82 protein-coding genes, 1 pseudogene and 1 riboswitch are annotated in these 83188 nt (G+C 39.0%); of the genes and pseudogenes, 56 read left to right on the top strand and 27 right to left on the bottom strand.

All coding sequences use genetic code 11. From position 1 onward, the window contains the following. The first annotated feature begins 463 nt into the window (after window positions 1-463). From coaW to B3D98_RS09660, 4 genes are all read left to right on the top strand, one after another. Window positions 464-1300 carry a type II pantothenate kinase gene (coaW, locus tag B3D98_RS09645; protein WP_036076313.1) on the top strand — a complete coding sequence of 279 codons (837 nt, stop codon included), beginning with the start codon at window positions 464-466 and terminating at the stop codon, window positions 1298-1300. A 125-nt stretch (window positions 1301-1425) separates the two neighbouring features. Then, window positions 1426-1650 carry a hypothetical protein gene (locus B3D98_RS09650; RefSeq protein WP_004269369.1) on the top strand — a complete coding sequence of 75 codons (225 nt, stop codon included), beginning with the start codon at window positions 1426-1428 and terminating at the stop codon, window positions 1648-1650. A gap of 14 nt (window positions 1651-1664) precedes the next feature. Beyond that, the gene (locus tag B3D98_RS09655; protein ID WP_004269370.1) at window positions 1665-1796 is read left to right on the top strand and encodes a hypothetical protein; all 132 of its coding nucleotides are present in this window, start codon (window positions 1665-1667) and stop codon (window positions 1794-1796) included. Window positions 1797-1851: 55 nt separating this feature from the next. Beyond that, on the top strand, window positions 1852-2181 hold the full coding sequence (locus B3D98_RS09660) for a DUF3889 domain-containing protein (RefSeq protein ID WP_054550802.1): 330 nt from the start codon (window positions 1852-1854) through the stop codon (window positions 2179-2181). A 35-nt stretch (window positions 2182-2216) separates the two neighbouring features. Here B3D98_RS09660 and B3D98_RS09665 read toward each other — a convergent pair whose 3' ends face one another. Further along, complete coding sequence (locus tag B3D98_RS09665) at window positions 2217-2771, bottom strand: DJ-1/PfpI family protein (protein ID WP_054550803.1); 555 nt, start codon at window positions 2769-2771, stop codon at window positions 2217-2219. 167 nt (window positions 2772-2938) lie between these two features. On the opposite strand from B3D98_RS09665, the gene B3D98_RS09670 reads away from it, so the two are divergent. From B3D98_RS09670 to B3D98_RS09690, 5 genes and pseudogenes are all read left to right on the top strand, one after another. Further along, complete coding sequence (locus B3D98_RS09670; RefSeq protein WP_004269373.1) at window positions 2939-3337, top strand: MarR family winged helix-turn-helix transcriptional regulator; 399 nt, start codon at window positions 2939-2941, stop codon at window positions 3335-3337. A 5-nt stretch (window positions 3338-3342) separates the two neighbouring features. Next, a complete protein-coding gene (locus B3D98_RS09675) occupies window positions 3343-4533 on the top strand; it encodes an MFS transporter (protein WP_376747231.1) in 1191 nt (396 codons plus the stop codon). Between the two features lie 495 nt (window positions 4534-5028). Then, window positions 5029-5645: pseudogene (locus tag B3D98_RS09680) on the top strand (NUDIX hydrolase). Window positions 5646-5898: 253 nt separating this feature from the next. Next, a complete protein-coding gene (locus B3D98_RS09685) occupies window positions 5899-6594 on the top strand; it encodes a response regulator transcription factor (protein WP_048390068.1) in 696 nt (231 codons plus the stop codon). After that, window positions 6572-8632 (top strand): HAMP domain-containing sensor histidine kinase, encoded by a 2061-nt coding sequence (locus B3D98_RS09690; RefSeq protein ID WP_288582697.1) that lies wholly within the window; start codon window positions 6572-6574, stop codon window positions 8630-8632. Before B3D98_RS09685 ends, B3D98_RS09690 begins: the two co-directional genes overlap by 23 nt. 95 nt (window positions 8633-8727) lie before the next feature. Here the strand turns inward: B3D98_RS09690 and B3D98_RS09695 are convergent, their stop codons facing one another. From B3D98_RS09695 to B3D98_RS09710, 4 genes are all read right to left on the bottom strand, one after another. Next, on the bottom strand, window positions 8728-9474 hold the full coding sequence (locus B3D98_RS09695; RefSeq protein ID WP_288582699.1) for an amino acid ABC transporter ATP-binding protein: 747 nt from the start codon (window positions 9472-9474) through the stop codon (window positions 8728-8730). Between the two features lie 11 nt (window positions 9475-9485). Further along, window positions 9486-10142 (bottom strand): amino acid ABC transporter permease, encoded by a 657-nt coding sequence (locus tag B3D98_RS09700; RefSeq protein WP_004269380.1) that lies wholly within the window; start codon window positions 10140-10142, stop codon window positions 9486-9488. A gap of 67 nt (window positions 10143-10209) precedes the next feature. Next, window positions 10210-11007, bottom strand: coding sequence for an amino acid ABC transporter substrate-binding protein (locus B3D98_RS09705; RefSeq protein WP_054550807.1), 798 nt, complete (start codon window positions 11005-11007; stop codon window positions 10210-10212). Window positions 11008-11239: 232 nt separating this feature from the next. Then, window positions 11240-11632, bottom strand: coding sequence for a ribonuclease HI family protein (locus B3D98_RS09710; RefSeq protein WP_288582700.1), 393 nt, complete (start codon window positions 11630-11632; stop codon window positions 11240-11242). Window positions 11633-11818: 186 nt separating this feature from the next. On the opposite strand from B3D98_RS09710, the gene B3D98_RS09715 reads away from it, so the two are divergent. After that, window positions 11819-12010, top strand: a complete 192-nt coding sequence (locus B3D98_RS09715; RefSeq protein WP_048390078.1) for a zinc-finger domain-containing protein — start codon at window positions 11819-11821, stop codon at window positions 12008-12010. 65 nt (window positions 12011-12075) lie between these two features. On the opposite strand, the gene B3D98_RS09720 is transcribed toward B3D98_RS09715, so the two are convergent. Together B3D98_RS09720 and pepF are read right to left on the bottom strand one after the other, a co-directional pair. Further along, entirely contained in the window at window positions 12076-13059 is a 984-nt protein-coding gene (locus tag B3D98_RS09720) for an SEC-C domain-containing protein (RefSeq protein ID WP_288582701.1), read from the bottom strand. 227 nt (window positions 13060-13286) lie between these two features. After that, entirely contained in the window at window positions 13287-15101 is a 1815-nt protein-coding gene (pepF, locus tag B3D98_RS09725; RefSeq protein WP_288582703.1) for an oligoendopeptidase F, read from the bottom strand. A 217-nt stretch (window positions 15102-15318) separates the two neighbouring features. On the opposite strand from pepF, the gene B3D98_RS09730 reads away from it, so the two are divergent. Together B3D98_RS09730 and B3D98_RS09735 are read left to right on the top strand one after the other, a co-directional pair. Then, on the top strand, window positions 15319-15759 hold the full coding sequence (locus B3D98_RS09730; RefSeq protein WP_054550810.1) for a Dps family protein: 441 nt from the start codon (window positions 15319-15321) through the stop codon (window positions 15757-15759). Between the two features lie 190 nt (window positions 15760-15949). Then, window positions 15950-16387 carry a general stress protein gene (locus B3D98_RS09735; protein WP_288582706.1) on the top strand — a complete coding sequence of 146 codons (438 nt, stop codon included), beginning with the start codon at window positions 15950-15952 and terminating at the stop codon, window positions 16385-16387. Window positions 16388-16502: 115 nt separating this feature from the next. On the opposite strand, the gene B3D98_RS09740 is transcribed toward B3D98_RS09735, so the two are convergent. Together B3D98_RS09740 and B3D98_RS09745 are read right to left on the bottom strand one after the other, a co-directional pair. Continuing rightward, window positions 16503-16859 (bottom strand): hypothetical protein, encoded by a 357-nt coding sequence (locus tag B3D98_RS09740; RefSeq protein ID WP_288582709.1) that lies wholly within the window; start codon window positions 16857-16859, stop codon window positions 16503-16505. A 134-nt stretch (window positions 16860-16993) separates the two neighbouring features. Further along, window positions 16994-17893, bottom strand: coding sequence for a DMT family transporter (locus tag B3D98_RS09745; protein ID WP_004269389.1), 900 nt, complete (start codon window positions 17891-17893; stop codon window positions 16994-16996). A 133-nt stretch (window positions 17894-18026) separates the two neighbouring features. On the opposite strand from B3D98_RS09745, the gene B3D98_RS09750 reads away from it, so the two are divergent. The 5 genes from B3D98_RS09750 (at window position 18027) to B3D98_RS09770 (ending at window position 21929) form a co-directional block, all read left to right on the top strand. Further along, window positions 18027-18908: a LysR family transcriptional regulator gene (locus tag B3D98_RS09750; RefSeq protein WP_048390089.1), complete on the top strand. Its 882-nt coding sequence runs from the start codon at window positions 18027-18029 to the stop codon at window positions 18906-18908. Between the two features lie 71 nt (window positions 18909-18979). Further along, entirely contained in the window at window positions 18980-19654 is a 675-nt protein-coding gene (locus B3D98_RS09755; RefSeq protein ID WP_288582712.1) for a phosphopantothenoylcysteine decarboxylase, read from the top strand. Window positions 19655-19756: 102 nt separating this feature from the next. Then, window positions 19757-20359 carry a TetR/AcrR family transcriptional regulator gene (locus tag B3D98_RS09760; protein ID WP_066037708.1) on the top strand — a complete coding sequence of 201 codons (603 nt, stop codon included), beginning with the start codon at window positions 19757-19759 and terminating at the stop codon, window positions 20357-20359. After that, window positions 20343-21437, top strand: coding sequence for a DUF418 domain-containing protein (locus B3D98_RS09765; protein WP_288582714.1), 1095 nt, complete (start codon window positions 20343-20345; stop codon window positions 21435-21437). The genes B3D98_RS09760 and B3D98_RS09765 overlap by 17 nt, the downstream gene beginning before the upstream one ends. A gap of 170 nt (window positions 21438-21607) precedes the next feature. Beyond that, a riboswitch (SAM riboswitch) is annotated at window positions 21608-21703 on the top strand. 70 nt (window positions 21704-21773) lie between these two features. After that, a complete protein-coding gene (locus tag B3D98_RS09770; protein ID WP_004269393.1) occupies window positions 21774-21929 on the top strand; it encodes a YezD family protein in 156 nt (51 codons plus the stop codon). Between the two features lie 90 nt (window positions 21930-22019). On the opposite strand, the gene B3D98_RS09775 is transcribed toward B3D98_RS09770, so the two are convergent. Continuing rightward, the gene (locus tag B3D98_RS09775; protein WP_048390098.1) at window positions 22020-22505 is read right to left on the bottom strand and encodes a flavin reductase family protein; all 486 of its coding nucleotides are present in this window, start codon (window positions 22503-22505) and stop codon (window positions 22020-22022) included. A gap of 149 nt (window positions 22506-22654) precedes the next feature. On the opposite strand from B3D98_RS09775, the gene B3D98_RS09780 reads away from it, so the two are divergent. Further along, entirely contained in the window at window positions 22655-23440 is a 786-nt protein-coding gene (locus B3D98_RS09780) for a VOC family protein (protein ID WP_048390099.1), read from the top strand. A gap of 371 nt (window positions 23441-23811) precedes the next feature. On the opposite strand, the gene B3D98_RS09785 is transcribed toward B3D98_RS09780, so the two are convergent. Together B3D98_RS09785 and B3D98_RS09790 are read right to left on the bottom strand one after the other, a co-directional pair. Beyond that, window positions 23812-24090, bottom strand: a complete 279-nt coding sequence (locus B3D98_RS09785) for an amphi-Trp domain-containing protein (RefSeq protein WP_288582719.1) — start codon at window positions 24088-24090, stop codon at window positions 23812-23814. Window positions 24091-24235: 145 nt separating this feature from the next. After that, complete coding sequence (locus B3D98_RS09790; RefSeq protein WP_004269397.1) at window positions 24236-24436, bottom strand: cold-shock protein; 201 nt, start codon at window positions 24434-24436, stop codon at window positions 24236-24238. Window positions 24437-24649: 213 nt separating this feature from the next. Here B3D98_RS09790 and B3D98_RS09795 point away from each other — a divergent pair, with 213 nt between their 5' ends. From B3D98_RS09795 to B3D98_RS09825, 7 genes are all read left to right on the top strand, one after another. Then, window positions 24650-26329 (top strand): formate--tetrahydrofolate ligase, encoded by a 1680-nt coding sequence (locus B3D98_RS09795; RefSeq protein WP_048390103.1) that lies wholly within the window; start codon window positions 24650-24652, stop codon window positions 26327-26329. A gap of 450 nt (window positions 26330-26779) precedes the next feature. Continuing rightward, window positions 26780-28816 (top strand): hydantoinase/oxoprolinase family protein, encoded by a 2037-nt coding sequence (locus B3D98_RS09800; protein ID WP_054550816.1) that lies wholly within the window; start codon window positions 26780-26782, stop codon window positions 28814-28816. Window positions 28817-28819: 3 nt separating this feature from the next. After that, window positions 28820-30499 carry a hydantoinase B/oxoprolinase family protein gene (locus tag B3D98_RS09805; protein WP_112117765.1) on the top strand — a complete coding sequence of 560 codons (1680 nt, stop codon included), beginning with the start codon at window positions 28820-28822 and terminating at the stop codon, window positions 30497-30499. Window positions 30500-30511: 12 nt separating this feature from the next. Continuing rightward, window positions 30512-31264 carry an IclR family transcriptional regulator gene (locus B3D98_RS09810; protein ID WP_054550817.1) on the top strand — a complete coding sequence of 251 codons (753 nt, stop codon included), beginning with the start codon at window positions 30512-30514 and terminating at the stop codon, window positions 31262-31264. A 22-nt stretch (window positions 31265-31286) separates the two neighbouring features. Beyond that, window positions 31287-32861, top strand: a complete 1575-nt coding sequence (locus B3D98_RS09815) for an OPT/YSL family transporter (protein ID WP_048390111.1) — start codon at window positions 31287-31289, stop codon at window positions 32859-32861. 16 nt (window positions 32862-32877) lie between these two features. Next, window positions 32878-33921 carry a DUF917 family protein gene (locus B3D98_RS09820; RefSeq protein ID WP_288582727.1) on the top strand — a complete coding sequence of 348 codons (1044 nt, stop codon included), beginning with the start codon at window positions 32878-32880 and terminating at the stop codon, window positions 33919-33921. A gap of 701 nt (window positions 33922-34622) precedes the next feature. Beyond that, a complete protein-coding gene (locus B3D98_RS09825) occupies window positions 34623-35237 on the top strand; it encodes an HD domain-containing protein (RefSeq protein ID WP_288582728.1) in 615 nt (204 codons plus the stop codon). 188 nt (window positions 35238-35425) lie between these two features. Here the strand turns inward: B3D98_RS09825 and B3D98_RS09830 are convergent, their stop codons facing one another. Continuing rightward, window positions 35426-36832 carry a pyridoxal phosphate-dependent decarboxylase family protein gene (locus B3D98_RS09830; RefSeq protein ID WP_288582729.1) on the bottom strand — a complete coding sequence of 469 codons (1407 nt, stop codon included), beginning with the start codon at window positions 36830-36832 and terminating at the stop codon, window positions 35426-35428. Between the two features lie 101 nt (window positions 36833-36933). On the opposite strand from B3D98_RS09830, the gene B3D98_RS09835 reads away from it, so the two are divergent. From B3D98_RS09835 to B3D98_RS09895, 13 genes are all read left to right on the top strand, one after another. Continuing rightward, window positions 36934-38394 (top strand): PLP-dependent aminotransferase family protein, encoded by a 1461-nt coding sequence (locus B3D98_RS09835; protein WP_288582730.1) that lies wholly within the window; start codon window positions 36934-36936, stop codon window positions 38392-38394. A gap of 124 nt (window positions 38395-38518) precedes the next feature. After that, complete coding sequence (locus tag B3D98_RS09840; RefSeq protein ID WP_103117794.1) at window positions 38519-40405, top strand: ABC-F family ATP-binding cassette domain-containing protein; 1887 nt, start codon at window positions 38519-38521, stop codon at window positions 40403-40405. A 12-nt stretch (window positions 40406-40417) separates the two neighbouring features. Next, window positions 40418-41545 carry a conserved virulence factor C family protein gene (locus B3D98_RS09845; protein WP_288582731.1) on the top strand — a complete coding sequence of 376 codons (1128 nt, stop codon included), beginning with the start codon at window positions 40418-40420 and terminating at the stop codon, window positions 41543-41545. A 503-nt stretch (window positions 41546-42048) separates the two neighbouring features. Beyond that, window positions 42049-43281 (top strand): M20 family metallopeptidase, encoded by a 1233-nt coding sequence (locus tag B3D98_RS09850; protein WP_009374236.1) that lies wholly within the window; start codon window positions 42049-42051, stop codon window positions 43279-43281. After that, a complete protein-coding gene (locus B3D98_RS09855; RefSeq protein ID WP_115673915.1) occupies window positions 43278-44366 on the top strand; it encodes a tartrate dehydrogenase in 1089 nt (362 codons plus the stop codon). Before B3D98_RS09850 ends, B3D98_RS09855 begins: the two co-directional genes overlap by 4 nt. Before the next feature lies 1 nt (window position 44367). Beyond that, on the top strand, window positions 44368-45114 hold the full coding sequence (locus tag B3D98_RS09860; RefSeq protein WP_054550825.1) for an SDR family NAD(P)-dependent oxidoreductase: 747 nt from the start codon (window positions 44368-44370) through the stop codon (window positions 45112-45114). 10 nt (window positions 45115-45124) lie between these two features. After that, entirely contained in the window at window positions 45125-46579 is a 1455-nt protein-coding gene (locus B3D98_RS09865) for an aldehyde dehydrogenase family protein (RefSeq protein ID WP_288582732.1), read from the top strand. A 15-nt stretch (window positions 46580-46594) separates the two neighbouring features. Next, window positions 46595-47629, top strand: a complete 1035-nt coding sequence (locus B3D98_RS09870; protein WP_048390127.1) for an ABC transporter ATP-binding protein — start codon at window positions 46595-46597, stop codon at window positions 47627-47629. Continuing rightward, window positions 47598-48611 (top strand): ABC transporter ATP-binding protein, encoded by a 1014-nt coding sequence (locus tag B3D98_RS09875; RefSeq protein ID WP_066037719.1) that lies wholly within the window; start codon window positions 47598-47600, stop codon window positions 48609-48611. The genes B3D98_RS09870 and B3D98_RS09875 overlap by 32 nt, the downstream gene beginning before the upstream one ends. Window positions 48612-48614: 3 nt before the next feature. Beyond that, window positions 48615-49586, top strand: coding sequence for a P1 family peptidase (locus tag B3D98_RS09880; RefSeq protein ID WP_054550828.1), 972 nt, complete (start codon window positions 48615-48617; stop codon window positions 49584-49586). 17 nt (window positions 49587-49603) lie between these two features. After that, the gene (locus B3D98_RS09885; protein WP_103117799.1) at window positions 49604-51160 is read left to right on the top strand and encodes an ABC transporter substrate-binding protein; all 1557 of its coding nucleotides are present in this window, start codon (window positions 49604-49606) and stop codon (window positions 51158-51160) included. A gap of 16 nt (window positions 51161-51176) precedes the next feature. Next, window positions 51177-52118: an ABC transporter permease gene (locus B3D98_RS09890; protein ID WP_259948689.1), complete on the top strand. Its 942-nt coding sequence runs from the start codon at window positions 51177-51179 to the stop codon at window positions 52116-52118. 12 nt (window positions 52119-52130) lie between these two features. Then, a complete protein-coding gene (locus B3D98_RS09895) occupies window positions 52131-52958 on the top strand; it encodes an ABC transporter permease (protein WP_004229583.1) in 828 nt (275 codons plus the stop codon). On the opposite strand, the gene B3D98_RS09900 is transcribed toward B3D98_RS09895, so the two are convergent. After that, a complete protein-coding gene (locus tag B3D98_RS09900) occupies window positions 52947-54584 on the bottom strand; it encodes a PucR family transcriptional regulator (protein ID WP_288582734.1) in 1638 nt (545 codons plus the stop codon). The genes B3D98_RS09895 and B3D98_RS09900 overlap by 12 nt on opposite strands. A gap of 140 nt (window positions 54585-54724) precedes the next feature. On the opposite strand from B3D98_RS09900, the gene B3D98_RS09905 reads away from it, so the two are divergent. Further along, window positions 54725-56080 carry an aspartate aminotransferase family protein gene (locus tag B3D98_RS09905; RefSeq protein WP_112117777.1) on the top strand — a complete coding sequence of 452 codons (1356 nt, stop codon included), beginning with the start codon at window positions 54725-54727 and terminating at the stop codon, window positions 56078-56080. Window positions 56081-56123: 43 nt separating this feature from the next. On the opposite strand, the gene B3D98_RS09910 is transcribed toward B3D98_RS09905, so the two are convergent. Next, the gene (locus B3D98_RS09910; protein ID WP_237900219.1) at window positions 56124-56576 is read right to left on the bottom strand and encodes a MarR family winged helix-turn-helix transcriptional regulator; all 453 of its coding nucleotides are present in this window, start codon (window positions 56574-56576) and stop codon (window positions 56124-56126) included. A 125-nt stretch (window positions 56577-56701) separates the two neighbouring features. On the opposite strand from B3D98_RS09910, the gene B3D98_RS09915 reads away from it, so the two are divergent. Both B3D98_RS09915 and B3D98_RS09920 read left to right on the top strand, forming a co-directional pair. Continuing rightward, the gene (locus B3D98_RS09915) at window positions 56702-57133 is read left to right on the top strand and encodes a GNAT family N-acetyltransferase (RefSeq protein ID WP_066037722.1); all 432 of its coding nucleotides are present in this window, start codon (window positions 56702-56704) and stop codon (window positions 57131-57133) included. 95 nt (window positions 57134-57228) lie between these two features. Next, a complete protein-coding gene (locus B3D98_RS09920; protein ID WP_288582737.1) occupies window positions 57229-57912 on the top strand; it encodes a hypothetical protein in 684 nt (227 codons plus the stop codon). Between the two features lie 121 nt (window positions 57913-58033). Here B3D98_RS09920 and B3D98_RS09925 read toward each other — a convergent pair whose 3' ends face one another. From B3D98_RS09925 to B3D98_RS09950, 6 genes are all read right to left on the bottom strand, one after another. Beyond that, window positions 58034-58423 carry an RDD family protein gene (locus B3D98_RS09925; protein ID WP_048390139.1) on the bottom strand — a complete coding sequence of 130 codons (390 nt, stop codon included), beginning with the start codon at window positions 58421-58423 and terminating at the stop codon, window positions 58034-58036. A gap of 63 nt (window positions 58424-58486) precedes the next feature. Beyond that, complete coding sequence (locus tag B3D98_RS09930; RefSeq protein WP_288582739.1) at window positions 58487-59449, bottom strand: carbohydrate kinase family protein; 963 nt, start codon at window positions 59447-59449, stop codon at window positions 58487-58489. After that, window positions 59449-60333: a DMT family transporter gene (locus tag B3D98_RS09935; RefSeq protein ID WP_004229564.1), complete on the bottom strand. Its 885-nt coding sequence runs from the start codon at window positions 60331-60333 to the stop codon at window positions 59449-59451. Before B3D98_RS09935 ends, B3D98_RS09930 begins: the two co-directional genes overlap by 1 nt. Before the next feature lie 39 nt (window positions 60334-60372). Next, window positions 60373-61623 (bottom strand): glutamate-5-semialdehyde dehydrogenase, encoded by a 1251-nt coding sequence (locus B3D98_RS09940; RefSeq protein WP_288582741.1) that lies wholly within the window; start codon window positions 61621-61623, stop codon window positions 60373-60375. Between the two features lie 13 nt (window positions 61624-61636). Further along, complete coding sequence (gene proB, locus B3D98_RS09945) at window positions 61637-62731, bottom strand: glutamate 5-kinase (RefSeq protein WP_281216660.1); 1095 nt, start codon at window positions 62729-62731, stop codon at window positions 61637-61639. Window positions 62732-63121: 390 nt separating this feature from the next. Beyond that, the gene (locus B3D98_RS09950) at window positions 63122-63505 is read right to left on the bottom strand and encodes a hypothetical protein (RefSeq protein WP_004229554.1); all 384 of its coding nucleotides are present in this window, start codon (window positions 63503-63505) and stop codon (window positions 63122-63124) included. Between the two features lie 215 nt (window positions 63506-63720). Here B3D98_RS09950 and B3D98_RS09955 point away from each other — a divergent pair, with 215 nt between their 5' ends. After that, window positions 63721-64344, top strand: coding sequence for a LysE family translocator (locus tag B3D98_RS09955; protein ID WP_048390149.1), 624 nt, complete (start codon window positions 63721-63723; stop codon window positions 64342-64344). A 12-nt stretch (window positions 64345-64356) separates the two neighbouring features. Further along, a complete protein-coding gene (locus B3D98_RS09960; RefSeq protein WP_115673923.1) occupies window positions 64357-65145 on the top strand; it encodes a DUF1835 domain-containing protein in 789 nt (262 codons plus the stop codon). A gap of 142 nt (window positions 65146-65287) precedes the next feature. On the opposite strand, the gene B3D98_RS09965 is transcribed toward B3D98_RS09960, so the two are convergent. Together B3D98_RS09965 and B3D98_RS09970 are read right to left on the bottom strand one after the other, a co-directional pair. Next, window positions 65288-65854, bottom strand: coding sequence for a DUF5412 family protein (locus tag B3D98_RS09965; RefSeq protein WP_054550836.1), 567 nt, complete (start codon window positions 65852-65854; stop codon window positions 65288-65290). Window positions 65855-65944: 90 nt separating this feature from the next. Further along, on the bottom strand, window positions 65945-66826 hold the full coding sequence (locus B3D98_RS09970) for a LysR family transcriptional regulator (protein WP_048390154.1): 882 nt from the start codon (window positions 66824-66826) through the stop codon (window positions 65945-65947). A gap of 285 nt (window positions 66827-67111) precedes the next feature. Between B3D98_RS09970 and B3D98_RS09975 the strand changes: the two genes are divergently transcribed. Together B3D98_RS09975 and brnQ are read left to right on the top strand one after the other, a co-directional pair. Beyond that, on the top strand, window positions 67112-67864 hold the full coding sequence (locus B3D98_RS09975; protein ID WP_048390156.1) for an alpha/beta hydrolase: 753 nt from the start codon (window positions 67112-67114) through the stop codon (window positions 67862-67864). 166 nt (window positions 67865-68030) lie between these two features. Beyond that, complete coding sequence (brnQ, locus tag B3D98_RS09980) at window positions 68031-69371, top strand: branched-chain amino acid transport system II carrier protein (protein WP_288582750.1); 1341 nt, start codon at window positions 68031-68033, stop codon at window positions 69369-69371. Between the two features lie 48 nt (window positions 69372-69419). Here the strand turns inward: brnQ and B3D98_RS09985 are convergent, their stop codons facing one another. Next, window positions 69420-70178, bottom strand: a complete 759-nt coding sequence (locus B3D98_RS09985) for an SDR family oxidoreductase (protein WP_281216657.1) — start codon at window positions 70176-70178, stop codon at window positions 69420-69422. Between the two features lie 155 nt (window positions 70179-70333). On the opposite strand from B3D98_RS09985, the gene B3D98_RS09990 reads away from it, so the two are divergent. Next, window positions 70334-70915 (top strand): TetR/AcrR family transcriptional regulator, encoded by a 582-nt coding sequence (locus B3D98_RS09990; protein WP_288582752.1) that lies wholly within the window; start codon window positions 70334-70336, stop codon window positions 70913-70915. 299 nt (window positions 70916-71214) lie between these two features. Here B3D98_RS09990 and B3D98_RS09995 read toward each other — a convergent pair whose 3' ends face one another. Together B3D98_RS09995 and B3D98_RS10000 are read right to left on the bottom strand one after the other, a co-directional pair. Beyond that, window positions 71215-72387: a YhgE/Pip domain-containing protein gene (locus B3D98_RS09995; protein ID WP_288582753.1), complete on the bottom strand. Its 1173-nt coding sequence runs from the start codon at window positions 72385-72387 to the stop codon at window positions 71215-71217. Between the two features lie 58 nt (window positions 72388-72445). After that, complete coding sequence (locus B3D98_RS10000) at window positions 72446-73033, bottom strand: TetR/AcrR family transcriptional regulator (protein ID WP_244205671.1); 588 nt, start codon at window positions 73031-73033, stop codon at window positions 72446-72448. Window positions 73034-73186: 153 nt separating this feature from the next. On the opposite strand from B3D98_RS10000, the gene B3D98_RS10005 reads away from it, so the two are divergent. From B3D98_RS10005 to rarD, 9 genes are all read left to right on the top strand, one after another. Then, entirely contained in the window at window positions 73187-73501 is a 315-nt protein-coding gene (locus tag B3D98_RS10005; protein ID WP_009374222.1) for a PadR family transcriptional regulator, read from the top strand. Window position 73502: 1 nt separating this feature from the next. Continuing rightward, window positions 73503-74039, top strand: a complete 537-nt coding sequence (locus tag B3D98_RS10010) for a DUF2812 domain-containing protein (RefSeq protein ID WP_288582755.1) — start codon at window positions 73503-73505, stop codon at window positions 74037-74039. 77 nt (window positions 74040-74116) lie between these two features. Then, window positions 74117-74647, top strand: coding sequence for a DUF2812 domain-containing protein (locus tag B3D98_RS10015; protein ID WP_054550840.1), 531 nt, complete (start codon window positions 74117-74119; stop codon window positions 74645-74647). A gap of 13 nt (window positions 74648-74660) precedes the next feature. Further along, window positions 74661-75566: an ABC transporter ATP-binding protein gene (locus B3D98_RS10020; RefSeq protein ID WP_054550841.1), complete on the top strand. Its 906-nt coding sequence runs from the start codon at window positions 74661-74663 to the stop codon at window positions 75564-75566. After that, window positions 75550-76794, top strand: coding sequence for an ABC transporter permease (locus B3D98_RS10025; protein ID WP_081011063.1), 1245 nt, complete (start codon window positions 75550-75552; stop codon window positions 76792-76794). The genes B3D98_RS10020 and B3D98_RS10025 overlap by 17 nt, the downstream gene beginning before the upstream one ends. Before the next feature lie 139 nt (window positions 76795-76933). Then, entirely contained in the window at window positions 76934-77191 is a 258-nt protein-coding gene (locus B3D98_RS10030; RefSeq protein ID WP_066037732.1) for a hypothetical protein, read from the top strand. 66 nt (window positions 77192-77257) lie between these two features. Then, the gene (locus tag B3D98_RS10035) at window positions 77258-78427 is read left to right on the top strand and encodes a toxic anion resistance protein (protein ID WP_048390185.1); all 1170 of its coding nucleotides are present in this window, start codon (window positions 77258-77260) and stop codon (window positions 78425-78427) included. Window positions 78428-78650: 223 nt separating this feature from the next. After that, window positions 78651-79187: a hypothetical protein gene (locus B3D98_RS10040; RefSeq protein WP_048390186.1), complete on the top strand. Its 537-nt coding sequence runs from the start codon at window positions 78651-78653 to the stop codon at window positions 79185-79187. 134 nt (window positions 79188-79321) lie between these two features. After that, a complete protein-coding gene (rarD, locus tag B3D98_RS10045; protein ID WP_048390187.1) occupies window positions 79322-80230 on the top strand; it encodes an EamA family transporter RarD in 909 nt (302 codons plus the stop codon). Between the two features lie 117 nt (window positions 80231-80347). Here the strand turns inward: rarD and B3D98_RS10050 are convergent, their stop codons facing one another. Next, a complete protein-coding gene (locus B3D98_RS10050; protein ID WP_279494582.1) occupies window positions 80348-80638 on the bottom strand; it encodes a hypothetical protein in 291 nt (96 codons plus the stop codon). Between the two features lie 581 nt (window positions 80639-81219). On the opposite strand from B3D98_RS10050, the gene B3D98_RS10055 reads away from it, so the two are divergent. Further along, window positions 81220-83124 (top strand): endonuclease MutS2, encoded by a 1905-nt coding sequence (locus B3D98_RS10055; protein ID WP_288582765.1) that lies wholly within the window; start codon window positions 81220-81222, stop codon window positions 83122-83124. Window positions 83125-83188 lie beyond the last annotated feature (64 nt).

Genomic DNA, 83188 nt, shown 5'->3' on the forward strand with positions numbered 1-83188 from the left:
CAAGCACTAATGAGTGCTCTCCTGGAATCTGTTTATATAAATCTTCATATTCCGCTTTAGAATATTCGTTAAATTTCAAAAACAGCATTATGCTTTAACAAAGCTTTATTTTTTTAGTAGAATGATAATAAAGCTTTAGAAATGCATTAAAATTCAGCTATCATATAGAAAAAATTTGATATTTTCCATGATTTTTTCATGAAAGTTTACGAAGTTATTGCACAATCATTTCAACAGCGTTAAAGTTTAGAAAGGGCGAAAATGTCATTACACAATTTGGGGGATTGTACTGAGCGTTTAGCTTTTGTACGAACAAATTAATTGGTCAGGATTTTGGCACACAAAACTCCTTGCAAAATCCTTCGTACCAAAGAGGGCATGTACTTTAATAGTTGCCTTAATCTTCGCGTAAACTGCAATCATTATATGACAAAGTTGCGTAATAAAAACAAAGGAGAATTGTATGCCAAAGGCTATAGGTATTGATGCAGGTGGCACATTGACAAAGGTTGCTTATTTAGATCAACACAATGAACTTGTTTTAACAACCTTTCCGTCTAATGATCTGCAATCTGTAAAAAAATGGATTATCGATCATCCAGATATTGAGGATATTGGTGTTACGGGGGGACGTACAGAGCAATTACTTGATGTCATTAAAACGATGAAATCGATTCATTATATAGTGGAATTTGAAGCAACATTAAAGGGTGTCCGATTTTTACTAAATAAAGAAGGCTACTTTTTTGAGCGTAGCATGATTACCAATATCGGGACAGGCACTTCCATTCATTACATGGAGGGCAATACCCATATTCGCGTTGGCGGGACAGGCGTTGGTGGTGGGACGTTAATTGGATTGTCAGCGCTTACAACAGGGATTACAGATTACAATGAAATACGAGAAATGGCTGACAAGGGCCATCGTGAGAGCATTGATTTATTAGTTAAGGACATTTATCAGGGCATGGATACACCTATTGATGGTCATTTAACTGCAAGTAATTTTGGGAAAGTAGGCATTACCCAGTCCATGAAACATCCTGCAGAGGATATTATAGCGACTGTTCAGGGTCTAGTAGGTGAAGTTATTACCACGCTTAGCATTCAATATGCGGAAGAAAAAAAGGCTCAGCATATTGTCTATATTGGATCAACTCTCAGCAATAATGCTCATCTTGCCCGTGTGATTGCAAATTATACACGCACAAAGAAGCATACACCTGTCTTTATTAACGATCATGGTTTTTCAGGTGCTGTTGGAGCATTGCTGAACATTACAGAATATACAATTGTCTAGGACGGATAAGAATGAACATGACTAATGCACATTAGTCATGTTCATTTTTTTTACAATTAGCGAAGAAACTGATCTACATAGTAACGCCTCTATTTGAACAAATTATGTGCAGGAGGTGATGTTACGTGGGCAAACGTAATAATCGGAATAACAGTAAAACCATGAATATGCGAACGCATAATCCTTTTGGTACCTACAAAAGCAAAGATCTTGATCGAAGTAATAGCAATAATAACAATCCGAATGACAACTTAAACGAAGAATTCGCAGCAGAATTTGATGCGAAAGCTAAAAATAAAAACAATAAAACGAATCATGATAAAAACCAGCAGTCCAATAAAACGAAATAACGGAGGTACAAATCATGGCAAAAAAGAGAAAAACAAGCTTTAAAAAGAAAAAGAAGGAAGATACACATAAAAAGAATGATCGTGAGGAGTACTCAGCAGAGTTTAACCAAGTCATTCATAATAACCCTCAACAGCCAAAGCAATAAAGACAAGCTGCTCCAAATCTTTTTGGAGCGCTTATTTTTTAAAGGAGTGATTCAAGTGAGGAAGTTATATTTACTTGGGATTGTGCTTGTTTGTCTTACTGTGTTCATACAAACAGCAATGGTTGCAAATGCACAACAAGAAGCACCTCCAGCCTATGCCAAATGGGGACAAATGGCCATCAAAGAGGTAAAGGCAAAATATCCTTCAGCCAAAATTATCGATTATTTGCATGAGGGTAAAGAAGTACATGGGGCGTCAACAATCGAAAAGTTTAAGCTCTGGCTCAAGCAACCCGATAAGGAATTTGGTGTCTATGTAAGAATTAGTTATCAAAGTGCAACACAAAAGGTAGAAAAAATTGAATTACAAGAAAGTACGTCATGAAAAAAAGGATGCCCAGAAAAGGCATCCTCATTCATTTAACTTTCAAGCTTTTGAATAAACGCACGCATCAAGCCTGGTAAATCAGGCCAGGCATGTCCACTTACTAAATTGCCATCTGTATGAAGATTGGCATCAATATAAGTAGCGCCAGCCACTTGCACCTCTGGCTTGCAAGCAATATAGGCTGTCAGCTCACGTCCTTTTAGCACTTCAGGAATCGTTGCGAAAATTTGTGCCGCATGACAAACGGCTGCAATCGGTTTATTCGCTTCGAAAAAGTGGGATACGAGTGTTGGCACATGCTCATTTAAACGAATGTATTCTGGCGCACGACCACCAGGAATAATCAATCCATCAAAATGGGTTGGATCAACATCAGCAAAAGAAGCATGTGCCTCTAAACCATAGGCAGGTCGCTCGATGTATGTATCCACGCCATCTACAAAATCGTGTAGTACAGTTTGTAATTTCTTAGCTGATGGTGCTGCAATTGTGACATCATAGCCTGCCTCAAGACAACGATAATAAGGATAAAAAATCTCTAAAGCCTCTACGGCATCTCCTGCAAGTATTAAAACTTTTTTCCCCATGATTCCATCTCCTTTACATTGAAAGTTTATTAACTTTTATTCGACACATGCAAAAAATTTCCTGCTGCTGGTCAAGCCATCTTGGCAAATTACTTCCTTTACAAAGAAAAAAATGAAGCGTATAGTATTTGTTTAGCTAGGTAAATAATTTTAGGAGGTAGATAGTGATGAATCCAATTTTCCATGCTTTATTCCAAAAAAATCGCTATTTAACTAATTGCTTAAATGAAGTGCTGAAGCAGCATCATTTATATAGTTCTCAGTGGACCATTTTATATTGCTTACATAAAAATGGACCGATGACACTGACGCAAATTTGGAAATATTTAAATGTGGAAGCGCCAAGTATCACCAGGGCGATTACAAGGCTTGAGGCATTGGGCTGGGTACAACGATTAGATGGTGAGGATAAACGAGAAAAGATAGTGACTTTATCCACACAAGCAGAGGAGCGCCTACCAGCCATTACAGCGACTATTCGAGCGTTTGAGGAGGAAATGGTAGGTTCTTTAACTGCCGAAGAACAAGAGCAATTTTTGAAGCTATTGGAAAAAATGAAAGGTTGATGGACATGCAGCAAGAAGAGAATACACAAATATGGACGAAGCGTTTCATTAGTCTATTTTTAACGAATATCTCAGTTTTTTTTGTATTTTATGGACTTGTAACGACTTTGCCGCTTTATGCAATAGGGGAGCTACATCAGACAGATAAGGAGGCAGGGCTTCTATTGTCTGGCTTTTTATTGTCAGCTATTATTGTACGCCCGTTTTCAGGAAAACTGTTGGATGTATTTGGGAAGAAAAAACTGTTAGTCCTCTCAATCGTGGGCTATTTTATATGTACCGTCTTATATTTATTTATTCATCCATTCGGCCTTTTACTTGGTCTACGTTTTATACAAGGGATTTTCTTTAGTATTATTACAACAGCTGCAGGATCTTTAGCAGCTGATATCGTTCCAGCTAAACGAAAAGGAGCAGGCCTTGGCTATTTCACGATGTCTACAAATCTAGCTGTCGTTATTGGTCCATTTATCGGACTATTATTAATACAATATAGTACCTTTAACGTATTGTTCATCGTTATGAGTATCTGTATTCTAGCAGGAGGAATTCTAGCGTTAACGGTCAATACTGATGATTTACCGAAACCTGCACATGAAGGAAAACTAACCTTTAAATTTGATGATTTGTTTGAGCGAAAAGCGTTACCTGTTGCTGCGATTGCTAGTTTAGTAGCCTTTTCGTATGCCAGTGTTTTATCCTTTTTATCGGTCTATGCACAGCAAAAGGATTTAATGGCTGTGGCCAGTCTTTTTTATGCGGTGTTTGCTGCATCCATGTTAATTACGCGTCCGTACACAGGTAAACTTTATGATACGAAGGGACCACAATTTGTTATTATTCCCGGCATTATCTCCTTCGCCATCGGGCTCGTTATGCTCGCTTTTGTAGAGGGGCCCGTATTATTTTTGAGTGCTGCAATTTTTGTAGGTTTCGGCTATGGTGCTGTGACGACAAGCTTGCAAGCATTAGCCGTTCAATCCACAGCCATCCAGCGAAGTGGTTATGCTACAGCAACCTATTTTACGATGTTTGACCTTGGAATCGCACTAGGTTCTTATATTTTAGGAATGGTAGCCGTGCAGGCAGGCTATGCTTCAGTTTACTTGTCAGGTGCAGGCTTACTAGGGGTTGTCTTTATTATTTATCTATTACGACTTGCAAAGATGAAACCGAAAAAAATAGTGAATATATAGTAAAACAGTTGGGCCTGTCCCAACTGTTTTTATGATTATAGGCAATCATGTAGCGTGGCCGTTTTAGACCAAAATATGGTATAATAAGAGAGTAACTAGATAGAGGTTTCATGGGCGGTTGGCACAATATTAACCTATCTCATTCAACTTATGGAAGAGAAAGGAGTTGATGCCTTTGACTATTTTTGAAGCAATAATGGTTGCGATAAGTCTTTCAACACTTATTGTTTCTGTACTTGCATTGTCATTTACTTTTACACAAAAAAAGTAAACCGCCCCTGCCTCGCCAGCATGTGAGATGGTTTACTTTCATCACTTTGCAAATCGCCTTTGAAGCGATTCATCTTGTTACTAGGACCATTGGTGTTCCAGCACCAATGGTCTTATTTACTTATATACATCTTCACTAAGAATTATAACATGGATAAACGGTTTTTTTCAAATAATGTAAATTTAATTGTCATTGACTACAATGATTTTTGGGAAACAAAATATATGGAACCTAAATGGCTTGAGTGGGCAAAACAGCCACAATCAATTGCACAGGCAGGACTAACTTATTCGAAGGATATTTATGACTTGGAAAGGATTTGAATCATTAAGAGAAATAAGCGTTGACATTATAGCACACCATACAGATATCGATAAGACAGTTATACGTGATTTATTTGCTAATGAGACGGGTTATGCGACCCCCAAAATAGATATTCGGGCGGTGGTTTTTAGGGATAATAAAATATTAATGGTTAAAGAAAAAATGGATGGTGATGGTTATTACCAGGTGGCTGGGGCCACATCGGCTTTACACCTAGTGAAGTAGTTATCAAAGAAACGAAAGAAGAATCGGGATTTAATGTAAAAGCAATCAAACTCATAAGTGTATTTGATAAGAAGTACCACCCTCATCCACCATCTCTCTACCATGTCTATAAAATGTTTATCCAATGTGAAATCATTGGAGGACGTGCAGAAGAAGGCATGGAAACTAACGCTGTTGCGTTCTTAGCTGAAAATGAACGCCCTCTCTATCAATGGCTAGAAATACCGAATCACAAGTAAAATTAGCTTTTCGTCATTTAAATAATCTATATTTACCTACCTATTTTGATTGAAATCTCAAGCTGAATAATATGAATTGTATATTTGACGATTAAAGGAGAGCCGCTCAAACCAGCTCTCCATTTTTTATGTATTCTTCGATTTTTTCGAATTTGTATTTGACATAAAGTGTGCATAAAGGAAAACACTAAGAAAATCTTAAGAATTGATGTCTGAGTTTGTTAAGATTTAATTAGTATTATATCCTTATACGAATCCTATAGGGGTGATTGACATGAACCTAAAGCGGTGGAGGAGTGAATGTAGTTGAACATTTTGATTTGTGATGATGATAAAGAAATTGTTAGGGCGATTAGCATTTATTTAGAAAATGAGGGCTATCAAGTATTCAAAGCTTACAATGGGATAGAGGCAATCGATCTTATTCGAGATCACATTATTCATCTTATTATTATGGATATTATGATGCCCAAAATGGATGGGATTACGGCGACGATGAAGATTCGGCAAGATAATATGATTCCGTTAATTATGCTTTCTGCTAAATCAGAGGATTATGATAAAATACTGGGATTAAATATCGGAGCAGATGATTATATGGCCAAGCCGTTTAATCCATTAGAACTTGTGGCTAGAGTGAAATCGCAGCTCAGAAGGTATACGACCTTTGGAAGTCTTGAGAGGAGTAGTGCTGTATTTCAAACGGGTGGTCTTGTGATTGATGATGAACAGAAAATCATTACTGTTGATAAACAAGAGGTTCATTTGACACCAGTGCAATATAAAATCTTAAAGCTTCTCACAGCCAATGCTGGAAGAGTATTCACGATTGAAGAAATTTATGAAAAGGTATGGAATGTCAGGGCTATTAATCCTGAAAATACGGTTTCGGTTCATATTCGAAAGATTCGAGAAAAAATTGAAATTAATCCAAAAGAGCCGAAGTATTTAAAAGTTGTATGGGGAGTTGGGTATAAGGTTGAGAAAGTTGAGAAGTATTAGTCATGCACTTATTACGAAAGTAGTTGTGTTTCTAATTGCTGTCGCTTGTTTAACTGGTATAGCGAGAGTAATGATTAACATGGAATTTAATGAGATTCATCTTAGTAGTATAAATCAAGATAACTATTTTGAAAGTCGAGCATTCGCAGATGAAAGTTACAGCATTATTGCTCCTTTAGCGCAATTAATCGGAAAATACAAAAGTGAAGAATATATTTTAAGTGGGAAGACACTAACAGAAGAGGATAATAGAAGAATCGAAGAGGAATTATATTATGATTTTCGCAATTCTTACAGATATAATCCTAATTTGAGTGAAGAGGAAAATAAGCACATCTATCAGGAAAAATATGCAAAAGACATTGCTAGAACAAAAGAAGAAAGTATGACAGAACAGGTAAGAAATTTTTATCAATTACGCAGTTCGCTCGAAGCCTATGAAGGAATTGTGTTTTATGCGAGTGACGGTGAACATAAGTTCTCCAATAGTGATCTCACAAAGAAAGAGCAATTTGAATCCTTTGATGCCTATATGTTATTTGAAGATTATCAACAAAAACTTTACCCAAATGAAGTGAAAGAAAGTCAATACTTGGATTACTTTACACACGAAGTTAACATGTTGAACCCACAAACAGATGTTATTTATGTGGGGTTTAAAAATTCTTACCTCCAGCAAAAAATATCGGAATGGGAAAAAGATAAAGCGGCTGCCCAAGGTTTTCTGAATGAATGGATAGTATTTCTAGCAGGGTTTATTTTATGTTTTGTGTATTTAATCATAGTTATTGGAAGAACGCCATTTGATGAAGAAGAAATTCATTTCCATGTCATAGATAAACTTTATAATGATCTTAATATTGTGCTTATCGGTTGCTTAACAGCGATGTGGATCGCCATGATTGTTGAAGTCTTCCGTGATATGTACATGTTCTTCACCGTGCCTATTTTTATCATTGGCTTACTATTGATTTTATCACTCGTAAAGCATATTAAAAATAGAACGTTATTTCAGCATACACTCCTCTATCAACTTTTCAAAAAGCTATTTATTTTGCTAAAACATGTTTTTGACAGTGGCAGTACAGGCGTCAAAATTGTGCTGCTAATTATTGGCTATCCATTAGTAGTAGCGGCTACGTTTTTCATGTTTCCTATTACGATGGGGATTGCTGCCTGGTTGGCAATGAGAAAGGTGAAGTCGTTTAACCGCATTAAAGAGGGCGTAGAGCAAATTAAAAATGGAGATCTTCATCATCGAATTGAAGTTGACGGAAAAGGGGAGTTTAATCAACTTGCAGAAAATATTAACCGTATTACAGATGGGTTAAAAAAGGCAGTGGATAGTGAAATCAAGAGTGAGCGTTTAAAAACAGAACTTATTACGAATGTTTCGCATGATATTAGAACGCCTTTAACGTCAATTATTACGTATGTTGATTTATTGAAATTAGAAAACGATCCTAAAATGATTGAAGAATATGTAGATGTGTTAGATCAAAAATCGAAAAGACTCAAGCTTTTAACGGATGATTTATTTGAAGCGGCTAAAGCATCAAGTGGTAGTATACCTGTTCAGTTAGAACGGATTGATATCGTCTCATTACTAACGCAAGGAATTGGAGAGATGGATGAAAAAATTGAAGCCTCGTCATTAGATTTTAAGTTAGCCCATCCAACAGAAAAAGTGTATGTGAAGGCTGATGGTAAACTCCTATGGCGTTCCATCGAAAACTTATTCTCGAATATTTTTAAATACGCACTGCCTACATCAAGGGTATATATTGGTGTTGAAGACGTAGGGAATGAAATACTTGTGACATTTAAAAATATTTCAGCATATGAATTAAATATTTCAGTTGATGAGTTAATGGAACGCTTTAAACGAGGTGACGAATCAAGATCAAGTCAAGGTAGCGGATTAGGGTTGTCGATTGCTGAAAGCCTTATTCACATCCAGAATGGCAAATTCTTAGTTCAAGTAGATGGTGATTTATTTAAGGTCATGATTTATCTACCGAAATTTCCAAATGAATAATGTAATAAAGGAATAGGATACATGCGAGTCCTATTCCTTTTGTGTACGTAAAGAAGATAAAAAAAGAGAGCGGCATAAGCCAACTCTCCCTTAACTTAGTTAAAATTCTTTTGTAAAAATGCCTTTGTACGGTCGTTTTGAGGGTTTGTAAAGAAGTTGTCTGGATGATCAGATTCGATAATTTGACCACCATCCATAAAGACGACCTTATTTGCTACCTCTCGTGCAAAGCCCATTTCGTGTGTTACCACAATCATCGTCATCTGATCCTCTGCTAGGCTTTTCATAACCTTTAATACTTCGCCTGTCAGCTCAGGATCTAAGGCAGAGGTAGGCTCATCAAATAATAAAATTTGAGGATTCATCATAAGGGCACGTGCAATTGCTACCCGCTGTTTTTGGCCGCCAGAAAGATTAGCTGGATAAGCCTTGGCCTTGTCGGCAAGACCAATTTTTTGTAGTAAATCTTGACAGCGTTTTGTAATGGCTTCTGTCGATTCTGTTTTAAATAAGCTCGGTGCCATTTCAAGGTTTTGCTGAACGGTTAAATGGGGGAACAGGTTAAAGTGTTGAAAGACCATCCCCATTTTAGCTGTGATTGCTTTGATGTCTTGTGGCTTTGTATATCGACCATCTTGCACTAAATAATCGCCATCTACTACAATACTGCCACCATCGATTTCTTCTAAATGTATTAAGCTTCGAAGCATTGTACTTTTCCCAGATCCAGAGGGACCGATAACTGCAATGACATCATTCTTCTCTACTGAAAATGTAATTTGTTTCAGAACCTCCACCTGATCGAAAGATTTCTTCAAATTTGTTACTTCCATTAATGCCATATGTGTCACCTCTATTCGAATTTAAAGCGTTTTTCTAGCCATTTAAAGAACACGGTCAATACAAGGGTCATGACTAAGTAAATTGCTCCAGCAATAAAGAACGGTGTAATTGTGAAGTCACGATTGACAGCTGTTTGCGCAAAATGTAGTAATTCTGGAACAGCAACTGCATAAAGTAGGGCTGTATCCTTAATTAGTGTAACGGATTCATTTGATAATGCGGGTAAGGCGACACGAAACATTTGTGGCAAAATAACACGTGTCGTCGTTTGCCATTTGGATAAACCGAGTACCTGGGCTGCCTCATATTGTCCTTTATCGATGGCAAGAAGACCACCACGGAATATTTCTGCAAAGTAGGCAGCATAATTTAAAATAAAGCCAAGACAAGCGGCCACAAAACGATCGAGTACTAAATATTCACCGATTACTGGCAGCATAGGTAAACCAAAGCAAATTAATAATAATTGTAGTAATAGTGGTGTACCACGCATGATATAAATATACGTATGTGCAAGCCAAGCAAGTGGTTTTATCCGACTTTTTACGGCGAGTGTTAGTAAAAAGCCAAATGGAATCGATACCAGAATGGCAATGAAGAACAGTAAAACTGTCATTTTTGCCCCTTCTAGCATCGGTAATATCATAGTTTGCCAGTAATCCGCCATAACGATGTCCCTCCAAAAAGAGTAAGAGTTCCGCTAAGGAAACTCTTACAGTTGATGTATCCTGTCATTATTTTAATACTTTATCTTCACCGAACCATTTTGTTGAAATGTCAGCCGCAGTACCGTCTTCATTCATTTTGTCTAACGCGGCTTGTAGTTTTTCTAATAAGGCTTCATTTCCTGGTTTCACACCAATACCGTATTGCTCAGGTGCGAGTGATTCCTCTAATAATTTGAATGTGTCAGGCTCTTGTGTCATGTAATATTCTGCAACTACAGCATCAATTACCACAGCATCAACACGGCCTGTTTTTAAGTCTGATAATGCTAAAACATTATCCGCAAATTCTGTAATTTTTTTCACTTCTTTGTGAATTGGATTACCGTTTAATGCATCGGCTGCAGAAGAAAGGGATTGAATACCTACTTCTTGTCCAGCTAAATCACTTAGCTTCGTAATCTTTGAATCTGCCTTTGTTATCACAACTTGAGAGTTTTCAAGATAAGGCTTTGTAAATAAAACCTTTTCCTTACGTTCATCTGTAATGGTATAACCGTTCCAAATTAAATCAATACGTCCACTTAATAATTCAGCCTCTTTTGTTTTCCAATCGATTGGTTGGAATTCTGCTTCAACGCCCATATGCTCTGCTGCAGCGCGAGCTAAATCAATATCGAATCCAACGATGTCGTTTTTATCATCGCGGAAGCCCATTGGTGCAAATTTATCGTCAATTCCGATAATAATTTTTTCTTGATCTGCTGCTGTTTCGTCTTTTTCTGCTGTCTTTTCTTTTGAAGTACCGCATGCTGCTAAAACGATGACAGCTGTCAGCATCATAAATAAAGTCAATACACGTTTCATTTTAGTTTCCCCCTATAATCTAACGCTTTCGTTTGCTAAACTACTAATGTGTTAAAGGATAACATCGTACTCTAACAATGTCAATATCGTTTTGGATTAATCAGAAAATGAGTGGCGTTTTCTAGCATTTTTTTGAATATCATAAAATTATGAAATTGGGGGATAGTAAGTAACTGAAGAATAGGGAAAAGAAAAAGGGACTGCTCCAATAGAACAGTCCTGTGAAATGAGGCTAGCCATTTTTGCTTTGGATTGCTTTTCGTGCCAAGGCATCGGCCGCTTTGTTTTGTGAGTCGGGCACCCATTTGATAAAGAATAAATCAAAGCTAGTGGCAAGCGCTAAAGCTTTTTCTAAATAAGGTTTAAATTCCTCATTTTTCACATATTCTTTTTCCATAGAAGCAACAACGATTTTGGAATCTGAACGCACCGAGACAAGAGGGGAGCCTAGCTTTTGTGCTTCTTCAAGACCACGAACCAATGCCGAAAATTCAGCAATATGGTTGTTTGTTTCCCCAATATACTCGCTGATTTGGATATGGTGACCTTCACCTTTAATAAATACTCCTATCCCACTTGGCCCGGGATTTCCTGCACTGGCAGCATCTATATAAACCTCTAACATATCATCCCTACTTTGCGTTTTGACTTCTCTATAATTGTACAACAAGGCTATGGGCAAAGCATCCTTGTGGGGCAATTCGTGTTTGAAAAAAATACGTAGGAAGTAAACAAAATAGTTGCTTGTTGAAATTGAACGCTTCATAATAGTAGGAAGTGAATTTTGGACGTGAAAGGAGCGAGAGTTCACATGGATAAAGTGACGGTTATGAAGGATATTGATGAACTGCATGATACGTTTTGTTCGGATTGCTTAGTGATTAAGCAATTACGTAAAGAACGTGGTAAACCAGGGGCTCATCGTTTCTGCATTGAAGCCTGTTCAGTTGGAGAAAAGCTACAGTTCCTAGGGGAAGAACTTTTAAAAGTTTATAGCAAATAAACACATGAGAAAAGCTACATGTATTAGCAAAACGCTAGTACATGTAGCTTCTTTAATTGTCAAGATTATTTCGTTTCAGCATAGCTGCTTAGATCTTGGTAATACTTTGTAAGAGAGGAAGCCGAAATATCGAATGTCGCAGCGATTTCTTTTACCGTCATAGAAAGGGACTCAAACAGCTCCTTTTCCTGACCATAACGAATCGCACCAGCTGCAATGGCCGCTTCTTTACGCGCAGTCGGTTGACCTTCAATTAAATAGTCTTCTAAAAGCTCAAGCATCGGTGCTGTTTCACGCTCATTTTGCTCTAGGAAGTCTTTTACTTGTGTCAGGACATTGCTCTCAAAGTTTGAGAATTCCTCACCCTTATAGCCATTTGATACTAATAACTCCCAAAATGCTAGGTGCTCTTCTTTTAAGAAGGAGCCAACCTTCTTCTCTGAAGCCTCAAAGCGCTTCTTGAATTCTTCAAAGACCTTCGCATGATCCTCTGGGAAGAAAATCAGTGTAGACACAGCTAAATAATGAGCCGATTTCTTCGTGCCATCTGGTAAAATGAAGGCAAATACATGCATACCTTCAGGAATCGGTTTGTTATTTTCACGTCGAATATAAAGCTCATCATTTGTAAGTATATGATTAGCCTTGAAATATTTTTCCTCAACAACAGACACCGTACCAATAAATAAAGTAGGCTGAGACCAATCTTCAAGTACTTTGACTGTAGAAGGTCTTACCGCTTTTTTCTTCGTTTTCTTCAAATAATTTTTCCAAATAGATGGCTCTTGATGGAAGAAAAAGTCGTCTAAAGCGATGGCTTCAATAAGCTCTCGCTGTAAAACGCTCTCTAATTTAGGCTGCCATGTGCCCACATGCTCAATATAGGCACGAACATCTTTACGTTCTGGATATTCTAAGTAAAATGTTTGTAGCACACGCTCTAATTCTTCGATTTGTACTACTTCCACTGTTACTTGTTGTTTGCCTTCACAACATTTTTTATATTTTTTGCCGCTACCGCATGGGCATGGATCATTACGTTTTACCATAATTAGAACACTTCCTTTAATCATTGTTAATCGTATATTGCTAAATAATTTGCGTACTCTTAATAATAACGGTACTTTTGTATGAAGAAAAATGATTGTCTATTTTGAAATATCTAAAAAATATAGAGGGACGCCCTGATTCTAGTATATGTACGTGTTTTTATACTTAGAACTAAAAAAAGAAAACGATCTATACCTTGAATAGGCAGGACCGTTTTCTAGTTAAATTATTGCTGAACCGCTTCGATTTCCACTGTTAGACGTTCAAGCTCATCAATTAAATGGCCAATGTAGGCAATTGTATCACGAAGTGGTTGGTCAGTCGTAATATCAACACCAGCCATTTGCGCTAACTCCACTGGTGATTTTGTACCGCCAGCCCGAAGAACTGCTAGCCAATCTTCAACAGCTGGAGCGCCCTCTTTTAAAATACGTTGAGACACTTGTGTGGAGATGGTTAACCCTGCACTATATGTGTATGGATAAAGGCCCATATAATAGTGCGGCTGACGCATCCATGTGAGTTCAGCACCTTCAGAAATAGCGACTGTATCGCCCCAGAAATCTTCCAACACGGAACGTTTTAATTGATTGAGGATGGTTGCATTAACTGCTTCTCCAGCATCAATTAATTCATATACTTTGCGTTGATAGGAAGCTTCTAGTAAATGTGTAACAAAGTTATGATAATATGTTTTCGCTACAATATTGGAAATTACCCAACGTTTAAAGCGTAGATCTTCATTATGTGTTAGTAAATAATTTGCTAACAGCATTTCATTCATTGTCGATGGCGCTTCAATAAAGTATAGAGATGGACGACTATTAAGATAAGATTGATGTTCATACGTATTTGCAAAATGCCCAGCATGACCAAGCTCATGAATAAGTGTAAAGACTTCATTCATTTGTTCATTCCATGACATTAAAATATAAGGATGGCTACCATACGGACTTGAACAAAATGCCCCTGTAGATTTTCCTTTGTTTGGCGCATAGTCAATCCAGCGTTCATTAAAAGCTCTCTCCATTAATTGATTATAGTCTTCACCCATAACGGCTAATGCCTTTTCAACATATTCTTTTGCCTCAGCCATTGATAATCTTGGATCATACTCAGGATCCAGCGCAATTTTTAAATCTGCAAATGTCATTTGGTCGATTCCGTTGGCTTTTTGAATTAACGTTGCATAGCGACGCATATGCGGGGCAAGCTCTTTTGTAATTAAATCAATTTGACGATTATAGAGCGAACGATCGACATCTTGATCAAATAATAAATAATCAATGACAGAATTAAAGCCTCTTAGGTCAGCCATTGTTTTTTCTTGTTGAATATGTGTGTTATATACTTGTGCCGTTGTATGCTGGTAATCGCGTAGCTTGCTTGAAAAGGCTTGAAAGGCAGCACGGCGTACATCTGTATTTGCTTCAAACTCCCAGTCATTTTCGTACAGCACAAAGCTAAGAGGATGCTTTTCGCCATTGGCTTCAAATTCGCCAAAATCCATGTCCACTAATTTTGTCGTATTGTACGTTTTATATGGCGCGTCAAATGTGGCACTGAAGGCTGCCAGCGCTTTTTCCACTTCAGGATGGAGCTGGTGTGGTTTTTGTTTTAATAATTCCTCTAGATATCGTTTGTAAAGAGGGCTTAATGTCGCTGCTTCTTGTAAAACAGCTTCATCCAATGCCAGTAACTCGCTGCGCACGAAGGATAGTGCACTGCTGACTTTTCCGATAGCTGTACCAAACTTTGCTGCACGCATTTGTGCTACATCATTTGTGCGATCTGTCTCAAGATTTAAGCTTGCATATGTGCCAATTGGAACAAACTTTTTTTGTAGCTCTTCAAAGGCTGTTAACACGTCGATTACTTTTTGTGCATTTGTAATCGTACCTTTGTATTGTTGCTCGAAGCTAAGTGCATCTTCCACTAATTGTGCTAAGGTAGGTTCAAAATCAGCCTCATTGCTCAATAAATCTGTTAAATCCCAAGTTTCCTCTACTGCAACATCTTTTCGTAATGGTAAAACTTTCATTTATGGACACCCCTTTACATATAAGTGATTTCATTATAACGAAACTATTTCGGAAAGTGAAATAATTTCGTAGAATAGTTGAAATATTCTTACTCTAAATCGTTTCTCATGAAGGATGTTTGAAATATTGTCGGTCGGGAACAATGAGTGTATAGCCAACATCTTTTATTACTCATACTAATGGCTAGAACAAGACATATTGGAGGAGAAATTAATTATGACACAAAACTTAAACAAACAATTAAATAAGCTAGTGGCGACATGGTCTGTGCTTTATACAAAGCTACACAATTATCATTGGTATGTCACAGGTCCAGCCTTCTTTACACTGCATGCAAAATTTGAAGAGCTATATAATGAAACAACATTGAATTTAGATGAAATAGCAGAGCGTATTTTATCAAAGGATGGCAAGCCAGTGGCAACATTAAAAGAGCATCTAGAGCTATCCTATGTAGATGAAGCAACAGGTGAAGAAACGACAGAGGACATGGTTGCAACGACAATCTCAGATTTCCAAAAGCTGATGAAAGCTTTAAATTCTACAATGGAGCTAGCCGCAGAAGAAGGAGACGACCGTACAGAGGATCTACTCAATGCCATGTATCAGTCTCTTGAAAAGCATACATGGATGTTAAAGGCCTTTCTTGACAAGTAAAAATTGACAATTTGCATGCTGAAGAAGAAATTCTCTCCAGCATGCTTTTTTTCTGCCCTGAACTTATTATGTCAAATCAGCAACGTAGTTTAAGGCAATTTAACAATTATTACAGTTTAGTAAAATGGGTTTGTTTGTGTGTAGTGCGGGTAATTACCTAGTAAGCCATACAACATAGGAGGAATTGAACATGATGAATGAACAAAATCCAAAAATTGAGGTGGCCCATACAAGGGATGAAATGCTTCACATTTTAGAGAATATGCGAATGGAAGGTTATCACCAAGACGATATTCATATTATTGCGAGAGATCCCCAACAGTTTGAGGATGTAAAATGGGATGCCGATGTGCAAACGCATGAGGCTGGAAATTGGGTAGATCAATTTAAATCTTGGTTTACAGGCGAGTCAGCCGTTACAGAGGGTTTAAAACGATTTAATCTGTCAGAGGGACAAATCGCTTACTATGCGCATCTTGTAGAACAGGGAAGTATTGTCTTATATGCAGAACATGAGGATGATGTCGATACACTCCAAACATATCCAGAGACTGCTGAAGAGCAAGAGGAGCGTTTAAGAAATCAACAGCGTATGGCAGAAGCAGAGCAATATAGAAGATTTTTATAATGAATCAAACTAACGAGATATGACTATTCCTCGCTAGTTTGAATATAGACAAAGTCGATTGTTTCGACTTTGTCTATTATTTTATCTAGCATTTCTTGAAAAGAAGGGCTATTTTTTAAATGCCATCTTTATATTTAGAAATGTTATTTTTCGCATTTAGTATAGAGAGAATAGGATCACTTGTTTTCTTTTTAAAAGGTTGCGAAAGCAGGTCTTGTAAATTAGTAGATTCTCTCATATCAAGGCTTTGTTTGGTTTCCATGAGGAGAACCCTTTGTCCTGTTGGTTTGACAAGGTATTGACGTACATAGCCATTTTCGTATCTGACCTCAATTTTCGATTTGTTCTTTTTTTCGTCTTCCTCTTCACGGCCACCGACATGTCTCATTAAATCCAGTAGGTTTTGTGTTTGAATTGGTTGATTATCCTTGGTTGGTGAATAATATGACGTATGTAAGGTTTGAATTTGCATGTATGAATCTCCTTTATTTTCGTACCTGTAAAAATTATACTATTTTACATGTAATCGTGCTATAAATTCAATACATAGTAAAAGGAAGCTTGAGAAATAACTCTCAGCTTCCTCTTTTATTCATATGCACTATATTATTGTATGACTTTTTCCTGTGCATCCTTTTTCATAAAACGTAATACATGGAAATGCTCTAATTGTGCTACTAAATTCCCTATAAGAATGAAGCTGCCACCAATCATTAATTTCATTGTTATGCCTTCTCCGATAAACATCATGGCAAACATAGCGGCAAAAATTGGTTCTAAGGAGAATATAAGACCTGTATGTGTAGCAGAAGTATACTGTTGTGCAACAGTTTGACCAACAAAGCAAAACGCACTACAGATGATGCCAAGCCCTAAAATAGCAATCCAGGATATTGCTGAATTTGGCATTGTTGGTGTTTCGAATAGAAAGGTTAACACAAGTGCATAAATTCCAGCAAAGCCAAGCTGATAAATTCCGTATGAAATGGACTCTACATTTCGTGTGAATGAGCTATTTAAAAGTAAATAAATTGAATAACATAACGCAGCAATTGCTACTAATAAATCACCTTTATGGAATGTGAATGAGCCGTGTGCTGTTAAGACGGTAATACCAATCATGGTACAAATGATCGCAAAGCTAACTGCTCGAGAAGGTAATTTTTTTTCAATAAAGCTGCTGAAAATCGGCACTAACACGACCGTTAGGCTCAAGATGAAGCCAGCATTTGAAACAGAAGTAGATTGTAAACCAAATAAACTTAACGCGAACACAATGAATAATAAAAATCCTTGAATAGCCGCATATTTTAATGTTTTACCATTTACTTTGATCATCCGTTTGTAAAAAATAAGTCCTGCTACAAAAAATGCGATGATACAACGTAATGCCACCACATTATAAACTGCCAACGTTTCTAGCCCCATGACCATAAAGGTATAAGAGAGCCCCCAAAACATTGTGACAATAACCATCAATACATTTGCTTTTCCTTGGATACTCATTATGTTCACCTACCATCTGTGTACTAAAACAGTTTTATACTAAAAATTACTATATATCTTGTGTTGTGATTAGTAAAACGAATGTTTATAATGAATAGGATTAAAAAAATTCATGTATATAGAGGGATTGCGGATGAGCTTAGTGAAATATGAGATTTTAACAAAGGTGGCAGAGGTGGCAAGCTTTACAAAAGCAGCTGATGCGCTAGGGTTAACACAATCTGCTGTGAGTCATGCCGTGTCGAGTTTAGAAAAAGAGTTTGGCTTTGCGCTCATTCATCGAAGTCGTGTGGGTGTGACATTAACGAGTGAGGGACAAACAATGCTAAGGGCAATGCGTCAGGTTTTGGATGCTCAGGAATTATTGCAACAGGAAGCAGCTCACATTCATGGCGTGACACGAGGTAAGGTTCGAATTGGTGTGATATCGAGTATTTCTTCAAATTGGATGCCAGAGATTGTTCGAATTATGGATAATCAATTTCCAGGGATACAGGTGGAATTACGAGAGGGAGATTACTATGAAATTGAACAATGGCTTTTAAGTGGTGAAGTAGAAGCAGGATTTTTGAATGGTCAAAAGTCAGAGCAATATCAGTTCACTGAGCTCCAACAAGACCCATTATTATGTATTGTTTCGGATAAAAGTCCATTGTTTGATAAGACAGAAATTGATATCGTAGATTTAGAGGATATGCCATTTATTATGACTTCCTATAAAGGGACAAATGATGTCAAGGTGCTATTAGAGCAATATCATGTTAAGCCGAATATCCGCTTTGAGCTTTCCGAGGAAGTGGGAATTCTTTCCATGATTTCTCATCATTTAGGGATCAGTATTTTACCTCAGTTGGTTATTCAAAATTTACCGCCAACATTGAGAGCGATTCCGTTAAAGCAAGGTGGCTACCGAACGATTGGTATTGCCATGAAACACCATGCTTCGCCCGTCACAAAGAAATTTGCAGAGATATTAAGTGCTTGGCTAAAAGAACAAAACAGCTCCCTAAAATAGTGGCTATTGAAGCCTATCCTTACATTACGTTAAAATAGTATTTGTATATATTTCAGAAAATAGGTGAGTGTATGGGGACATTACAGGGCAAAACCGTACTCATTACAAGTGGGGGAACACTTGAAAAATGGGATCGTGTACGAGGTCATACGAATTTATCAAAAGGCACAATGGGGTGTTATTTAGCAGAGGCGGCGCGGGCTGCTGGCGCTAACGTAGTATACATGCATGGTTACTTTGCACAGCTCCCAGAAAACCAAAATGATATGACATTGATACAATTTGAAGGCATAGAGGATTTAGGACAAAAGGTGCGTCATGCAGTTCAACAACAACATGTCGATATCGTTATTATGGCGGCTGCGGGCTCTGATTGGGTCATTGACAAAGTATATGATCAATCAGGTAATTTAATGGAGGAAACGGGGAAAATGCCTTCTGACGAACCACCTATTATTCATTTTAAAAAAGCACCAAAAGTATTAGGTCAAATTAAGGGATGGCAACCGAATGTAACGTTAGTAGGCTTTAAGCTCGAAGCAACGAATGATGAGGAATTCTTGTTAGCTCGTGCCAGACTGCGTATGGAAACAGCCAATGCACAATTTATGGTAGCAAATAGCTCTCAGTCTTTATATGGGGGGGATGAACCTCATTGGATTGTACCTGCTGATGGACAGCCTCTTAAAGTAATGGGCAAGCAAAAAACAGCAGAAGCTTTAATGATGTATTTACAAAATCAATAAATGTGAACTGTGTAGAGAAATATTTCTACACAGTTTTTTCTTGTCTAAAAGGTTAGCATCCTATAATATTTACTTAACGGTCGGTAAAAAAGGAGGGTAATAATGGGAAATAAAGAACAAACTTTTCACAAAATTATAGAAATTGCTTATGGGATGTTTGCGGAAAATGGATTTGAAAAAACAAGCTTAGCAATGATTGCTACAGAGGTCGGTATTTCAAAACCAGCCATTTACTATTATTTTCAATCAAAGGATCAATTAATCGCTTTCATATTTGATGAATTGTATAAAGAAATTCAACATGATGTTGCTGTGGATTATAAAGAGCTTTCTTCTGCTAATTTTAAGGAGGAATTACTTAAGCTAGGCTATAAATCTATTGAGGCACAGGACAAGGACCCTTATTTTAATAAAATATTTAATCAATATGTACTATTAGCGGCCCGCGATGAAAACTATAAAAGACAATTAGTAGAGCTAGAAACCAGCTTTTTAACGAGCTTTGTTGCTATCCTACGATATGGCGTACAGCTAGGCGTGCTAGAGGATACTCCACATATAGAAGCGAAGGCACAGATGCTAGCCCTCGTCTATGATAATATCGGTAATTTCATGTTAACAGGCAACCAATTGAACTATAGGGCTATTTGGAAGGAGGCTGTACATAGCGTTATCCAAGGGGGCAAAGATGACAAAAAGAAATGATGATCGGCGCATTGAAGGTCTTGATTTTGCAAGAGCTCTCGCCATGCTTGGCATGTTCATTGTCAATTTTGGCGTCATAACAGGTTCTACAACGAATGGTTCAACATGGTTAATTGCCTTCCAACATCTTTTCGAGGGACGTGCTTCGGCCGTATTTGTCATGCTAGCAGGAATAGGGACAGCCTTAATGACTCGTCAGGCTAGAGAGAGTAAGGACCCAATCCTTCTTCGTCAAAATCGACTTACTTTGTGGAAGAGGGCGCTTTTGTTATTTACGATAGGGTTAATATTATATGCAATCGGCTGGACAGGAGATATCTTACATTATTATGGCGTGTATATGTTTGTTGCTGCTTGGTTGATTGCCCAATCCAAGAAAATGATGATCTTCATAATCGGTGCCATCCTTATCCTTTCACAATGGCTTCAAATTCAATTTAGTTACCTTGCTGGTTGGCATCCAACATATGTGCTACTAGAGTATCTTGATTTTTGGACACCAGCAGGATTTATAAGAAATTTGATGTTTAATGGCTATCATCCACTATTCCCCTGGATTTGCTTCTTTCTGATAGGTATGGTAATGGGCACATTAGATTTAACAAATCATACATTAAGAAAAAACTTACTGGTGATAGGTTTATTGTTAGTCATCATGACTGAGACTTGTTCAACGTTATTCATTAAGATGACAACCATTCATTTATTAGATGTAGAGAGTGCATTGTATTTATTTGATACAGGACCGATTCCACCGAATATGATGTATGTCCTATCTAATTCGGCTTCGGCTATTGTCATCATTGTTGGCTCCATCTATCTTGTAGAGACATGTAAAAATAAAGTTATTCAATCTTTCATATTAACAGGACAAATGTCTTTAACGCATTATGTTGGCCATGTTGTTATAGGCATTGGAATACTAATTATTTGCCAAAAGCTGGAGAACCAAACACTTGCTTTTTCCATGCTGTATGCCTGCTGTTATTTTTTAGGATGTGTCGTTGTTTCTGTATGGTGGAGGACTAAACATCATCGAGGCCCACTTGAATTTATGATGAGGAAATGGAGCTTGTAATAAATTAATGGATTGCCATCTATTTCTCACTGACTAGGCATAAAATACTTTAGGTATAGGGAGTCTTTTAATCTAAACGACATATTGCATAGTATTCAACTAGGTTTTCTAATATTTTGTATTGACATTCCTATAGCAGAATTATAGAATTATTTTCAAGAAACGCAGTACTCTTATCAAGAGAGGTGGAGGGACTTGGCCCAATGAAGCCTCGGCAACCGAACAACAGGTGCCAAATCCAACAGATGGTGTCTGAGAGATAGGAGGGGCTATCAATCAGTTTGATGCGTTGGCCTCTTTATGAACAATAAGGATAAAAAAGAAGGGGTGTATCGTATGGCTCAGTCAGTAAAAGTAGATGATAAGAAACTAGAGGCAATTGCGAAGGCGATTCAAAATCTTGAATTTGGTGAAGTGCATATTACGATTCAAGATGGTGTGATTGTGCAAATTAATAGGCTTGAAAAGCAGAGATTTCCGCAGAAAAAATAACAATGATTTCAGTAGAACTTATGTCAAACGGCCACCTATAAGCATGAAGGATTTCCTGTGCTTACAAGTGGCCCTTTTTTTGTGTAAAGGCTAGCTATAAAAGCTTTTTGGTATGGGACCGATATGACGGCGATGATAAAGCAAAGGCTCTTTTTGAGCATTTGTAATGTCTACGACCTGCCCAATAAAAATGGTATGGTCGCCAGCATCGATTTGCTGAAATGTTTTACATTGTAAATTAGCTGCTGTATCATGTAAAATCGGTAGTCCTAAAGAGGAAGTTGACCATTTTGCTTGTGCAAAGCGATCAGGGATTTTACTGGCAAATAGTGTACATAAATGCTCTTGATCACTCGCTAAAATATTGACCGCAAAATTTGGCGCAGTCGTGAAATAAGGATGGAGCTGAGATTTTTTATCGAGTGACCACAAAATAAGGAGCGGGTCGATTGAAACAGATGCAAAGGAATTGACGGTTAAGCCAATCGGTTTTGTGTCATGACATGTCGTGACAACTGTTACGCCTGTAGGATAATTACCTAATGCCAATTTAAAAGCAGCTACTAAATCTGTCATTCAAATCACCTCTTTATGAAATTAGTGAACGGAGTTTGTAGGTAAACGAAACTTTTTTTCATATCCTACTAGTAACTCCTTTTCTTGAGTAAATTTTAAACTAATCAAACATACAGGTAAAGGTAATGGGGAAAGAAAGGGGAATGGCCATGACTTTATATTTTGATCATTTGGTTCATCAAGTGGAATCACCAGAAAATATAAAGGTTTTCTTCAATAAACGAAATGTCCATACAGTGAATGGTGGGCAGCACACGATGTGGGGGACTTATAATACGTTAAGCTACTTTGGCTTAAGCTATATTGAACAAATTGCTATCTATGATCGTGATTTATTTGAGCAAGCGGCACAATACCCATATTCCCTACATTATACGTTTAAACGTGATCAAGAGCGCCAGGGATTTTCTCGAATTGCTCTGCGCACAAAAAATATTGAGGAAGAGGGTCGACGCTTGCGAGCATTGGGCTATGAAGTATATGGACCAGATGCATGTAGCAGAACAAGACCAGATGGCACTGTGGTAGAATGGAAGCTACTGCATTTTGGTAAGCCAGATCTGCCAATTGATTTTCCATTTTTGATTGAATGGGCGGAGGAAGATGAAGAACGTTTGGTTCAATTAAAGGCAAGTGGTGCCATTGATGTCAAACAGGCTATAACGATGGAATCCGTCCAATTCTACGTCAAGGACATGCAGGCAACAGTTAAGCTGTGGCAAGAGGTGTTACAGCTACCAGTGCCTACGCAATATGAGCAGTATTTGTCACTACAGCTACCGAATATGCGCTTAGATTTCTATGAGGAAGAGAGCGCGATGACAATGACACTTGGTCATGTCAAAGAGGGACCATTTGGTGTGACATTAAAGGATCCTAAACGAACAAAGGAAACTTTAGTTTGCCCTGGTGCTTTTTATTGGATAAATCGATAAGGAGAAAAGGCTGGGCCATAACTAACTGGGACCTTCATTAAGCCGAATAATCTTTAAATTAACAAACATGATAACTAGAAAAACCGAACTATTCCGAAACACTTCGTAAGCGTTTTAGTGGATAGCTCGGTATTTTTATGGGCTGAAACACTTTTGCTTCCGCCTTTTTACATAAGTATTGAAAAACAAAACCATCAATAGAATTTATGATGCTGGCTACTTGCTTTCCTGTGGATTTAGCGTTATAGAGGAGACACTGGAGCGAAATCACCCCCTCACCTTGCTAAAAAGTTTTAGCAGTGACATGATCTTTAATTCAACAATATGGAAAAATCCACTTCATCAGAGAAGTGGATTTTCGTTGCCAATTATTATTCAATTGTCATTTTTTTCGGTGTTTCTGTACCTGTATACCAATCAAATTCAATTTCAAATGAATGCTTGTCGCCCTTTTTTGTATAGGAGTATTCGATTTTGAGCTGTTCACTTGGGCTGACAACTGTTGGCTCTGTGTCTTGAACAAAAGTGAATTCACCATTTTCTTTAAGCTTTTTTGCAATCGTTTCCAGTGTTGCTGCAAATTCTGCTACACTTTGTCGTTCTTTATGCTTCAAAATAACTTCATTCATGGGTTTATTTTGTTTTTGCATCGAAATCCCTCCTTACGTCTTGTTACTTCTATTATAACATGGAGGGGGCATTCAGCTTATAAAACAATACAAAAAGCGGATGAAGGAAACGATGCATTTCCTAATCCGCTGCTAATCTGGAACTACACGGATAGTCCCATTACGCTTATAGTTTTACAACATTTGATGCTTGGGGTCCACGATTGCCTTCCACAACATCAAATGAAACCTTTTGACCTTCTTCAAGTGTACGGAAGCCTTCCTCCTGGATGCCCGTAAAATGAACAAATACATCTTCGCCATCATCACATTCAATAAAGCCATAACCTTTTTCATTATTGAACCACTTTACGATCCCCTGTTGCATAAGCATTCGCCTCCAATGCGCTTGAATGTAAAATAAAGTTAAATAAATGGTGCACTCATTGAGAAAATGTGAAAAAATTGCATTTTCTCTTAGAACATACAGGAATTGAACAAATAAGTCAATTGATTGACGAAATGCTTGCATATCTGGCTTTCTTTTTTTTCACAATTAAGACTATAATGGAAATGAACAACATAGAAAGTAGGATGCCAAATGACAACGAAAAATCAACCATTATCAGATTTAGAAATCGCTAGTCAAGCAGTGATCAAACCTATTACGGAAATTGCCAATGCTGCGGGTATTCCAGAGGATGCTCTTGAGCAGTATGGACGCTACAAAGCAAAGATCGACCCATTAAAAATTACTGCTCAGGGCGAGGATGCAAAGGTAGTATTAGTATCAGCTATAAGTCCAACCCCAGCTGGTGAAGGAAAGTCGACTGTGACTGTTGGACTAGCAGATGCCCTTCATCAATTAGATAAGAAGGTGATGGTCGCATTACGTGAACCATCATTAGGTCCAGTTATGGGCGTAAAAGGTGGCGCAACTGGCGGAGGTTACGCACAAGTTATACCAATGGAGGATATTAATTTACATTTTACTGGCGACCTTCATGCGATTACAACAGCTAACAATGCTTTATCCGCATTTATTGATAATCATATCCACCAAGGAAATACACTTAACATTGATCCACGACGCATTATTTGGAAGCGTGTCATGGACTTAAATGATCGTGCCCTTCGTAAGGTAGTGGTGGGATTAGGTGGTCCTGTTCAAGGCATGCCGCGTGAGGATGGCTTTGATATTACGGTTGCCTCTGAAATTATGGCGGTATTCTGTTTAGCAACAAGCATTGAGGATTTACGTGAGCGAATCGCTAGTATCGTGATTGGCTATACTTTCGAGCGTGAGCCTGTCTTTGTGCGTGATTTACAGGTAGAGGGTGCCTTAACACTATTATTAAAAGATGCCTTCAAGCCAAACCTAGTTCAAACATTAGAGGGAACACCTGCTATTATCCATGGTGGTCCATTTGCGAATATTGCCCACGGCTGTAATTCTATTATGGCGACACAAACCGCTCGTAAGCTAGCTGATATTGTGGTGACAGAAGCGGGCTTCGGCTCTGATTTAGGTGCTGAAAAATTCATGAACATTAAAGCTCGTAAGGGAGGCTTTAAACCAAGCGCAGTTGTCATTGTAGCGACAATTCGTGCCTTAAAAATGCATGGTGGTGTACCGAAAACAGCGCTTGTAGGTGAAAATGTGGAAGCACTCCTACAAGGAATTGAAAACTTAGCTAAACATGTAGATACAGTTCGTACATTTGGCGTTGAACCAATTATTGCCTTAAATCGTTTTATCACGGACACAGAGGCTGAACTAGAAGCCGTTCTGAACTGGTGTCAAGAAAATCATGTTCGCATTGCCCGTACGAATGTCTGGGAAGAGGGCGGTAAAGGTGGTCTAGCCTTAGCTGAGCAAGTACTAGCTGTGCTAGAGGAAGAAAACAACTTCTCTCCTTTATATGATGTAACAGAGTCAATTGAAGAAAAGGTACGTACGATTGTGCAAAAGGTATATGGCGGGAAAGATGTACAATTTACAGACCAAGCCAAAAAACAAATTGCCCAAATCGAAAAATTTGGTTGGGACTCCCTTCCAATTTGTATGGCGAAAACCCAGTATTCTTTATCAGACCAACCAAGTTTACTTGGTCGTCCAGAAGGCTTTACCATCACAATTCGCGAAGTTATTCCAAAGCTTGGTGCAGGCTTCTTAGTTTGTCTAACTGGCGATATTATGACAATGCCAGGACTTCCAAAAGCACCAGCTGCGCTACGCATGAATGTCGATAACGAAGGACATGCGGTAGGATTGTTTTAACAGAATATTAAAAGCTGCCTACTTAAATGGGCAGCTTTTTTATTGATAATGGGTAAACATGGTTTGTAGGAGGTGACCCAATTCATCGTCTATCTACAATGCAAATATGGTATAAAAGTAAAATTTCGGATGATTCCTTCATCCACCTCTTGAGTAAAAATTCATAAAAATTAATTTTTTTAAAACGATTTTAAGATTCTAGTGAAAACTAGGATCTTTTTTATGTTGCACAAAAATCACGAGAACCTTCCTTATATAAATGTGTTTGGTATTTTTTATCAATAGTTCTCTGATATTGGAAAGATAGAGCGGGTTTTTACAACGAAGGACAATTGTCAAATGAATTTTTATTTAAAAAATACATTGAATTTTCTTTTTCTTTTAAATATAATTTATTTAATTCTAATTCGGAACACTGTACCGATAATAGGAACACGGAGGGATGAAGTCTTGAAAATCGCAACAGATATTGGCGGTACTTTTACTGACCTAGTTTTCACAGATGAAAAAGGAAATCTTCATTTTGATAAGGGACATACGACACCTGGTCACTTTGAGGATGGCATATTAAATGTATTAGGACGACATGTAACGGAAGATTCTTTCATTGAATCATTTATTCATGGATCGACGGTTATCATCAATACATTAACGGAAAGAAAAGGGGGCGTAGTTGGGTTAATTACAACAAAGGGTTTCCGTGATGTTATAGAAATTGCTCGTGGAAATCGACCAGACTTATATAACTTTAAATATAAAAAGCCAGAACCATTTGTAGAGCGTTATTTACGTCAAGAAATTGATGAGCGAATTGATTTTAAAGGAAATATTATGAAAGCGCTTAATACCGAGGAAGTTGACGAGATCGTTTATAAATTTAAGGAATTAGGTGTTGAGGCGATTGCCATTTCCTTAATACACGGCTATAAAAATCCAATTCATGAACAACAGTTAAAAGAAGCCATTTTAAAAATTTGGCCTGAAGTATATATCACACTTTCAAGTGAAACGATTAAAGAATACCGTGAGTATGAAAGAACAAACACAACAGTCCTTAATTCTTATGTAAAGCCAATTGCACATGCCTACTTAAAAAGCCTAAAAGAGAAATTAAGCACAATTGGCATTACAGACCATTTAAAAATTATGCAATCGAATGGCGGAACTACAAGCTTTGATAAAGCAATGGAGCTACCAATCAACCTCGTTGAATCTGGACCTGTAGCAGGGATGTTTGGGGCAGCTAAATTAGGCCAACTTTTAAATGAATCGAATATCATAGCTTTTGATGTTGGTGGGACGACAGCAAAATGTTCGCTTATTACAGATGGCAAAGTCAATGTCACAACAGATTACTATATTGAAAGAAATGAAAAATTTGCGGGCTATCCAATTAAAACACCTGTAGTGGATATTGTGGAAATCGGAAATGGTGGTGGCTCTATCGCACGTGTAGATCAGTTTGGCTCATTAAAGGTTGGACCAGATTCTGCTGGGGCAAAGCCAGGGCCTGTAGCATATGGCTTAGGGAATACACAGCCAACAATTACAGATGCCAATGTTTATTTAGGAAGATTATCCTTAGCAAACTTTGATAACCCAGTATCCATTGACAAAGTGGAGGAGGCTCTTGTTGAAGCAATTGCGAAACCATTTAATGTGTCAGCAGAAGAAGCAGCACAGGGTATTTTAGATATTGCAAACTCCAATATGTTAAATGCACTGAAGCTGATCTCTATTCGTAAAGGCTATGATCCTGAAGACTTTACAATGGTGGCATTTGGTGGTGGTGGTCCACTACATGCGATTAATTTAGCAGAAGAGCTTGGTATGAAAAAAGTCATTATTCCTTATGGCTCATCCGTCTTCTCAGCATTAGGAATGATGATGACCGAATATCGACAAGATTACATTCAAACAAGTTTAATGAACTTTGACAAAGACCATCTTGCGGCTATTCAAGAAAATATTGATCAAGTCATTGCTAATGCCTATGCAGATGCACCATTATCAAAGGATCATTATTATTTTGAAATTAATTATGATTTACGCTACAAAGGTCAAGAGCATGCCGTTAAATTAAATGCATCAGCTATTACGCTTGATGAAGAGGGGCTACTTGCATTAGCAGAAGCCTTCCATATCAAACATAAACAAGAGTTTTCTTTTGATTTACCAGCTACACCAATTGAGTTAGTCAACTTACATCTTACAATCTACGGGAAAGATGAGGCGGTTCAATTTAAAGAGCTAGACTTCTCTCATATCGACAATTCTACATGTATCAAGGCACAACGCAATTTATATGTGAAGGGAACAGGTTGGGTAGAGGTCAATGTCTATGACCAACAAAAATTAGTACCTGGCTATGTCATTACAGGTCCTGCAATTGTGGAAAATCCAACATCTACGGTCGTAATCAATAATAATCAATCAATTGAAATTGATAAATACGGCAATTTGATAGTAGAGATGGAGGGGAAATAAAACATGAAAAAAGATGTTTTTGCAGTAGAAATTATTCAAGATTCATTGCTAGCTATAGGCGATGAGATGTTTATAGCTTTAGCACGCTCTTCTATGAGTCCAGTAATCTATGAAGTATTAGACTATGCTTGTGGTTTAACAGATGCCAAGGGTAATTTAATTAGTCAAGGAAACGGTGTAACGAGCTTTATTGGGATGTTAAGTCCAATGGTACAGCGTGTAATAGAGAAGTTTGATAATGGGAAAAAACTACATGAAGGTGATGTCATTATTATCAATGACCCTTATGTTGGAGGTGGCTCGCATTTATCGGATGTGGGCTTAGTTCTCCCAATTTTCTACAACGGTGAAATTATTGCGTACTCTGCCAATAAAGCACACTGGACAGAGGTAGGGGGCATGGACCCTGGTTCGTTTACAAGTAATTCTAATGAAATCTATCAGGAAGGTTTACAGCTACCAGGTGTCAAACTTTATCATCAAGGTGAGTTGAACGATGCAGTCTATGAAATCATTTCTACGAATGTTCGTTTACCAGAGCTTTCAATCGGCGATATGTTTGCACAAGTAGCCGCCTTAAAAACAGGTGAAAAACGAATCGCAGAGCTTTGTCAGAAGTTTGGTGCGGAATCGGTGAAATTGTCTATTCAAAAATTATTGGACAAGGGTGAGAAAATTGTAGAGTATGAGCTTCAACACCTACCTAAAGGTGAATTTTATGCGGAGGACTTTATTGAAGGGGACCCATTAAAGGGTGGACCTTATCCAATAAAAGTGAAAGTCACAATTAGTGATGAGGCGTTTATTTGTGACTTCAGAGGCTCACATCCTGCAGTCAATGTGCCAATGAACTGTTCTCAGTTTGGTTTAATGGCAAGTGTGCGCGTTATGTTCCTAGCATTACTTGGCGATATTGACGTAATTAACGAAGGTGTCTTTAAACGCTTAACGATTATCACAGATGACAATTCGATTGTTTCAGCTAAACGCCCACATCCTGTGTCTATGAATTTTGAGGCACGTATTGGGGCAGCTGATCTAATTTGGAAAGCTCTTGCGCCGCATTTACCAGAACGCTTATCGGCAGGGCATTTACAATCTGTTTGTACGTTTATTCTCACTGGGAAAAATCCTGAAAATGATGAGTCATTCCTAATTGTTGAGCCATCTGTTGGTGGCTGGGGAGCGGCGAATGATGAGGATGGGCAAAGCGGGCAATACTGTATGGGAGATGGTGAAACATATAATCTTCCAGTTGAAATTGCAGAAACAAAATACGGTATTCAAATTGATGAATATAGCTTAAATTGTGACGGTGCTGGTGCTGGTCAATTTAGAGGTGGCTTAGGTGTTCGTCGCGTTTATACAGTCAATCATGATGGTCAAAAGGTTTCTGTGAACTTAGGTAGACATCAATTCGCGCCATTCGGCTTAAATGGTGGTGGAGAAGGCTCTCACAACTATTTAATCATTCATAAAAAGGATGGAACGAAAATTGGACCAGTGGGCGTACTTGCCAATTATGAATTGCAAAAAGGCGACCGTATCGAGCTTGTGACTGCTACTGGCGGTGGTTATGGTCCTCCACACGAACGAAGCTCAGAGGCCATTGAACGTGATCTATTAAATGAATATATTTCTGTAGATGTAGCGAAAGAGCGATACGGTTATCAAAACGCTTAAAGGGAGAAATAGATGACTGTCAAGACATTAAAAAACTCATTGGATATACTAGAATGCTTTGCAACGACAGAAAATGCATTAGGTGTTCGTGAAATTTCACGCATGATGAAACTGCCGACAAGTGTCGTGCAAAGAACCATTAATACATTTACAGAAGCGGGTTATTTAATACAGGATGAACACACGAAAAAATATAAATTAGGTTATAAAATGTACCTTTTTTATGATGTGTTATCGAATTCAAAAGACCCTCACTCGACCATTTATGAATTGATGCAAAATCTTGCCAGTGAAATCAATGAATCAGTATTTCTTACTTATATGGACAATGAATACGGTGTCACAACGAAAATAGCCGAAAGCAATAAAAATGTAAAGTATGCGGTGTCTTTAGGAACAAAGACACCCCTTTACATCGGTGCTTCCTGTAAGGTCATGTTTGCTTATTTAGACGAGGACAGGCAACTGGAATTAATGGCCTTCTTTCATGAGGAACAATCGAAGGAAGAGCAGGTTTCTTTCCTAGCGTCATTAAAGGAAGAGCTGCAACAAATTCGCCAAAACAACTGGTGTGTTACCATCGGGGAGTATAATGAACATGCATTTGGCATTAGTGTACCGTTATTTAACTATAAAAAGGAAATCACTGCATCTCTTACAATTTCTGGGTTAGTATATGATTTAGATGATCAAAGGGAGAAAAATATGCTTGAACAGTTAGTGAAAGTAGCTCAGCAAATACAATCACACATTTCAAAATTATAACAACAATAGGGGAGCTGACACTATGAATAATAAAGTATTACATCCAAGGGCTTTAGAGCCTGTAACTCTACTAATGATCGTCTTAACATCTGTTGTGGGGGCAATTATTGGGATACAGCTGATTACGACTTTAGGGATTTCTGCCAATACATCAATCGTTGGGGCAATATTTGCGATGATTCTTGGAAGAATACCGATTGGCAAGCTAATTGCCTTTAAATCTGTACACAGACAAAATATTATTCAAACAGCCATTTCGGCAGCAACGTTCAGTGCAGCAAGTAGTTTAATGTTGCCGATTGGTATTCCATATGTATTAGGCTATGAAAATTTAGTATTACCGTTGTTTATCGGTGTTATTTTAGCGATGTTTGTTGATGCTTTATTATTATATAAATTTTTCGATACAAAGATTTTCCCAGCAGCAGGTACTTGGCCACCGGGAATTGCAACAGCTGAAGCCATTAAGGCGGGCGATAAAGGCGGTAAGAATGCAAAGGTATTAATTGGTGGCGTGTTAATTGGTATCGTGGGATCTGTTTTGAAAATTCCAATGTCAGCTTTTGGGGTAGCGTTCATCGGTAATATTTGGGCACTGACGATGTTTGGGATTGGGCTTTTATTAAGAGGCTATTCTGTTCAATTATTTAATGTTGACTTAAATGCTTACTATATTCCACATGGCGTTATGATTGGTGCTGGGATTGTAGCACTTTTCCAAGTAGCTTTTGCCTTATTGAATAAAAAGTCGGCTAAAAAGTCAGAAGAGTTAAGCTATTCAAAAGATGCAAAAGAAATTCGACAAGCATTTGGTGTTGGGTTTATAGCTTATTTAGCCATCGCTCTATTAATCGCTATTTTAGGCGGTATTATTTCACACATGTCTTTCGGTATGTTAATAGGATTCATCATCTTTGCAACGATTGCTGCATTTGTCCATGAGCTAATTGTAGGTATCGCAGCGATGCATGCGGGTTGGTTCCCTGCATTTGCAGTGGCATTTATTACACTGATTGTTGGTATTTTAATTGGTTTCCCAGCTCCAGCACTTGCATTACTAGCAGGGTATAGTGCTGCTACAGGGGTAGCATTTGCGGATATGGGCTATGACTTAAAAACTGGTTTCATTTTACGTGGTAATGGTAGTGATGTTGCATTAGAAAAAGAAGGTCGCAAGCAACAATTGATTGCTGGTATGCTAGCTTTTGCAATTTCCGCAGTTGTAGTATTGCTATCCTATAAATCTTATTTTGCACAGGATTTAGTAGCACCTGTTAACCATGTGTATGCAGCAACAATTCAATCAGGCGTTACAGGCGATGTAGCGAAACAATTAATGATTTGGGCGATTCCAGGTGCATTAATTCAGCTAATTGGTGGTTCAAAACGTCAAATGGGTATCTTATTTGCAACAGGTTTATTACTTGTCAATCCAATTGCTGGCTGGGCTGTCCTAGTGGGTATCATACTTCGTGTTATTTTCACATATGTGACGAAAGGTAAGAGAGAATCTGAAATGACGGTCTTTGCAGCAGGTGTCATCGCTGGAGATGCGCTATATAGCTTCTTCTCTTCCATTCTAAAAATAGGGAAATAGAAAGGAGTCATGCTGAATGGCGAAAGGATTATCGTATGAGGATGGGATTGCTGCCGTTTATGGAGGAGCAATCCTTGGCGGAGGCGGCGGTGGTCTCCTAGAGGAAGGACTCAAGCTAGTGGAGGAAATCTTTGCAGCAGGCGAACCTCAAATGGTGGATATTACCGAATTAGACCAAGAAGATTTAGTTGCCTGTGTGGCAATGGTAGGTGCGCCATCAGCACCCGATCAATATATTTCAAATGAACAGCTTTGTTGGAGCTATCGTAGTATGAACAACTATATCAATCAACGTCTAAAGGGCATCATTACCAATGAAAATGGCGCCATCACGACGATCAATGGCTGGTTGCAGTCAGTCTTATTACATGTACCTATTGTGGATGCTCCCTGTAATGGACGAGCACATCCAACGGGAATCATGGGTTCTTTAAATCTCCATGAACAACAAGAATATCAATCCGTACAATTTTATGCAGGAGGAAAAGGTGACTTCGCCGTCCAAGGCTTTGTGGAAGGGAATTTACACAGCACCGCAAAGACAGCACGCCAAGCTTCTATTTTAGCAGGCGGGCTAGTCGGGGTCACTCGAAATCCTGTGACGATTGACTATTTACAAAAACATGGCGCACCAAATGCGATTACCATGGCCATAGAGCTTGGCTATTGCTTCTTAAATGGGCAAACCTTTGAAGAAAAGCTAGCCCATGTGTTGCAGTATTTGAATGGTGTGCACATCGTATCAGGCGCTGTCACAAATTATTCGTTAACAAAGGAAAATGGCTTCGATGTAGGGGAATTATCAGTGGGTGATTACCATCTGACGTTCTGGAATGAATATATGACATTATCGAAGGAAGGGCAGGTACAATCCAAATTCCCAGATCTCATCATGACGTTCGATACAGAGAAAATGATGCCAGTTCCAAGTGCAAGTATTGAAGAAGGAATGCATGTTGCAGTGATTCATGTAGACCAATCTAACTTAAAATTAAGTACAACCATGCAAAACGAAGCACTATTGCGGGAAATTGATGAAGTGATCAAAGGCGTTCTATAAAGTAAGAAAATAAAACAGTAAAAGCTGCCATCATCTACTTGAATGTAAGATGGGCAGCTTTTATTTGTCCTTCAGCGGGATGGTAATACATTTTATCACAATCGTTCCTACTTCCTTTTTCACTTCATACATTGATGGCTTAAATGAATTTCTTACTGATTTGCACAACTCATCGAACGTGGTATTCACAAGCTGTAAGCAATTATCGTGTACGATTTTCATTAAAGGGAGGAGCTACGTTCATACATAATCAAGGTATTGACTAGAAGAAGGTAACAACCAGTAATGAAAAAACAATGCACTTCTGCTACAACTGGCGAAATCCTTTTGGTCATGCAACAAACTAACTTGTTGTTCACATTTTCGGCATGTACATTTGGCTATGCGGGTTAAACAAAGAATTTCTAAGGGAAAGTGTTCACTTTTATTTGTTTAGATGAATGGTTTTCAATACGCACGTCATCTTTTAAACAGGTTATTCAATTGTAAGCCCGCTGAAGTTAATGTTAAATCTGTTAAACACACAGCTGTTGTACATTGCTGAAAAATATGAGGTACAGAACAAATAGCTGTTCTGTACGTTTATCATACAATATTCTGAAAAATTAGTCAATTGAAATGGATTTGATTTTTAATTTTTCTAGATTACCTCTTATGTAATAAAATACAGTATAATTTTGTAGGAAAGGAATGAGTAGACTATGAATCATTTAATGAATAAAGTACGTGAAATATATGAGCAATTTGATGCTAGTCATGATTTTCAACATATTGAACGTGTCTATCAAAATGCATTAGCTATCCTACATAGCGAGCCAACAGCAGATGAAGAAGTTGTGAAAATAGCGGTACTTTTACATGATGTCAGTGACAAAAAGTATACCGATAGCAAGGAAAAGGAAGAACAGCTTATTGCGGAATTACCTGTTAGTGAGGGTAAAAAGCAGCATATTCGAGATTGCATTGCTCAAGTGTCATTTAATGGTGGGAATGAGCTAGAAGCAACATCATTGGAAGCAAAAATCGTACGAGATGCAGATCGTTTAGATGCGATTGGTGCTATTGGCATTGCCAGAACATTTGCTTATGGTGGCGCAAAAGGTCGCAAGCTTTATGATAAGGAAGAAGAAGCACGCACAAATATGTCAGAGTCAGAATATCGTCAGAAAAACACCTCGTCTGTTACTCATTTTTATGAGAAATTATTACTGCTAAAAGATTTAATGGTGACGGAAAAGGGCAAGCAAATGGCACTTGAACGTCATCAATTTATGGAAAGCTTTTTAAAGCAACTCCAGCACGAAATCGGTCAATAGCACATAGCACAAAAACCGCCTTTTCAAATAGAAGGGTGGCTTTTGTGCTTCATTCGGGTATGGTCTTCGTACCACCAAAAGGATGTATGGTAAGCTAGTACTTTAGTTTTGTATTGACTATCAAATAGATTGGAGACGCACAAATGAGGAATCCTTCATCATGTGTTACTCCATTACCATTTAATAGCTTAGATGGATTCATTAAAATAGGAGGATATCGCTGTTGTTAATGCTTCCCAAATGATTGTCAGGTCTGCTTGGGAAGTACGCCAATTACTGAAAGCCGCACGAATAGCTGGCATATCTTTGTAGACAGTTGGCGTCATGTATACTTTGCCTTGTTGATTTAAAGTTGTTAAAAATTGTTGGTTCATTTCAGCTGTCAGTGCCTCATGATTGACGGCGAAGCACACGATATTCAGTCGAACAGGTGCTAGCAATGTAAAGTAGGGACTGTCATCTATTTTTTGACCAAGCTGTTGTGCGAGTAATACATTTTCTTCTATTAATTGTTGGTAGCCCAATTTACCATAGGCCTGTAAAGAAAACCAAGCAGGTAGCGCACGAAAACGACGTGAATTTTCAGGTGTAAGATCACAGAAATCTGGATTTTCAAGGGAACTACCAAGATAGGCAGCATTATTTTGAAAAACGGTTGCTTGCAACGATTGATGACGGGTAAATTGCATAGCGGCATCATAAGGGACGTTCAGCCATTTATGTGCGTCAATTGTAATAGAATCTGCATAATTCATGCCCTCAACAAAGTGACGATACTTTGGTGAACAGGCTGCAAAGCCACCAAAGGCCGCATCGATATGAAGCCAGAAAGGGTATCGCTTTTTTAGCTCGCCAATTGCTTGTAAATCATCAAAGTCAACCGTATTGACAGTTCCCGCATTTGCTACAACTATACAAGGTTCATGTAGGTTTTCTTCAAGAAACTGCTGTAATTTTGTGATGTCAATGGCTTCTCGCTGTTCTAGGCATAGCATAGTATGAATGGAATTTATTCCCATGCCAAGCATAGAGGTTGCTTTGATTATACTTGAGTGGGGCGTTCCGCTAACAATCTTTATTGGAGGGATACCATATAGACCATCCAGAGCAGTGTTTTTTCCATAGTATTGTGCAATCCATTCCCTTGCTTGAGCAAGTCCTACAAAATTAGCCATCGTAGCCCCACTGACAAATGTTCCTCGATAATCATCGCTTAATAGCAATAACTCCTTTAGCATGTCAATTGTCGCAAGCTCCATTGAACCTGCAATAGAGCCCTTAGAATGGGATAAATTTTGATCGTAAATACTTACTAACCAATCTCCGACAATCGAAGCAGGGGTAGATCCACCTGTGACAAAACCCAAGTATCTTGAGCCTACACTACTATTTAAGCCTTCAGCAAATTGCTTTGTAAAATATTGAAGTGTTGCCTGAGCACCCTCACCCACTTCTGGAAGTGTCGGAGTAGGAAGGCTAGAGGAATGGTTCGTTACAGCTCTATGCTCCAGATTATTAAAAAAATTGGCTGCATGGTCAACTACATCCATTAAAAGCGTTTTTATTTTTTCCTGATCTTGCTTCATGTTCATCATGTGTCATCATTTCCCTTCATTTTAACTTAGCTATTTCTGCCTCTACACTATATAGTGATATATATAACAGTCAAATGAAGACTATAACAGTTGGAGGTCCAATGGAAATAAAGCTGAATCGTCAGTCCGATCAATCTTTAATTGATCAAATTTCAACTATCCTTGCAGAAAAAATAAGGTCAGAATTTTTACAGGAAGGGAGCCAATTACCTTCTATTCGGAGCTTTTCAAAAGAAAATCAAGTGAGTCCTGTCACAGTCAGTAAGGCATATGCCTTATTAGAAAGAAATGGTTATATTGAAGTGATACATGGCAAGGGGGCGTTTGTTCGAAACAAAGAACAAAGAAGCTCAAATGAGAGCGGTAGTGATTATAATTGGCAACTAACCATTCCTGATTACATTCAACGTTCACAATCTATGTTAAATAAAAGAATGGAATATGCGATGAAATTCTCCAGTGCGACCATCCACCCTGGATTATTACCCTCTGTTTATTTGGTGAATGAAATTGTGGCGATATTACAGGCAGATCCTCAGATTGTGGCTCGTTATGGAACGGTACAGGGGGATGAAGATGCACGAAAGGCAATCCGAGACTATGTCAAAACATATAGTAATATTGCCACAACACCGCAGGAAATTATTGTGACAAACGGTGTACAACAAGGTATAGATTTAGTGGCTAAAACATTTATTGGACCTGGAGATATTGTCATTACCGAAGCCCCTACATATACAGCAGCAATCGATGTCTTTAGAAATCGTGGGGCCCACATTATTCCCATACCAGTAGACGAGGAAGGAATGCAGACAGCTCTTCTAGCGACACTCTGCCTAAGCAAACAGCCAAAGCTTATCTATACAAATCCTACCTTCCATAATCCTACAGGCACAGTTTTAAGTGAAGCAAGAAGGAGAGAATTACTGGATCTTGCCCAACAATATGGCTTTCTTATTGTAGAGGACGATTCATGGAATGAAATTTATTTTGACGATAACCCACCACCACCTCTGAAAGCTTTAGATACAAGTGGTCATGTTATTTATTTAAAAGGCTTTAGTAAGACGTTGGCCCCAAGCTGTAGAATCGGCGCTATCCTTTCAAAAGGTACCGTTCATCAACGACTTTTATCTGCCAAATCCAGTGCCGATTCGGGTAACCCCTTATTAACACAAAAGGCACTGATTCCATTTTTACGTTCAGACCGAATGCATGCCCATTTAGAAAAACTGCGCATTGCACTTGAGATAAGAAGGGATCAGACCATTGCATTGTTGAATAAGCATGCACCAAAGGGCGTTACGTGGATCGAGCCAAAAGGTGGACTTAATATTTGGGTGTCTTTACCTAGTAATGGCAATACGGATGAGCTGTTATGGAAGGCTCAACAAAACCAAATTACCTTTTTACCAAGCTCAGCTTGTTATCCAGGAGAGCCACAATATCACCATCTAAGAATTAGTTACTCTTATCCTGAACCTCACGACTTAACACAAGGAATCATCAAGCTTTGTCAGCTTATGGAATCCTATTTACAGGACATGCCACCAGTTCGTTGATAGTTTGTTGTTCTTTGTTTACCTGCGGTTTGATGTTATGATGAATAGTGGATATCAATAATCGTCTACATAAAAATCGTGTGGGCATGAACAATACCTAACATGAAAGAGATGGAATAGTGGAATGAGTCATTTAATTGTACAAAATTTAACCAAAACAGTGGGCGATAAAACGCTTTTTCAAAATATTGAATTTACCATTTATGAGGGAGAGCGGGCAGGCTTAATCGGTATAAATGGAACGGGAAAATCAACCCTGTTATCCATTTTAGCTGGGGACATGGAAGCGGATTCGATGACAGTAGATCGCCCGAATAAATACCGTGTCGCTTATTTACCACAGGAGCCTACATTTCAGGCAGGTGAAACAGTTTTACAAGCTGTCTTTTCAGGCGATTCGCCCATTTTACAGCTGAATCGTCAATATGAGGAAACGGTTGCTGCACTAGCAAGTAACCCAACATCCGAAAGTTTACAAAAGACGTTATTTAGTCTGCAACAGCGCATGGATGAAGAGCAGGCATGGGATGTCAATGCCCTTGCAAAGACGGCCTTAACAAAGCTTGGGATTGAAACTTTTGAAAAAGAGGTACTAACGCTATCAGGCGGTCAGCAAAAACGTGTAGCATTAGCGAAGGTGTTAATTGAACCAGCGGATCTTTACTTATTGGATGAGCCCACCAACCATTTAGATGTACAGTCTACAGAATGGCTTCAAGAGATGGTCTTACGATTAAAGGGTGCAGTGATTTTCATCACCCACGATCGTTATTTCTTAGATGAATTATCAACACATATTTACGAGTTAGCAAATCAAACCTTGTATCGTCATACAGGGAATTACGGTGATTATTTAGAGGCCCGAGCTATTCGTGAGGAGATGCAAGCTGCTTCTGCACAGAAGGATCGCAATCGTTATCGTTCAGAATTAAAATGGATACGTCGTGGTGCGAAGGCGCGTTCAACTAAGCAAAAGGCTCGTATTCAACGCTTTGAAAAGCTAGAAGAAAACCTAGAACGCAAAACAGAAGATGTTTCCTTGGATATGGGACTTGCGACAACACGTCTTGGACGTAAAGTGCTGGAGGCTGAGAAAATTTCGAAAGCCTTTGGCCAGCAAAAAATCCTTGAAAACTTCTCATTTCTACTACAGCAAGGTGATCGAATTGGCATTATCGGCGCGAACGGTGTAGGAAAATCAACTTTGTTGAACATGCTAGCAGGAGAGCTGACACCCGATCAAGGTGAAATTCTTGTTGGGTCAACGGTCAAGCTGGCACATTTCAAGCAAACATTGCCGAAAATGAATGAAAATGAGCGCATGATTGAATATATACGTGAGGCTTCAAATGATATTACCGATGCAGAGGGTGTCCGTTACTCAGCTGCTCAAATGCTGGAGCGCTTTTTATTCCCGTTGCATGCTCATGGTACTCCAATTGGAAAATTATCGGGCGGTGAGCGCAAGCGTCTTCATTTATTACGTTTATTGATGGAGCAACCAAACGTCTTATTATTGGACGAGCCAACCAATGATTTAGATATTGAAACATTAGGTGTGCTAGAGGATTTCATCGAGCATTTCCCAGGCGTGGTTATCACGATTTCCCATGATCGTTTCTTCCTCGACCGTATTGCGAAAAAGCTATGGATACTAGATGGTCAGGGACAAGTAGAGGAAACACTGGATCTATACAGTGAGTATCTGGAGAAACGTGAGCAGACAGCTACTGTCAAAGTAGAAACGTCAAAAGTAGAAAAGCCAAAATCAGAAAAGCCAAAATCAGACAAAAAAAAGCTATCGTTTAAAGAGCAAAAAGAATGGGAAACGATTGCAGACGAGATAGAGAAAACAGAAACTGCTATTATGGAGACCGAAGAAGGTATCGCCAATGCAGGCTCAGATTTTACCAAGCTACAGGAATTAACAGCTAAGTTGGATGAGCTAAATGCACAGTATGAGCATCTAATTGAAAGATGGTCGTATTTAGATGAAATAGTTAACGGATAAGGAGCGATAGACATGAAGATTATTACCATTGAACCGACGCCAAGTCCCAATTCTATGAAGATTGTTGTTGATACAGAGCTACCATTCGGGAAGAGCTATAATTTTACAAAGGATAATAAAGACGAAGCAACAGGCGAAGCGGCTGCTATTTTAGCGATTGAGGGAGTAAAGGGCGTTTACCATGTAGCCGATTTCTTTGCTGTTGAGCGTAATGCTAAATATGCATGGGAAGGCATTCTAGCAAGTATTCGTCAAGTGTTAGGGGAAGATGTCCAAACACAAGAAGAAACGGTTGTGGCCAATGAATTTTATGGAGAGGTTTATGTCCATGTACAATTTTACAAGCAGGTGCCTTTACAAGTAAAAGTTTTTGATAACCAACGTGAATATCGTATTAGCTGCGGAGACCGTTTTGTCGATGCTTTTAATCAAATTATTGAGTCAGCAGTAGATGAAAACTATATTTTCCAACGTAAGTGGATTGATTATGGGGTTCGCTACGGTGAGCTTGAGGAAATTGCTGAAACAATCAAACAGGAGATTGATGTCACTTATTCTGCAGACCGTTTAGCAGAAATTGTCACAGCTATCAATAATGATGGTGAAAAAGCCGCTGTGAAAACGGACAAACTCAAAGTGACAGTAAAACAGTTCAAGCAACCTGAATGGGAGAAACGCTTCCAACTGCTCGATCAAATGGCTGATCCTGAGCTAGACGATCTACCGCTATTAGATTTAGCCTTACAGGATGAACAAATGTCTATCCGTCGACTAGCGACGGTGTACTTAGGCATGATTGAGGATGTGGCAGTTGTCCCTTATTTAGAAAGAGCCCTACAAGATAAAAGTGCAGCAGTACGTCGAACAGCAGGTGACTGCATGAGTGACCTGGGCTTTGTAGAATTTGAAGAAGCCATGCTGCAAGCCTTACAGGACAAAAACAAATTGGTTCGCTGGCGCGCAGCCATGTATTTATATGAGGTCGGCACAGAACAGTCCTTACCAGCATTGAAGGCTGCCGAAGATGACAAAGAATTCGAAGTGAAGCTACAAGTGAAAATGGCCATTGCCCGTATCGAACAAGGCGAGGAAGCAAAAGGCTCGGTTTGGAAGCAAATGACCGAGTCCCGTCAACAATAATCAGGAAAAACCAGCAAATGCTGGTTTTTTTCTATTTTGTAATGGTTGGCATTCGCCCTAATAAATGGGTAAGGTGCTTCTGAATGGTGATAGGTCCTCTCCAAGAGTGAGCGAACCACTCCAAAGAAGTGTGGACCCACTCTTAAAAAGGGTGAATCGTTTCAAAGAAGCGGATACCCGCTCTAAAAAGAGATGAAGGTCGCTCCACAGAACCAAAAACCCTTTCTCCAAATTAAAGAAATCCCGCTCAAAAAAGTGTTCCCTCTTCCAAACTATAATTATCTAACCACCTGAAAATCAAAAACAATACTCTCTTGCATTCGATGAATTGATCGAAAAATCGTGTAAAACAGAAAAAAATGTTGTTTTCTAGTGATTTATTGCTAAACAAAAAGTTAAAGGCGTTCTTTGAATCATTAACATATTGTCTAGTTTCATAGAGAAAGGACAATGTTAAAATAACATAAATTCAGAATATTCTTTAAAAATAGGGGGTCCTTTGCATGACAGTAACTAGTTTAAAGACAACAAAATCGTATGTGCGAGATCGTGAGACGGTCATCGCCTTAACACAGAAGCTCGTACGCATTGAAAGCGTTTACCGTGAGAACGATCCGAAGGGCAATGAGCAAGAGGTGGCAACTTTTGTAGCGGCGTATTTACGAGATATTGGCATCGAGACGCATATCGAGGAGGTTGTGCCAGGGCGACCAAATGTCATTGGTATTATTGATTCGGGCAAGCCTGGGAAAACATTACTTTTCGAAGGACATACGGATGTGGTGACAGAGGGCAATCGAGAGGCTTGGGCCTATGATCCATTTGGAGCAGAAATTGTAGATGGGCGTATGTATGGCAGGGGAACGAATGATACAAAAGGGAATCTTGCTTGTATGATTACAGCTTGTCAGTCATTGCTACTAGATCAAGAGGCGTTTACGGGCAAAATTATTTTATGTATTCCATGTGATGAAGAAGGGCTTATGCTAGGCATTAAGCATTTTATTAAGAATGGCTGGGCCGATGGTGTGGATGGTGCGATTATCTGTGAGCCACAGGAAAATAATGTGTGTATTGCACAACGCGGGGCTATTCGTTTACAGGTAGATATTTTCGGTAAAATGGCGCATGGTGCGATTTCGTGGAGTGGCATTAATCCTAACTGGCGTATGGCACGTTTCATCGTAGAGCTTGAAAAATTGGAAAAAGAGGAGCAAGCACGATTAGGGCGTGATCCAATGCTGAATTGGCCATCTATTACACCAACGATTTTACGAGCGCCTGTAAAGGGAGATGCACAAATCAATGTCATTCCTGATCACTGTATGACAACACTCGATATTCGCACGGTGCCTGCGCAGGACCATGATGAACTACTGGGCAAGATTGAAGCGATTATTAAACGATTACAAGCAGATGATCCTGATTTCAAAGTAGAACTGACGGTTCTTGATAACCGACCTGCAACAGCAACAGCGAAGGAAGACCCTGTTGTACAGGCAATATATGAGGCTGTGGCAGAGGTAACAGAGAAGGAACCAAAATATAACGGTGTTCCAGGTGCGACAGATGGGACGTTTCTTCATGTGCATGGTATTCCAATTGTAACGGTTGGAGCAGGAGATCGAGAAATTCCTCATCAAATCAATGAGTATGTGGACATTGAAGAATTGGCAGAAACAACGGCCATTTACCGTTTAGCAGCATTAAAATTTTTGGCGGGTGATGCACAATGACAGCTTTCAAAATAGCAGTAATACCAGGAGATGGCATAGGAAAAGAGGTTATGCAGGAAGCGTTAAAAGTTTTAAATTGTTTGCAAGAACAACATAGCTCCTTACAAATTGAAACAACCATCTTTCCTTGGAGCTCCGATTACTACGTGCAGCATGGCTGTATGATGCCTAATGATGCACTGGCAACACTTCAAACATATGATGCGATTTTATTTGGAGCTATTGGCGATGCTCGTGTGCCTGATGATGTTACCGTTTGGGAATTAATTATGCCCATTCGAAAGCATTTCCAGCAATATGTGAATTTCCGTCCTATTAAATCACTACCTGGGATAGCGTCGCCCTTGGCTAACGGCAAAAAAATTGACTTTGTGATCTTCCGTGAAAATGCAGAGGGTGAATATTCGGACAGCGGTGGTCGACTGTACCAACAGCAGCCGCAGGAAATGACGATTCAAAATACAATCATGACGCGCATTGGGATTGAAAAAATTGTCCATGCTGCCTGCGATTATGCGAAGCAACACGGTAAAACCAAAATAACAAGTGCGACAAAATCGAATGCCATTATTCATTCGATGAAATTCTGGGACGAGCATACAAGCAAAACGGTGAAGCAAAGTTCACCAGCACTACAGCTCGAATCCATTTATATCGATGCACTCGTCGCCTATTTCGTAGAACGACCACAGAATTTTGAAGTGGTAGTAGCGTCCAATTTGTTTGGCGATATTTTATCCGATTTAGGCTCTGCTATTGTCGGAGGACTTGGTCTATCACCATCAGCCAACCTGAACCCCGAAAAGGATTTTCCATCGATGTTTGAGCCTGTTCATGGCTCAGCACCAGATATTGCAGGCAAGGGCATTGCCAATCCAATCGCTCAAATTTGGTCGCTTGCCTTACTGCTTGGCCATCAAGGCAGACCAGATTTAGAACAGCTCATTGTTAAAGCCATTACAGCTGTGCTGCAAGAAGGCGTTGTGAAAACAGCAGATATTGGTGGACAAGCGACAACAGCACAAATGGGCGATGCGATTTGTCAGGAAATTATTAATAGAACTTTAACAGCAGGAGGTGTTTAGCATGGCAGTTGAGCAAAAGGTGATTGTGGTTACTGGTGCGGGAGGCGGTATGGGAAAGGCCATTATTCACGAGCAATTAAAGCTGGGCAATCGAGTTATTGGACTTGATCTATCCATAGATGCCTTATCAGATATTGCACAGGATGCCCTTCAATGCTTTGAAGTCAATGTGTTACAGGAGGAACGTGTGCAAGACATCTGCCAGCAGGTTTTTGATAAGTATGGCAGAATAGATGGTCTTGTTAATGCACTGGGAATTGCCCAGTCAGCTACGCCGATTGAAGAGGTCACAATGGATGAATGGAATCGTTTAATGGATGTTAATGTGAAAAGTTTATTTATCACGACAAAGGCAGTTGTACCTTTTATGAAAAAACAGCAAAGGGGTTCTATTATTACAATTGCCTCGATTTCAGCAGTGCGACCAAGACCGGGCTTACAGGCTTATATTGCATCGAAGGGTGCAGCAGAGAGCTTTACGAGAGGACTAGCAATTGAACTAGCATCTAGTCAAATTCGGGTTAATACGATTCATCCAGGACCAGCAGACACACAAATGCTTGGTCAATTTGCCGCACAGGGTGCAGACGTAGAGCAGACGAAGCAAAGTGTCTTTGTGCAATCTGTGCCATTAGGACGATTAGTGAAGCCAGCAGATATAGCAGGAGCTGTTAGTTATTTACTCTCAGATGCAGCAAGTATGGTCACAGGAACGACATTACATGTAGATGGTGGCCGTGGATTATAGGAGGGGTACAATGAAAAAAATTCCTATGTTGATAGATGGTGAGTGGGTTCACGGTGATGCTCAGGCATACCTCGATGTTAAGAATCCCTCAACGGGTGAAGTGATTGCACAAATTAGCAACGCGAGTAAAGAACATGTAGAAGAGGCAGTACGTGCAGCCCGTGTAGCCTTTGAACGTGAGGACTGGCGTCAATGGAAAGCCTATGAACGTGGGCAGTTATTGATCGAATTTGCTCATTATATTCGTAAGCATGCAGAGGAATGGAGTTTGCTAGAATGTCGGGATGTAGGAAAGCCCTTATCACAGGCAAGAGCAGATATTGAAGCAGCGGCACGCTATTTTGAATTTTATGGTGGTGCAGCGGATAAGGTGATGGGAGATACAATTCCGATTGAGGATGGGCTTTTAAATGCAGTAGTGCTAGAGCCAGTGGGCATTACGGTACATATTGTGCCATGGAATTATCCGATTCAAATTACGGCAAGAAGTGTAGCAGCTGCTATAGCAACTGGTAATGCAGTCATTGTGAAAAGTGCGGAGGATACACCGCTAACAACACATGCCATTGCAGAATGGTTCGCCGATAAGTTGCCGAAAGGGATTTTCCAGCATATTACGGGCTTGGGACGAGAAGTTGGTCCTTATTTAACTTCACATCCCGATATTAATCATATTACGTTTACAGGTTCTGTTCCTACAGGAATTGCGGTGATGAAGGCGGCTGCTGAAAATGTTGTGCCTGTGACATTAGAGCTTGGTGGTAAATCTCCTAATATTGTTTTTGCGGATGCTAACATGGAGCAGGCATTAGAGGGAGTCGTACGTGCGATTATTCAAAATGCTGGTCAAACTTGTTCAGCAGGGGCACGTTTACTCATTGAGGAACGAATAAAAGAGTCCTTTATTTCCCGATTAGCCCAAAGGTTCCAAGTGATCCAAGTAGGACCAGGTGAGGCAGATATGGAGATGGGACCGTTACTGAATGAACAACAATATACAAAAATCACTGCATTATTACAGCAAGCAAAGGTAGATGGCTATGTTGTGACGGGTGGGGAACCATTGACATTGGCAGGCTATGAGAACGGCTTTTATGTTCAGCCAACTATACTTGATGGTGTTGATCCAAATGATCCATTAGCTCAGGAGGAAATTTTCGGTCCAGTGTTAACCGTCTTGACATTTTCGACTGTAGAGGAGGCCATCGCATTAGCCAATAGTACGGACTATGGCCTAGTGGCGGGCATTTGGTCACAAAATATCGATACGGCTCACTATGTGGCAAGTCGTGTGCAGGCGGGACAAGTATTTGTCAATAATTATGGAGCTGCTGGAGGCATTCAAATGCCATTTGGAGGCTATAAAAAAAGCGGAATTGGTCGAGAGAAGGGCTTTGTTGCACTGCGAAACTATACGCAAATGAAAAATATCGCTATACGCTATGCACCACCTAATCAACACTGAGATGGAGGGACGCATATGGAACAGCCAAAAGACAAAGATGTGCTTTTAGAGGTCAATCATTTATCAATTAAATTCCATTTAAAAAATGGCAAAGAGGCAAAAGTTGTGGAAGATGTGAATTTTACTATTCATAAAGGAGAAACCGTTGCACTGGTTGGTGAATCGGGAAGTGGCAAAAGTATTACATCCTTAGCCATTATGCGGTTGCTGCCTATACCTCCAGGAGAAATTACGTCAGGTTCTATCACTTTAAACGGTAAAAATCTACTTACCTATAAAAATAAAGAAATGAGCCGTATACGGGGCAATGAAATTAGTATGATTTTTCAAGAGCCCATGACCTCTTTAGATCCCGTTTTTACGATTGGCAATCAAATGATTGAAGGCATACGAAGACACCAAAAGGTATCGAAAAAAGAGGCATGGAATAAAGCGCTACAGCTTTTAAAAGAAGTCGGGATTGCGAATGCAGAAAAGGTCATCGCTGAATATCCTCACCAACTTTCAGGCGGGATGCGACAACGAGTTATGATTGCCATCGCAATGTCGAATAATCCGCAGCTATTGATTGCGGATGAGCCAACTACTGCACTTGATGTCACGGTTCAGGCACAGATTTTAAAGCTGATGCTAAAAATGAAGGAAGAGCATCGATCAGCCATTTTATTCATTACCCATGATATGAGCGTTGTTGCAGAGACAGCTGACCGCGTTATGGTGATGTATGCGGGACAGATTGTCGAGGAAGCTCCAGTAAGAGAGCTCTTTTTAAATCCACAGCATCCTTATACAACAGCGCTTTTAAAGACGATGCCAAGCCTTGAAACAGATGTCAAAAGGCTACCGTCGATTCCTGGTACTGTGCCACCTGCGTATGCATTACCTGACGGCTGTCGCTTTGCGCCACGTTGTCCCCATGCGCTGGCACATTGTCATCAGGAGCAACCTGCTGTTCATCACATTCAGGAGGCACATAAGGTACGCTGTCATTTATTCACGGAGAAAGGAGAGCTGGCTCATGACAGAGAAAGAAGTTTTGCTGGAAATTAATCATTTAAAAGCCTACTTTCCTGTGAAGCGTAAATCGATGAAGGAAGAGAAAAAGGTCATAAAAGCGGTTGATGATATTTCGATTGAGATTTATAGAGGGGAAACACTTGGAATTGTTGGTGAATCAGGCTCAGGAAAATCCACCTTTGGGCGAACAATTTTAAAGCTCGTTGAACCAACAGCAGGCGAAGTGCTATATAAAGGACAACCCATCCAGCATTTAAAGGGGAATAAGCTACAAAGTTACCGAAATCAAATGCAAATGATTTTTCAAGATCCCTTTGCCTCTCTCAATCCTCGGATGCGAATCGGTTCTATAATCGAAGAGCCGATGAAGCTACAATTAACCTTGACGAAGGAGCAACGCAAAGAGCGTGTGAAGGAGCTATTACAAAAGGTAGGGCTACCTGAGGATGCCATGCATAAATTTCCACATGAATTTTCTGGTGGGCAGCGGCAGCGTATTGGGATTGCACGGGCATTAGCGATTCATCCAGAATTCATTATAGCCGATGAGCCCGTTTCAGCATTGGATGTGTCGGTGCAATCGCAAGTGCTCAATCTCATGATGGATTTACAGGATGAATTTCAATTAACCTATTTATTTATCTCACATGATTTAAGCGTTGTGAAGCATATTAGTGACCGTGTGGCAGTGCTGTATTTAGGTAGAGTAGTGGAGATTGGGACAAAGAAGGAGCTATATGCCAATCCGTTGCATCCCTATACACAAGCATTACTATCTGCAATACCAGTTGTTAATTTTGATGAGCCTAAGCAAGAAATACTTTTACAGGGCGAGTTACCAAGTCCGATGAATCCACCTGTTGGCTGTGTCTTTCATACACGTTGCCCGCATGTGATGGAAAGATGCCATCAGGAGAGACCGAAGCTTCACAATGAAAATGATCATCAACGAGTAGCCTGTTTTTTATATGATAAAAAATCAGAAAATTATAATTATTTAAAAAGTGAGGTGTGAAGAATGTTTGGCAATATAACGGATGTGCCAGGTGTTAAGGTAGGACATCGCGAGAACAAGGAGGGCATCACAGGCTGTACGGTGCTAGTAGTGGAAAACGGAGCAGTTTGTGGAGTGGATGTTCGAGGCTCTGCACCAGGTACTCGTGAAACAGATGCGTTAGATCCCATCAATGAAATTGACCGAGTTCATGCTATTTGTTTAGCTGGGGGTAGTGCGTTTGGGTTAGATGCTGCTACAGGCGTCATGCAATTTTTAGAGGAGCAAGGGATTGGGGTAGATGCAGGAGTAGCGAAAATACCGATTGTACCAAGTGCTGTACTCTTTGACTTGTTTATCGGTGATCCACATGCACGACCTACAGCACTAATGGGCTATGAAGCGGCACAAGCGGCACAAGTTGGCTCATTTCCAAATGGCAATGTAGGCGCGGGCTACGGAGCAACTGTAGGCAAATTAGCTGGTCCAGAATTTGCAATGAAGGGTGGGCTTGGTAGTGCTTCCTATGCGGGAAAAGATGGTCTTGTAGCAGGTGCTATCGTGGCTGTCAATGCAGTTGGAGATGTCAAGGACCCTACAACGAGGAAAATTTTAGCTGGAGCAAGAGATACGCATTCTGGTCAATGGGTGGATTGCTGTGCCTATTTAGAGCAACATGCACAATCAGAGGCTTTAGCGGGAACTAATACAACCATTGGTGTTGTGGCAATGAATGCCAAGCTAACGAAGGCGGAGGCTAAAAAGATTGCGCAGCTTACGCAAAATGCCTTAGCACGCACGATTTATCCTGTTCATACGATGCTGGATGGCGATACGATTTTTGTGCTTGGTACAGGGGATCAATCCTATGCACTTGATTATTTAGGCCAGCTAGCGACAAAGGTGATGGAGGAAGCAATTCTAGCTGGCATTAAAGCCGCTGAACGATTGGCGGATGTTGAGAGTTATACAAGCATTCAAAAGACAAGCACTTAGAAAAAGGGGGAACAGCCATGCAATGGAAAAAAAGCGGATTGATACTACTAACAGTGTTAATGGCAATCGTTATGGCAGCGTGTTCAAGTGATGGAGAGAAAACGACGACTACTTCAGGTACTACAGATGGTCAAGCGGCAACAGATGCTCCACAGGAAATTGTTGTACGTGTGAATGATGATCCAGATTTTTTAGATCCACATAAAGCGACAGCGTCCATTTCTTATCAAATGATTCTAAATATCTTTGAGGGGCTAATGGCTCCTGAAACGGATGGCTCCTTAAAGGAGGGACTTGCTGAAAGCTATGAAATTTCTGAGAACGGCTTAACCTATACGTTTAAAATTCGCCAAGGTGTGAAGTTTCATAATGGTGATGATTTAACGATGGAGGATATTCAATATTCCTTTGACCGTTTAATGGGGAAAAATGGTGGGGAAAAAATGTCCAATAGCTTTGATAATGTAGCATCTACAGAGGCGCCTGATGCAAGTACATTTGTGATTAAGCTAAAAGAGCCAAATTCAAATTTCTTGTATTCATTAACAGGCAGACAATCAGCTATTATTCCAAAGAGCAATGATGGGAAGCATAATGAAAATCCAATTGGTACAGGTCCATTTGCCTTTGTGAAATATGCACCAGGTACAAATTTAGAGCTTAAGAAAAATGAACAGTATTGGCAAGAAGGATTACCTTATTTGAATAAAGTAACCTTTGCCTTCCAATCAGATGATCAGGCAGCCATTATGAGCTTAATGGCAAACGAAGTTGATTTAACGAGTGTTCCTTGGCACCGTGTAAGCGAGGTAGAGGGAAGCTATAATTTATCACACCAAAATAATAACTCTTCTCTTATTGTTACATTTAACGAAACAAAGGCACCATTTGACAATGTGAAGGTTCGTCAAGCAATCAATTACGCAATTAGTAAAGCCGATATTATTGACTCTGTGTTTGCAGGCTATGCTGTGCCACTTGGCTCTAATATGAGTCCAGCGATGGGCGATTTCCAAAAGAAGGGCTTAGAAAGCATGTATGAGCGAGATGTGGAAAAAGCGAAGGCGTTATTAGCAGAAGCAGGATATCCGGATGGCTTTAAAACAAAAATTACAGTGTCTTCACACAATGATATTTACTCAAATATTGCACAAATTGTCGTAGCTAATCTACAAGAGATCGGAATTGATGTAGAAATTGAAGTAGTGGAATGGGGAATTTGGCTAGATCGCGTTTACTTTGGTCGTGACTATGCAATGACAACGATTGACTTAACAGGTCGTGCATCTGCTTTTGAAGTGTTGAATGATTACATTTCTACAAACGATAGTGAAAACTTCTTCTTATTTAAAAATGAAGAATACGACAAAATTATGGCTGATGTTTTAAAGGAAACCGACCAAGCCAAGCAAATAGAGTACTATCATCGTGCACAGGAAATATTAGCTGAGCAGGCAACAGCAGTGTATATTGCGGATTATCAAATCGTTTGGGGATCTGACAAACAGGTGACGGGGCTCAAGAGCTATCCATTCTGGTTCCACGATATGTCAGAGGTCAAGTTTTCAAACTAGAAAGGGATGAGTGCTTATGATGTATATCCTACGTCGAATCATCCTGTTAATAACAACCATCCTTCTAGTATCCATTATTACATTTGGTGTTTTTCAAATTTTACCTGGTGATCCAGTTCGCACAATGCTAGGAACAGAGGCGGATCCCACTCAAATTGAAAATTTACGATCTGAGCTTGGCTTGGATCGTCCTCTTTATGAACAATATGTGGATTGGATGAAGGGCTTATTGACAGGGCAATTAGGGAATTCCATTCGATTTTCCATGCCAGTAAAAGAATTACTATTTGATCGACTTCCTGTCACCATGTCATTAGCAGGACTCACCCTTATCATTGTCTTAATCATCTCATTACCTTTAGGGATGTTTGCAGCAAGAAGACAAAATAAATTAAGTGATGTGTCATTATCGACTGTAACCCAGATCGGTATGGCAGTGCCTTCCTTTTGGCTAGGGATGATGCTTATTCTTTACATTGGCCTACAGTTCAGCTTCTTTAAAATAAGTGGCTATATACCTTGGACACAAAGTGTAGCAGGGGCGCTCAGTACCCTAATACTTCCAGCCTTAACGATTGCGATTCCACAAATTGCGGTGAATTTTCGTTATGTTCGTACAGCCATTTTGGAGCAGGTCCAGCTCGATTATGTCCGTACGATACGCAGTAAAGGGATGTCTGAACAAAATGTAATGTATAAGCATGTTTTAAAAAATTCCATGATTCCGATATTGACGGTTTTTGGGTTGATTATGGCGGAGGTAGTGGCAGGAACGATTATTGTGGAGCAGGTGTTTTCATTGCCAGGGATTGGTCAGTTATTGATTACGGCTATCAGTAATCGTGATTTTCCACTCGTACAAGGGATCGTTATGTATATTACAATAGCTGTCGTCATGATTAATTTTATCGTCGATGTTTTATATTCTGTGTTGGACCCTAGAATTCGATTACGTTAAGAGGTGACTACCATGAAACAATTACAGCGCTATACTAAAAAAATCAATTTAGTCATTGGTCTCCTCGTCATTGTTGGCTTTCTGCTCGTCATGATTGTTAGCTTTTTTTATACACCCCATGATGTCAACGCGATGAATATACCTGAAAAATTGCGTGGTCCAGGTGGTGCCTATATGTTTGGAACAGATGAATTTGGGCGAGATATTTTTAGTCGCATTATGAAGGGGACACAAACAGCCTTTGCCGTGGGTCTATTAACGGTTGCGATTGGAACGATATTTGGTATTCTCATAGGCGGAATTGCAGGCTATGTTGGTGGCTGGGTCGATGAAATATTTATGCGTACGATGGACGCTTTAATGGCCTTTCCAGGAATCATCTTAGCATTAATGCTTGTAGCAGTATTCGGCCCAGGAATAACGAATACAGCGATAGCGCTGGGGATTATCGCGATACCTGCTATTGCGAGGATTGCCCGCAGTGGCTTTGTGCAACAACGTGACTCGGAATATGTGCTGGCAGCGAAATTAATTGGTGTTAAGCCTTATAGCATCATGTTTCGTCATATTTTACCAAACATTTCGTCGCAAATTATTGTGGCAGCAACCGTGACTTTTGCGACAGCCATGTTAGCCGAGGCAGCACTGAGCTATTTAGGGCTTGGGGTACAGCCACCAAACCCTAGCTGGGGCAGAATGTTAAAAGATTCACAAGCCTATTTAATCGGTGCCCCTTGGTATACGTATGCCCCTGGAGGAGCCATTACGATTCTTGTTTTAGGCTTATATATGCTCAGTAATGCTTTACGAGATTTTATGGACCCGCGTTCAAAATCGTAATAGATCAGGTGCTGTCTTTTGCAACAGTTCATATGCCTTAACAGCCATCTCAATATTGAGGCGATGGGGAGCTTGTAAAAAATCAGCACCTAGTATACTTTCTAAGCGTTCTATTCGTTTGTAAAGTGTTTGACGAACAATAAACAGCTGTTCTGCTGTATCATTTTTAGCTCCATTACAGGATAGATAAACAGCTAATGTTTGAAATAAATCATGGCTACTTTTTTGATCTAATACTAAAATTTCCTGTAAATAATCTTTTACAAATTGTAGGAGAGCTGATTGATCCTGCTGTAATAACAATCGATAAACACCTAAATCTTTATAATAGATGGAGCTCGTCAATTGATGATGCTGCATTTGGATGGCTGATTTGGCTTCCTTATAGCCCAGATGAACACTTTCGATCGTTTGATAGACATTGCTAATACCACAGCTAAGGGTAAGTTGCTCAAAAAATTGTGCTGCTTTTCTTGCAATGATTTGTGAAATTGCTTGATCAAAAGCGTCGCGATTGTCTTTCATATAATCTGCGGCAATGAAAAAGGCTAAAATAATTATCTCGTGCTGTCTTACTGAAACAGTAGGGAAAAATCCAAGCTTTTTCAGAATCGAACGAACATACATGGCATTTTGTAGCTGGATTTCCTGCCATTCTTCTTCAGGTACAGTATTGGCTTCATCATGTAGATTGAACACGACGACTCGGTAAAATAAATTACGACTTTCGATTGGTAAATAGCTTTGGTAGTATTGAATATCTACGGGCTGACCTTGAATTAAGGCTAGTATGAATTCATCTTCCCGGCTTTGCTGTCGCTCCTGAAGCATGCGGTTACGCATTAAAATATGGGCAATCGACATAGTTGCTCGTTCAAGATTTAACAAGGTGTAATCACTCTGCTTTGGCAGTTCAGAATGCATACATAAATAGCCCCACACTTGTCCAAGTCCATTAACAGGAATAATGACAAAATGGTCTTTACCCAAGGATAGAAGGTGCAAGGGCTCTTGTAGTTCTAACTGCTGACAATGCTCCTCCATGACACGTAAGTATTTTTTAGCCTCCATAGGATAATAAAAGCTTTTTGTATCTTCTGAAACAAATAGAAAGGGAGCATTTGTATCTTGATGGAGCACTTGTAATATTTTTAAAATACCATTTGGCATTAATGATAATTCCATAAAAGTTTTGGATAGTGTATCTAGCTGTGTAAGTGCCTGCTGGTGTTGATTAATTATGTACGTGTGCAAATCTTGCGTAATATCAATAAATCGTACAATTTCTTCAAAGATGATGATAGGGAAATGATGGGCATTTGCCATGGCAATCAATTCTACGGGAACATGGTCAAAATAGTCGCCAATTTCTATACAAAGACCAGCTGCCTCATTACGAATAAGGTTTTGTAAGTAGGCTATTTGTGTTTCTCGTTCTAGCTGTAAACCGACACCCGTGGTTAAAATTAATTCACCACCATTGATTAAGGTTTCAAAATCTTTAATTTCTAATATATGTGTCCACAATACTTGGCGATCTAGGCCGTGCTGCCCTGCAATAAGCTTCGCCGATTCAAAATGCTTGCGCTTGAGGACATCACGTACGAGTAGAGGATGTTTCGACATCAATTAGCACCTGCCCTTCGAATGTACAATGTCTATTTCATTATGTTAGAGAAATCAGAAAATTTCAATATTAACTAGCTTAATAGGGAAAATGGTGATAGACAAAAAGACACCGATGATACACGATTGGAGGTCATGATATGGAGCGAAACGATCAGTTTACACATACTTTACAGCAAAAAGATCATGAAAACATTTGGCATCACATGTCTATCTATAACGACAAAGCACCTCCCATTATTGAGCAGGGAGAAGGGGCATGGATTACAGATAGTTTAGGCAATCGCTTTTTAGATGGCATGTCAGGCTTATGGGCAGTGAATGTAGGGTATGGGCGTGAGCGTCTTGCTAGGGTTGCCTATGAGCAGCTAAAAAAGCTTTGCTATGCTCCTTTAACACAAAGCCATGAACCTGCCATCAGGCTCGCTGAAAAAATAAACAGCTTACTTGATGATGACTATATGATGTTTTATTCCACTAGTGGCTCAGATGCGAATGAAGTAGCGTTTAAGTTAATACGTCAATACCATCAACAAAATGGGGAAGGGAACCGCTACAAAATCATTGCGCGTTATCGGGGCTATCATGGCAGTTCACTTGGGGCATTAGCAGCTACAGGTCAGGCATTACGTAAATTTAAGTACGAGCCGCTGACACCAGGCTTCTTACATGTTGCTCCACCTGATCACTATCGTCGTCCAAAAGGGCAGTCAATTGAGGCATACAGTCTAGCACTTGCCCGAGAAATGGAAGAAAAAATTATTTGGGAGCAAAAAGAAACCATTGCGGCTGTCATTATGGAGCCACTCATCACGGGTGGTGGAGTGCTTATTCCACATCCAACTTATGTCAAAGAAGTCGAGCGCATTTGTAGAAAGCATGGAGTATTACTCATCATGGATGAAGTCATTTGTGGCTTCGGACGGACAGGTAAGCTATTTGGCCATCAGCATTTTGATATTCGGCCAGATGTCATTACCATGGCGAAAGGATTAACGAGTGCCTACCTACCACTATCCATTACAGCTATACGGAAAGACATTTATGAAAAATTTAAAGAGACGGACGGCTATAGTCATTTTCGCCATATCAATACGTTTGGGGGCAATCCAGCAGCTTGTGCAGTGGCCTTAGAAAATATAAAAATCATGGAGGAGGAAGGACTTGTGCAGCGAGCAAGAGATTTGGGTATTCAATTCCTACATGATTTGCAAGACCTATTAGAGCTGCCTTTCGTTGGCGATATTCGTGGGCTTGGGTTACTCATTGGCATCGAGCTGGTTGAAGATAAACAATCTCAAACACCTGCTAAGCCTGAGCTAATCGCGAAAATCATGGCTGATTGTCAAGCAAATGGCTTAATTATTGGAAGAAATGGTGATACAGTTGAAGGCTTCAATAATATCATTACGTTAAGTCCACCACTGTGCTGTACAGACGAGGACTTTGATTTTATGGTTGCTGTATTAAAACGAGTATTTGCAGCCAATGTCTAGCCTAAGGCGATTCCAAATGTGCGAAAAACACGAGGAATCGCCTTTAATACTGTCGTTTATGCCCTTTCTTCACCTCTTCCCAGTCAATTTCGATGTTATGCAACACACGTGTTAGTAGACTGTGAATGCTGTTAATCTCCTCATTGGAAAACCCCTCAAGCGCACGGGCATTGGAATATTCGCCCTCCCGTTTTAAAAAAGGATAGATGTCCATGCTTTTAGCTGTAGGAAAAAGTAATTTATTTTTCTTATTACCTTGTTCAATTCGTTTTTCAATAAAGCCTTTGGTCTCCAATTTTTGAATAGCTCGTGAAGCCGTTGTACGGTCTACCTTCAATAGCTCTGCGACTTTCTCTTGAATAATACCTGGATGTTCACAAATACGGATGACATATAAATATTGCCCCTTTGTCAAATCCAATTCCTTGAATTCAATATTGCTTATCGAGTCTAATGCCCGTGCTATGGCACCTATTTCACGTAAGATTTCTTTCATGTTCGATCCTCCTGAGATTTTTGTTGTAATTGCAATAAAAATCATTCTATACTAATACTATCATCTTCAAAGTGAAATTGCACCTAGAGAAGATGATAAGGCAGGAGAAACTAGGAGGAATAGTAATGACTATAAAAAAAGTGACAACTGAAGCAGAATTACAAACAGCGTTTGATTTTAGACGAAGCGTTTTTATTGAAGAGCAGCAAGTCCCTGAGGAAGAAGAATATGATGAATTTGATGCACTGGATGCTCCATGCGATCATATTTTGGTGTATTACAATGAGCAACCTGTTGGAACAGGGAGACTTCGAGTTGTAGAGGACTATGGCAAATTGGAGCGTATTTGTATATTAGAAGAATACCGCAAATATGGCCTTGGTAAGGAAGTTATTGTGGGCCTAGAGCAAATTGCTCGAGATAAAGGGCTAACAAAAGCAAAATTAAATGCTCAGTCCTATGCAGAAGGCTTTTATGAAAAATTAGGCTATCAGCGTGAAGGTGAAGAATTTATGGATTGTGGCATCCCCCATATTTTAATGAAGAAATACTGGTAGCAGACGAAATTCACACGATTATAGAACATGCCAGACTTAGCGTCATACGTTGTAACTTTTTAATCGTTGCTCGGGTCTACTGCTGAAAGGGGGGGATGTTGTTGAAGAAATGGATATGCCTTTGTTTCATGTGTTTGTTGTTACTGACTGCTTGCGGTAGTCAAGTCATCATCGAATGGGTTGATTTAATTAAATGGGATGGTGAGCAATATGAAGCTGTATATGAAGTAGCGTTAGCCGATCGTTCATTCATCGATAAGGAAATAGGGGAAGTTGATTTTAAAGTGGCAGATCATATCAAAAGAACTTCCTATCGCTTTAAGGATGGCGATGCAGCCTTCCATGAGAAGGGAACAAAGCTTTATGCGATAAAGGGTCTTGACGATGCCATTGCGGTAGAGGATCAGTCGGTTATTAATGGCTATCGAATTTATATGATAAGAGCTGAAGCTCCGCCGCGACGGAATTTTGATCAGGTTCCATTAGAAGAAGTGAAGAAAATAGAATTTTACTCATCTACGGAAGAAGGCAATCGGAAAACGGCTAGCTATACAAACCAGTCTGACATGGCAGATATAAAGGCAATTTTAGTCAATAGTAAACCAGCCCCATCCTTTGAGCCAAATGGGGATACGAACCGTTATGATATACTCCTTTATACAGACGATGCCATTGCTTTTCAATATGGCATACAATTTGATGGTACTACTTATTTTTGGTTTCCGTCAGAAAACGCGATTTTATCGAATGATATACAGCAGTTTATTTCCAAAGATTAGCATACTTCTCTAAAGAGAATTCCATACTACTTTCTGTAATGGTTAGGCGATCAGGAAGATTAACACTTTAGCAAAATGCTCCAATTAAAGAAAGCTGCCCAAACGATAAGGCAGCTTTCCTTTATTTTTTCTTTACAACCGTACCTGCAAAGCTATCATGAGGAAGACGTTGACCATGCTGCTGCTCGAAGGCTTGGCGATCTTTTAGATAATCGAACGTACTGATAGTGTCTCGATAAGCCATGCGTTTAATAATTTGACATTCTGATAATGGACGACCATCTTCATTTTCGAGTGTCAATCCCATTGCTTTGTAGCCAATCGTTTGTCCGTTTTTACGGAGTTGTGCATATTCTAGCGCCCACAATACCACAGTTGGCGTAACGAGTGCATGAACAGCCTCATTTTTTACTTTTTTTCGTAGGAAGTATTCAACCCCAAACGTGACAGCTGTTGAAACAGCTGTATCGATTAAAAATGCAGCTGTGCGTTTTTTTGTCATCGATTCCATATAAGCCCTCCTTTAATGACCTGTCACTAGTACATACGAACAATAAGGACAAAAAGTTTCAATTTATTCTAGATTCATATCTAATGAAAGTACAGGATAGGATGGAATCGCCCCATGCTTTGTTGTTGAAATGCCCGCATATCCGTTTGCAAAAGATAGCAGAGACATTGCATACTGTTCACAATGAGCTACCACTTGATCTACTGTTAGTTGATGATGAAGAAATTGACTTAAAATCGCGCCAATAAAAGCATCACCAGCCCCAGTTGTATCAACGGTTTGTACCTTGTTAGCAGGAGCCTTCACATGATGCTTTTTCGTATATAAGGCAGCCCCAGCAGCACCATGTGTAATGATAATAACTTCTACATATCCCTTGAATAACGTTTGAACAGCTTCCTGTTCATCTTCTAGAGTTGTTAAAAACAACAGTTCTTCCTCTGAAAGCTTGACAATATGGGCTTTTGGTAAAAAGGCTAAAATGGTTTCACAACACGCCGTCTTATCCTGCCATAAAGGAAGGCGCACATTCGGATCGAAGGATATAAGGCTTCCTGCTTGATGTGCCTGTTCAATAAGGGCAAGATGTGCTTGTTTCATAGGACTCTCTACAAGATTAACAGAGCAAAAGTGAACGATATCGTGCGCTGTTAATAGCTGCGAGGGGAGGTATTCCTGTTTGTATAAGAGATCTGCAGCATGTCGGCGATAAAATTGAAAATCTCGTTCGCCATGTTCATTTAATGAAACAAAGGCAAGACTTGTTTCACCATCCGTTGATTGACGAATAAACTGTGTATCTACACCTGCTTGCTGCAACGTTTTGATTAGGAAGTCACCAAAGGCATCCTGACCGACTTGTGTAAGAAGGGCCGCCTGCTGTCCTAGCTTTGCACAGACAGCGGCTACATTGGCAGGTGCTCCTCCTGCATGTTTAGTAAAATGCTCAATGTTGGCTAGGGAGCCGTGCTGCTGTGTCGGTGTAAAGTCAATTAATAATTCTCCAATTGTGAAGAGCTTGCCCATTATGAGACCTCCTGTGGTAGTCGCTTTTTCTTAGGAACATAAATGGTATAAAAAATACCAGCGAAAATGAGAAGGATCCCCATCGTTTGCGTAAAGCTTGGCATAAAATCAAGCAATAGCATATCCAGTAAAATGGCGACAACAGGGTCGACAAAAACCAATACAGAGACAAGAATCGTAGACAGGCTACGAATACTATCAAAAAATAAATAGTAAACAAATCCTGTATGAATAAAGCCTGTGCCGAGTATATAAAACCAATTGGTTGACGTTAATCCATCAAACAGCGAGAAGTCGATAAAAGGCAGTAGTATCACGATTCCAACTGTTGTTTGAATATAGGTTAACGCATACGAGCTAAGCTTCGTGATGGTTTTGCTTGTTAGCATTGTAAGGGCATAAAATACTGCTGACAGTAATGCCCAGATAAAGCCAGATTGCATAAATTCTGAGAACGACACAAAATTATTGAGACCGATGATAAAAATACTACCGATAAAGCAAGTGATTGTTGCGACAAGTGCCTGAATGGTCATTTTTTCCTTCAAAAAGATAGCGCCTAAAATTAACACAAATATGGGGGCTAAATTATAGATGGAAATGGCAATTGAAATGGACATTTCCTCAAAGGCTTTAAATAAAAATACCCAGTTTAACACAATAAAGACACCGCAAATAAGCGTTTGAAAAATTTCTTTCTTATCCCATACCTCTGTTTTATGTCCACCAGTGATGAGCCACATACCACCTAGAAAGAGGGTTGCGCAAATGCATCTAACAAAGACAAGCTCTGTAGCGGGAACACCAGTGTGAACGGTAAAAAAGCCGATGGAACCAAACAGTGCCATGGAGACTGTTAGTTTAATGATTGCTGAGATGTTCATACGAAACCTTCCTTCTATTATTTTATGAAACTATAAGAACTATTCACGAATTTGGCCGTTGCCGTGAATAACATATTTTGTTGATGTTAATGCAGGCAAGCCCATTGGTCCACGGGCATGTAGCTTTTGTGTACTAATACCGATTTCTGCACCATAGCCAAATTCAAAGCCGTCTGTGAAGCGGGTGGAGGCATTATGATACACTGCTGCTGCATCAACATTGTTTAAGAACGTCTCGGCGGTTAATTGATCTTCTGTAATGATGGCCTCAGAATGATTTGTGCCAAAGTATTGAATATGCTCAATCGCTTCATAGACATTTTCCACCAATTTAACGCTTATTTTTAAATCAAGGAACTCTGTCGCATAATCTTCCGCCGTAGCTGGAAGGGCAGCTGCAAATTGCTGACATACTTGCTCATCACCGATGATGGCTACACCTGCATGATGAAGGGACGTTAAAAGCTGGACGCCATGTTCTTGAAACCAAGTAGGATGAATGAGTAAGCTTTCTGCTGCATTACAAACAGAAGGACGCTGTGTTTTAGCATTCATACAGATTTTTTCTGCTTTTATGTAATCCGCCATTTCATCCACGTAAATGTGACAGTTGCCTGCACCTGTTTCCAGTACAGGAACAGTCGCTTCATTGACAACTAAATCGATCAGGGCTTTGCCACCGCGAGGAATGAGCACATCTAAGTACTCTTTTAAATGGAAGAGTTCTTTGGCTGTTTCGCGGCTTGTATCCTCAATTAATTGAACAGCATCTGTAGGGATGGATGTTTTAGCAAGCGCGCGATGAATACTTGCAACAAGAGCCATATTAGAAAACTTAGCAGAGGAGCTTCCACGCAAAATAACTGCATTGCCCGTTTTTAGGGAAAGTGTTGCTGCATCGATCGTGACATTTGGTCGAGCTTCATAGATCATACCAATAACACCAAGTGGCACAATTCGTTTTTCAATGCGCAGCCCATTGTCTTTTTCAATGCGTTCAACAATTGTACCTACTGGATCGTTTAAGGAGACGAGTAAATGAATGGCATCTGCCATTGCCGCAATCCGTTCTTCATTGAGCATGATACGATCTAACGTAGACGCAGGAATACCTTGCTGCTCACCCTGTGCCAAATCCTTTGCATTTTCAGCCATGATGTCAGGTTGATCGATTAATAGCTGTTCTGCAATTTTTTTCAGTGCCTCATTTTTCTCGCAGGTTGTTTTAATATTTAACATGTAGCTTGCGGCTTTTGCGCGTTGTCCTTTTTCTTGAATTTCACTTGTCATTTGTCATTCCTCCTTAATTCGTTTGAATTTTCAGCCATTTGTCTCGGTGAATTACCTCAATAGGGCTTTTCAGCAATGTATCAGTCCGTTTTCCCATGGCAGAGATAAGCTCTTGGGATGAGTACAGTACTTCGCCGCGTCCTAGTAAGTCCTTATCACTATAGACTTCAACAACATCACCATTTACAAAATCACCTTCTACACGATAGACGCCAGCAGGTAATAGACTTTTCCCATTATTCATTAAAGCCTGTTCAGCACCACTATCTATAAAAATTTTACCAGAAATTTCCGTAAGTGCAATCCACTGTTTATGATTTGTTAACACAGCAAGCTCGTCATGCTCCACATAAGTGCCATCACCATGTCCTGCTAAAATATCGACGAGCTTCTGTGCACCATGACCTGTTCCGATAAATACCTTCACCCCTGCACGTAGCGCTGTTCGGGCAGCCAGAAGCTTAGAGGCCATGCCACCTGTGCCAACCTTTGATCCTGTACCATCCGCAAAGCTTAGCAAATCATCTGTAATAGCCGCTAATCGATCAATGCGCTCTGCCTGAGGGTTTTTATTGGGATTGGCATTATAAAGGCCATTGATATCTGTTAAAATGATGAGCTGATCTGCGTGGACAAGTCCACTGACGAGTGCTGAAAGCATATCGTTATCTCCAAAGGTTAATTCACTAATTGACACTGTATCGTTTTCATTAATAATCGGTAGCATGGATCGTTCTAACAATTCCTCGAAAGTCGCATAGGCATTTTTATAGCATTCTTTTTTAGAAAAATCTGTTCGTGTCAATAATATCTGTGCAGGCATGATATCGTAAATACTAAATAAGGCACTGTACGTTTGAATAAGTAGGCTCTGTCCTACAGCAGCAGCTGCCTGCTTTCCTTTCACTGTCACAGGGCGAGCAGGGTAGCCTAGTTGTTTAAAACCCGCCGCTACAGCACCTGACGAGACAAGCAACACTTCATGACCCAATTTCTTCAACTCGGCGATTGCCTGCACATGGTCCATTAAGCGAACTTTATCGATTTCACCCTTCACATTCGTTAAAGAGCTACTACCAATCTTAACAACAATTCTTTTTCTCTCCATCTCACTACCTCCATCATTGCTGAATCAAGATAAAAAAAGCCTTTTCATCCTAAAAATTAGGACGAAAAGACTTGCCTTCCGTGGTACCACCTACATTGAATATCATGCGACATTCCACTTTTCTCATAACGCTCGAGACTGCGCCTAGTTTGGCTAGGACGTTTCACGAAGTAGGTTTCATTAGTCTTTCTTGTACAATGCCTTTCAGCCGATGGGCATCGCTCTCTTTTCAAGCAGTGGCTAACTACTGGTCTTCGTTCGTTTTCTCATCTATTGACTAAAGGATGCACTACTTCTATAAGTCTGTCAAGCTGAATGGATAAATTACTTGAAAGTTTTGATAAATTAAGAAAGGGATGCGCTAAAACGCTAAAGAGGTCGCTTATTCAATTATTTAAACCACCAAATCGCAATGAAAAGGGGAAGCATAGCCAGTACAATGACAAAGAAACTCCAAATGACTTGTTTCCCCGAAGACATATTTTTGGGTTTAATGCTCATTTGTTCATACAGCTGGTTAATGGCCCGTTGCTCTTTCGCATAAAGCATTGCTTGAAATTCTTCGTAATCTTGTATATAGCTAGATGGGGCACGTGGACTGAAGCGTAAATTTCGAATGGAATCTGTAATCTCTTTGTCAGCCATCCAATACGTGATGACAGGTGCTAAGCCTGCGTTTTGTGTGGCCTTTACCTCAATGTCATGGGATTTCATTTTATAGTAAACCTGTCCATGCTCATCCTCATATTGCGTGACAATATCACTTACTGCCATTATCAATCACCTCTTATGGAAGTTATCTGGTTTATCATGAGTTTCTACTATTATAATGGATTAGGGAAGAAAAGTATCGCTTGAGCGAGCATAAATTGTGAAACCAAAATTTAAAAAAAGTTTTGGATAAAGTCATAAACTTACATCTAGTGAGAACAACGTCATGTAGTATAATGTATATAGTTTTTTAAAAGAAGTTGAAGGAAGGGAAAGTTTTGGACATCTCAACGTTATTTGCGTTTTTAGGGGCTGCGATGATTTTAACCATTATGCCAGGGCCCGATAATTTATTTGTGCTTGCCCAAAGTATTACACAAGATAAAAAAGCGGGTATTGCCACATCTCTTGGATTGTGTACAGGGCTACTTGTTCATATTAGTGCAGCAGTACTTGGTATTTCTGCGATAATTTATCAATCGACCATTATTTTTACCATCGTCAAATTTGCAGGAGCAGCGTATTTATTATATTTAGCTTGGCAATCATTTCGTGCTAAAGGAGACCCTTTTACGTTGCAACAGCAAAATACGCAAGCCTATATTAAATTATATAAAAAAGGAATATTAATGAATATTTTAAATCCAAAAGTATCGTTATTTTTCCTAGCGCTGTTACCACAGTTTGTTAATCCATCGCAAGGACATGTGGCGTTTCAAATGCTTATTTTGGGTATTGTATTTTTAATACAAGCGCTTGTATTATTTTCATTGTTTAGTATATTTGCAGGGAAAGTTAGACAAGTCATTATTGGTAAACCTGCGATTGCTAAACGACTAAATACAGTTCAAGGTATTCTATTCACATTTATCGGGATACAGATTGCCATCAGCAAACAGTAGGGAGGAATGGACATGGCTATTTTACATATTACCTTTAGCTTAGCAACGCAGGGTTCTATGAAACTTGCAATTCGTCAACATCGTTTGCAGCGAAATGAATCAGTTCTAAGTGTCCATGATGATCTCTCGATTGGACCTCTTCAAAACTTTGAAGAACGTAAAACTTGGTTAGCCACGCATATTTTAGATGATGATGACCAGCAATTGTATGATGAGATGTATGAAAACTGGAGGAAAAAAATCGCTAATTTACCTTGTGATGTGGATGTGTGGATTTGGTATAGTCACAACACACATGAACAGATAGGACTGCGCTATGTGATGAGTGAGTTAATTCATAAATGCAGTATGGTGTATGGTATTGATGCAACGGAGAATCTGAAGAGTATTCACCCCAATTTAGACATTCGCCATACAGGCGAGCTTTCCTCGGAAATGCTAATGAAGCTTCGCCCTAGTGCAAAACGATTCTCTGTGCAAGAATGTCAGCAACTCGCTAAGGAATGGGAAAACATCAAAGAACAGCCAAGTACATTACGGTTATGGAAAAGTGAACTATTGCATGTAGAGGAAGATGCAATGGATGCATACATTATCGCCAGTGCAAAAAATTTGCATTTACAGCAAAATGAAGAGTGGCTAATGCCTACGCATATTTTGGCACAGACATTTGAAACATTTGTCCATTATGTAGGAAATGATTTTGTAGAGTATCGCTTACTGACGCTCGTCGAACAGGGAGTATTTGCAATGAAAGGCGATACAAATGATATTTTTTCCTATCAGGTTAAATTACTTTAATACATTTAAGAGAATGAACAGTAAAAAATCAGGCGAGCAAAGCCTGATTTTTTATTGTGCCAAATGCTTGAAGCCGTTTGTATTAGTAGTGCTCAAAGTCAGTCGTTTCAACATAATGATTCAGCACAGTAACTTAACCTTTTTAATTTTGATAACACTTTTCATATTCATCTTTCATTAACAAACTTTGACAAGCCAAGCCATTTTCATGATAAATCTCTTTATCAATACTTAATACTATACTTCTATTTGAATTGGTATAATTAGGCTCTTTATTAACAATGGATAATTTTTCTTCGTCTAGCCATTCCATCGAGAATTGACTTTTTGCCTCTGCATAATAGACGATTTTGTTTGTGTGAGCATTATTATTTAAAATTTCTATCCATACATGAACACCACCACTTGGACCTGCACCACCATATGGTTCATAATAAGCGTGCGCTGTATATTCCCCTGTAGGAGATGACACAGATTCGGGCACCTTTTGCGTATCTTTTTTATCTAAAGTACTAAACGTAAAAAAATATTGGATATATATAAATATTCCCAAAAACAGTACTAAACCTGTCAATAGTGCTGTTAGTGTTTTTTTAGGGAAGTTTTTCTGTTTAAAAAAGAAAATCATTAATTTGATTACAAAAATGAACAATACGATCAAGGTAAATAAAAATACAAAGAAACCTAATGTATTAAGTAATAAATTCAAATTATTACCTCCCTAGTATGGTAAAACAGTGCCTTTTAGAAAATAAAGCGAGTAACAAGGACATCTAGATGATGTTGTTACTCGCTCTTTCTATTTATTGTCATAAAAATCAAAGACAAATTGTTTAAACTGACGTGCAGATGGCGATAAATAACGATTTTCTATCCAAGCCATGCCGATAATTCGTTCACATACCATATCCTCAACATGGATTTTAACGATTTTTTTGGGGTTTAAATCCTCATCATCGGGTAGTAAGGAAACGCCAAGCCCCGCACCAACAAATCCAGCGATTGTCGATACTTCATCACCTTCATAAGAAATTTTAGGCTTAATGCCCGCAGCATTTAATAAGCGATCAGCTGAGCGGCGTAATGCATAGCCTTTTTTCATTAAGACAAAACTTTCATGCTCCAATTCTTTCATTTTGATGCTTTTACGATGGGCTAATGGATGGTCAATTGGGACCATTATAAAGAGCTCATCTCGCCATAATTCCTTCCAACAAACTGGCGGCTCTGTATCGATCGCGGCTAGTAGGCACAAGTCTAACTCACCTGCCAGTAATTGTTTTAACTGTGAATGGGAGTAGTTTTGTGTGAAATGAAAACGGATATGGGGATGTTTTTGACGGAAGGCACGAATCAAGTCGGGTACAATACTCGTTCCAAGTGTATGTAAAAAACCGAGTGATACATCTCCAAGTTCTGGATTATTAAGCTCCTGTAATTCTAAAACAGCCTTTTCATATTCTTTACGCATGCGCTGGACACGATATAAAAATAGCTCTCCATATCGGTTTAGCATAATCGAGCGCCCTTGTCTGTCGAAAAGCGGTACACCTAATTCTTCCTCCAGCTTTGAAATTGAACGACTAAGTGCTGGCTGTGAAATCGCTAATGCTTCGGCAGCCCGTGTCATATGCTCTAACTTTGCAACGGTTACAAAATATTCTAATTGTTGCCACTCCATTTTTTTCACCTCTTTTCTTGTGATTTTTAAGTTATCTGCATTATAACGGGAAACAGACGGGAAGTATAGGTAACAAAAAATTTTTAAAAGGACGTTGCAATTATTTAGCAGAAAGGAAAAGTTAAGTAGCAGAAAGTGTGATAGTACAGCCGTTAAGTTGACATCATTCATGCACAATAAACATTGATTTGATAAAAACTATAAATTGTACATTATGAATAAAGGGTGATAAGATAGACACATAAAATACACAATTATTAATTTCCGTGAAGGGGATATCATAAAATGAAGTTAACAAAGCCACAACCTCTAACAATCGAGGGAGGCAAAAAAGCCGTACTATTACTGCATGGATTCACAGGTAGCACAAAAGATGTGAAAAAGCTAGGAGAATTTTTATCTCAACGAGGTTACACTGTGCATGCACCAATTTATAGTGGGCATGGCGTAGAACCAGAAGCATTATTAGAAACAAAACCAGAAGATTGGTGGAACGATGTAGTAGAAGGTTATAACTTCCTACAAAAGAAAGGCTATGAAGAAATCGCTGTTGTTGGGATTTCACTTGGAGGCGTCTTTTCGTTAAAGGTCGCAGAGACATTCCCAGTGAAAGCATGTGTAGCGATGTGTGCACCAATTACACGTGATAATTCAAAAGGCTTATTTACACGTTTGTACCACTATGCTCGTTTATATAAACACTTTGAAAATAAATCAAAAGATCAAATTATTTCAGAATTACATGAATTACGTATTTCACCGAAGGATTCATTGGACGGCGTAACACGTTTAACAACAGAAACGCGTGAAGAATTATCAACGATCAAAGCACCAACTCTTGTGTTACAAGGCTCACTAGATGATGACCTATATCAAGAAAGCGCACCTTTTATTTTAAATACTGTGGAAACAGATGACAAAGAAATCATTTGGTATGAAAACTCTGGCCACATTATTACATTGGACAAAGAACGCGATAAAGTGTATGAAGATGTTTATAAATTTTTAGATCATATTGAATGGTCAGTTGCAAACTAAGAAGGGGCTGTCAGTAGACAGCTCTTTTTTTGTTGAATCTCACTGGATAAACGAAAAAACTATTGTAATTATAATAAATGCTTGATAACATGATGAAATTGTAGTGAAAAATCATTCGATTAAAATAATTTGCTATAGTCTAAAACTTCTAAGGAGCACATCAATTATGCAACAAAAAATACCTTTTTCAACTTACGCAATCATTGGTACCATGTTATTTGGACTGTATTTTGGAGCAGGGAACCTAATTTTTCCTATTCAAATGGGTCAATTTGCTGGGACTAATTTTTGGTTTGGATTAATCGGATTTTTAGTGACTGCTATCGGCTTACCATTCCTCGGAATTTTGGCAATTGGCTTATCAGGTAGTAATGGTTTACGTGATCTAGCCAATCGTGTTCATCCTATATTTGGTATTATTTTTTCATTGGCACTGTACTTAACAATCGGACCATTCTTTGCCATCCCACGTACAGCAACTGTACCTTTTGTAGTAGGGTTTGAGCCATATATTCAAGCCCAGCATGCAACACTGCTACTTGCTGTATTTAGCTTTATATTTTTTGCCATTGTCTACTATTTTTCTTTAAATCCAGCGAAAATAATGGATTATATCGGTAAATATTTAACGCCTGCATTTTTAGTTGTTTTATTTATTTTAATTATTACAAGCATTACGAAGCCAATGGGCCATTTCCAGCAGCCAATTGGTGAATATATGGATGCCGCCTTTATGACAGGCTTTAAAGAAGGCTATAATACGATGGACGCCCTTGCCTCACTAGCCTTCGGGATTGTTGTCATTAATGCAATTAAAAGTGCAGGGATTACAGATCGTAAGGAAATTGCCAAGGCTACATGGACATCAGGTATTTTTGCGATGGCTTTAATGACGCTGATTTATGGTCTCATAACATATATGGGCGCTTCCAGTATTAATGCTGTCGGGACTTTTGATAATGGTGGTTTAATCTTTGCGGCAGTGGCCGATCATTATTTCGGCTCATTTGGAGCTATTTTATTGGCGGTCATCATCGTGCTCGCTTGCTTAAAAACAAGTATCGGCTTAATTACATCTTGTAGTGAGTTTTTCCATGAGGTATTTCCAAAAATTAGTTACAAATGGTTTGTGTTTCTGTTGTGTGCTGTATCCTTTACGATTGCGAATTTTGGTTTAAACAATATTATCAAATATGCTATTCCAGTTTTAATGTTCTTATATCCATTAGCAATCGTCCTAATCTTGCTCGCTCTAAGCTCATCCTTCTTTAAGAATAAGCAAACAGTGTATGCCATAGCGATGATTTTTACATTTTTCATTAGCCTGATTGATGGCTATAAAGCTCTGGTAGAAAGTGTGCCAGATGCGAAGTTAGGTGTATTGGATGCAGTAGAGAAATACTATTCTGCGATGCTACCTTTTTATGATATTGGCTTAGGATGGATACTGCCAGCGTTAATAGGGGCAGTAATTGGAAGCATGATTCCGTCTCGAAAAGTTATATAATGAAAGAAACACGCACAGAAAATGTCTCTGTGCGTGTTTCTTTATGGATTAGTAAGCTGTCCAGCCACCATCAACAGCAATAACTTGTCCATTCACAAAGCTAGCCTCATCTGAGCCTAGGAAGATCGCTAATTGAGCGATTTCTGCTGGCTGACCAGCCCGCGGATTGATGGAAAGTCCTAGTGCTTGTCGTGCAGCACCTGTTTGGCTCATATTTGTCATAGAAGAGGCGATATTGGTCATCACTGCTCCTGGTGCAATACCATTACAGCGAATATTTTTATCAGCATACATAAAGGCTGTATTTTTTGTTAAACCAACTACCGCATGTTTTGAAGCTGTATAAGCAGCCCCAGCCCGTGCACCATATAAGCCACCTGCAGAAATATTATTGACAAAGACACCGTGACCTTGTGCAAGGAAAATTTCGGTAGCCATACGCATAGAGCGCATAACAGCTGTTGTATTCACTGCAAATACTTTTTCCCATCGTTCATCAGAAATTTCTCCAACTGGCTCCATACCATCCATAATACCTGCATTGTTGACTAATATATCTAATTGACCATAGTTCGTTTTTGTTTCATCAAATAAGCGTTGTAAGTCTTCTGTTGATGCGACATTGGTTTGAATGGCAAATGCTGTTCCTCCAGCAGCTTGAATACCTTCCACAACCGCTTGGGCACCCTCTAAATTTAAGTCTGAAACGGCAACCTTAGCGCCTTCTTTTGCATATCCTTCTGCAATGGCTTTCCCCATACCTGAAGCTGCACCTGTCACAATGGCTACTTTACCTTCTAATCTCAACTCAAAGACCTCCTCATAGTAATTTCTTTACTTATTCAACATCTGTTCATTAAAATCATATAATAAAGATGAAAGCGATTTCAATATGCAAAAAAACGGGATGTGTTGAGTAATCAACACATTTGGACAATCTGTTTATTAAGGAGTTGAAAAAATTGCGTACTACGGATTTACGGATTATTAAAACGAAGCAAGCTCTCCACGATGCTTTATTGACATTGCTTAGCCAAAAACCATTGGAGCAAATCTCCATTGCTGAAATTTGTAGAGAAGCAAAGGTCAATAGAGGAACCTTCTATTTACACTACGAGCAAAAAGAGGGGCTCTTTGAAGAATATTTTCAGGAGATAATGGAGGATTTATATCAATCCTATGAAGAACCCTATCGTGCCGTCACGACATTGGACACAAATCAATTAGATCCCAATACTATCCGTATTTTTCATCATATTGAACGCTTTAAAATGTTTTACCGTATCGTCTTTTCTAAAAATGTCCCGCTGACCTACTATTACATGCTATTTGATGGGATTTATTCCCTGCTAAAACGCGATATTACCACACAGCACATACATCAAATGGAGGATCATATCTCGATCGACTATTATAGTGCCTATCAAGCAAACGCCATCATCGGACTCATCATCCAATGGTATCGCGGCGATTTCAGCGATAGCGTGACCATGTTAAATCAACAGCTAGCAGCTATTTTAAAGAATGTGAGGAGTGAGGGATAGAACGCTTGAATTGAAGGATAGAAGAGAAAAAGTGGCGGATAGAACGCTCAATTTGAAGGATAGAGAGAAGTGACGGATAGGACGCCCGAATTGAAGGATAGAAGAGAAAAAGTAGCGGATAGAACGCTCAATTTGAAGGATAGAGTAAGAAGCAGTGGATAGGACGCCCGATTTGAAGAATAGTATAGGAAAAGTAGCGGATAGCCAGCTCAAAGTGAAGGATAGAAGAGAAAGAGTAGCGGATAACCACTCAAAGAGAAGGTCTACATCAACTTGTAGACCTTCTCTTTTCTATTAAATCATCGGACTGGAGCTGGCTTAAATGTGACGATCAACGTAGCAATGGCTAGTGTCACGAAGATGATGATGGCCAATGAGCTACTGTTTTGCAGGAGATTATCAGAACTACCACCAAAGATGATTGTGTAGTAGCCATCTGCTCCATACGAGGCAGGTAGCATGGCAGCGACCTGTTTGTATCCTTCAGATAGCATGGTTTTTGGAACAAGTACACCTGATGTTACTAATTGGAGTGAGAGAGCACAAATATTAAATATCATCCCCATATTCCCAAAGGCAATCACAAATACTTGGGCCAAGCTAAGGAAAGCAAGATACATTACAGATTGGAAGAGATAAATCGACAACAGGCTTTCTTGACTATCGATATTAAAAAGGTGCATCAAACCAATTGTTATGAATGGCAATGTAAAGGCTACGCCCACATTGAGTAGCTGTCGTGCGAGAAACAATTGCCATTTTGATAGGCTGTCTTGAACGAGCTGTGCTGCTTGCTGGTGTTGCATAATCATAACCATCGCTCCCACAAACGAGGAGATGATGACCATAAGTGGGACAAAGTTTGCAGCAAATCCCTTTACATCATTGGTTTTTACAATCGTACCATCGACGGCATGGTCTTTGACATTCATTACAGTCGTTTTGACAGAAGTGGTAATTTGTTGGGCAGTGTGTTGCTCGAAGGGAAGCTGAGCAAATTGTTGAGCAAAGACTGCAACCGCTTGATTTTGTTGCATTGGATAGAGGGCTTGATTGATTTCTTCTGTTAATTGCTTTGCTACACCCTCCATCATATTTTTCGCTACACTTGCATTGGCTTGATTAATCGCATAAATAATTTCAGCCTCTTTCCCTGCTTGAATTTTATTTGTAAAATCGGATGGAATTTGCATAATCATATTAATTTGTCGTTCGTTTAATGCGCGCTCAGCTTCCTTCATCGAAGAATAGTCCTCCATTGCAAAGGGGATGGAGCCTTTGATGTTCTGTGCTACCTGTTGACCCATTACAGAATCTTCCACAACAATACCAATGCTTAACTGTTCCGCTCTTTCATTGACACCATCATAGGCAGTCATCCAAATTGTAAAGAATATTAATTGGAAGGCAATGGTTGCAACAATGCCGATATAGGTTTCACGAACTCGCAATAGTGCTTGTAAACCTGTCATTTTTTATTCCCCCTAAAATTAAGTAAGTACTTACTTGCATTGATTAGAAAAATTTTTTCTAGGAAACGAGTCCCCTAGAAAAAATAGCAACACTAGTTTGTAAAAGTTCTTCAGTTGGTAAGTCAGACACGATAGTTCCAAGGCGAGCACGTGACATAAAATGACCAAAATTCAAAGCTATAAGCGATAACGCTGCTGCTTCAAAATCAACTTCTCTTATTTTTCCTTGTTGATGCATCTCTTGAAAATAGAGAATGAGCTCCTTTTTTATGAGGAGCGGGAGATTGGCGATTTCCTCACTAATTTCAGGAAATTGAATAGATTCCTTAAAGCCGATCATGACAAAATCTTTAATCGACATTAAAAAATGAAAATGCTTCAGTGAGAAATTCAATAAATCCTTTTCTAATTCCCACGTTACATTTTGATTGATCTCCTGCTGTAGAAGAGGATAATAAGAAAATTGCTCAATAATGGCTTTTAATAAACCACGTTTGTTGCCAAAGTGACGAAAAAGAGTGACCTCATTGACACCTGCTAATTCTGCAATGGTTTTGGTAGTTGCAGCTGTATAGCCTTTTTCACTAATCAATTGTAGAGCAGCTTCGATAATTCGTTGCGCAGTTCCTTTCGTTGTCAAGAACATACTTCCTTCCATGCAAGTAATTACTTACATCCTAGCATAGTGTACGAGGATCTGCAACACTGTGAATGAGCGTTGACAATTATATCGACTGCTGATATATTTTGAATATATCGACTGGCGATATATTGATAGACGATATAAAGGAGGATTTGTATGACACAGGAGCATCCGCCATTAACAGAGGGCGTTTATTATATTTTATTAGCATTATATGAGGCGAGGCATGGCTATGGCATTATGCAATTGGTGGAAGAAATGAGCAATGGAAGAGTGCGCTTAGGGGCCGGAACCATATATGGTGCGATTAAAACATTGTTGGAACGAGGATGGATAGAGGCACTTGATGGAGATGGCAGAAAGAAAGAATATATTATTACTGAAACTGGAAAAACAGTGGTGGAATATGAAATTTTACGATTAAGGGAACTTTTTGACAATGGTATCCGTATAACGAGAGGAGTTGAATAATATGCATAAATATCGATTGATGATTAATCCCTATGCAATAGAGAAGTGGGTCAATGACATGGCTAGTCAGGGCTGGCACTTAAAAAAATTTACATGGATTCGTTTTACGTTTGAGCGTGGAGAACCAAATAGCTATATTTATCGCCATGATGAATTAGAGCGATTCGGTACGCACTATGAAGAGGGATTTCTCGAATTTCTCAAATCCTCTGACATTGAACAAGTAGACCGCTCTGGAAATTTTGTATTTTTTAGAAAAGCAGCACAGGAAGGTCCATTTGAGCTGTATACAGATAAAAAAACGAAAATTGGTAACCTGTCAAAAAAGATGAGGATCCTGCTTTCTCTTATTCTACTTAATTTGTTCATTGGACTGATCGGTTTAATTGGCGATTTTTCGGAGCAAACAACAGACTGGGTTGGTTTTGCGTTAAATACGCTGAATCTTGTGGTTGTTGTATTATTTGCCCTCCCATTCTATAAGCTTATGCGTATACGTAATCGATTAAAGAGAGAATTAAATGTATTTTCGGATTAACGAAGCGTCTATTATTTTCCGGGAAATCAGAAAATAATGAAAAAGGAAGCATGATTTTATAGTAGGAGTGATGCAAAATGAAAAAAAGAATGTATCGTTTTTTTATTGATTACGAAAAGGAAGAGCGATGGGTCAATGACATGGCAGATCGGGGGTGGAATCTTAAAAAGACGGTAGTAGGCTACTTTGTTTTTGAAAAAGGGACACCAGGTCAATATATTTATCGAAATGAATTTATCAATAGAAAGTCGAAGGATTATTTTGAGTTTCTAGAAGAAATGCATATCGAGTGTGTGTCTAAGTTTGGTGGGTGGGCCTATTATCGAAAACCAAAATCGGAGGGCCCTTTTGAGATATTTTCAGATGCTTCCTCGAAAATAAACTATATTAAATCCATGAATCGCATTTTTATATTCGTGCTACTGTTAAATTTAATCATTGGTATTTATAATCTATCGCTAGGTTTACGGGAATTTGTTGTAGGATCTATGAATACAAGTGTGGGGTGCATGAATTTGATTGTCGCCTTACTGCTATTCATTCCTATAGTAAAAAATGAAAATCGTAAAAAGGGCTTGAAACAAGACTTACATATATTTGAAGGATAAGGAGGAAGACAACATGACATTACAGTTACAGCATGTCACAAAGAAGTACAAGGATTTTACAGCTGTAGATGATTTAAATTTTACCATTGAAAAAGGGGAAATTTTCGGTCTAATTGGTCAAAATGGTGCAGGAAAAACAACGACATTCCGAATGATTTTAGATTTACAGGAGACGACAGCGGGGACGATTACTTGGGATGGGCAGCCAGTTAATGCCATTAACCGAGATGTCCTTGGTTATTTACCAGAGGAGCGTGGTATTTTCCCAACAATGAAGGTAGAGGAGCAGCTTTACTTTTTTGGTGAGCTACGTGGCATGAAACGAGCAGAGCTGAAAAAGGAAATAGATTTTTGGATTCAACGTTTTGAACTGGAGGAAAAACGCAAGGATAAGGCAGAAACACTGTCAAAGGGGAATCAGCAAAAGGTACAGCTAATTGCAAGCTTTATCCATAAACCTGCGTTTTTAATTTTAGATGAGCCGTTCAGTGGGCTAGATCCCGTCAATAAAGATTTACTAAAGGATGCTATTTTACTATTGAAAGAGCAAGGCACGACGATTTTGTTCTCCAGTCACCAAATGGACAATGTCGAGGAGCTTTGTGATCATTTGTGTTTATTAAAACGAGGTGTTTCTTTATTTTCTGGAAGCTTACTAGATTTAAAGAAACAATATGGTAAAACAAAGCTTGCTGTCCGTACGGATTGGTCAACAACACAATTATTGGCACTTGATGGTGTCAAGGATGTGCGTGTAGAGAAGGAGCAAACAGTGCTTACATTAGTGGACGAAAGCTTTGCTCAAGGTATCTTTGAGCAGCTATCCAATGGGAAGTATATTGAAAAATTCAGCTTAGATTATTTATCGTTAGATGAAATCTTTAAAGATAAGGTAGGTGGCCATGTTGTCGAAGTTTAGTTTATTAATGAAGCAATTATATAAAGCTAAAATTAAATCAAAATCCTTTATCTTAATGACTTGTTTATATGTAATTGTCATGTCAGTGGCTGTCTTCTGGTCAGAAATTAAGGAATTATTCACAGGTGATGATGAAGCACAGCAAATCGCGATTATTAATAAAACCTCTGCTGATCTAAGTGGTATTTTTGTCTCGAATGGAGATATGAATTTTATTCAAGATGAGCAAGATGTATCGACCCTTGAAAAAAGAGTAAAGGATGGCAAGCTGGATGCGATTGTGACGATTAACGACCAAAATGGTCAATTACATGCGGAAATTGCTACGTTTACACCACTGAAATTAAACGATCAATCTACATTATCATCCTTATTACAATATGCAGGACAACACTATGCCGTACAACAATTATCGCTTTCACCTGAGCAAGCGGCACAAATCATGGCAGCTCAAACAACAATTTCCACGAAAAACTTAAATGAGGCATCAACAGGTGGAAAAAGTGAAGAAGAAAAGCAATCAGGGCTAGTAGTTTCCTATGCGGTAGGAATTTTAATCTATTTCTTCATTTCTACATTTCTATCGATGATTACGACTGAAATAGCCTCTGAAAAAGGCTCACGCGCAATGGAAATGCTGTTAGTTAGTGTCAAACCTGGGACACATTTTAAAGCAAAAATCGCTGGAGTTTTATTGCTCGCTTTAACACAGATGGGTATTATTGCGATCGTGTTCCTTATCTATGCGAAGTTTATCAAAGGTGGAATGGTTTGGGATGCAGCTGCTAGCATTGTCAAGGAATTGTCCGTTGGCTATGTCATCTATGCTATCGTATTCCTACTGTTAACAGTTATCCTTTATCTTATTATCGGTGCATTATTTGGCTCTTTAGTATCGAAAGTAGAAGAGGCGGGTCAAGTATTAATGCCTGCGATGATTATTACCATTATTGGCTTCTATGTTATGCTGACAGGCATGGGGAATCCAGATACAATTATCATTAAAATATTCTCTTATATCCCACTAACTTCTGGAATGATCATGCCAATGCGTATTGGCGCTACAGATATCGGTGGCATTGTACCATTACTTTCTTTAGGAATTTTAGTCGTAACGATTGTTGTCGTATACCTATTCAGTTTATCGTTCTATAAACGTAGTGTATTGACATATAGCTCTGGCGGCGTCATTCAAAAAATTAAAACGGTATTAAAGGTAACAACATAACATAATGGCAGCTACATGGATAATGTAGCTGCTTTTTTGGTGTCATGGTGCCATTGTTAGCAAACAATGTAAAGGAATTTACGGAATCAGTCGAATTTTGGCTAGAAAGAAGCTATAATTTATAAAAGGGGATGGGATTATGTTAGCTAAATCAGAGGTGGAGGCAATTCTTGACCGATCATCAAATCAGCGTTTAGCAACAATCGAAGAAAAAGCGCAGCTCTTTCAAAAGCTTCAACAGCTGTGCGCTACTAGTAAAGAAATAGCAGAAATTCTTCACTATTGCACTGAAGTGGAAATTTTTGTTGATAATGCTCACCCTAATCAATATAGTTTGCAATATAAGGTACACCAGAATGGCTATTGTATAGCAGATTCGTATTTTTTCATCCTATAGAAAATGAAACTTTTTTACATGGTAATCGTAAGTAATTAGTAGAGATAAATTGCAGGGGGTAAACATATGTCTGAATTCAACAATGATCTTTTAAAATCCAAGGACCCATTCGCTTCAGAAAATCCTTTATTACAGCCAAATCCACTTTTACAGCAAACGGCTGAGCAAAAGCCAGTACTTGTATCTGAGCAGGAACTATCACAAATCGCTCAAAACCAGCTAATGTTAAAGCAGGATCCAGAGGTTCATACACTTGCACAAAAAATTGATGTCAAAGATCAAATTGCCATGCTAGAGCTCGGTAAAGAAACGGCAAGTGGCATTTCAACCTTTTCTGATAAAATGCTCGCAACGATGAAAGCTAGTAAGCTGGAAGAATCGAGTGTGCTTTTAAATAACCTGAATAAAATTATGGATAAATTTGATCCACAGGATTTTGCGGAAGAGAAAAAGGGCGGTTTCATCTCCAAGCTCTTTAACAAAGGAAAAGAGCAATTGGAAAGATTCTTATCTAAGTATGACAGCATGAATAAAGAAGTGGATGTCATTTACCGTGAAATCCAAAAATATGAAGGGGAAATGAAGCGTAATACCATTGACCTTGAAAATTTGTATGATCAGAACTTAAACTACTTCCAATCATTAAGTAAATTTGTTGCAGCTATTGAAGTGAAAACAGAAGAGGTTCGTGCGTCTTTACCAGCACTTGAACAAAAGGCTCAAAGTGGTGATCAATTGGCAGCTATGGAATATGAAACAATGCTACGCGCTGTGGAATTATTAGAGCAACGTCGCTATGATTTAGAAATGGCACAACAAGTATCATTCCAATCAGCACCACAAATTCGCTTAATGCAGCAAGGGAACAATCATCTAATTGCCAAGATTAATTCTGCCTTTGTCACAACGATTCCGATCTTTAAGCAGGGGCTTATTCACGCAGTGACATTAAAGCGTCAAAAGTTGATTTCTGATTCTATGGTGGAACTAGATCGCCGTACGAATGAAATGCTTGTGCGTAATGCAGAAAATATTAGTAAGAACAGTGTGAATATTGCTCGTCAAGCTGGTAGCCCAAGCATTAAAATCGAAACCATTGAAACAACATGGCAAACAATTATGGCTGGTATTCAAGAAACAAAGCAAATTCAAGCAGAAACAGCAAGAAACCGTGAAGAAGGTCGTAAACGTATTGAGCGTTTGCAATTGGAGTATGAGAAACTGAAAAAAATGTAAGGCTAAAGCTTCTTGCAGCTATTGTTGCAAGAGGCTTTTTTTATGGAAAGGGTAGGCAGATAGAGGCTCCTTCCACACAAGGGAAATGATCTTTGACAAAAAGCAAAATAGTGATTATGATAATGTTAAATGAGAATGATTATCAAATAGAAAAGGAAGCGGAAAGATGCTACACAAAGGTATTCGATTACATGTAATTATTCGTGGAGGAGTGAAAAAATAAATGGCAAATAAAATAAATCCCTCTACATTGTCGTATGAGCCGTTTAAAGATGGAACGCTTGCTCTATACACGACAGATAGCTTAATGATTGTACCGCAAAGTCGCTATCTAGAGCTTTTGCATATGGAAGAGTTATATAATGCTATGTATAAGGATTTAGATAACAAGCAAAATGGTTTAGAACGAGAACGAAAAATGCTAAAAAAACAAAATGCACAGCTAACAGAGGATCTACAAAAGTTAAAGCAGCAAAACACGGTCTTGCAGAAAAAGGTCACTGAATATAATTGTGTGGTGGAGGAGATGAAGGTGCTCCGTCAACAAAATACAGACCTTCTCATTGAACTAAGTAAATATACAGCGATGTCAAGAGAGTCATTGACGGGGCCCTTGAAGTCGATGATTCGAGATATGCGTGAGCAAGGGGTTGGAATTAAAGAAATCCATATTCGCATCAAGCGCCAAATCAATCCAGAGATTAGCTATAGTACTGTACGCAAGTATATTTCTGAGCTAGAGTCGGAACAAAAAGGTTAACAGCTTTTAAAAGGAACTAGAAATTTGGCATTTACAGCAGCTACTCAAAGTCCTATAATGAGTCTATTCTTTAACTAGTTTAAGATTATAGGAAATCGTTAACCGATTTCAGTAAGAGTAGGAGCGTTAATATCATGTCAAATGAGAAAAAAGGAGTTTTGGCAGCCTTTTTTGCCTATGCCTTTTGGGGAGCATTCCCTCTATATTGGAAATTACTTGAGCATGTACCAAGTATGGAGATTTTATTATCCCGTGTCATTTGGTCCTTTGTCTTTACGGTGCTGGCAGTACTCGTATTTCGAATGCGTCAGGATCTCGTAGCAGATTTAAAATATTTATGGTCACATCAAAAGCATTTCTGGCAGCTTGCGGGTGCATCCTTTGTCATTTCAATGAACTGGTATTTATATATTTGGGCAGTGACGCATAATCATCTCATTGAAACGAGCTTAGGTTATTATATTAATCCGCTATTGTCTGTAATTTTCGGGGTGATTTTCTTTAAAGAATCGCTGAGTCGTGCACAATGGGTAGCAACAGGAATTGCTTTTATTGCGGTGATTATTTTGACGATCAATTACGGCTCAGTACCTTGGGTAGCTTTATTGATTGCGCTATCTTTTGCTATTTATGGTGTGCTGAAAAAGAAAATTACACTGGATGCTACAAGAGGCCTAGCCATTGAAACGTTATTGATTTTACCCTTTGCATTAGGCTATTATGTCTATCTTTTTGCTACACATCAAGCCTCGTTTTTACATGTCGATGTTAAAACAGATATTTTGATGATCTTTAGTGGTTTAGTAACAGCCGTCCCGCTTATTTTATTTGCGAAGGGGGCACAAAATATTCCTTTATATTTACTAGGGTTTATCCAATATGTATCGCCAACGATTGTCTTGATTTTAGGCATCGTGCTGTACAAAGAGCCATTTAGTCAGGTTGAGCTCCTTGCATTCAGCATTATTTGGGCTGCTTTACTTTTATTTTCTGGTTCGAAAATTATAGAAACAAGAAAAGCCCATCATAAATCAGTTTCGTAAAAGACTTGTAGATTTTTCTACAGGTCTTTTTTTGTAACTTTTACCACTTCGCTTTGTAATGCACAAAACTTTTTTATTCCTTATCGGATTGGGCTGCTAGATTGTCTGCTATTTTGTTTAATCGTATCCGAAAGATCGATAAAATTCCTCCACTAACATGGTGAAAAATATAGGTAGCTTATTGAGATGAAGTGACTGTTTGAGCACTATTAAAATCGCTAGAGCGAATGGCAGAACGATTACGATGGCTGCGGGATTTTTCAGCTCATGCTTTTGCCTTCTAAAAAATAACCAACAAATAATGGTAGCCATTAAGAGTGCACTGAGTAGGATGAGGCTAACAATGAATAACTCATTCTCGGCAGCTTTATATTGCGCTAAATGCAAGACTGCATAATGAAAGCCCATTGCATTTCTTTCACCAATCACAGTGGCAGAGGCTGTAGGGATTATAAAAATAAATAAGAAAATGAAGGTAAACAGGCAATGGGGAGTCTTTTGTTGTATTTGGGTACTCCCTCCAAATAGAGTCTTTTTGATAGATTCGACAATATAGGAGAAAACCTTTTGAAGGTAGGTACCTTTACTTTCCTGTTAGCATATAGTAAAATGTCAATAATTAGATAACAATGATCAATTAATGAGAGGTGCTTTTTGTGAGTGCGGTAGGTTCTAACTAGGTAAAAATTGAATGAAATAGTGGCGATGACGACAGCAGGGGATACATGTTATAAACACCCCTTATTTTGTCATGGATCTATTTCAACAACCTATGTAGATACCTACAATACTTTATTAAGCGTGGCAGATAGGATAGATACTTCAATTAGCTGAAGTGTTATTTGTGATGCCAGGAAAACGCGCCTTTTAAAGATAGTGCTGTGGGGATTCCTCACAGCTTTTTTATTTTGTTTAAACCATCATTGCTATCTATTATTGGGTAGGTATCTTCATGTATGATAAAACATTACAATGAGGAGCAAAAAGAAATGAATAATACTACACTTGAAAAATTACAATATCATGAATTAAAGGACATCGTTAAATCCTATTGTGTCAGCGGGTTAGGCAAACAGCTTTTAGATAAATTAATGCCAAGCTCAAACTTAGCAGTGGTAAAAAATCGGTTGAATGAAACAACAGAAGCTCGTGCAATATTGGATGCAGAGGGGCATGTTCCGTTTTTAGGGGTATCGAATATTGAGCATATTATGACAAAGCTTGAAAAGGGAATGCTTCTAGATCCCAGTGAGCTAGTGAGTATCTCTGATTTTTTAAGAGGCTGCCGCAACATCAAAAAATTTATGTTAGATAAGGCATTTTTTGCGCCTGTTCTTTCCTCTTACGCTCATTCTATGGCTGAATTTAAAAGCGTGGAGGAAGAAATTAATTTTGCGATCAAAGCCAATCGTGTAGATTCGGCTGCTAGTCGTGAATTAAAACGCATCCGACATCATATGGAAACGACAGAGGAAAAAATTAAAGAACGTTTAACGAAATTTTTAAATAACAGTGCCAATAAACCGTATATTCAGGAATTTTTTATTAGTCAAAAGGATGATCGCTATACGATTCCGATTAAGGCGACCTATAAAAATCATGTACAGGGTACGGTCGTTGAAATTTCCTCAAAAGGGGCAACCGTTTTTATGGAGCCAAGTGTTGTCGCTAAATTAAATGTAGAATTAGCTACCTTAAAGGCAGAGGAAGCCGTGGAGGAATACCAGATTTTAGCGTCTTTATCAGGGCTATTGATGGAACATCTTCATGCCATCACCATTAACATGGAGTTGATTAGTCAATACGATATGGTTTTTGCCAAAGCGAAGTTCAGTAGACAAATTGGTGGTAGGGAGCCACGTATAAATGATTACGGTTATATTCAACTAATCAATGGTAAGCATCCATTACTACCAGGAAATGCGGTACCTCTTCAATTTTCCATCGCGAAAGACTACCGTAGCTTAATTATTACAGGTCCAAACGCTGGTGGGAAAACAGTTGTGTTGAAAACCATTGGCCTTTTAACATTAGCTACGATGTCGGGCTTCCATATTGTAGCGGACGAAGGAACGGAAATGGCTGTATTTGATCATATCTTTGTTGATATTGGCGATAATCAAAGTATAGAGAATGCACTTAGTACGTTTTCTTCTCATATGAAAAATCTTTCCGATATTATGAGAGCTGCTAATAATCATACACTCTTACTGTTTGATGAAATTGGCAGTGGAACAGAGCCAAATGAAGGAGCTGCACTAGCCATTGCGATATTAGAAGAATTTTATCAAATGGGCTGTATAACTGTGGCAACTACACATTATGGTGAAATTAAACGATTTTCTGAAATGCATCCTGATTTTATGAATGCGGCAATGCGCTTCCATGCTGATACATTAGAGCCTTTGTACCAATTACTCATCGGCACCTCTGGAGAAAGCAATGCCTTATGGATTTCTAAAAAAATGAATGTCCGCGAAGGTGTTTTACAAAGAGCAAAGGATTATATAAATAATAAACAATATCAACTGACGATCGTTCAGGACAGTAAAATTCGAAAGCCTAAAGAAGAGAAAAAAAGCTTGGCAGCGGCTTATACATTTGCAAAGGGGGATCGTGTGAAATTATTGGACTATGATGATGTGGGATTGGTATATGAAGAAATGAATCCGTACAATAATGTCAGCGTATTCTATCAGGGGCAAATACTAGAGGTGAATGTAAAGCGGCTTGCCCTTGAATTACCTGCAACAGAGTTATACCCTGAAGGCTATGATTTAGAGACATTATTTGTAGACTATCAGGATCGGAAGCTTCAGCACGATATCGAACGTGGGTCGAAAAAAGCGTTACGCAAGATCCATAAACAAATAAAGAGTGATCGTCAGCAATAAAAACAAGGGATTGCACAGCCTCGTGCAATCCCTTTATTGTATATTTTGAAAACCCCTTGCTATG

Origin of the sequence: Lysinibacillus sp. UBA5994 (assembly GCF_002429725.1) — a bacterium.
In the GTDB taxonomy this organism is placed as follows: domain Bacteria; phylum Bacillota; class Bacilli; order Bacillales_A; family Planococcaceae; genus Lysinibacillus; species Lysinibacillus capsici.

Bases quoted from the DNA above. Each gene is read 5' to 3' on its own strand.
- B3D98_RS09710 (WP_288582700.1), bottom strand. From the start codon at position 11,632: ATGTTAGAGGTTTATATAGATGCTGCCAGTGCAGGAAATCCCGGGCCA.
- B3D98_RS09970 (WP_048390154.1), bottom strand. From the start codon at position 66,826: ATGGAGTGGCAACAATTAGAATATTTTGTAACCGTTGCAAAGTTAGAG.
- B3D98_RS10010 (WP_288582755.1), top strand. From the start codon at position 73,503: ATGCATAAATATCGATTGATGATTAATCCCTATGCAATAGAGAAGTGG.
- B3D98_RS09905 (WP_112117777.1), top strand. From the start codon at position 54,725: ATGGAGCGAAACGATCAGTTTACACATACTTTACAGCAAAAAGATCAT.
- pepF (WP_288582703.1), bottom strand. From the start codon at position 15,101: ATGAAAGTTTTACCATTACGAAAAGATGTTGCAGTAGAGGAAACTTGG.
- B3D98_RS09840 (WP_103117794.1), top strand. From the start codon at position 38,519: ATGAGTCATTTAATTGTACAAAATTTAACCAAAACAGTGGGCGATAAA.
- B3D98_RS09665 (WP_054550803.1), bottom strand. From the start codon at position 2,771: ATGGGGAAAAAAGTTTTAATACTTGCAGGAGATGCCGTAGAGGCTTTA.
- B3D98_RS09755 (WP_288582712.1), top strand. From the start codon at position 18,980: ATGGGGACATTACAGGGCAAAACCGTACTCATTACAAGTGGGGGAACA.
- B3D98_RS09795 (WP_048390103.1), top strand. From the start codon at position 24,650: ATGACAACGAAAAATCAACCATTATCAGATTTAGAAATCGCTAGTCAA.
- B3D98_RS09975 (WP_048390156.1), top strand. From the start codon at position 67,112: ATGAAGTTAACAAAGCCACAACCTCTAACAATCGAGGGAGGCAAAAAA.
- B3D98_RS09830 (WP_288582729.1), bottom strand. From the start codon at position 36,832: ATGATGAACATGAAGCAAGATCAGGAAAAAATAAAAACGCTTTTAATG.
- B3D98_RS09750 (WP_048390089.1), top strand. From the start codon at position 18,027: ATGAGCTTAGTGAAATATGAGATTTTAACAAAGGTGGCAGAGGTGGCA.
- B3D98_RS09850 (WP_009374236.1), top strand. From the start codon at position 42,049: ATGACAGTAACTAGTTTAAAGACAACAAAATCGTATGTGCGAGATCGT.
- B3D98_RS09900 (WP_288582734.1), bottom strand. From the start codon at position 54,584: ATGTCGAAACATCCTCTACTCGTACGTGATGTCCTCAAGCGCAAGCAT.
- B3D98_RS09670 (WP_004269373.1), top strand. From the start codon at position 2,939: ATGAATCCAATTTTCCATGCTTTATTCCAAAAAAATCGCTATTTAACT.
- B3D98_RS09935 (WP_004229564.1), bottom strand. From the start codon at position 60,333: ATGAACATCTCAGCAATCATTAAACTAACAGTCTCCATGGCACTGTTT.
- brnQ (WP_288582750.1), top strand. From the start codon at position 68,031: ATGCAACAAAAAATACCTTTTTCAACTTACGCAATCATTGGTACCATG.
- B3D98_RS09765 (WP_288582714.1), top strand. From the start codon at position 20,343: ATGACAAAAAGAAATGATGATCGGCGCATTGAAGGTCTTGATTTTGCA.
- B3D98_RS09860 (WP_054550825.1), top strand. From the start codon at position 44,368: ATGGCAGTTGAGCAAAAGGTGATTGTGGTTACTGGTGCGGGAGGCGGT.
- B3D98_RS10030 (WP_066037732.1), top strand. From the start codon at position 76,934: ATGTTAGCTAAATCAGAGGTGGAGGCAATTCTTGACCGATCATCAAAT.
- B3D98_RS09780 (WP_048390099.1), top strand. From the start codon at position 22,655: ATGACTTTATATTTTGATCATTTGGTTCATCAAGTGGAATCACCAGAA.
- B3D98_RS09815 (WP_048390111.1), top strand. From the start codon at position 31,287: ATGAATAATAAAGTATTACATCCAAGGGCTTTAGAGCCTGTAACTCTA.
- B3D98_RS09885 (WP_103117799.1), top strand. From the start codon at position 49,604: ATGCAATGGAAAAAAAGCGGATTGATACTACTAACAGTGTTAATGGCA.
- B3D98_RS09930 (WP_288582739.1), bottom strand. From the start codon at position 59,449: ATGGGCAAGCTCTTCACAATTGGAGAATTATTAATTGACTTTACACCG.
- B3D98_RS09915 (WP_066037722.1), top strand. From the start codon at position 56,702: ATGACTATAAAAAAAGTGACAACTGAAGCAGAATTACAAACAGCGTTT.
- B3D98_RS09705 (WP_054550807.1), bottom strand. From the start codon at position 11,007: ATGAAACGTGTATTGACTTTATTTATGATGCTGACAGCTGTCATCGTT.
- B3D98_RS09920 (WP_288582737.1), top strand. From the start codon at position 57,229: ATGTTGTTGAAGAAATGGATATGCCTTTGTTTCATGTGTTTGTTGTTA.
- B3D98_RS09810 (WP_054550817.1), top strand. From the start codon at position 30,512: ATGACTGTCAAGACATTAAAAAACTCATTGGATATACTAGAATGCTTT.
- B3D98_RS09910 (WP_237900219.1), bottom strand. From the start codon at position 56,576: ATGAAAGAAATCTTACGTGAAATAGGTGCCATAGCACGGGCATTAGAC.
- B3D98_RS09655 (WP_004269370.1), top strand. From the start codon at position 1,665: ATGGCAAAAAAGAGAAAAACAAGCTTTAAAAAGAAAAAGAAGGAAGAT.
- B3D98_RS10050 (WP_279494582.1), bottom strand. From the start codon at position 80,638: ATGGGCTTTCATTATGCAGTCTTGCATTTAGCGCAATATAAAGCTGCC.
- B3D98_RS09890 (WP_259948689.1), top strand. From the start codon at position 51,177: ATGATGTATATCCTACGTCGAATCATCCTGTTAATAACAACCATCCTT.
- B3D98_RS09820 (WP_288582727.1), top strand. From the start codon at position 32,878: ATGGCGAAAGGATTATCGTATGAGGATGGGATTGCTGCCGTTTATGGA.
- B3D98_RS09880 (WP_054550828.1), top strand. From the start codon at position 48,615: ATGTTTGGCAATATAACGGATGTGCCAGGTGTTAAGGTAGGACATCGC.
- B3D98_RS09735 (WP_288582706.1), top strand. From the start codon at position 15,950: ATGATGAATGAACAAAATCCAAAAATTGAGGTGGCCCATACAAGGGAT.
- B3D98_RS09870 (WP_048390127.1), top strand. From the start codon at position 46,595: ATGGAACAGCCAAAAGACAAAGATGTGCTTTTAGAGGTCAATCATTTA.
- B3D98_RS09740 (WP_288582709.1), bottom strand. From the start codon at position 16,859: ATGCAAATTCAAACCTTACATACGTCATATTATTCACCAACCAAGGAT.
- B3D98_RS09825 (WP_288582728.1), top strand. From the start codon at position 34,623: ATGAATCATTTAATGAATAAAGTACGTGAAATATATGAGCAATTTGAT.
- B3D98_RS09695 (WP_288582699.1), bottom strand. From the start codon at position 9,474: ATGGCATTAATGGAAGTAACAAATTTGAAGAAATCTTTCGATCAGGTG.
- B3D98_RS09875 (WP_066037719.1), top strand. From the start codon at position 47,598: ATGACAGAGAAAGAAGTTTTGCTGGAAATTAATCATTTAAAAGCCTAC.
- B3D98_RS10015 (WP_054550840.1), top strand. From the start codon at position 74,117: ATGAAAAAAAGAATGTATCGTTTTTTTATTGATTACGAAAAGGAAGAG.
- B3D98_RS09855 (WP_115673915.1), top strand. From the start codon at position 43,278: ATGACAGCTTTCAAAATAGCAGTAATACCAGGAGATGGCATAGGAAAA.
- B3D98_RS09675 (WP_376747231.1), top strand. From the start codon at position 3,343: ATGCAGCAAGAAGAGAATACACAAATATGGACGAAGCGTTTCATTAGT.
- B3D98_RS09845 (WP_288582731.1), top strand. From the start codon at position 40,418: ATGAAGATTATTACCATTGAACCGACGCCAAGTCCCAATTCTATGAAG.
- B3D98_RS09805 (WP_112117765.1), top strand. From the start codon at position 28,820: ATGAAAAAAGATGTTTTTGCAGTAGAAATTATTCAAGATTCATTGCTA.
- B3D98_RS09730 (WP_054550810.1), top strand. From the start codon at position 15,319: ATGACACAAAACTTAAACAAACAATTAAATAAGCTAGTGGCGACATGG.
- B3D98_RS09995 (WP_288582753.1), bottom strand. From the start codon at position 72,387: ATGACAGGTTTACAAGCACTATTGCGAGTTCGTGAAACCTATATCGGC.
- B3D98_RS09895 (WP_004229583.1), top strand. From the start codon at position 52,131: ATGAAACAATTACAGCGCTATACTAAAAAAATCAATTTAGTCATTGGT.
- B3D98_RS09715 (WP_048390078.1), top strand. From the start codon at position 11,819: ATGGATAAAGTGACGGTTATGAAGGATATTGATGAACTGCATGATACG.
- B3D98_RS10000 (WP_244205671.1), bottom strand. From the start codon at position 73,033: ATGTTCTTGACAACGAAAGGAACTGCGCAACGAATTATCGAAGCTGCT.
- B3D98_RS09775 (WP_048390098.1), bottom strand. From the start codon at position 22,505: ATGACAGATTTAGTAGCTGCTTTTAAATTGGCATTAGGTAATTATCCT.
- B3D98_RS10035 (WP_048390185.1), top strand. From the start codon at position 77,258: ATGTCTGAATTCAACAATGATCTTTTAAAATCCAAGGACCCATTCGCT.
- B3D98_RS09770 (WP_004269393.1), top strand. From the start codon at position 21,774: ATGGCTCAGTCAGTAAAAGTAGATGATAAGAAACTAGAGGCAATTGCG.
- B3D98_RS09790 (WP_004269397.1), bottom strand. From the start codon at position 24,436: ATGCAACAGGGGATCGTAAAGTGGTTCAATAATGAAAAAGGTTATGGC.
- B3D98_RS09835 (WP_288582730.1), top strand. From the start codon at position 36,934: ATGGAAATAAAGCTGAATCGTCAGTCCGATCAATCTTTAATTGATCAA.
- B3D98_RS09940 (WP_288582741.1), bottom strand. From the start codon at position 61,623: ATGACAAGTGAAATTCAAGAAAAAGGACAACGCGCAAAAGCCGCAAGC.
- B3D98_RS09865 (WP_288582732.1), top strand. From the start codon at position 45,125: ATGAAAAAAATTCCTATGTTGATAGATGGTGAGTGGGTTCACGGTGAT.
- B3D98_RS10040 (WP_048390186.1), top strand. From the start codon at position 78,651: ATGGCAAATAAAATAAATCCCTCTACATTGTCGTATGAGCCGTTTAAA.
- B3D98_RS09745 (WP_004269389.1), bottom strand. From the start codon at position 17,893: ATGAGTATCCAAGGAAAAGCAAATGTATTGATGGTTATTGTCACAATG.
- B3D98_RS09760 (WP_066037708.1), top strand. From the start codon at position 19,757: ATGGGAAATAAAGAACAAACTTTTCACAAAATTATAGAAATTGCTTAT.
- B3D98_RS09925 (WP_048390139.1), bottom strand. From the start codon at position 58,423: ATGGAATCGATGACAAAAAAACGCACAGCTGCATTTTTAATCGATACA.
- B3D98_RS09950 (WP_004229554.1), bottom strand. From the start codon at position 63,505: ATGGCAGTAAGTGATATTGTCACGCAATATGAGGATGAGCATGGACAG.
- rarD (WP_048390187.1), top strand. From the start codon at position 79,322: ATGTCAAATGAGAAAAAAGGAGTTTTGGCAGCCTTTTTTGCCTATGCC.
- B3D98_RS10005 (WP_009374222.1), top strand. From the start codon at position 73,187: ATGACACAGGAGCATCCGCCATTAACAGAGGGCGTTTATTATATTTTA.
- coaW (WP_036076313.1), top strand. From the start codon at position 464: ATGCCAAAGGCTATAGGTATTGATGCAGGTGGCACATTGACAAAGGTT.
- B3D98_RS10020 (WP_054550841.1), top strand. From the start codon at position 74,661: ATGACATTACAGTTACAGCATGTCACAAAGAAGTACAAGGATTTTACA.
- B3D98_RS09960 (WP_115673923.1), top strand. From the start codon at position 64,357: ATGGCTATTTTACATATTACCTTTAGCTTAGCAACGCAGGGTTCTATG.
- B3D98_RS09700 (WP_004269380.1), bottom strand. From the start codon at position 10,142: ATGGCGGATTACTGGCAAACTATGATATTACCGATGCTAGAAGGGGCA.
- B3D98_RS09785 (WP_288582719.1), bottom strand. From the start codon at position 24,090: ATGCAAAAACAAAATAAACCCATGAATGAAGTTATTTTGAAGCATAAA.
- B3D98_RS09720 (WP_288582701.1), bottom strand. From the start codon at position 13,059: ATGGTAAAACGTAATGATCCATGCCCATGCGGTAGCGGCAAAAAATAT.
- B3D98_RS10055 (WP_288582765.1), top strand. From the start codon at position 81,220: ATGAATAATACTACACTTGAAAAATTACAATATCATGAATTAAAGGAC.
- B3D98_RS10025 (WP_081011063.1), top strand. From the start codon at position 75,550: ATGTTGTCGAAGTTTAGTTTATTAATGAAGCAATTATATAAAGCTAAA.
- proB (WP_281216660.1), bottom strand. From the start codon at position 62,731: ATGGAGAGAAAAAGAATTGTTGTTAAGATTGGTAGTAGCTCTTTAACG.